Genomic DNA, 107681 nt, shown 5'->3' with positions numbered 1-107681 from the left:
ATCCATGATTTTTTAAAACCTATAAAAATGTCTAACTTTTTTATTGCACTTCAATTGGAAGTCTCTTTTTATATTAAATTGAATCTCTTTTAATTAATTGAGTAGATACAAGTGTCTTTTGTGGAAACCAGTTCGATGTAAATAAGCTTCTTCTTAATTGGAATAAAGCTTGTTCAGCCATTTGGTCAACAGGAACATGGATGGTTGTCAATTCTGGGCTAATCAGGGAGCTTTCGTAAATATCATCAAAACCAATAACGGCTAGTTGTTTAGGTACTTTAATGCTCTTTTGTTGGGCAGCTTTAATCAATCGAATTGCAATATAATCATCTTCACAAAAAATCACTTGAGGCAATCCTTTATTAATTATATCCTCAATATCTAATCCTTTGGGATTTAGTTCTGTTGGGGATACTGAATAGAAATGATTATTCTTGATTTTAATATGTGCAGATTTTAAGGCATCGCGGAATCCTCGCCTACGTTCGGTGAAGTTTGAAATTATTTTGTCCGAAGCAAAGTAACCAATATCTTTATATCCCTTGTTGATAATATATTTACCAGCCAACAAAGCACCTTGATAATTATCCATGGTAACGAAGTCAGCAGTAAGTTCATCAAAATAGGTATCAACGAAAATAACACTGTTTAATTTTTGATTTATAAGTTCTGCTTGAGCAGCGTTTAAATCGGTACCTAAAACGATTGTTCCATTACTTTGATCTTTTTTTATTTCATCTAATGTTTGAGATAAAGATTCACTATCTGTTGTTATAATTTTCAAGCTACCGCCATTTTCACTAACTTTCTCAGAAAGTGAGGAAATTAGACTGTCAAAGAAAGGAAGCGAACGATAATTGCCACTGACTAGACCAGACGCTTTGATTACTAGAAAATTAATACTGGTAATAGTTTTTTCTGTATTTTTAGTATTTTTTCTTAGTGGCTTATAGCCATATTTATTTACTACTTCAAAAATTTTATCTCGTGTTTCTTGACTAACACCATCTTTACCATTTAAAGCCAATGAAACGGCTGATTTAGAAACGTTAGCAAGACGAGCAATGTCATCCATTTTTACTGTCATGAGATGACCTCCTATCATCTAAAATAATACTAAATTAGAAAATTTATTGCAAAAATTATCTTGATATTTTAAGTAAAATAGTGCGATTTGTTTAGTAAAGCGTTTACAGAAATAAGCCATTTGCGGTATCATTTAATTAAATAATTTATTTTGAGGTGAATCTAATGACAGAATTTCCAAAGGATTTCTTGTGGGGTGGCGCTACAGCTGCTAACCAATTAGAGGGTGGCTATAAGGAAGGTGGACGTGGTCTATCTATTGCGGACGCTTTACCTGGTGGCAAAGAGAGATTCCAAATTGTTCAAAGTCCTGAATTTGATTGGACAATTGATGAAAGTAAATATAAGTATCCTAATCATGTTGGTATCGACTACTATCATCGCTTCAAAGAGGATATCAAATTATTCTCAGAAATGGGTTTTAAGTGCTATCGTTTCTCTATTGCTTGGTCAAGAATTTTTCCAAATGGTGACGAAACTGAGCCAAACGAAAAAGGATTGGAATTTTATGATCAAGTAATTGATGAATGTTTGAAGTACAATATTGAACCGGTGATTACTATCTCACATTATGAATTGCCATTAAATTTAGCTAAAAATTATGGTGGTTGGAAGAATAAGAAGTTAATCGCATTTTTTGAAAGATTTGCCAAAGTTGTTTTGACACGTTACTACAAGAAGGTTAAGTACTGGATGACTTTCAATGAGATCAACAGTGCTGCTCATTTCCCAGTTATGGGTCAGGGCCTAGTTCCTTCAAATGGTGCTAACGACAAGAGGAACGTCTTCCAAGCATGGCATAACCAATTTGTTTCTAGTGCTAAAGCTGTTAAGATTGGTCATGAATTGGATCCAAATCTACAAATTGGTTGTATGATTCTGTACGCTACAACTTATAGTTATGATGCAAATCCAGTTAACCAATTGGCTACTTTGCAACAAAACCAAGATTTCAATTTCTTCTGCGGCGATGTTCAAGTTCGTGGTCAATATCCAAGCTATACAAAGAGATTGTTGGCTGAATATGGTTTGAAGATTTCTGATTTGGACAGAACTGATGAAGAATTGGAATTGATCAAGAAATATCCAGTTGATTACATTGGTTTCAGTTATTACATGTCTTCAGCAGTTGAAACTACTAAGAAAGATAATGATACAGTTAGTGGAAACTTGCTAGGTGGTGTTAAGAATCCATTCCTTAAGGCAAGCGATTGGGGCTGGCAAATTGATCCAACTGGTTTAAGAATTGCTTTGAATCAATTATACGATCGTTATCAAAAACCACTATTTATTGTTGAAAATGGTTTGGGTGCTATCGATAAACCAGATGCAAACCACAACATTGAAGATGATTACCGTATCGATTACTTGAAACAACATATTCAAGCAATGGCTGGTGCAATTGACGATGGTGTTGATTTGATGGGTTACACTCCATGGGGGTGCATTGATTTAGTTAGTGCTTCTACAGGTGAGATGTCCAAACGTTACGGCTTTATCTATGTTGATTTAGATGATGATGGAAATGGTAATATGGACAGATACAAGAAGAAGTCATTCTACTGGTATCAAAAAGTTATTGAATCAAATGGTCAAGAATTGTAGTTAATTTATTTGAAGAAGTCAAATCAGAAATGGTTTGGCTTTTTTTTCGAAATAAAAAGGATGATGTATTTTTAATAGAATACATCACCCTTTTTGCGTACTGAATTATTTAATAATTGAAGAAGTGTCACCACGAAGATAAGCCTTAACATCATCTTCAATAGGATCATAGAAGTCAGGTGTAACGCCTAAATACTTACATGCTTCGTAGAGAACAGGCACAACGTCGTCACGAACAGCAGCCATGTGATGGATATATGGTCCATAAACTAGTTTAGTTTCGAAACGGTTGAGGTTAGCAAATTGTAACCAAATATAAGTACCTTGTTCATATGGTCCTTCACAAGTTTTAGCATTACCCATTAACATTGAGTACTTACCATTATCGCCATCGAAACGACAAAGAGTATAGTTACCATCTTGAGCTTGGAAGCCTACTGACCCTGGGTAGTCGAAAACAAAGTGTGATTTTGGCAAGGTAGGTTTGTTTTTGGCAGTTGAATATGGGAAGACACCCAAGTGTTGTAGTAATTCACCATTAGGATTTTCTGGATGACGACAGTTAACATCAGCAAAGATAGCTCGATGATCGCCCATAGTTGCAGCTTGAACTAATAATTCAGAGATGACACCATGAATATCAGTTTCACAAGTTACAGGTAAACCTTCGTCTTGAAGTAATGATTCGGAAGCGTATGGAAGAATGCCGATTTCGTCTTGAAGAGCAGTCCAACATTGGATTGCGGCAGAATTACATCCATAGGCTTTAGCTAATCTCTTAATAGCAACTTTAAGTGCAGCAACCATTTGCAAATCTTTATCAGAAATCTGAACATCAGCGACAGAATTCAAAGTCTTTTCAGTTTCCGCAATTTCAGAATCTTTCTTGTCGATCAATTCATGAATCTTTTCTACTAGTTCTGTAATTGGGATAGGCGAGAGTGAGATGTTGAACTTCTCTAACAATTCACCTTCATTAACCATTGTGCTCCAAAAGTCGAAAGGACGAGGTCCAATTTGTAGGATGCGAGTATTTTTGAAAGTCTTAACGACATTACATACTTTGATGAAATCATTGATACCTTGTTCAAAAGCAGGGTCGTCGAGATCACAGTTTTTAACATAAGTGAATGGAATTTGGAAGCGACGTAAAACTTTTCCAATCGCAAACAGACCACATTGAGTATCTCTTAAACGTGAACCATCTGCCGCAGGTGCCTCATCTTTTGGTCCCCAAAGTAGAACGGGAACGTTTAGTTTCTTTGCTAAACGGGCACATTCATATTCAGTACCAAAATTTTCGTTAGCTAAGAACAAACCATCAATGTCAGCGTCTTGGAACTTCTTAGCAATCTTATTCATGCCTTCGTCATCATAAAGAAGACCGTCATCATTAACATCTTTAATATCAACGTAGTCGACTCCCATATCATCCAACTTTTTACGCGTGTAATTGGCGAATTCAATGGCAGCGTCAGCTGAAAAAATATTTCTTCTAGTAGGTGCGAAACCTAATTTGATTTTATCTACACTCATAAATAATTACTCCCTTAATTTAATAAATTAATTATTTGGAAAGCGTTTCCACAACTAAACTATAAAGCTGATTTAACTAATATTCAATAGTTTATTAAAACTAATAACTAAACAAAAATAGAACTATCCCCTATAAGTGCTTATTTTAAAGGGATTTATACTATCTAAAATGAATTAGATTATTTTAGAAAACACAATTTGTTCAACTAAACTATTGAAAAATTTAGATAAACAGTTTAGTATAAATTTTGAAAGCGATTACTGAAATTGACTGTAAGGAGAAATTACTATGGATGTCGAACAATTAGAGAAGAAAGCTATTGAAATGAGAAAGGCGACATGGGAAATGATTTATCGTGCTAAGACAGGGCACACCGGTTCTGATCTTTCATGCACAGATATTTTGGTTGCTCTCTACTATAAGGTACTCAATCAAACTCCAGAAACATTTAAGAATGAAGATCGTGATCGTTACATTCAATCAAAGGGTCACGCTGTAGAAATTCTTTTGAATATTTTGGCCGATCGGGGATATTTTCCTAAAGAAGATCTTCTAACATATTCACAATTCAAATCACCATATATTGGTCATCCTAATAATCACATTAAAGGAATTGAAATGAATACCGGTTCACTGGGACATGGTTTGGCTTTGAGTGTCGGAATCGCTAAAGCAGCCAAGATGGATGACAAAGATTATCATACTTACGTTTTGATGGGTGACGGTGAACAAGCAGAAGGTTCTGTTTGGGAAGCAGCCATGGCAGCTGGAAGTTTCAAACTTGATAATTTAACAGCTATCATTGATCATAATGGTCTTCAAATCACTGGTAAGACAAGGGATGTTATGAATAGTGAACCTTTGAAGGCTAAGTATGAAGCTTTTGGTTGGAACGTCGTTGAAATTGATGGTAATGACATGTCGCAATTGGTTGATGCTTTTGATTTGAAGCCAATTCAAAATAAACCTACTTTGATTTTGGCTGACACGGTTAAAGGTTGCGGTGTTTCATTCGCAGAGAACAAGGCCGAATGGCACCGCAAAGTACCAACTGAAGAACAATATAAAGAAGCCTTAGATGTATTTGATAAGGAATTGGAGGAAAGAAAATAATGTCAGAGGAAAAAGCACGTAAAGTTGGAGAAGTAATTTGTGAACAATTAGTAGATGCTGGGAAGAAGGATTCTGATATTGTTGTTCTAACTAGTGATTCTAGAGGTTCAGGTTCTTTGGTTCCTTTTGCCAAAGAGTTGCCTAAGCAAATTGTCGAAGTCGGTATTGCTGAACAAGATCTTGTCACAATTAGTGCTGGATTAGCTCACAGTGGTAAACGTCCATTCGCCGTATCGCCAGCCGCTTTTTTGACAATGAGAAGTATCGAACAAGTTAAAGTGGATGTTTCTTACTCTAATACTAATGTTAAATTGCTAGGTATCAGTGGTGGTAATTCCTATAGTGTCTTGGGAAGTACTCACCATTCTCTACAAGATTTGGCAATCACTAGAGCCATTCCAAATTTGGAAGTCTATATGCCTTGTGATCAATATCAAACAATTGGTTTGTTTAAGTATTTAGTTAAATCAGATAAACCAGCCTATATCAGAATTGGTAAGAAAGCTTTGAACAATTGTTACGACAATCCTGAAGAGGCTTTTGTAAAACCGGGTAAAGCTAATGTTTTAAGAAATGGTAAGGATATTGCGTTGGTAGCTATGGGAGAAACAGTTCCTGAAGCGTTGAAAGCCGCAGATTTACTTGAAAAACAAGGTATCAAAGCTACAGTTGTTGACTTGGTTAGCTTGAAACCATTGGATACGGAATTATTGAGTAAGATCAGTAATGAATTTTCTGATATTTATACAATTGAAGAACACAGTATTTACAATGGTATTGGTTCAGCTGTGGCTGAAGTAGTCGCTACATCAGGCAGTGCCAAACTTCATATTTTAGGATTCCCAGATGCCCCTGCAATTGCTGGTACCCAAGATGAAGTCTTTAGTTACTATGGCTTAGATGGTGCCGGAATTGCCAAAAATGTTGAAAAATCAATTTCTTAATTTGAGGAGAAATTATTATGAAGTATTTGTTGGGAATTGATCAGAGTACACAAGGTACCAAAGTGGTTCTAGTAGATCAAGATGGTCAGATTTTAAGAAAAGTAACACGTAATCATCGGCAAATTATTAGTAAGCAAGGTTGGGTCAGCCATGATTTACGTGAGATTTACCAAAATATTTTGTTTTTAATAAGAAAAATTCTAGATGATACTAAAGTTGATTCAACAAAAATTGTTGGTTTAGGAATTACTAATCAAAGGGAAACAGCTACAGCATGGTCAAAGTCTACGTGTAAACCTCTATCAGAATCAGTTGTTTGGCAATGTTCACGTGCTAAAGATGTCTGTGAAAGAATTGAAAAAACTGGTGTCGGACAATCTATTTATCAAAAGACAGGTATGCCTTTATCACCATATTTCACGGCATCTAAATATACTTGGCTACTGGAGAATGTTCCAGAAGTTCAAGAAGCTGCCCAAAAGGGTGACTTGTGTCTGGGAACGGTTGATAGTTGGTTAATTTATCAATTAACTAAGGGCCAAAGTTTTAAAACTGAACCTTCTAATGCCTCCAGAACACAACTTATGAATCTAAAGAGTGGCGATTGGGATGATGATCTATTAAAAATTTTTGATTTAAAGAGATCATATTTAGCCAAAATAGTTGATTCAAATGCTAAATTTGGGATGACTGATTTTGAAGGAATCTTGAATCATCAAATCCCTATTTATGGAGTATTAGGTGATTCCCAAGCAGCTTTATTTGGTCAAAGATGTACTAATTTTGGCGACGTTAAATCCACATATGGAACTGGTTCATCAATCATGATGAATATTGGTTCTAAACCAGTCATGTCCTCAAACGGTTTGATCACATCTGTTGCTTGGAAAATTAATGGTCAATCGAATTATGTTTTGGAAGGAAATGTTAACTACTCTGGAGCAGTTATCAAGTGGTTAAAAGATGATCTGGGTTTGATTCAGCACAGTGCTGAAACTGAAGAGATGGCCTACCGTGCTAATAAGAGTGACAAGACTTATTTGGTACCAGCATTTACTGGATTGGGTGCACCTTACTGGAATGATGATGCGACAGGAACAATTGTCGGTATGACTCGTAAAACCCGCAAGAATGAAGTTGTTAAAGCAGGCTTAGAGAGTATTGCCTATCAAATCAACGATATTTTGCAATTAATGAAAAAAGATACTGGCGGTCAAATTAATATTTTGAAAGTCGATGGTGGAGCTACTTCTAATAATTATTTGATGCAATTTCAATGCGATTTGTTACAGTCAGTATTAAAGATCCCTAATGTGGAAGAGTTAAGTGTTTTAGGAGCAGTCTTCTTAGCGGGACTACAATTGGATTTTTATGATGAAAATGTTTTACAAGAAGCTATTGAATATCGTAGTTTTGAACCAAAAATGGCGGTCAATGAATGCAATGAAAAAGTTCGGGGATGGCAAAAAGCTGTCTCATTAATAAACGTTTAAACGCAATAAAAAATTCACTCAAATTGATGAGTGAATTTTTTTAACCAATCATTTCATGGGTCATTTTTAAATGAGGTGTATGGTTGAACAAAAAAGGTGCACCTTGCGTTTGGAAATGAAATTTTTGATAGAATTTTTCTACTTGGACTTGAGCTTCAATTTCGACTTCTTTTTTGGGAAAGTCCCTTTGAATTGTAGTAAAGACATGTTGCATCAGCTCATTTCCCAATCCTTGACCACGGTAGTCTGGGTTAGTGAGGACTCGGCCGAAAGTAACTTTTTCATTCTGATTAAAGATTCTAGCATAAGCTACAATTTGACCATTTTCTAAATCAAATACGTGAATGGATTCGGGATCATGTTCGTCGACTTCTTGATAGACTCTCTTTTGGTCAACTACGAAAACTCTTGTACGTAAATATAAAATTTCAAAAAGTTCATTGGTACTCAATTCTGGAAAACTTTTGGAATACCACATTGAAAAGGCCTACTTTCTATTGAATAGTAATTTGTCTATTGTTTCGACAGCTTCATAGAATTCTTGTTGCTGTTGAGGTGATAAATTGATTAATAAATCTTTTATTTGTTGATCCGAGCGTTCATCTAATTGTTGGGCAAGTTTTGTTCCTTTAGTGGTTAAATGAATCTTTTTGGAACGAAGATCGGTAGATGAAGGTGATTTATAGAGTAATTCATTTTTTTCAAAACGTTTGAGAATACGGCTAGTGTAACTTTTATCAAGATTCAAGTGATTAGCGACTTCAATTGGGGTTTTGTCTTGATTGAAATAGATCTCTAGAATGATACGACCTTCAGTCCAACTAAGGGGCGTATCTAAAACCCTTTTATTAAGAATACCCAGTAATTTAGTGTAGTTACGGTTGAAACTACGGATTGATGTGATCTCATTTCGATCTAACAAGTGAAAGAACCTCCTGATTTGGATTGAGAATAGTATATCATAATGGTGGACTTTGTCCACTACTTTGGACAAAAATATCCAGTAACTTACTTTTTGTTGTTACTGGATTAAATGGTGTGTGTTGGTCTCTAAATTTCTTTAATACGTCCTTCTGTATCTGCGCGGATCATTTCATGATAAAAGTCACTTTCAACAGGTGTCATATTTGAGAAATCAACATCGGTGATGGCTGAAAATGTTTCTAGATAAGTTTTACCATTTTTTTCTTGTGAACACATGATAACCATTTGTCCTTCGTCAACATTTGTAGAAGCAATTAGTTCACAGTCATCGGGATGGAATTTTTCTTCAATTTCAGTCGTTTGACCGTTACCGACATTTTGCATGAATTCATTGTACATTTGAATGTACTTCTTACCGGTTGTGACACCCATGTCTTTGAATTTTCCGCCTGCCCATACTTTTTTAACAATTTTGAAATAGTCGTCTGATGAAATTTCTGCCATAATATTTACCCCTTGAATAAGATCCTAATTAATTTAATATTATTATAATAATACTTTCTATTCAATGATAGGGGAGGTTTGGACAAATGAGCAGTAAAACTTTTCATTTTGCATTCGGATCATACGGGATTATCCATGAATCAGAAAAATTGTTGGTGATTAAAAAAAATGGTGGTCCATATATTAATCGTTATGATTTACCTGGTGGAAGTATGAACGAGGGAGAACCTTTGGAAAATACCGTTATTAGAGAGATCGCTGAAGAAACTGGATTAAGAGTTACAGACTCACATCAATTGGGTACAGTTAGTTTCATATTTCCTTGGAAGTATCAAAGATATACGTGGAATGAACATATTTGTGTTTTTAATTTAATTGAAGAATATCAAGGTGAAGTAAAAGCTACAGTTACACAATTTATTGGTCAAGACTCGTTGGGTGCTGTCTGGGTACCATTGTCTGAATTGAGTATCAGTAATAGCTCTCCTTTAGTTCTCAAAGCAAAGGAATATCTTTTGATGGGAAAATTTGAAACTAAGGATACCGAATATCCTGATTGGCAGGTTCTGTTATAGGGTTTTCACAAAATCTTCAAAAAATGTTGGCGGAATATCAACATTTTTTTTATACGATAAAACGGTTGAGAAAATTGATTTTTTTATTGAGGAGTTATAAATGAGGAGAAAGAAATTATTTTTGTTGGGATTGATTCCACTGATGTTACTAGTATTAGTGGGATGTTCCAGTGGTTCAAAAAATTCAGAAGTTTTATCGACTACACAGATTAAAAAGAATATTGGTTCTAAGCTGATTTCAACGAGAGAGGATGCTCAGAAGAAATTAACTAAAAAATATCAGAGCGCAACTAAAAATAAAGCGTATACGTTGAGTGATCCGTACGTGAAAGTGAACCCTTATAAGGATTCACCGTTAACTGCTTTAGTTATTTTCAAGACTGACAAAGCAGCTAAAATAAGCTATACCGTTTCAGGAAAGACTGATAAAACAAGTATTACTAATCAAGTGAAAGGTTATCAAAAGACCCATCAAGTTCCGATAGCTGGGTTATATGCTGACTATAATAATACTGTGACAATAACCGTAACTTATAAAGATGGTAGTACGGAACAAAAGGTCTTGCATTTACAAACTGAAGAATTACCTAAATATATTAAAAATGCCAAGATCGTAGTTTCCAAAAATGATAAATCAAAAATGGATATTGGTGACAATAAGCTAACCTTGATGAATCGTACAACTAAAGAACCATTCGCCATTGATGCAGATGGAGAAGTTAGATGGTATTCAACTAATTACTCACAACATACAATTGAACAAACTGATGATGGACATTTTTTGATTTTAACTAAGAAGAATGTCGATTCAACAGTCTATAATGACTTGATTGAGACAGATGCTTTGGGTCGAGTTTACCGTGAATATAGTTTTAATAATAAGGTCAAATCTAATGACAGTGGTAATGCTAAAGATGAAACAACGGTGATTCACCATGACCTTTTGGAATTGCCTAATAAAGATATTTTAGCAACCGTGAACGACGGCTCTAAGTATAAAGAAGATGTGATGGTTCAAATTTCACATAAAACTGGAAAAATAGTTAAAGTGATCGACTTGAAGAAAATCCTACCTAGTTCAATGTATAAAAATTATAAGGCTGGGTCAGATGGGAAAATCGATTGGTTCCATCAAAATGCCGTTGATTATGACAAGTCAGATAATACGATTATGATTTCAGGACGTAATCAGGATATGATTATGAAACTGAATTATAAGACTGACAAGATCATTTGGATTTACAGTGGAAAATCGAAGAAGAGTTGGCCTAAGAAGTATCGCAGTAAATTGTTGACGCCAACTAAAGGTACGACAATAACTGGTGGGCAGCACGGACTTTATCAATTGAGTAAAGATAAGGATGGTGAAAACATCCTACTTTATGACAATAATGTTGATGTTACTAATGGTAATAAGAAAACGTCAGGTAAGTATTCACAGGCGGTTCAATATCATATTGATACTAAGAAGATGACAATAGATCAGACTTGGGCGTATGGAAAATCACTGGGAAAAACTAATTTCACAAATATTATTGGTTACGCCGAACGTGAGAGTAATGGGAATACGTTAGTCGATTTCGGATATAAAAATAATGGTGCTGAAAGTAATGTGATTGAAGTTGATTCAAGCGGTAATCAAGTTTTCAACGTAACAGTTAAGAATGCTTCATCGAAAGCCTATGTTTATCGAGCCTATCGTTTAGAATTTTATCCACAAGGATATGTTTTTGATGTTAATAAGTAAATAAAAAGTCGACCAAATGGTCGGCTTTTTTAGTTGTTTAATCTTTTATCCATAATTGAACGTAATGCTTTTTCACGAAGAGAAACTGCATCTACACCATTTTGTCTTTCGTAGCCACGAATTAAAACTTCACAAACATATAATTGCGATAGTTGACCAGCTAAAGAGCCACCATTGAGGAATTCTTCAATTGAAGTACGTAGCGTTATATCGCTAATTTGTGCAATGGAAGAAAGATTGTTATTAGTAATGGAAATGATGCTTGCACCACTTTTTTTCGCCATTTGGAGTGAATCGTAGGTATCTTTAGTTTCTCCAGATAGGGATATTCCAATAACAAGGTCATTATTTGTCATCATGGCCGCCATTTGTGATTGAAAATGTGGGTCTGTTTCGGCTTGAACGATTAATCCAATTCTTAATAGCATTTTAGAAAAATCTTTTCCAATTTCACCACTGTGTCCAACTCCGAAAATATAAAGTTTGTGGCAATTTGTGATTAACTGTATTGCTTTATTTAGATCGCTTGGATTTATAAGGGATGCAGTATCCTTGATTGTCGAAATCAAACGGTCGGCTATATCATCATAATAATCATGGCTGGAATCAATATTGCTTTCTTCCAATTCGGTTTTAGCTAAATCAATCTTTAAATCGTTAAAGCCAGAGAAACCTAATTTTCTTGAAAAACGTACTATTGTGGCATCTCCCACAGAGACGTTTTTTTTAATTGTTTCCATTGTCCCATAAATAATAGATTTCTTGTTATTCATAATATATTGGGCGATTTTCTTTTCTGATTTAGTTAGTGTTTCATATTTGTCTTTAATTAAATTATCAATATTCATTTTGAAAATTCTCCAATTGTATTTCTCTTGATAATTATACATTTTCTGATGATTATTTAGAATCTTAAAAAAGAAAGGGTTTACAAAACATGAATAATGTTTTATATTTCTTTCTGGAGAATATAATCCAAATTAATTAATTTTGGAGGAAAAATGAAGAATGAAAAAAGAAGATTTTATAAAACAAATTAAAGGCGGCTTGATTGTTTCCTGTCAGGCACTTCCCGGAGAACCACTTTATACAAAAAATGGTGGGGTCATGCCCTTAATGGCAATTGCAGCTAAACGTGCAGGAGCTGTCGGTATTAGAGCAAACTCGATTCGTGATATTAAAGAGATTCAAGAAGAAGTTGACTTACCGATTATTGGAATTATAAAAAAAGATTATCTACCAGAGAAACCATTTATCACAGCTACTATGAAAGAAGTTGATGAGTTACATGAAACAGGAGTAGCAGTAATTGCTTTGGATTGCACTTTACGCAAGCGTCATGATGGTAAAACTGTTGCTGAATTTATCAAAGAAATTAAAGAAAAATATCCAGATCAGTTATTAATGGCGGATACTTCAATTTTTGAAGAAGGTAAGAATGCCTATGAAGCTGGAGTTGATTTTGTCGGAACGACATTAAGTGGATATACAGAAGAAAGTGAAAAGAAAGATGGTCCTGATATAGATCTAATAAAAGCGTATGTTGATGCCAAGATGCCTGTGATAGCTGAAGGTAAGATTCATACTCCAGAACAAGCCAGAAAAATACAAGACATGGGAGCGACAGGAATTGTAGTTGGTGGGGCAATTACAAGACCAATGGAAATTGCTCAAAGATTTATTACAGCACTTAATTAAAAATAAGGGGTAAATAAAAATGTTTAAAAAATTCTCACAGTTAGGAAGAGCTTTCATGCTACCGATAGCTATTTTACCGGCAGCCGGTCTTCTGTTAGGTTTAGGTGGTGCGTTGACTAACGACGCTGCTGTTAAGGCATATCCATTCTTATCAATGCCTTGGTTGCAAACAATTCTAAAGATTATGAATTTTGCTGGTAGCGCCGTCTTCAATAATATTGCATTAATATTTGCTATTGGTATTGCGGTGGGACTGGCGAATGGTGATAAGGGAACTGCTGGTTTGGCTGCAGGTGTTTCTTTCTTAGTTTATACAGCTACGATAGCTGGATTTATTCAAATGTTTTCCCCAAAAGGAACAACAATTGACACTGGTGTAGTTGGCTCAATTGTGATTGGTGGTATGGTTGCTTATCTTCACAACCGATATCGTAAAATTGAATTGCCACAATTTTTAGGCTTTTTCGGTGGTTCAAGATTTATTCCTATTATTACTTCTTTTACAGCAATTTTTATTGGAGCATTATTCTTTATGATTTGGCCACCGGTACAAGGTTGGCTAGTAATAGTAGGTCACAATATTGCCAAAATGGGTAGTATTGGTACTTTCTTCTATGGCTTCTTACTACGTTTATTAGGTGCCGTTGGTTTACATCATACAATTTATCCACTATTTTGGTACACATCACTTGGTGGTACTGCAACTGTTGCTGGGCATACTGTGGTTGGTGCTCAAAATATTTTCTTCGCACAGTTAGCAGATGCTAATCATGTTGGTTTATTTACATATGGAACACGTTTCTTTGCTGGGAGATTTGCCACGATGATGTTTGGTCTGCCAGCAGCAGCCCTAGCTATGTATCATTGTTTACCAAAGAAAAATAGAAAAAAGGATGGTGGACTTTACCTAAGTGGTGGGTTGACATCGTTTCTAACAGGTATTACTGAGCCACTTGAATATACTTTCTTGTTTGTTGCTCCATGGCTATATGTGATTCACGCTTTTCTTGATGGTTTATCATTCTATTTTGCAGATATTCTTAATATTAGAATTGGTAATTCTTTCTCAGGTGGACTAATTGATTATTTATTGTTTGGCGTTTTACAAGGTAAAGATAAAACAAATTGGCCTACTGTACTTTGGTTCGGATTAATTTGGGCTGTCGTATATTACGTGGTATTTAGATTCTGTATTACAAAATTCCATGTAGCAATTCCGGGTATGGAAAACGATGATACATCACCATCAACGGACAAATCGTCAGCCGATAAAAATTCCAATCTACATGATCAATCTCAACAAATTATTGGTGCATTAGGTGGAGCTGAAAATATTCAAAGCGTTGAGGCTTGTGCTACAAGATTACGTATTGCCGTTGCCGATAATACAAAGGTTGATAAAAAGGTGTTAAAAGATTTGGGAGCTACAGCCGTATTAGATGTCAGTGGAGGCTTGCAAGCCGTCTATGGTGGAAAAGCAGATTTATACAGTCAAGAAATTAACGGTATTTTAGGAACTGATGAATAGAGGTAGATTAAATGGGATTATTTGGATTAGGAAAGAAAAAAATTACTGAAACAATTTATGCTCCAGCAAGTGGTAAGTTACAGACTTTAGAAAATGTTAAAGATCCAGTATTTGCACAAAAATTAATGGGGGATGGGTTTGGCATTGTACCAACTCAAGGAGAGGTTTATTCCCCAGTAGAAGGAACAATTACTTCAGTTTTTAAAACTAAACATGCTTTAGGATTAAAAACCTCGAACGGTCTAGAAGTTATGGTCCATATGGGATTGGATACAGTTGAACTTGAGGGAAAACCTTTTGAAATTTTAGTTGAAGAAGGAGACAAAGTTAAAGTTCAGACGCCAATTGCTAAGATGGATTTAGAGCAAGTGAGACTTGCCAAAAAGGATACCGTTATTTTGACCATCATAACTAATACTGCGGACAAGATTGATAGTAGTAGTCTGTCAGTGGAAAATAATGCTGACTTAAAAAATGGATCGAAGGTAATGGAAGCAAAACTTAAGTAAATAAAAAGTCGACCAAATGGTCGGCTTTTTTAGTTGTCTAAATATTTTGTTTAATTCTTTGATCTCGACGAATGAAGTCATACAAAGCAAACATCAGAATGACTAATAAAATAGCTACTATAGTAACTTTGATATTACCAAATATCAATTCATCACCACCAAAGGCATATAAGAATGATACTGGTAAAGAACCTAAGAATATGCAAATAAGTTTATTACGCCAAGACAATTTCATTTCAATTGCAGCGTAGTTGACTAATAGGGTTGGCAACATTGGTACAGCGTAACCGATACTTAACCCTAATCTGGGATGATGCATATTCTTGAGTTTATCGGCTAATGGTCTAAAACGACTTGAACGGACTTTGTGAGGAAAGGCACCTAGAATGTTTATCGCTAGCATGTTTCCAATGACGGCACCAGTTACGTTAACCCCGAAACCAAGCCAACGACCAAAACACACGCCAGAAAGAATTGCCACCGCAGCAATAGGAACTCCAGGGATGGCTGAACCAATGGCAATCACGGCGATGAACAAAATAGCATTATGTCGACCTTGATGCCTTAAAAGCTCAATTAAATTTTCACGATCGAAAGTATAGCTAAAGAAGTTCTGAATAATGTCGCTATATTGGTACCAAATCATAGTAGAAAAAATAATTATCCCCAAAATACCTAGGGTAATAAGAATTACCTTATGATAAAGTTTCATGGCTGTCCCCCTCAAATGGACTTACTGTCTACTATTATTAAGCAAAATTCTCAATCTGACTATAGAAAAGTTTCGAAGTATTTATTTTTGCAGCAAAAAAGCCGACTATTAGTCGACTTCATTTATTCTGTAAATGATTGATTGAATTTATTTAATTCAGAATCGTTGAATCTAATATCATCCAATTTATCAGCATTCTCATTAACTTTATTAGCAATGTGTTCTTTTAGTTGATCGGCATCTTCTTGACCAGCACCGTCAGGCAATACACCAACGATCATGTAGTCAACAGGAATTCTATCATTGCCCCAAGCAACAGGATTTTTGAAAGTTAAAGTCATTGAATGTGCCTTGTGCTTCTTATCGCTAGTTACAAACATATAAACGACACGGTCATTTAGAATAGTTGGCTCTTGAGCGGCGCTAGCAAATAAACTACTTTGCACAGTTTGAGCGTCCAATCCGAATTCGTCGGCAGTCTTTTCGGCAGCTAGTTTCAAAGCACTCAATTGGTTGTTGTCCTTTAATTCGACGTTAGCAGTAGTATGATTTTTTCTAAAAATTTTGAATAGCATAATATTGTATCTCCTCTGTCATTATTTAACGAAGGAGCTTCGACATGTCTTACTCTCTTTACAATTATTATGTTACTTTATCGAACCCGTTTCATATCAAGGGAAAAGCTCGATTTTTTAAAAAAAAGTTTTATAGCTACATTGCTCGAATTTCAGAAGGTACCTCAGTTGGATCTTCTAAGATTGATTCGGCGCCTGCATCACGCAATTCAGCGTAATCTCCGAATCCATAGGTGATACCTAAAGTGTGGACATGGTTGGCAATGCCACCTTGAATATCGGTTGAACGATCACCGATAATAACAGATTCGTCGGCCTCGGCTTTGGCATTTTCAAGTGCATATTTAAGAATGTCAGCTTTACTTGAGCGTGTAACTTCATCTTCTGAAGCACCATAAAGTCCGGTAAAATATTGATCTAATTTGAGGTAAGTAATTAATTTCTTAATAAGTGATTCAGTTTTGGCGGATGAGATATAAAGTTGATAGCCATCGTCTTTCAAAGCTGATAAGACATCTTCAATTTGTGGATAAAGAGTCAATTGGTAAAGACCGTCGGTTTTGTAATATTCGTCATAGGCAGCAATGGCTTCAGAATAACGTTCTTTAGGAAGATCAGGATAGTATTTGCCAAAACTTTCAGTGATAGCAGGACCAATAAATTTTTGATAAGTATCAGCCCCCAAGTCAGTGATATTCAATTTTTGAGCCATGTATTGAAGTGCTTTAATAGTTCCAACTTTAGTATCGGCAATTGTACCGTCGAAATCGAAAAAGATATATTTCATTTTAAAAATCCTCATTCTTTAATAGGTTTGTGACGCATAATAAAAATTCCTGATAGTGTTAGTAAAACTGATAGTGAAATTAAAATAATGATAATTAAATTCCATGATTGAGTGCTACTTTGTAGAAAACCAAAGAGCGTTGGACCAATTGCAGCCAACAAGTAACCAGCTGATTGAGCCATACCAGATACTTCGGCAGTCTGAATTGGATTAGTAGTTTTTTCAGTGAAGAAGACCACAGCCATATTAAAAGCCAAGCCTGATCCAAATCCAGTTACCACAGTTACGATAGTCAAAAAGACAAGACTGCTAGTAGAAATCAAGTATCCCAATGGAGCAATCGCGTAACCAATAAATAGCATTGTTAAAAGTTTTTTCAATCCACCTTTTCTAACCGAAAGAAAGGGAACAATGAATGAACAGGGCAAACCACTCAATTGTAATAACGTAAGCAGATTACTGGCAGTGATACTAGCAATACCGTTACTTTCGAGAATTGAAGGCAACCAAGTGATGAAAGAATAATAAACGATTGATTGTAATCCGAAGAAAGCAGTGATTAACCAACCTAAGGATTGATTCCAAACACTTCGATAAACTTTGGATTGTGTTTGTCGAGCGTTGTCTTTTTGGTTGTTCTTGAGATTAGGTAACCAAAAGATAGTTGCGATGATTCCCATAATTGAAAGTAGAGCTAGAGTTATTTGGAGACTTGTTTTAGTGATTAGAATTCCTGACAAAGCCGTCCCAATAGCACCAATCAATAACATTGAAAGAGTATATAAACTGGTTCCTAAAGGAATTTCATTAGGCATGTGATCCTTGATGATAGCAGGAACTAGGACGTTCCCGCTGTCAATACCGATGCCAACTAAAAATGTACCAAACATTAAAGCTGCAATTGTTGGGATGATTCGTAAATAACTTCCAATTATTAATAGTAGGAAGAAGGCAAAGATTGTTAGCTCATTCCCCAATTTTTTAGCAACTTTGACAATGATAGGAGAGAGTAAAGCAAAGGTAATCAATGGAATTGAAGTAATCAAACCAGCTGTAGATTTGGGCAATCCTAATTGACCTTCAATTGTTTTAATCAGTGGAGGGATAATCATAATTGGCAAACGTAGATTGGCAGCAATTAACATCATACTCAATAGAAAATATTTTTTGGATTTGGTAGTTTGCATCTGAACTTCCCCCTCAAAGATGAACACAATATTACTATTTTAGAACAGAAAAAGAATTGTGCCAACTAAGACACAATTCCTTTATTTTGGTAAAACCAATTATTAATAATAATAAGCAAGTAGGGCAGTTAAATTATTATAAGTTGCAGACTTCATACTTGGAATATCTCCTAAGCATCCAGAAAAGTCACCATAGCCAGAAGGTACTTGCGAGTCGTTCAGATCTTGAATAGAATCGTTGTACATTTCTTTATCACCTATGGTAGAAGCAATCATTGCTGTTATAGCATAAGTTGAAGCGGCAGAGTTTTTTTCAACGGGGGTTCCATCAGTGTAATAGTTGTTATAGAGTGTTCGGTTATGAACATGTTCTTTTATCCAACTAATACTTGCGGGTTTAGCCTTGTTTATTTGTGCTAAATGTAATACAACTAGCAGGCTATCTATTGAATTAACCTCACCTTTTGCCTCTGGCAAAGTAGAGTAATTTCCCGCTTTATATCCGTTCATATCTCCGTAATAATAATAAGTTTGATACCATGGAAAGTTATCCCCTAAATAACCATTTTGTAATATTTTTAATTGATCATCATAATCCTTCTGACTTAGACCTGCTTCCCCGTATACGTATTTCAATTCCTGCATGTCCAAATAACATAATCTGATGGCAGGTTCTTTAGTATTATCGTCAAAAAAGGTACCATCAATCATCTTGCCATTAAGAAGGGAATATTTTTTAAACCCAGTTATTAATTCTTTTATTTCATTTGCCCTAGAAGTTGATGGTGATTTTGCTTGCATAAGGGTTAATGCTCTTATAATACGCAAATCATCTAATGATGCGTTACCTTGCTTCTTTTGTTTTGTTCTAGTATTGTACATCCAATTAAATGATCCATCTCCATTAGAAAAGGTCTTTTTAACTTGAGCGTAATAGCTATCAAAAGCGTTGGCATCTCCACGCATTGCTAGGGTTTCAAGATAAAGGCCAGCTGACTCAGTAATTTCATTGAACATGTCTGGATCCGTATCGGGATCATTTTTTTGAGTTTCTGTCATATAACCTGAATAGATACCAGTATCGGTCATCATTGTGTTCCTTATGTAGTTATTGAGTGCAGAAACGTTTTTGGTAACGACGTTGCTATTACCTGTGCTTAAAGGAGTAATGCTAGCAACAGATGAGGCTTTAATGGGGGACATTGGATCAGTAATTACTGAATCTGATTCAGGAACCTTGAAATCGAGTGTGTCCCAAGTTGAATAAGATGATCCATTGTCAGTAGCGTTAACAGTAAACTGAATTTGAATTGATGTTGATGGAGTGATTTTGTTTAAATTTAGTTCAATTTCATTTTTATTAGTATTAACAATGGGTGATAGGTTTTCGGAACTAGAATACTTTATCTCAACGGTTGGATTAACTTTCTTGAAGGAACCATCAGATTGTTTGAATCCTTCAAAAAGTTTATCAAATGGAATTACGGCTGTTTTTTTATCGGCACCATATACTAGTGAATCATCCGAAAGGGTGAATGTTCCCCCAATACTTTTGTTATTGAACCCATAGTTAATGTCTGTATATGTTGAGGTTGTATTGTTAAAAGATACTTTATTTGATAGAACCCATGAAGGACTAGTGCTACTTAATGCATAATTACCTATATTTAGAGAGTAGAGGTTGTCATTGCCGGGAATTTTGTCAGGCAACGTTTTAATTGAATTTCCGGAGAAATCAGCCTGGATTAGCCCGGTGGCATATTGAAGACCAGTTAAATCAGTGATGTCTTTTGAATTAACATTCAAATAACGAATGTCCTTTAACATATCAGGTGTGATTTGATTAATTGATGTAGTATCATAGCCGCCATTCACATTGACTGATTGGCCTAAATCGTGCAAAGCATTATAAATTGTTTTTTGCAAATTCTTATCTGGCATCCAAGAATCAATAGATTCATTAGATACTGTATTTGTATCACTAGCACGAACTGTTAATTCCTCATTATTAACAAAGTTTGTATTAGATCCTAAAATGGTCGCAATTGCTAATGTAGCCCCTATTGTATTTAGTATTTTACTCAATGAAAATCCCTCCATAAATATATTCTTATATTTTAAATTCAATACTCCATCCGCCCATTAAAATTGTTGATTAAGATATGATTGTATCAGCGTGTGCTGATATTAGTTTAATATTTTATTATTAGTAGTTTGATTTGTAGTTCTTTTAATTTTACTCAATCGATTGGAATAGATACGAAAGAATCCAGTTTTAATGTTTTGATGATATATATTTTTAATTGCATGTGAAAAAGCTTTATCATACTTTGGAATGACTACATAATCGTATTTTTTAAGATTATTATTAAACTTTTTTTTGTTTTTACTAAAAATTGCCTGACCGGTTGCGTTATTAGTGAAGAAATAATAATTAGCCAAATAACCTGCATAATAAGTGGTTACTTCAACTTTTTGAGGATCTACGATTAGAATTTTTGTGTCATTTTGTTTAGTCCATGGTTTTGCAACCCTAGTTAGGGTGACCGGTAAAGAATGGCGATTATAGTTATTAGTAAAGGTTGTACCATTTATTTCTGAATACATCATAATAATGGCAAAAAACATAACCAAAAAGGTTGCTAACTGATAACCATTCTTAGACCAAATAGATTTAAAATTTCTGGGACTTCTTTTAGAAAAGTCTTGTTCATAATAGGTTTCATCAATAATATAAACTAGACAAATCATACCAATAAATAGATTTAAGACTACTACTGTCGACATATAACGTTCAAAACCATCGAGAGTGATAGCTTCTGCAAAAGGCATCGACAGGAGATACATTCCCAGCAAACTAAAGTAATAAAGAAATGTTATTAAATCTAACCATCCAAGCAGTTTCAAAAGTTTATTCGGACGGTGACAAAGATATTTAATGATTGCCCAAGAGATGATTAAACCGATATTTAATAATAGAAATCCTTGAGTCGAAAGTGATCCAATATTGAAGATTTGGTGTATGAATGCCTGCCCAATACTAACAAAACCTTTAGTACCATCGTGAACTAATTGGCTATGATATGCGCTAGCATTAATCTCATGTTTTGAGGCCGTAAATGTTGAATGCACATGTAATTCCCACCAGATAAAGGGAACTGCCCCGAGAAGTAGAGTTCCGAGGAATTGGCCACTAATTAGGGATGTACGTTTTAACCAACTGTTAGGATGAAGTTGCTTTATTAGGATATATAAGTAATAAACAGCAATAATTACGACGAAGAAAGCGGCTGAATTTTTGATTAGCAGCAATGTTCCAATAAATAAGGCTACGTGTGCTGCTAACATTTTGGGACGTTTTCTGTAAACAAAAATACCTGTGAGTGCCGCTACGGTAATGATTGCCAATACATAATCCACCAATAAATTGTTTAAACGAATATTGATGTTGAAAACATATGAGATAGCAATAGTTAAACAAAGCAACATTGAATTCAAACCACGAGAACGATCTCGTAAGGTTGAAAAAATGGTATAACTGGCAGCCCAGATTAGAATAAATTGTGCTACTAGCATGGTTCCTTCATGAAAACCTGTGAAAGTTACGAATTGAGTTATAAATAAGGCAGTTGCAGGTGGATATGAGGTGAAAGAAATGATTGTATCACTTGCTCCAGGCAAGTGACCTGTGTAGTACAGAAATTTTACAATTGTGGCCCAATGTGAATAGTTATCATAATGAATTAGAGGACTATTCAATAAAACTAATGCCATAACCGTACCGAGAAATATCATCCAGATGTCAAACAGGTGTAAACCTTCATGATGGATACTAACTTTACCCAGATATCCTAAAACCAAACGACCAACTAATAGAAGAAAGCCTAATGAAGTGGTTAACCAAATTCCAATACGTAATATGTTCATCATGGCAAAGACGTATAAAAACATGATTTGTACTAAAATACTGGTAATCCATGTAAAATATGGATTTACATGTAATAATCGAAGCGTACTGCTGTACCCAATTAAGGATAATCCAAAGAAAATTAATCCAATTATTGCCAAATTGATTCCTACCTTCGTTGTTTAATGAATTCGTATTAATCCATTTTTTGTAACTTTAAATAATCCTGTTACAACATGCTGATGAAAAGTCTTTTTTGTTAGAGTCGTGAATGTTTGATGTGATTCAGGAATTGCTACGTATTGATATTGTTCGACAGCTTGCTTGAATTGTTGAGGCGTCATCATAAAGTTTTCTTGTCCAACAGCTTTGTCAGTAAAGTAATAATAGCGACCAACATATCCGGCGTAATAATCGTTCACATCAACTACTTCAGGATCAACGATTAGTACCTTACGATGATTTAAATGGTTCCATGGTTTGGAGATTCGCTTCATCTGTAGAGGCAAAGTATTATGATTCATTTCATTAGTGAACTTGGTTCCAGTTATTTCAGAGTACATCATAGTAATTGCAAAGAATGCGATAACCAAAGTAGTGATTTGATATATGTTTTTAGTTAAAGCAGATTTGAATGATTGGGTGTTACGCTTTTGAAAGTTTTGTTCGAATTGTTGATGATCAATGACCCGAACAAGACAAATTGCTGCGATAAATAGGTTAAGTATAACGGTACTAGCCATATAACGCTCAAAGCCATCTAGCAAGATAGCCTCTGCATAGGGCATTGATAAAATATACATGCCAAATAAACTAATATAATAAACAATAAAAACTATATCTAATAATATTGCCATTCCTAAAAGATTGTTGTGTTGGTGTTGATAGAACTTAACAAACATCCAAGTAATAATTAAGACAATGTTTATTAATAAAATTCCTTTTGTTGAAAGTGAGTTAAAGCTAGTAATTTGTTCAATAAACTTATGTGCAATTTTCAATAGGGCTCGATGGCTTTCACCGTTGAGCTGTTTGGAATAAGCCTGTGTACTAATTTGGTGTTTAGATATTGGGAAAGTCTGTTTAACATGCCAATTCCACCATAGAAATGGAGCAATTCCAATACCTATAGAAATAATAAACTGTAATGGGATAGTGAAAATACGTTGCCACTGCCATTTATTATTTGTTATTAGGGTATATAGGAAATACACGACAATCATAATTACGAAGAATGTGGCGGAATTTTTTACAAGTAATAGAGCAGCAGTAAAAAGGCTGACGTGGGTACATAATAAAATTGGCTTTTTTCGATAGATAAAGACACCCACTAGTGCTGCAATAGTGATTATTGGTAATACATAATCTACTAATAAGTTATTCAGACGAATGGCTACATTAAAGACGAATGAAATAGCCAATGTAAAACATAAAATAAAACTAGTAAGAGCTCTTGAACGATCTCGTAAACCTGCAAAAATTGAATAGGCAGCACCCCAAATCAAAATAAATTGTGCTACCAACATTGCTCCATCACTGAAACCAACCCAATGTACAAACTGGGTTATAAAGAGTGCTGTAGCCGGTGGATATGATGTGAATGAAATTAATTTATCCGCTGCACCAGGTAAATGTCCAGTAAAAGTCATAAATTTAACCATGACTGCCCAATGTGAGAAGTTATCATAATGAACAAGTGGACTGTTCCAAAGGACGTTACCAGTCGCAATTCCAAGTCCAATCATCCAAAAATCAAACAGATGAATTCCCTCAAATTTTAATTGAGATTTCTTGGCAATACTTAGTATGAACCACAGTATTGCTAGAAAGATTCCCAAATAAGTGACCAATTGGATCCCTATATTTAAATGTCCCGTCATAGCAAATCCGTATAATAATAAAATTTGAACAAGCATTGAAGTGATCCAAGCCAAATATGGGCTAACTCCTAGTCGACGAACGGTACTGTTATATCCAAGTAAACCAAGAGCATATAAAATAAAGCCAATCCATGTTGACATATTTTCCTCCTAAAATCGATTAAAGCGACTGCTTATCTTGCGTTCAATTGCTCGAGCTCTAACGACTAGGTTCATGTATAATTCATCGAAAGGCGTTACCCAAGTATCCTGAACACTTGGTAAAGTTTTATTTGATCCATCATAAATTATTTGTAAATAGTGATCCCTATTTTCATCTGAAGGGACTTGAACTTGTGCACTATAAATTGGTTGATTGTTTCGGTTACTTATTCGAGCAATTTTTCCAGCTAAATGGATACTGAAATTGCGATGTTGAAGAATGATTCTAATATTATCTTCTTGTTGAATTTCACTGTTATCTTTTTGGGTTATTTTAAAAGCAATACCACCTTCAGAAACATCTTCTGTCATTATTGGATAATATTTACCATTTTTTAGTTGAATTTTACCGGATACTTTGCGAATGAAACGTTCACTTTTACGGTAAACAGGTCTACCTAAGGATATAAATAAACACATACTCAAATTAATAAAATGCATTAATAACCAAAAAGTGATAACACTACCAACTAATATTTCTGAGCCGTATTTACCATAATTGAATTTGATTATCGCAATAAAAGTAATACCCCATAGGATCAAGTAAGGTAGTATATATAATTTATCCTTTAAGGAGTAAGTTACATTTTTTGAAGTTACCTTGAATTTCTTTGCTTTGATACCAATACTTTCGAGAATAACTGGAATAAATAGATAAGGAGCAAAGAATGTTTCTTGAACTTCTCCCCAACGTTCATTTCTAATCTTGGCATTATCTTTAATTCCAGATGTATCACCCATAACGTAATGTAAAAGAAAGTAACCCGGGGCCCAAATAACCATAAGAATCCAAAAGTTGGCATTAACGACTTGAATTTTAAATAAAGCATACAAAATAGGGGCAATCATATAAATCATTCGACGGAAGAAAGCCCACCAATAAAAATAGGTGTTAAGTAAAATTATACGATTGATCATTGTGAGGTGTGGATTAGTAAAGATATGTAAATTCCGACAGCTCTGTATTACGCCACGTGCCCAGCGAGTTCTTTGTTTAATAACTCCTTTCATATCTATAGGGGTAATACCACTGGATTGAGGAATTTTGGTAGCTAAACTGATGTATCCAGCCATATTTAACATAGTACCAAGTTCAAAATCTTCAGTGATTGTATCTGTTGGAAATCCTCCCACTTCATCAACAGCCTTACGTAAAAAGACAGCATTTGAGCCTGTGAAAAGGGCTCTTTTGTTACCGCCATTTAGAACATTAACATCTCGAGAAAAGAAGTCTTGCTCGTTGGGAATAATTTTTTCAGAGAATAAATTGAATTGGAAAATGTCAGCATTATAGAAACTCTGAGGTGTTTGAACAAAACCTAGAGGATCGGTATGGTCTGGATCGTCTTCCAATTGTTGAAAATTTTCGGTAAATAGTGGAACAGTGTTTCGTAGAAAAGTAGAAAAAGGAATCATATCAGTATCAAAAATAGCGAATAATGGTGAATGAAATTTTTCTAAAGTATTATTGATATTTCCAGATTTAGCATGTTTGTTATTTTCCATGCCGGAATAGTTAATATGGTAGTGTTTTGCCAGTGCTTGAACCTCTGGACGATTACCGTCATCAGAGACTACAATATGAACTTTGCTTTTGTCAGGATAGTCCATGAATGTGGCAGCATTGATAGTTTTTCTTAATAAATCAACACTTTCATTATGGGTTACGATAATAATATCAATGTCAGGTAATGGCTGCGTGGAACTATATTTAGGCATTGTTAAGTTCCATTTTTTCTTCGTGGATAGCATCCTAAAGAAGATCAAGATGAATCCTGTTGAATTGGATAGAATTTCACTTATGACTAAAAGTAGAGCAAAAATTAATGTGAAAAGGTTGGAGTGCCAGGGGATAGTGAAAAAAATTCGCCATACTAAGTAAATAATTGATAGAGCGATTGCTAAAAAATATAAAAAACGACGTTTATTAGACATTATGTGAAACCTCTTTAAAAATAAAATCACGCTGAACTTGGTAACTTATGATGAATAAAATGAAGTCGACAATTACTTTGGCTAAAGTTGGCATTAATTGCCCGTTAGTAACAGGGAATACAGTAGTCAATAGATTGGTAAAGAAACCAGAAGCAAACATTTGCACAACAAATAGACAACCATATTTAAGAAAAGTTTTTTGACCAGCGTGACCAAAAACAACCCGATGGTTTATAGAGTAATTAACAACGGATGAAAGAACACGAGAAACAATGGTTGCAATTAGAATGCTGTTTAAAATGTGATTTCCAATAATAAAAAGTACAAGATAAAATAAACCGATGTCGATGATGAATGAAATAAAACCACTTGTGGCAAATTTTAAAAATCTAGAATAGATTGCTAATGAATCACGAATAATACGAAAATGCGATGAAGAATTTCCATCTATATATATAGTAGGAATTGGTTGTTCAAGAACTTGAATATTGTATTTCTTTGCTTGAAGTAGCATATCAAATTCAAATTCAAAACGGTCTCCAGGAAAATTGATGAGTTCAACGATGTAGTCCATTGGAATCACTCTCAGTCCTGTTTGAGTATCTGAGATATTTTGTCGAGTTACTAATTTTACAAGATGACTGGTTATTATATTGCCAAACTGACTTCTAAATGGAATCTTATTGGTAAAATGACGAACTCCAATTACTAGACTATTGGATTTAAAACAAATTTAGCAATACAGGAATTCAATGCTGAAACTGTATGTTGACCGTCAGAGTCCATAGTTGCAATCCCATCTAAGTATGAAAAATGGTCATATATATACTTGAATCCCGTTTTAAGAGCGGCACCTTTTCCTCTGTTCTTGTTATGTTTTAAAATTACTAGATTCTTCATTGAAAATTTGGAGATTATGTTGAAGATATTCTCATGCTTATAATCACTTCCATCATTTACTACTATGATGATTTCCAAGCTTTTTTCGTTATTCAATTTTTGAATTAATTTAATTAATCTTTCATCCGGATTTAGTGCCGGAATAATTACCCCGATATGTATCATGTTTTCCCCTCATTAAAGAGCTAATATAATTTATTCACATAAATTATATTAGCTTATAAAAGGGATTGTATAAAGGAGTCGGGGAATCTTTTTTAATTAATAGCTAGATAATAAAAAAACAAGCCTCAATAATGGCTTGCTTTTCAATTTCTAGTAAATTACTACTCAATATTTGTACCATTTGCATCTTTCCATGCTGATCCATCGTACCAGATTGTTTTATTCAAATTAGTATCATAATATTGATAACCAACATATAAATTGGCAGATGGACGATTTGCTGTTGTTCCTGATTGTCCTACGGTTCCAGGCTTAAGTGACATTTTTGAATTACAACTTGAATTTATCAATTCGACGTGAAGATTCTCATCTCCAACGATACTCGTAGGGCACTCTCCTATTTGACGATACCCTATGATAGTTGGATTCCCTCCGTTTAGAGAAATTCCAATTCCATGTTCGTAGTTATTTCTTGAATAACATGAAACCATAGAATTACCGACACCACCATTGATTTTATAGTCAATTCCGGGATAATCATCATTTCTATGAATTTGATCTTCAGCACCGCAACCAATCAATGCAATGTTGTTACAATTATTGTTTAAATAGAAACCAATTCCACAAACTTCTACCGCACAGGAATTAATCGTAGAATAATTCAATTGAGCAAAATTATAACCTGCTTGTGTACAAGTAATAGCATAGCAATTGTTCATTACAACAGAAGTACCACTATTAGTAAATGAAAATCCATCACCAACTACCCCAACTACTTTTACATTGGTAAATGATGAGGTAATAGGACAATTAATTGTAATAGCATTTCCTACAATTCCGTCCAACGTTACATTTTCAAAGTCAATGCCTTCAGTATTACCGCTGTTCTCGCGATCAAAGGTGATTCCACCACCCCAAGGTGCATTCATTCCCGGTCCTTTAAATGTAATATCTTTAATTGTTACAAAACTAACATCTTTTCCGTATATGTGAGCGGGAATACCGTTTTGTACAATTGAAGTGGCGCCTTGAGCAGCACCTTGTAGTGTTGTATTGCTATAAATAGTTAAAACAGCAGTAATCAAATAAGTTCCCACTGGAAAGAAAACTGTGCCCCCACCATCTGTATGGGCAGCATTTATCGCATTTTGTATAGAAGCAGTATCATCCGTCGTTCCATCACCTTTGGCAGAATAATCATCTTTAACATTGTAACCAAACATCATAAACTCCTCCATTAATATATTTTTCAATCATATACAAGTGTATAACTATTATTGAATAACAGAGATTGTTAGTGAAAAGATGTATAGATTAGTTTTAGGATAATTCTGCAGACTTAATTTAATTATTCAGAATTAAAAAACACTTGTTCAAAGATTCCAATTTACGATAGGGGTCTTTGAACAAGTGTTATTAAAATATAAGTGACAAATAAATGATTCTTTTATTTTGACCATTTAGCGAAGAAACCTTCAGTAAATTCAATAAATTTATCGTATGAAACATTGAAATCATTATCTTCTAGGTATTCAACTAAACCGATCAGTCCACCGACGATGAAACTGATCATCAACTCGGGTGTATCGGATTCAGTAATCATCTTAATTAAAGGATCATTTTGACTGCCAGGATCTTTACTTTTATTTTTAACAATATCACGTAAAATACTTCTGAATTCGGGATAAAGGTTAGCTTTAGTCTGATATTGTGGGGAAATATGATGCATGAATTTGCTATTCTTTTCCATAAAGTCCGCTATCTGGTAGACAATAGTTTTGGCATTGGAAGTGTTGTTCAATAAATCGTCTAATAAATATGAAAAAACAGCATGCAAAAGGGAGTATTTGTCGTTGAAGTAACGGTAAAAAGTACTGTGGTTGATCAAAGCTTCATCACAGATGTCACCAACGGTAATCTTTTCAAATGGTTTTTTTTGAAGCAGTGAAACCATTGCTGTGATAATCGATTTCTCTGTTCTTTTTGTTACTTGTGACATGTTTCCCTCCTAAAGTACCTTTACATTTTCATATCTAGTCATTAATTTATTAAAGTCGTAATCTTTAATTTCTTTGATACTGTCAGTTCCGTTAAAGAAAGCTGTCAGACTGCCAGCCAGCATTAGGTTAAGAGGTTCGTCCTTAATATTTCTAACTCCGATAACAGGAACATTATTAGCCACTGCATAACCGCATTCCCACATTGTACCAGAATCTGGTTCTAATTCGTTTTCTTCTATCTTATAATCTAACATTGCGACAACAACGTCGGAATTATTAATATTGTTAATATCATGTTTGTAAACGGCAGTTTGCCATTCAAATGAGCCAAACTCGGCTGCTGTATATTCGTCGTCTCCGGGTCTGAATACATCACCAATTGTAGAGTTGGCCTCTAGTAACTTTTGGATTTCGTCTAAACGTTTAATTTGATTTTCACTAAAGAAAGGTCCAGCCAAATATACTCGATTCTTCTTATTCATGGTTAAGTCAGTAGCTCCTTTGTGTTTATATATTAATTATACTTAAATTTTTGCTTAATAAGTGAAAATAATATTGAGATTAGATATTTTTGTGGTTAAAATATAGTTTAATCAAAAAACGAGGAAATTTAAATTATTAATTTTTCAAAAAAGCCTTTTCATAGTGGAGATTAGATGATATAACAAAGACGGCACGGAGGAATGATGCTTATGGATAAAAATGGATTGCGAAAGATTCATGACGATAAGAGAAAAGTCAGTATGCTAGCAGTATTTGGTATTTTTCTGGCGTTTATTTTATTGATCTTTTAGGATTATACGTGCTATAGATGGGATAGGAAACTCTAAAATATAAATGATAACTGGGACTGAATTCATTTTGGTCCCAGTTTTTTTGACTGGAGATGCAGTTATGGAAGCTAATCTAATAAAAAATATTTTATATGCCGGGATTGTGGGTGATGCTTTGGGCGTTCCTGTAGAATTCGAGAAACGTGATACCTATTATGTTGATTCAATGATTTCCGGTGGAACTTGGGAGCAAGCTGCTGGCAGTTGGTCAGATGATACTTCTTTTACTTTACCTTTGATTGAAAGCTTAACTGAAAAAAGTGACTATGAAAAATTAATGCAAAAGTTTGAGAATTATATGTTTCATAACGAATACACACCTAAAGGAATTGCTTTTGGGATTGGCGGTACCTGTGCAAAAGCTGTGCGTAACTGGTCAATCAATCATTATCCAGCTTTGGAGTGCGGCGACCCTAGTGAATATGCGAATGGCAATGGGGCTTTGATGAGATTGGCACCTTTAGCAATTCATTTAAAAACGGAATCCGATTTAGCTAATAGATTGGAATTGACTAAGAATTATACCAGTTTAACTCATCGGCATGCTCGTGCCATTATGGGAAGTTATATCTATTTAGAAATTTTACATGGATTATTGAATGGTAAGAATTTAACTGATATTTTGGCTAAGTTGCCACAGCAATTAAAAGTAGCACTTCAAAATGAACCAGATGAATGGGCAGAATTCGTCTATTATAAGGATATTTTTGCGCCTGGATTTAAGGATATCAATCGAAAGAATATTAAATCAACTGGCTACGACGTTGATACTTTATTAGCTTGTATTTGGTGTGTATTGAATTCTAAATCAATTGATGAAGCAATTTTATTGGCGGTTAATTTAGGGGAAGATACAGATACGATTGCTAGTATCACTGGGACATTGGCTAGCTGTGTATATCAAACAGAAACTGTTAATCCTGAATGGGTGGCACAATTACAGAATAAGGAACTATTGGATAGTATTATTGATCCATTTATAATAGTAGAAACTAAAAAAGCTGGTCAAAAATAAGGTTCTTTCTTAAATTTGGTTGTAGCTAAATACCAACTAATACGGTTGAAGTATACCGTTGTCCGCAATCATGGATCTCGAAGCTCAGTCTTTTACTAACCTTGCTACGCAAGCTAAGTAAAATTGCACCACTGAGGGCCCACAAATTTTTTACTACCGACTGGTTCCTTAGTTCTAGTATTATGGATATTTTAGTACTTTTAATCTACGAATATAGAAATTAAATCAAAAGAACGGCCTCAATTAAGTATTCAAGATATATCTTCTACTTGAATTTCTTAATTGAGGCCGTTTCGTCTTACTAGACTAAATTATTTTACAAAATCAAATATACTTAGCTTCAAGTCATGCCTATAGCGTTCCAACACATTTCCAATTCTTGCGGAAGACGGAAATTTAAGCACATTTACACTTTAACCAAATTAATTGATCAGCTTTTTATTTTTCAGGTTGGATTAAAGAATTATCGGAATTACCAAACCATTTTTTATTTATCTTTTGAAGTTCACCAGTATTAGCAAGGTGTTGTAAACCATTATCAATTTTTCGTTTAAGGGTTTTATCGCCCTTACGCATACCAACAGCAAAATCTTCACCGGTAAATCCGCCACGAGTTACTCGATAAGATGCGGGATCTTTTTCTTTACTAATATAGTAACCAACATAAACACTATCGATTAGTAATCCTTGAATTCGTTTATCGTCTAGATCCATTAGAGCATTGTTAAATGAATCGTAAAGGACGGGAGTTTTGTGCTTGATATAATTTTTTAACTTAGTGGGATGTTCATCTAAAAGACTAGCACCAGAGGAACTGGTTTGAACACCAAGAATTTTATTTTGCATATCTTTAAATGAAGTGATGTTCTCATTAGTTTTTGTAACTAAAACTTGTTGATTGGCCATATATGGACGTGAAAAAGCTAATTGCTTTTTTCTAGCAGGAGTGATGGTGTAACCATTCCAAATTAAGTCAATAGTTTGATTACGAAGTTCAGTTTCCTTCATATTCCAGTCGATTGGTTGAAAATCAGCTTTGATACCATACTGTTTAAAAACAGCTTTGGCTAAATCGATATCGTAACCAACTAATTTCCCATTTTTTTGACGGAATCCCATGGGTACAAATGTATCATCCAAACCAATAATGACACGACCGCGTTTCTTGATATGATTCCAAGTATCGGTAGTATTGGCCTCTTGTGCAACGGATTTTTGATTATCGCTACAACCACTTAATCCCAAGGCAAGTAAGAATAATGCCATGAATATTAATAATTTTTTCTTCATATTTAACCCCCGGAGATTAATCATTGATTGGTTTAACTTCTAGTAATTGATCGGCAATCTTTTTGGCAAAGTCAGGATCATGGGTGATGACGATTTGTGTGATACCAGTCTTTTTCAGGTCCAAAATAACTTGGGCTACAGTATCACGTAAACTAGGATCAAGGGCTGAAGTAGGTTCGTCGTAGCAAAGAATTTGTGGCTGCATTGCCAAGGCCCTAGCGATAGCGACACGTTGTTTTTGACCACCTGATAATTCAAAAGGATATTGGTTCTTCAAAGAAGTGAGGCCTAATTGTTCCAAAAGTTTATCCACATTCTTTTGCACAGTAGTCTTATCTTGTTTCAAAACTAATTTAGGTGCTAGAGATATATTTTCCATAACTGATAAGTGAGGGAAGAGATTGAAGTCTTGAAAAACAACACCAATAACTCGTTCTTTAACTGATTCATCGAAAGGATCAAACGGTTTGTCATTGAGCATAAAAGTTCCAGAATCAACTTTTTCCAAACCGGCAATACAACGTAAAAGGGTTGTTTTACCGGCACCACTAGGACCGACAATGCTGAGAATTGAATTGTCTTTAACTTCAAGGTTTAAATTATCTAAGATGGTTTTACCATCAAAACTTTTAGTAATATTTTCTAACTTCAACATAATTTTTCTCCTAACGGTAATAACTGAAATGTTTTTCTAAGACTTTTAATAACCAAGTGCAGATCAAGGTTAATAGTAAGTAAATGATACCAACTAATACTAATGGTAGAAGCGTTACATCTCTTGAACTAGCGATGTTTCCGGCACGAAGTAGATCGCCTAAACCGATAACGTAGACTAATGATGAATCCTTAACTAAATTGATAACCTCATTACCAATTGATGGCAGCACAATTTTAACTACTTGTGGAATAATAATTTTTCTCAATGTTTGCCAATAATTGAGGCCTAAAACTTTAGCACCTTCAAACTGACCTTTGCTGACAGTGCTGAAACCACCACGAAAGATTTCGGCAAAGTATGCTGTGTAATTGAGAATGAAGGCAAATAAGGCGGCATCGTATCTTTCAAAAACAATATGAGCAAATGGCATATTAGGTAATCCGTAGAAAACAAAAATTAATTGTAGTAACAAAGGTGTTCCACGCATAACCCAGATGTAGAAGGAAACTAACCAACTTAGTGGTTTGAATTTCGAACTACGACCGAGAGAAACTAAAACTCCTAGTGGTAGTGAACAAATCAGTGTCCAAAAGAAAACTTTTAAAGTCATGGCTGTACCGCTTAAAAGCGATGGTAAAATTTCAAAAATATAATTCATCATAATCTCTTTCCCCTTTAACTAAAGACATAAAAAAACGTCCTTCAGCAAATTTGCTAAAGGACGTTTTTAACGTGGTTCCACCTTAATTTGTTAATACCTCACGATATTAACCTCAGGAAGTTATTGTCACTAAATAAGGGTTATCCCAAATAAAAAACCCTCTCGATCCAAAAGGACCAAGAGGGCGAATATTCGCGGTACCACCTCTGATTTCTAATATCTCACGATATTAGACTCATGAAGTTACAATAACTTCAGCTGTAACGGTGCTACCGAAATGACTTACTTGTTTCAGTCATTCAACTTACAGATGTGTTTCACTGAGGATTAGGTTAACTTCGCACCAACGTTAACTCTCTGGACTAATTAACTCAGCTACTCTTCTGTCGTCGTTTTTAGATTTGTTTTGAAATGTTGCAATAATCGTACGACGTAGAAAAAAGATTGTCAAGCTTTTTAGATTAAATATGTCATCCTCCACAATAATTGGGAAAGCATTGGATCCCCAAGATCGGCCTTATTGTAAATGGCAAAGCCATTCCCGATTGTTGTTCCGGATTAGTTAGAGGTTCTATTTCAATTCAGTTTTCTAAATGTTTAAAGTAAAAATAACGGTATTTACTCGAAAAGTTCAAATCTATTTTTATGAGTTAATTGAATTCTTAATAGATATTCTTTCTAATTTCTAAATTAATTGGAATAAAGAATAAAACACGTAATTCAGTTGGTAATAAAATTCTCTGTGGATGGCGGCATGTTATACCGCCCGAAATAGAGAGTTAAATTGACTTATACTATTTTTTATAATAATATTATTAATTGAACGATATTATACAACGTATAGTATGATAGAAATGAGGAGATAATATGGCAATTCAAGTTTCAACTGAGATACTTGAGGGTTCTGTTTTAGCTCTGCTTACAAGTGAAGATTATTATGGGTACGCAATTACTAGGAAAGTTCAAACGGTATTTCCTATTTCTGAATCAACCATGTATCCGATTTTGCGTCGGTTAAAAAAAGAAGGTTGGTTGAGTACTTATGACGAGGCTTACGAAGGTAGAAATCGTCGTTATTATAAAATTACTGATTTAGGTAGAGAGCAACTGGATAGAATCAGAAATAATTGGCAGGAATTAAAGGCAGCAACTGATACTATCTTGGAGGGGAATAATGAATAATAGAGCAATGGATTCGTATATTGATGAATTTAAAATATATTTACATCAATTGAGTGAAGCTGAACAACAAGATGTGATCGAATTTTATCAAGAATATATAATCGATGCTAAATTAAGTACATCGGATGCAATTATTAATGAATTGGGAACACCCAAAAATTTGGCTCGTAAGGTTTTGGCAGACTATTCGATTAAGATGTCTGAGCAAAATTATCAAAATATTGATAATGGTCATATTTCGAATAATGATCGTTTTAAGAGAAATTTAAAGATGATTGGATTAGTTTTATTAGCGTTAATGGCGTCACCAATTGCTTTGCCAATTGCACTTATAGTGATATTAATGTTGGCCTTAGTAGTTGGATTGGCAATATTGTTTGTTTTGATATTCTTATTCTTGGTCGCTGTTTCAGTAGTTAGTGGTATTGGAGCAATATTCATCGGTCTTTCGGTTATTTTTCAGTCATTTTCTGTGGCTATCTTCTACATTGGTGGAGGACTATTAGTTTTAGGAATTGATTTCTTCTTAATTCCCATTATTATTGCTTTGTTGAAGTGGTTCTTTAGTGTAGTTGTCATTTTCTTCCGTTGGTTGGGTAAGAAGTTACTTCACGGTAGAAAGACTCCAATGAAGGGGGAAAAAGAAAATGCGTAAATATTTTGTAACAGGATTTTATTTATTAATAGTCGGTGGCTTATTGTTACTCGGTGGTTTTATTATGGGTGGAAATAAATCGGTTGTTTGGAATCACGGATTTAAAATTATCCAAAAGATTGATGAAACTTATCCGTTGAGTAATTTCAAAAATGTGTACGTCGAAGGTAGAAATACTAATGTTACCTTCCGTTTAGGCGATCGCTATAAGATTCGTATTGATGGTGAAAAGAGCTCAGAGCCTACTTATAAGATTAAAAATAACACCCTAACCGTTACGGGTCAGGAAAGAAAAAATCATGTTGGTGTTGATTTATTAGATGACAATAACGTAACGGTAACTATTCCTATGAATAAATCATTGGACAATGTAAACGTCCGACTTGCTGAAGGAAATATCAAAATAAATGATGTAACGATAAATAATTTTATTAAATCAGCTAAAGATTTGGATTATGATTCTAATGTTTACATGAATGATGCTACGGTCAATAATATTGAAAAAATGAATTTGTATGACGCTAAATTAACAATGAAGAATAGCAAAATTTCAAACGCTAATTTGGTTGCCAGTGCATATTCACAAATTACGGCTACTAATTCAACCATTTTGAAATCTAGTTTTAATTTGGACGAGTCGAAAATGAGTATTAAACAGTCTAATTTGGATACACTGAAATCATTGAATAATCACAGTAAAATTTCTATTTCTAAAACAACTTTGATGAATCATAATGACTTCAGAATGTTTGGCACTGGACATTTTGTTGGTTCAGGACTTAGTGTTGAAGGACTGGATCTGACGAGTGAGCATGGTTATGTTCGATACTTTGATAAGAAATATGGCAACGCCTATCAGAATAAGGTTGATGCTAATAATTTGTTAATGATTAAGACTACTAAGGCACCAATCACGATAAAGTAAATTAGTTTAGTTAATTCATCTTTGTTATAATGGCGTTATCTAATGTGAGGGATATTGATGAATAACGCTAATTACAATCGAATATCTGCTTTTGAGATCAGACGTGAGGCACATCGTGCTTTTAGAAAAGATATTAAAGGAAATATTGCACATAATATCGTTCCGATTTTGTTAAGATTTCTAGCAGTATATTTTGGAATGAAAATTTACACAACTTGGATGGCTAATATAAATGTTAATTTAGCTGATCCAGAGCAGGCTAGTCGTCGCCTGTCAGAGATTTCAATGAGTATGGCAAATGATCCGGGTTCAGCATCGCAATATATGTTGAATCTAACACCACAAAGTAACGTTGCAGTTTATGGTTTCTTTTTCTTTTTTATGATGGTTTGTGCAGGTGTTTCTTATGCTTTGATCGATAAATTGAGAAATCCTGATTATCAAATCAATGCTATTAAAGATAGTTTACAAGCATTTAGTGGCAAATATTTCTTTCCACTACTCTTCATAACGGCGTTATTAGGACTATTTTTGGAAGCTGGTTTCATGCTTTATGTGCTTCCTGGAATTTGGTTCTTGGTAATCTTTTCTCAGTCATTCTTGGTTTTCAAAGATGATCAAGCTGATCAAGGGAAATGGTCGTTACGCATGGCGTTTTCGAGTTTTAGTCGCAGTACTATTGTGATGCGTGGTTATAAGTGGACTTACTTTTCAATCATTTTTGAATTTTTCTTCTGGGAAATTCTTAATGCAATGACACATGAATTGCTATCTGTTTGGTTACAACCATATGAGCAACTGGTTATGGCTGTCTTTTATAAGAAAATTGTCGAAAATAATCAACAGGCACAAAAATAGTAGAAAAAAAGAGAATCGGATGGCCGATTCTCTTTTTTTACTGCTCAATTTGTTTGATTACTTTGGCTGGAACACCGCCAACCAATACGTTATCAGGAATATCTTTTGTAACGACTGCTCCTGCAGCAACGACTACACCGTTACCAATTGTGACTCCGGGGCAAATTGTGCAATGTCCACCAATCCAAACATCGTTGCCGATATTGACGGGTTTACCAATTCCTAATCTTTGTTTGCGTCCTTTTGCAGTTAAAGGATGATTAACGGTATAGATGTCGGTATCAGGGCCGATCCAAACGTCATTTCCCATGTTAACGGGTGCAATATCTAATATTGTTAAATTGTAATTGGATAAGAAATTGTCACCGACGTGAATATTCTTACCATAATCAACAGTTAGTCGACTATGTACTGTTAAATTTTTACCAGCAGAGCCAAAAATTTCACGAGCTTTAGCAGTTTGCTTTTCCGGTTCATTTTCGGGAATGGCATTGAAATCTTGGCATAAAGTTGCGGAGCTTGTTTTTCGACCTGCAATTTCAGGGTCAGTGAGTCGATACCATTCACCGTCTAACAATTTTTGCATTTCTGTTTTTTCCATTATATAAAATCCTCTCTATAATAAATTTCATATTCTCATCTGCTATACTACTAGTTAAACCATGGTTCAAGTCAAGGAGGAATTGAAAATGAGATATTCAATTGGAGATGTGGCAGAGGAAATGAATTTGCCAGCTTCAACTTTACGCTTTTATGACCGTAAAGGATTGCTACCATTTGTTGATCGTGATAGCGCAGGTAGAAGAAGTTTTAAAGATAATGATCTAAATTTTCTACAAGTGATTGAATGTATGAAAAAATGTGGAATGACAATTACTGAAATTCGTCACTTCATTGATCTATGTATGCAAGGTGACGTTACGTTAATGGATCGTTATGAATTATTGGAAAAAGAAGCAGCGACAGTGAAAGAACAGATTCAAACCCTCCAAGATCAATTAGATTTTCTTCATTATAAGATGTGGTATTTTAAAACGTCTGTTGAAGCTGAAACTGAGGATATTCATATGGTGCCGTCCGGTGATGGTAGAAGAGTAGCTCCAGATATTCATGAACAGTATCGTGAAGCTTTGGAAAAGTGTCATGATTTGAGTGAATTGATTGAAATTGAGCGTGATGAACGAAAACAAGCAAATGGATAATTAAAAAATAAACATAAATAGGACGAGAAGCCAAATTGGTTTCTCGTCCTATTATTTATGCGAAATTATTAACGTAATTCCACGAAAATGTAATCGATAGCTTTAGCACCGATAGTTAATTTTGAACCGTCATCTTTTTCAACAACGAGGGAATTATCAAATTTTTCATGTTTAAGAACGGTAATTGTATCATCAATTTCAAGATTCAAGCTACCGAAATATTGTAAGAAGTCGTAGTTATCAGAAACTCTGACAATTTGAACCTTAGTATCATCTGGAATCATGCTTAACAATTTATCGTCGGCATCTGTTTCACCTTGACCATTGCCAGGAATGATACCACCATGTGGACAACGTTGGGGATGACCCAAAAAGTCGTTTAAGTGTTCAATTAAATCGTCATCTGAAGAATGTTCCAGAGCATCAGCATTATGATGAACATTATCGACTGGGTACTTCAAGCATTTATTTAGAAATACTTCCCAAAGACGATGTGTCTTAACTAGTTTCTCAGAGACCTTATTCCCCTTGGGAGTAAGTACAATCTTATTGTAAGGTGAGTGAGTTAAGTAGCCTTCGCCAGATAAAGCATTCAGCATTTCAGTAACTGATGGGGCGGAAACATTCATGATCTCAGAAATACGCTTATTAGTGATTTTCGTGAAATCATAATTTAGTTCGTAGATAGTTTTTAAATAGTTTTCTTTGTTAGGTGACAATTTTTCAACCCTTCGTTTAGCCTAAAAATTTTATTAGCCATTCTATTATAGCGCATATCACTCAACTTTGATAACTCTTAATGTTAAAATAATTGTTGGTATTTAGAAGGGAGGTAGAAATATGAGTCAACCAAAGAAACGTTTTGATTGGTTTGGTTTTATTATTGGTTTAATCTCGTTATACGCTGGATATTTAGTAACATGGTATCCATTGAGAAGTTTGTCGACCATTGCTGTATTATTCGGATTCTTCGCCATTTTACGAGGAGTTTATCAATTATGGTTCGGTTCTCAAATGACTAAATTCTTAGGTGTCAGAAGCGGATGGACCATCTTTGGAGCAGTTGTTGATATTATTATCGGTATTATTTTTGTTGCTCACGTACAAGTTGGAGTTATAGCAATTGTTTACATGTTCGCTGTTTGGTTTTTACTAGATGCCATTTTACAAATATTGACATCTCGCTTTTATCATTTCTTCGGTAAGAAGTACTACATCTTTATCGTGATTTTGGCTTGTTTGAACCTATTGTTTGCGATCATTCTGTTGTTCAATCCAGTATTGGCTGGAGGATTCATCGTCTTTATGTTGGCATTCTTCTTCTTTGCCACAGGTATTGCCGAAATTATTGAAGCATTTTAATTAAAAGCATTTTCTACATGATATAAGTTTGATAAAATGTAGGAGATGTATTGCCGTCTTAGCTCAGATAGGTAGAGCATCACCATGGTAAGGTGGGGGTCGTCGGTTCAAATCCGATAGACGGCTGTTTAAAAAGATTGAAAATATCTAAGTGCTGATATAACAGTATTTAGGTATTTTTTATTTGCCTAGCTTTTGAAGACATTATAAATAATCATAGTGGAAAAATAATTTCAGAATGGCATTTTTAATTTGTTTTTACTGTTATTATGAATTCAGATAGAAGTATAGAAGCAATGTATATTATTTTGATAAATGGTATTATTATGGAATGAATTTAGAGGAACCTTCATAGGGGGACATGAAATGTATCAAATTTTAACTGACTCAGAATGTGATTTGCCAGCAAAATTCTTGGAAGAAAATAATGTTAAGGCAATTTACTTTCATACAGAGATTGATGGAAAAGAACTTGTCAATGACTTCGGTAAGAGTTACTCATTAGATGAGTTCTACGAACAGATTAAAGCGGGAGTTTTGCCATCGACGACACAAGTAAACGTTGGGGAATACTTGGAATTCTTTAAAAAATATGTGGAAAAAGGAATGGCTATTGTTTATGTAGGCTTCTCTGGCGGTTTAAGCGGCTCAATGTCCAGTGCCAATCAAGCTAGAGAGATTCTATTAGAAGACTTCCCTGAAGCTGATATTCGTATTGTCGACACTCTAGCAGCTAGTGGTGGTGAAGGCCGTCTGCTCCTTGAAGCAATCAGATTACAAAAGGCTGGTGCCAGTTTGGATGACTTGATTTCTTGGTTTGATAAAAATAAATTACGTTTACAACAGTGGTTCACGGTTGATAATCTAACTTATCTTTATCATGGTGGACGTATTTCCCGAGCCTCAGCCACTTTAGGAACGTTACTTAAAGTAAAACCATTATTAGATGTCGATCCTGCAGGAAAATTACGCTTTGTTTCAAAAATCAGAACACGAAAAAAATCACTGTTAACCTTGGCACAAAAGGTAGTAACAGCGATTCAAAGTGATCCTGATCAACCAATTATTATCACAACTAGTGGTGACTGGGAAGCTGCCGAAACAGTTAAGCAACATATTATTAATAAGGTTCCTAAAGCTGATATTCAAATCAATCCCATTGGGATGACAATTTCTAGTCACACTGGATTCGGATGCGTGGCCGTCTTTGCATTGGGATCTCAAGCTAGACAATAAGTATATTCATAAATAAGTTAACTAAATAAAAGTATTCTCAAAATTGCTTGCTCCATTTTTTTAAAATCGATAATGTTAAGTCATCAAATACATTGGAGAATACGCATGCAACTTTTGTACACTTTGCTTCTGGGCTTCTATCCTTTAGGACTAATTTATTTAATTGATCGTCATTTTCATGTGATGGATATGAAGACGCAAAAATTTAATTTAGATTTGAATCTAATTTTCAACAAGAGTTACGTTTATACTGTTATTTATCTCGTTATTATTATTCCAATTATTGTCGTCTACCTTTATTTCTCTCTGAATATGGTGAGGGATATGTGGAATACGGTTCTGGTTGTTTTGAGTGGAATCGATATTTTATTGACGGGGTTGGTTTTAATTTTCTGTGGTTCACAATTGATGATTTTGAACCGAGACATCAAGAAGTTAGTTTAGCTATTCTTTATTCTTATATAAGGTATCTAGGTACATTTGACCCCAGATATCCATTTCTTTAATGATCGGCACAAGCGATTGTCCCAATTCAGTTAAGTGATAACTGGTTTTAGTGGGGACAAACGATGTGTCGATCTCTTTTTTTATGATGTGGTCGGCTTCAAGTTGAGACAATTGTAAGGAGAGCATACGTCTTGTACATCCAGACAAAGTTTGAAGAATTTCGCTGTAACGCATCTCTTTTTGTTGCATTAATCGGCAAAGAATAATGGACTTCCATTTGCCATCGAGAATCTTGAGAGTGCTGTCTAAAGGGCAATGTTCACCGTGTCTAGTACTCATATCAGCTGCAACCATAATGAACCTCCAGTAATTAAATTCAGCTGAATTGTATCATCAGAACAGTTGAGAACCTAATATTTTGAAAGTGCAATACGGGAAATTTTTGATACTCAGTATCATTAAATTCCCGTATTGTGCTTTTTTATTTGTGGATTTATATTGCAGATGCTTAAGAATAATTTTTATAAAATTTAGAAAGAAGTATTGATTATGAAACAAAATGATAATTATAAATCTAAAGATATTTTATTGGTTATTGGTTTATTCTTGGTCGTTTTCGTTATTGGAGCTGATTCATTCATAATCTCACCTTTGTTACCAGCCATCGAGAAAGATTACGCAGTAACAACTTCACAGGCAGCACTGGCAGTTACCATTTATGCTTTGTGCTATGCCGTAGGTAGTCCATTTTTCGGACCCTTAGGGGACAAGTTTAATAAGCGCAAACTTTTGATAACTGGATTATTGATTTTTCTAATAGGTAGTTTTATTTGTGCACAAGCCACTAATATCGAAGCCTTTTATATTGGTAGAGCTGTAGCTGGTATCGGTGCAGCAGTAACAATGCCTAATATCTGGGCGACTGTCGGTAGTTACTTCACTGGTAAAAAATTGAATATTGTAATGGGAATTACAATGTCAGCTTTATCTTTGTCAATTGCTATTGGTGTACCTATGGGCACATTATTATCACAGTTATCCAACTGGCATATGGCCTTTTGGGGATCGATATTGTTAACGTTATTGGCTTTTGGCGTTTTACTATTAGTCGTTCCCAATTTAATGAGTGGTCAGGGGAAACTAAAGTATTTAGCTAGTTTTCAAACATTACTTAAGTCAAGAAGGGCCTTGCTTTCATTGTCGATTAATTTGGTTTGGATGTTTGGCTTTTATTTAATATATACCTTTTTAGGAACTTTTCTGAACCAGAATTTTCATTTCAATACGGCTCAAACGGGCAATATCTTTATTGCCTATGGTTTAAGTAACTTTATTGCCAGTTTTTGTGGCGGTCATTTGTTATCTAAATTAGGAGCTATGAAAGATGTCATTCTCAATGGTTTCCTCTCAATGATTTTTATTCTAGGATTGGTGATCTGTCAAAATCAGTTATGGGGAATAATAATTTTTCTCATATTATTGGCGGTGGCTCAAGGCTTGGGCGTTACGGCTTTGACGACTTACATTGTGGACGTTGTACCGGATAAACGTTCGACGGTAATGTCTTTTAACAGCTCATTTCTCTACTTGGGATTAACTTTAGGTTCATTAATTGGAGCAATTTTGTATTCTAGGGTTGGATTTACGGGATTAGGAATAATCGCTATCATGGCGTTAGGAATCGCAATTATTGAAACTTTAAGATTGAAGAAATGATTAATTCTCATTAATTGAATCGCTATTTGACAATAAAAAATAGTAGCGTAATAATCGACATAAATATAATTATTACCAGTTTTATTAGATAATAATAATTATTCTAAATTCAACGAGGGAGATTTAGTTGATTATGTTAATGAGAAAAGGGAAAAAATGGGCTTTGTCGTGTGTTGCTATAAGTGCGGTAGTGCTAACAGGGATGAGTGCTACAACTGTAAATGCTGACGAAACAGACAGTGCAACAGCAACAACTCAAAGTACTGGTAATCAAACTGATCAAAACCAGACTAGTGGTAATAATGTACAAGCTGCTAAGGGAGCAGTTACACAAAGTACAGTGCAAGATACTACAAACACAGCAGATTCAACAAATGCAACACAAACTGCATCTGCTCAAAGTTCAGCTACAGCTCAAGCTCCAGTTGCTACACAAAGTTCTACTAGTGGTGTGGCTGCACAATCAGCTGAGAGTAATACAGAGGCTACTTCGAGAGTTGCCAATTCGGCAGTTAGACCTGGTGGAAAGTTCGAAGACGATATAAAGAGAGATGATCCTGATATAGAAAAAAATAATGAATTGGGTTATGCATCATACTTTCATATTTTTGCTAGAGAGGCTCAATTAAAGGCACATACAAATGGTAATGTTGCTGTTCAGCATTTGGATGGCGGTGTTAACTTTGGAACTAATACTACTGAACAAGGATTATTGAATAAAGATATTTCTTATATTCAAAATATTACTAATATTGCTCAGAGTTCTTTTGTATCTAGTGGTGATACAAGGGAAAATAAGGTTGTATTTGGGGAGAATGTTGATATTGATATTTCAAATCCTAATCGTCCAACAGTAGATGGGAAAGATATGGATCATCTTGTAGCTCAAGAAGTTTATCAGGATAAAGATGGAAATTACTATATTGACTTTGATAAGTATTTCCAAGAACTTGAAGATAAATCTACTGAGTTGTCTAATAAGGATTCTCAAATGACAATTACGAATGGCGATTTTCCTGATATGAATCAAAGGGTAATTGATTTATCTAGATTTGAACCAGATGAAAATAATCAAATTGTTCTTAATTTAGATCCAGAAGTTCTGAACATGGCAACACCACTAACAATCTATGGATTGTCTAAGGATGCTGGTGGTACAAATATTATTGTCAATGTTGATACTAAGGGTGTAGATGAGTACAAAATTAATTCTCAAATTAAATTGATTTATAGTGATGGTAGTACCTCAGAAGAACGTCCAAATCAAGAAACGGAATATTTTGATGACAATCATTTGCTATGGAATTTCTATGATAGTACAAAGGATGATAACTTATATGAAGGTACAGTCAATGTTGATAAGCCATTTCAAGGTAGTGTATTAAATCCTAAAGGAACTATCATTGCCAATCAGAATTTAGATGGAAATATTATTGCTGATAAAGTTGTTGTTAACGCAGAAACACATAGATGGGATTTTCAAGATAACAACAAGAAAGAAACTGAATATGATAATGTTGTAACGCTTCCGGCAGAAGGTGTTGTACCTCCAGTATTTCCAGTAGATCCAGATGATAATAATCATGAGGGTAACGAAGGTAATACCACGGATCCCGAAGATCCAGATGAAAATAACAACGAGGATAATGGTGGTAGTACCACAGACCCTGAAAATCCTGATGAGAACAACAACGAGGATAACGGTGGCGGTACAACAGATCCCGAAAATCCTGACGAGAACAATAATGAGGATAACAATGGAAATGAAGATGGCGACGGTAACGACGGCGACAATCCTACAGATCCTAAAGATCCTGACGAAAGTAACAATGAAGACGAAGATGACACCACAGGTACTGATGAAAATGGTGGAAAGCCTGACGAAGAAAAGCCTGGTGAAGAAGATAATGGCGTAACTCCAGATACTGACAAAGAAGAGGAAGAAGATTCTGATTCTGAGGAAACAACAACTGGTGAAGATGGCAACCAAAATCTAATCAACGGTGGTTCTGAAGGTAGTCAATCTGAAGACAATGCTGAGGAAGGCTTATTGCCAAATACTTCTGGTAACAAAGGTGAATCAGAAACACCAGCTACTGGTACATCTGACGAAGCTGGAACATTGCCACAGACTGGTGAAGCTTCAAGCATCTTTGCAACTATCGCAGGAGTATTCTTAATTATCTTTGGTTTTTTATTAAAGACGACAAAAACTAAGAAAAACTAGTGTACAAAAATAGACGATCCCAATTGGGAATCGCCTATTTTTTTGACCTTGTATGGCCGATAAGTAAGTAGTTAATACCAGGTATGAAACTGACTACTCGGATAGTCACGATAGTAATAAAAACCACAACAATATAGCGTAGAAAAGTTGCAGGAATACCACGTAGATTGGTATTTTTGAAAAACCAAGGTTCAATGAAAAATATTACTAAATAATGTAATAAATAAATTCCGAAAACTAGTGGTGCTAGACTTTCAAAGAAATTGATCACTCCTCGAGAACGTATACTGCTACCCCATTTCTGCAGCAAAATGAAAGCTGCAATCGACATAATGGGAATGAAAAGAGAAGTCACGTAGTAACTATTGTTGGTGTCAAAGGTTTTAGGAACCGATTCGGAAAAGAAGTTCCCGAAAGTACCAATTCCAATAAATAGAGTCAACAAAGCAAAACTACTGATATTTCTGAAATCCATTTGACTCAATAAATATCCTAAAATGAAATAACCAGTAAAACCGCCAATTAATAAAAAATTTGAAACTGGTGATAGTTGGAAAACGTGTTTCATATCTTTTCCCATCATAACGTTGACCGATGGTAATAATGAACAGGTAACTAACCAAACACTAGTGACGTAAAATAACATTTTAAGACTAGCATTATCAACAAAGGTTTTAATGATTGGAGATAAAATATAGACTCCGATTAAGGGATACATAAACCAGAAAACCGGTATGGTTGGTTTATTGAGAATGAATTTCAATCGTCCCCAGACATCATTAGTTGATAATAAATTGGACGTTAAACTGATAACAGTTGGTAAGATTATCGACCAGATAACAAAAGGGATGACAACTCGAGGAATTCTTTTTTGCCAAGTGTACTTTAAAGATAAAGCTTTTGGACTGTTGAGAATTAAAGTACCAGAAATCATGAAAAAAATAGGGACACTGATATGGGCAAAATAGTTAAGCATTTTTATAATTTGCCAGTCGGTAGTTCCAATATGTTTAGTAGTGTCAATAGTTGATACGTGTATAAATATAACTAAAAGAATAGCGATGACACGAATAAAATCTAAATAAAAAATCCGTTGTTTCTTATTCATGAGCAGATTCTCCCCTAGGTAACTCTCTCCATAATAATGTAAAACACCTCTAAAATGAAGTATTAGCGTATGATATAATGGCAAAGTAAAATTATTGATTGGAAGAATTTATTATGCGCGTAGGAGAATCCCCAAGTACAGATTTTGTCAGATATATAATTTGGATAGTATTTTCTATTGTTACATTGATGTTTAAAAACGCAGCTGCCACCCAAAAAGGTTTGAATATACCGATTACCGTTATATTTTTCCTAATTGGACTTTTCACTCTGTTTTTAATGATTAGAAAATATGTCCGTGAAGAAAAATCATTTTCAGATACAGCAGAGGGCTTTGCCTATTCACTAGTTTCTAACATCGGTCTAGTTAGTCTGATGATCGTAATGGTTTGCTTGTTAAGAATCATGGTTAGTTATTTACAAGTAACTGGGAAATTACCAAGCTTCCAAAACGATGATATAGCCAGCTCCGATCAAAAAGTATTTGTATTTAATATGATTGCAAACGTCTTTATTGTTGCGATTCAACAACAATTGGTGCAAACAGGCTTTTTCTTCAATTATTTCTTTAGAGAAAGTTCAGCATACAGCGCCGTGATGGGAATTATTTTTAGTGGAATTATAGCCGGAGTAATTAGTTTACCAGGGTCAATCTTACAATTCTTAATGATGATGGCCTTAGGTTGGTGTTACGCTTTAACATATTTGTACACCAAGGATGAGAAAATGGCGATATTTGTAGCCATGGTCAGTGCCGCAGTTGGAACTATAATTATATAGAGAGCGAAGCAGGGGCGGTCAGCTCCCGAGGATTAAGACTACTTATCTCAGTCGGTGGCGAAGCGCCGGCAGAGATAAGTTGACTTAACCGGAAGGAGTTGCCCCTGCGTAGCTCATTTCGATAGAGAATGCAGTGACCTGTTTAGATTCTGATGGCTGCGAAGCAGACAGTTTGTGAAGCCCTGCAGAGCACAGGAATCTGGTCTACGTAACTCGTTTCTACTATATTGTCAGGCACATTGGTTATCTAAAAAAGAACATCAAAAAAGTCGACCAAACCAAGGTCGACTTTTTATATTACCTAAAATTAGTTTTCAGAAATTAATTTTTGAGGTTCTTTTTGAAGTAGGGGTGACAATTCACCATCAACACACAGAGTTAAACTATGCATTGCCCGAGTACAAATCGTGTAAAGCACATCGGTACTACGGAGATCCGGATAATTTTTAGCTGAAATGTCGTGACCAATAACGGCGTCGAATTCCAGTCCTTTAGCCAAATAGATTGGTAAAATTAGAATTCCCTTAGGAATGGAACGGAAGTCAGCGTCAACTAATGTAACGATAGATTCATCACTGAAATGGGTATAAATCTGTTCAGCTTGAGCTTGATTACGGGCTAGAATCGCAACAGTATCATATTTCTTGTTTAATTCTTTAGCCGTTTCTTTCAAACCTTGATAATAACCATCATCGTTGAAAACTTTGATAACAGGATCTTCACCTTGACGAGAGAAGGCTTTGACTTCATCACCGTTTGGCAATAGTTTCTTAGCAAAGTTAGTTATTTCAGCGGTTGAACGGTAACTCTGATTCAAAGTTATGGTAGTGATACGTTTCTTTTTGAACAATTCGTTAACTTCAGTGACTAAATCATTTTTACGATAGGAGCTAGTCAAAACATCTTGTGAACGATCACCTAACAGAGTCATTTTAGCGTTAGGAAAGGCATGGGAGATGTATTTTAACTGGGCCATTGTGTAATCTTGAACCTCATCAATGAAGATGTGCTGAATAGCATGATTGATACCACCATCGGTAATGAAGTCTCTTAAATAGAGAATAGCAACTGAGTCGCTGAGGTTTAATTTATGAGCTTCAATTTGGTTATCAATTGATTCAATCATAGTTTGCCAAATACTGTCAGAAACTAAATTTTGCTGCATCTTATTAAGTAAGAAAAGGTACTCCTTGTAAGGATTAAAGAAGTAGTTATTGAGTAAGGCGTTGTAAATTGGTGCATATCGTTCACGCAAAAACTCTTCAGCAATAATTTCACGTTGGTTAGCTGATTCCTCAATATTGTGGTCTGTAATGATTTGTTGAAAATCCTCATCAGATAAGTTATCGATTTCGGCTTGAACCCAATCTTCATTTCGATCCTCGTGAATTCTTCTTTGGAGACGTTTAATCAAAGTATTCTTAGTTTTCAGAAAACGGTCGGGGATATGATAAGCCGGATTAGTACTTTGATAAATTTCAGAAATTTCATCACCGGTGAAAAATGGCTTACCTTCAAAAATAATGTCTTCGAAGTATGGCGTATGCTCACGGTGATCGTCTTCTAATTGTTCCAAATGTTCTAGGAAGTCGCCACTTTCTTTGTATAAACGCATCTTGATAGTGGTTTCTGGTAAATTGCGTTCATCCTTTTCATAACGTTCAAAGAGTGTTTCTACTTGAACACCTGTTAGACGGAGTGAAATAAATTCATTGAGAGTAACTTGACGCATATTTCGTTCACCCAAACTAGGAAGGACTTCAGAAATATAATTACTGAATAATTTGTTAGGTGAAAAGAGAACAATATTATCGGCATTCATTGTTGTACGACTGTGATAAAGCAGGTAAGCGACACGTTGCAATATGGCTGAAGTTTTACCTGATCCGGCTACACCTTGAACTAAAAGAACATCGGAACGGACGTCACGAATAATAATATTTTGTTCATGCTGAATGGTTGCGACTATACTTTTTAGATATTCATCGCTATATTCGCTTAAAACTGATTGAAGAATTTCATCACCAACAGTTTCATTAGTATCGAACATGTTTCGAATCTTATTGTGGACAATTTGGAATTGACGCTTTTTCTTCAATTCAACTTCGGCAGTACCATTAGGAGTAGGATAAGTAACGTTTCCTAAAGTACCGTTATAATAGATACCAGAAATAGGAGCTCGCCAATCGTAAATTAAGAATTCGCCATCGTCGTCTTGGAGTGTAGAAGTACCTATATAAAGCGTATCCTCTTCACCATCTTCGACAATATCAATTCGTCCAAAGTAGGGAGAACCTTGAAGATTTTCTAACTTGAGACGATTTGAATTCAAGATATTTTCGTTTTCGACAGCTAAAGCCACCAATTGTTTCTGTTGTTGAACGGAAGCGTTAGTTTCCATTTGGTCATCGACTTCAGTGGTATTAACTTTGGTATTTTCACCGTAATTACGTTCGATACGGCTAGTTTCTTTGTGTGCCTGTGCGATACTGGCATCAACACGTTCAATCTGTCGTTCGATTTTTCCGGCAACTTGATCGACGCGCTTTTGTTCTGATTCTTTGGATTGATTGATCGTCATTAAAATACCTCTCGTTGACAATTTGTTGTTTTTTAATTATGCTAATAGCAATTAGAGTACATTAAAGCATAAGCATTTTTGAGTACTAATTCAAGTAGTTGCTATTAGAGAATAACTTCATGGCTGAAAAAGTTATCAACCTTGTTTTGGGAAATGGGTATGGCTAGTTACCTTATAACTTTGAGTGGTAGAGTATACTCTACAAAACAGGTGGCACCACGTTTAAGCGTCCTATTATTAATATAATAGGGCGCTTTTTTTATGGAGAGTCATTATACCACCTCAAAAATGTTTTTGCATTAATGAATCCAGGAGGAAAAATATGAAAACAAATACTATTTTGACAGGGGATCGTCCCACAGGTAAGTTGCACATTGGACATTATTTAGGTTCATTGAAGAACCGTGTGAAACTTCAAAATGAAGGCAAATACAAAATGTTTGTCATGATTGCTGATATGCAAGCCTTCACTGACAATGCTAGAAATCCAGAAAAGGTTCGTAACAGTTTGATTCAAGTTGCACTTGATTATCTTTCTGTAGGAATCGATCCTAGCAAAACTAATATTTTAGTACAATCACAAATCCCTGCACTAAATGAATTGACAATGTACTACCTTGACCTTGTTTCTGTTTCTCGTTTGGAAAGAAATCCTACTGTTAAATCAGAGATTCAACAAAAGAGTTTTGGACAAAGTATTCCTGCTGGATTCTTAACATATCCAGTTAGTCAAACGGCTGATATTACAGCTTTTAAAGCCGATACAGTTCCTGTTGGTGATGATCAAGAACCAATGATGGAACAAGCTCGCGAAATAGTTCGTACTTTCAATAATACTTATAACGTTGACACATTGGTTGAACCTCAAGGTGTCTTCCCACCTAAAGGCCAAGGTAGATTGCCTGGTATCGATGGTAACGCCAAAATGAGTAAGTCACTAGGTAATTGTATTTACTTGTCAGATCCTGCTGATGTTGTAACTAAGAAGGTTATGTCTATGTATACTGATCCAGATCATATACATGTTGAAGATCCAGGTAAAATTGAAGGCAACACTGTCTTCACATACTTAGATGCTTTCGGTACGGATACAGATAAGATTGCCGAATTAAGGGCACAATATCAAGCTGGTGGTTTGGGCGATGTTAAAGTAAAACGTTATTTGAATGATGTTCTACAAGAAATTCTAGAACCAATCCGCAATCGTCGTGCTGAATATGAAAAAGATATTCCTGGTGTTTACGATATTCTTAAAAAGGGTAGTGACAACGCCAACATCGTTGCTAATCAAACTTTAACAGAAGTTAGAAAAGCAATCGGTGTTAACTATTTCGACTAGTTTCTGAAAATTAAAAACGTTTTTACAGAAAAATGCTGCACTTAACTCTTGATTTTATCAAGAGTCGGGTGTAGCATATTTTTTGTTCTAAAAAAATTAAAGTTTTTTTTGAAGAAAATGAGGTAGATTTATGGATGACTATAATTTGATTGGTTTCGTGATGAGATACACGATGATCAGGAAACGAATCGCGGCTAGTTATTTGAAAAAAGAAGATTTGAATGCTTTTGAAAGTATTTTGCTAGCCATTGTCTATAAGAGACATGAATGTAGTCAGGATAAGATTGGTGAAATCACATTATTTGATGGTGCCAGTATTGCCCGTTCGTTAAAAAAACTTGAGGATCGCGGATTCGTATCCCGGCATGCTGATCCTAATAATCGTCGTAAGAAGATTGTTAGCATTACTGAAGCAGGTTCAGAGCTTTATGGTGAAGTGCGTAAGGCATTCAGCGAGAGTAATGATGCAATCTTTAAAGGCATAACTTCTGAGGAACAAACAGAATTAGAGAGTATTTTGATGAAGGTTTACAAGAACCTTGATGACATCGAAATACCTTCTAAATAATATAGAGAAGAGGAATTTTTGTTATTATGGCGAATAATGATAAAGCAATTGTGGATGCACATGGGAACCCCTTTAACCGTAATCTTTTGGTTTTAGTGCTTCTTGTTGGTACATTCTGTACTGTTTTAAACGGTACAATTTTAACCACAGCCTTTCCAACCTTGATGAAGGAATTTAGTGTTACTACTTCCGACGTTCAATGGTTAACGACTGGATTTTTGATGGTTAACGGAATTATGATTCCTGTTACTGCTTGGTTAAGTAACAATTTTAGTACAAAGATTTTGTATATTATCGCAATGTCGACTTTCTTAGTCGGTACAATTATGTGTTTTACGGCGCCAAACTTCGGTACTATCTTGGCTGGACGTTTGATTCAAGCTGTCGGTGTTGGTATTACAATGCCACTTATGCAAGTGGTTATGTTATCAATCTTCCCAGCTAACCAACGTGGTGCTGCCATGGGTCTAGGTGGTTTAGTTATTGGACTTGCTCCAGCTATTGGACCTACACTTTCAGGTTTTATTATTGATAACTCTTCATGGAGACAACTTTTCGGAATGATCATCCCTATTGTCATTATCGTTTTGATTTTGGCATTCTTCTTTATGCGTCCAGTTATCAAAACACGTCGTACTAAATTAGACGTGCTTTCATTAATTGAATCAACACTTGGTTTTGGTGCCATTCTTTATGGTTTCTCATCTGTTGGTGATGATGGTTGGGGTTCAATGAAAGTTATTGGCTCAATTGTTGTTGGTATTATTTTCATCCTACTATTTGGTTATCGCCAATTACATATGGATACACCATTCTTGGAATTACGTGTTTTCACAGAAAAGAAATTCGCGATTGCGGCCGCTTTGTCATCAGTTACTAATATGGCCATGGTCGGGGTTGAAATGGTGCTTCCATTGTACCTACAAATCGTTAAAGGTATGTCAGCTTTCCATTCAGGATTAACCTTACTACCAGGTGCCTTGATGATTGGTGTTATGAGTCCAATTACAGGTAATGCTTTTGATAAATATGGACCAAAAGATTTGGCACGTATGGGTATGTTCTTATTAACAGCCGGTACAATTCCATTCTTATTCCTAACAAAAAGCACACCTGTTTTAGATATCGTTGTGCTATACATGATTCGTATGTTTGGTATTTCAATGGTCTTGATGCCAGTTACAACTGATGGTATGAATGCATTGCCATTCAACTTGATGAGTCATGGTACAGCCGTTAATAATACCGTTAGACAAGTTTTCAGTTCTATGGGTACAGCTATTTTGGTCAGTGTCTTGACTAATGTTACAAACAACTTAAAACCAGGACATGCCATTCTTAAAGCAACACCATTAGAATATAAAGATAAATTCTTCAATGCTACATTGAGTGGATATCACGCAGCCTTTGCTGTCGCTATTGTCTTTTGTTTAATTGGTTTCTTGATCACATTTATGGTTAAGGGCAGTGCCAAATCAAAGACAATCGATACCGATCAATTGAAGAAAACAGAATTGGCAGGTGAAGAATAATGATTTTAATTACAATTTTAATCTGTGCAGGATTAGCATATTTCTTCGCCGTCTTTTTAAAGAATAAAAAAGTTGGATATGGATTATCATTCACATTCATCGCTCTGTTTATCATAAGTTTGGTACTTTTGATTTCAAATGAATATGGTCATTTTGGAATGGAAAAAGTAACTACCGAAAAGAATTATCAGATTCAATCCGTTCAAAAAGGATCTAACTTACTTTTAGAGAAGAAGCTAGGCACAAGTGGCAAAGAAAGTGTTTATGTTTACCGTACTCCTGAAACTGCTAAAGCTAAGAAACCACAAACAACTAAAGTTGATGTAAATGTTAAAAACGTAGTCAAGACTGGAAATTATTCAGCTGCTACATTAACAAAGAAAACAACACGTTGGGAATACAAAAATGGTTTCTATTCATTCCTCTTTGGAATTTCTGATAACGACAAAGAATTTGTTAAACAAACAAATACCTTTAAAGTCGGCAATGATTGGTTAGTTTTGACAACAACACAAGCTAGTCAACTACAAAAGAAAATGAAGAGTAAGACTTTTAAGGCTCAAATGAAGCAAGAAGGACAAGCTTATGTGAAGGCAGCAGTAGCCAAAGCAATGCAAGCAAATCCAACTATGACATCAGTTGAGCAAAAGAAAGTTATCCAACAGGCTCAAAAAGAATTTAAAGCCGAAGCACAAGCTAAGCTAATTCAAGAAATTAAGAATCAAAAATAAAGTTCCTTGTGGGACAAAAAATAATGGCATCTATTGGGAATACGTATATTCGTAAACCTAGTGGGTGCTATTTTTTGTTGGTGTAAAATGCCGTCTTCCGTAAAAGTTGAAAATGCTGGTGGAACGCTGTGGGCACGGCTTGAAGCTAATTATTTCACACTTCGTGCAAAATAATGGATCTTCAAGTCCGGCCTCATTGTAACCGGCAAAGCCGCTAACAATGATTTCACAGCTGACCGCATTTTCAACTTTTACTCCAGACTAGTGAACGGTTCTATTTGGAATGGATGTGTATATTGTGTGGATGAAGTGGAGAACTAATCATAATTGAGAAAGAAATGGTGTTGGTCGTTTTTTGCAATTCGGAGGTGATATGGATGTTAATGAGAAGGAGATAAGAAAGTAATCCATATCGAAGTGTATGTAATAAAATTAACTTCAATTTGGAAATATTGGTATAGAAAGAATGTTATAAATTGAAAGAAAACAAATCATTTTTCTCAGATTAAAAATTGAAATACTCTTTAGTCTGGAACAAAAATTGGGAATGCCTTCAGCCATGAAATCATTGTTAGTGGCTTTGCCACTTACAATGAGGCCGACTTTGGAAATCCATAATCTTGCACAAAGTGTAAGATTATTAGTTTCAAATCGTGCCCATGGCGTTCCAAGGTATTCCCAATTTTTGTGGAAGACGGCAATAGAACACCTATCCCAGCAACAGCAGCAGTAGAACTATATCACGGAGACAAAACGTCTATCAAAATGACGCCTAAATATTTAAGTAATATTAAATATGATGTTAAATTTATTACGAAAAAAATTATACGGATATAAATTAATAAATCCCATTATTTTTAAGGAAGAGGTACAGACAAATGAGTAACAAAATCAAAATTGCTTTTGTTTGTGGTTTAGCTTTATTAATGATGTCTCCACAAAGTGTTAAAGCCGATTCGACCAATACATCCAAAATTGATTCTCAGGCAATCGTCAGTACGAAGTCTATAACAAAGTTATACACAGAAAATGGTGAACTAATTCAGAATCGAAAATTAGGAGCTGATACTTCCTGGGTAACTGATCAAAAGATGATATATCAAGGTCAAACGTATTATCGTGTGGCAACAGATGAGTATTTGGAAGCCAAAGATGTAACTATCAGTTACGGTCATGGAGAATCTGGAACAGTAGCCATCAATGGTTGGGGTGGTGTCAGTTTTTCTCATGATGATAATGGTTTTTATCGTAATGGTCAAAAGAATTTTGTGGCTAATTCCTTATGGAAATACGATAGGATCGACCAGAGTAGCGGTCTAAATTATTATCGAATTGGTAATAATATTTGGGTCAATAGTAATGATGCAACTACAGTAGTAGGCTATCAAAATCCAAGTAGTTGGCTCCGGATTCAAAATACTCAAATTAAACCTGTGGGTAATGTTGGATATGATCTTTATAATGGCGTTGAAGGTGTCAAAGTTTATTTAGTGAGAAGATACTTTGGCTATTCCAATGCTCATACTATCTATGATAGTTCGGTTGCGGCTAGTGTCAGAAGTTTCCAAGCTCGCAGAGGATTACCTGCAACGGGAGTAGTTAACTTAGCTACGTGGGAAAATATGGGCTTCTCAGAGTCTTCTTGGTATGATATTGATTCTTACGTAGCACCACTAGAAACTAACCAGACAAGTACAAGATCAGACCATATTGAAGCAATGATCAATCAGGCATATAAGTATTTAGGTCAGACTTGGATCTCCGGTGCTGCCAGTTCACCACAATATGGAGTTGACTGTTCAGGACTGGTAACTCAGGCTTTATATGCTTCAGGTATTAATCCGGCTCCAGTTTCGGCTATTCAACACGCTCAAGTGGGTAATGAGTGGAATAGCCGCATGCTTTGGAGCGATGGTCGTATGCCAAAGGTTGACTTCAATAATCGTCAAAGAGGGGATTTGATTTTCTACACTGATCCCTCGACTGGTTTGATTTGGCACGTGGGAATTTTATTAAACCGTGATACGATGATTGAATCATGGCCATACGCTGTGCAAGTACACTCAATCTATTCAGGACGCGGGAACATCGCCGGTGTCAAACGTGTATTTGCTTAATCAGAAATAAATCCGATATAATAATAAAATTCGGTTTTATCGATAGGGATAGAATTGTGTTCAATTTCCTAAATAAAAGAATCTCGATCAATTGTTAGTTAATTGGTCGAGATTTTGTATTTATCTATGATTTCACTCGTAGGCCGATTATTATGTATTGTAGATAAATATGTTGATAATTAACAGTAAAATTAGTGGGAGAGGTGAGATGATTGTGGAAAAGATTTTTGATGTTCAAGACTTGTCTTATCAAGTTGGAGATAAAGAGATTTTAAAACATATCAGTGTAGAAATAGAAAAGGGTAAATACATCACAGTAGTGGGACCTTCAGGGAGTGGAAAGAGTACTTTCATGCGGATTCTAGCTTCAATGATCAGTCAAACATCGGGAAAAGCACTATTTGAGGGCAAACCAATTGATTCTTATGAACCAACGGAATACCGTCAAAGAGTTTCCTACGCTTTTCAACAACCGACCTTGTTTGGTAAAACGGTGCGAGATAATTTAACATTTCCCTTTGAAGTTCGTAATAAAGAGTTTGATGAGGCCAAAGTTAAACAGTATTTGAAGATGGTCAATTTGGATGAAAGCTATCTTGATAAGAGCGTCAATGATGTTTCTGGTGGTGAAAAACAGCGAATTGCTCTTTTACGTAATTTGATTTTTCCACCGGAAGTGTTGATAACTGATGAGGTTACTGCTGGTTTGGATGTAGAGAACAAAAATATCGTGCATTCGATGTTGAAAGAATTCAATCAACGTGGGTTAACAATCTTACGAGTAACACATGATGAATCAGAAATTGAAGCCGCACATGACAAAATAACTATCAAAAATGGGGAGGTAGTGAACAATGTCTAATTTAACAGTCTCCAATTCAACTTTAATGTTGGGATTTGTATTAGTAATTGTAGCGTTAGTAATTGGCTATATTGAAAAGTTACATATTGATAAAGATATTATTATTGGTGTTGTTCGAGCAATCATTCAGTTGTCGATTGTCGGATATGTTTTAAAATTTGTTATTAAGGCTGATGATATTTGGTTAACATTAGCTTGCTTCATTATTATTGTTATTAATGCTTCTTATAACGCTGGAAAACGTGGTAATGGTATTCCCAAGGCTTTTCAATCATCATTGTTAGCTATCTTTGTGGGTACGACGATTACTTTAGGAACTCTAGTTTTCACTGGCTCTATTAAATTTGTCCCTGAACAGATCGTCCCCGTTACAGGAATGATTGCCAGCAATATCATGGTTGCCATCGGACTTTGTTACCGCAATATGAAACAGACTTTTTCCGACCGCCATCAACAAATTTTGGAAAAATTGGCTTTAGGTGCCGATATTAAACTAGCTTCACTCGATATTTTACGAGATAGCATCAAGAGTGGTATGCAACCCACGATCGATTCAATTAAGACACTTGGTTTGGTTAGTTTGCCAGGAATGATGTCAGGATTGATTTTTGCTGGGGTTGACCCAGTTAAGGCGATTAAATACCAGATCATGGTTACTTTTATGCTGTTAGCATCAACTAGTATCGGTTCAATTATTTCCTGTTATTTAGGTTACAGACAATTCTTTAATGATAGAAAACAGTTAAAGAATGAACTAATTTCTTAACTTTGTGAAAAATAGGTCTACTATATAGGCCTATTTTTTTATATAATTGATACAATGGGATGTGATGTAAATTTGAAGTTAGCAGTTATTGAAATTGGATCTAACTCCATTAGAACATCGGTGTATCGATCTTCAAAAAAGAATCGCTTTAAAACTTTGGATCGTTGGCGTGAGCCGGTTCGATTAGGCAAATCAATTGCTCAGAGCCGTCTTTTAACTAATGATCAAATAGAAGAGACCATTGATGTTCTAAAGAAATTTCAAACTCGAATTGAAAGGTATCACGTAGATCGAACTAGTTTAATTGCCACTGCAGCAGTCAGAATGGCTAAAAATCAAGAACAATTGATTTTTGCCGTGCTTAAAGAAACTGGCCTACAACTAGAAATCATTAATGAGCAAGAAGAAGCTTATTATGATTATGTAGCCGTACGTAGCACGATGCGGATCAAAGATGCGTTGATTGTTGACGTTGGTGGCGGTAGTAGTGAAATTAGTTTGGCAAAAAAAGGACGCTTAAAACACGGTCTCAGTATTCCAATTGGTGCTATTTCAATTTCGGATTTGTATTTAGAAAGTGATCCAATAAAAAGTGAACAACTAAGAGCGGCAAGAAAAGATATCAGTGAACGTTTAGACCGACTTACATGGATGAATGCGAAAGCTACCTTCGTTGGTTTAGGCGGAACTTTAAGAGCCGTAACTAGCATTTTGAATCGTGAAAATAGAAGAAAAAAGACGCTTCACAATTCAGTGATTACCGTTGATCAAATTGATGACTTATTTAACCAATTGATTCATGCTTCAATGGAAGAACGGAGTCAAATCAAAGAGTTGAGTGATGGTAGATATGAAGTCATTTTAGGTGGAATATTGATAATCTCTGAGATAATAAAAAAGACCCCCTCTACTGAAATTCGTTTTTCGAATTTTGGAGTTAGAGAAGGTTATGTCTTTAATTATTTCCACAAGATGCATTTAAAAGAGTAAACAATTATGCACGACTAGGGATGGTTATTTGAGTTTGGTCAAGAATATGTCCATCCATTTTGTGCAATAATTCGTTCATCCAAAAACCATTTTCCAAGTTAAGGTTATCATCTAGAGCAAACACCTTGAGAATGTAATCATGGGTTTGGTCTGGTGGATATGGTCCATTGTAACCAGTGGCCAAATCTTTGGGGCCATCAGTTAATGGACTAGCTGTGCTGTTCTTTCCTTGAACAATTGGGCTTTGAGCAAGTTGGCTGAAGTTTTCAGGTATTTCTAGTTGAGAACTAGGAATATTTGCCATTGTCCAGTGAATCCATTCAAATCCACAAACGGGAATTGAATCAGGATCAGTAAAAGTCAAAGCAATAGTTTTTGTATCTGCCGGTAGATTGGATAATTGAATTGGGAAACTAATTAGAGGTTTCCCATTTTTTATATCCTCAGGAGCAGCATGCTTGCCATATTTGTCAGGCAAAAGATTATTCGGTAAAGATACATTAACATCCATAAAAAATCTCCTTTAAAATGAGGTGTAGTAATGAAACAAATAGATAACAATGACCTATCTACTAATATTGTAGAGCAGGTCCAAAAAATTGAGCAAGAATATAATAAAAAAGTCGAAATATACTCAGACTATTCAGAACAGGAATTTTTGACTTTAGATCAAGCAAGCCATGAAATTAATGGTGATATTGTAAAAGTCGTTATTACTAATGAAAAATACAGTGAATTTGTCTTAGCACATGAACTTTATCATATTGCTTTGGAATTATCTGATGAGCCAAGTATTTCTTGTGCTGTAACATCTGGTAAGCCGGATTACGATGGTCGTATTTTAGCGATTGCTAATTCAATCTTTGAAACATTGGAACATATCTCAGTTTTAAAATCTCAAAAAGCTGATGGAACTTATACAGACGAGATCAAAGAAGAATTTCTCAAAGGAATTGAGGCAGCACTTACACCAAAGGTTTCTCTAGATTTAGCCAATATGCGTTTCTACCGTACTTTGATTATGTTTGATGGCATTATTTTTAGTGAACACGCTCAAGATGACAAATGGAAAGATGAATTCCCAACATCATATAAGTATGCTGAAAAATTAGTCAAGATTGCAGAAGCTAATGACTTATCAAGTGCTTTCCACTTCAGACGTGCTTTAGTTAATGCATTGGATGCTTATAATGAAATTATTTTATCTAATGGTTATGAAGGTCTAGGTTATCACGAGTTCCTAAATGTCACGCCTGTATTATCAGAACGTCAATTGAGATTATCATTAAATCAAGTTTACCAAGTAAAGCATTCTTCATTTAAGAATCGTGCAACTGGAAAAGATGCCTTCGTACTTTTAGGTATTAACGACGGTCAAAGTGTTACAACCTTAGATATTGATCCTGGTAAAGTGACACCAGAGTTTTACAAGGCCTTCTATCAATACAAGATCATCGATGTTTTCGAAAAAGAAGGAGTTAAATACTTAACTAGATAAGAGGGGATTAAGGTGCAAGATAAGATTGAAGAGTTTAAAGAATTATTAGACAAGGCTAATTTTGTAACTTTTCTAACTGGTGCAGGCGTCTCTGTACCATCGGGGATTCCTGATTATCGTTCAAAAAATGGATTGTATAAGCGGAAGAATTATAATTTTCCACCGGAATATATGTTGAGTCATGACAACTTAGTTGAACATCCCGATGTTTTCCATGATTTCGTAGTTCATAATATGTACTTTCCTGATGCACAACCTAATATCATTCATGAGAAAATGGCCCAGATCAGCAATCAAAAGGGTGCCATCGTAACCCAGAATGTCGATAAGCTTCACACAAAAGCAGGAGCTAAGAATGTGGTAGAGTTTCACGGTAATTTGTATGATAATATTCATTGCTTAACTTGTGGCAAAGAGTTTGATTATAAGGATTATTTAAAAGATTACCGACATCACGAAGATAACGGTATTATTCGTCCTGGGACGACTGTCCTATATGGAGAAAATATTAATCCAAAGAACTTTCAAAATGCTGCTTTAGCAGTTCAAAAAGCTGATTTACTAGTGGTAGTGGGAACTAGCTTTAAAGTATATCCCTTCGCAGGATTACTAGAGTACAGCGCTTCCCAAGCTAAATTAGTAGTTATCAATAAAGAAGATTTAAACATTGATTCGTCGATTTTAGCCATCGATGATGATGCGACGAACGTTTTTTCACAAATATAAAAGAATGCTATACTTAATATCAATTTGAAAGCGGTGGAGGTTAATATATTGACTGAAGAAAGAAAAACTTTTTACATTACAACACCCATTTATTATCCATCAGGAAAATTAACAATTGGGAACTCATATACAACGATTGCAGCGGACACTCTAGCTCGTTACAAACGTAATGAAGGCTATGACGTTTTCTTCCTAACAGGAACTGACGAACATGGTCTCAAAATTGAACAAAAAGCCGAAGAAAAGCATATGGAACCACAAGAATATGTTGATATGATGGCTAAAGGAATCAAGGAGCTTTGGAAGAAGCTCGATATCTCTAACGACAAGTTCATCCGTACAACAGATGATTATCACGTTAAAGCTGTTCAAAAAATTATTGAACGCCTAATTAAACAAGGGGATATTTATTTAGGCGAATACGCAGGTTGGTATTCAGTTGATGATGAAGAATACTTCACTGAATCACAAATGGCTGAAGTTTATCATGATGAGAATGGTAAAGTTATCGGTGGTAAAGCTCCTTCAGGTCATGAGGTTCAACTTGTTAAGGAACCATGTTATTTCTTCAAAATGAGCAAATATGCTGATCGTCTATTGCAATATTACAAAGACAACCCAACCTTCATCGAACCAGAAATTCGTAAGAATGAAATGATCAATAACTTTATCAAACCAGGTCTAGAAGACTTAGCTATTTCTAGAACAACTTTCAACTGGGGTGTTAAAGTTCCAAGTAATCCAGAACATGTTGTTTATGTTTGGGTTGATGCACTTTTGAACTATATCACTGCTCTTGGATATGAAAGCGACGACGATTCACTCTTTAAGAGATACTGGCCAGCTAATGTTCAATTTGTTGGTAAGGAAATTGTTCGTTTCCATACTATCTATTGGCCAATTATTTTGATGGCTTTAGGTGTTGAATTGCCTAAGCAAGTCTTTGGTCATGGTTGGTTATTAATGAAAGACGGTAAGATGTCTAAATCTAAGGGAAATGTTGTCTATCCAGAGATGTTAGTTTCTAGATATGGACTAGATTCACTTCGTTACTACTTAATGCGTGCAATGCCATTTGGTAGTGATGGTGTCTTCACTCCCGAAGATTATATCGACAAGATTAATTACGATTTAGCTAATGACTTAGGAAATCTATTGAACAGAACTGTTTCAATGATCAATAAGTATGACGATGGTCAAGTTGTTTCAGTTACTGCTGTGACAGATCTTGATAAGGATCTTGAGAAGTCATATGCTGATACTTTGACAGCTTACAGAGAACATATGGATAAGTTTGAATTCCCTGATGCTTTAGCTAGTGTCTGGTCATTCATCAGTCGTGCTAATAAGTATATTGATGAGACACAACCATGGGTTCTTGCTAAAGATGACAGTAAGAAGGCTGAGCTACAAGCAGTTCTAGGTCACTTGGCTGAGGCATTACGTTTGATTGCGCTACTAATCAGTCCAGTTATGACACAAGCCCCAGTTAAGATGTTTTCTCAATTGGGTCTTGATTATAGTAGTGATAAGTCACTTGATTTTGGCGATACAGTAGTTGGTAAGACCGTTACTGCTAAACCAGAACCAATTTTCCCACGTTTGGATGCTGAAGAAGAGGTCAACTATATCAAAGGTAAGATGGCTGAAGAACAAGCTAAGCATGGTGCTGGTAAGTTGAGTAAATCTGCTCAAGCTAAGGCTAAAGCACAAGAAGCAGCAGACGATGGTTTTCCTAAGGAAATTGAATTTGATGACTTTGAAAAAGTTAAGATGGTTGTAACCGAGATTCTTGACGTTAAGCCAGTAAAGAATTCAAGTAAATTACTTCAATTCAAGTTGGATGATGGATCAGGCGTTGATCGTCAAATTCTTTCGGGAATGCATAAATTCTATCCTAACTATAAAGAATTGATTGGTAAGAAAGTTCTAGCTGTTGTTAACTTGAAGCCTCGTAAGATGGTTGGCGAATGGAGTAACGGAATGTTGCTTTCAAGTGAAAAAGGTGACGAAGTAAAACTTGCTATCGTGGATAATTCACATAAAAATGGAGCTATTTTAGGCTAATGAAAATCTTTGATACACATACACATTTAAATGATGAAGCTTTTGCTGGTAAGACCCAACAATTCATTGATAATGCCAAGGAACTAGACGTTGTTGAAATGGCTATTATTGGTTCTAATGAAGAGTTCAATATTGAGGCTATTCGTCTAGCTCAGAATTACCAACCATTGCACGCTGTAGTCGGTTGGCATCCTGAATTTGCCAAAGAATACAATGAAGAACAATTGGTCAATCAGATCAAATTACCCGAAGTTGTAGGAATTGGTGAAATTGGCTTGGATTATCATTGGGAGGAAGATCCAGATCCCAAGATTCAACAAAAAGTTTTGATTCAACAATTGGATGTAGCCAAACAATATAACATGCCAGTTTCAATTCATTGTCGCGATGCTTTTGATGATATGTATGAAATCCTTAAGAATCATGATATGTCTAAGTCAGGTATTATAATGCACAGTTTCAATGGGGATGTTAAATGGCTTAATCGCTTCTTAGATCTTGGTTTATGGATTTCTTACAGTGGTGTCGTTTCATTTAAAAACGCACCTGAGGTTCACGAGTCTGCTAAGAATACACCACTAGATCGATTGCTAGTGGAAACTGACGCACCGTACTTAACACCTGAACCATATCGTGGTCATTCTAATCAACCGGCATATACAAGATATGTGGTTGATGCGATTGCTAAACATAAAGATATTTCACCTGATGAAGTTGCTGAACATACCTTCAAAAATGCTCATAAAGTGTATAATCTATAAACATGAAAAAAATAAAAGAAATTATAGTAGTAGAAGGTAAATCCGATACTAATCGGTTAAAAGATTGTTTCGGTGATATCGATACGATTGAAACAACTGGTTCGGCACTTAACCAAGAGACAATCGAACGTATCAAGATTGCTCAAGAAAAGCGTGGCGTAATTGTCTTCACTGATCCCGATTTTAATGGAAATCGTCTCCGAACTATTATTCAAAAGGCTGTTCCTGATGCTAAACAGGCCTTCCTACCAAGAGCTCAAGCAGTTCCAAAAAAGAGTGATGGTAGTTTAGGAATAGAGCATGCTAATGATGCAGATATCAAGGCGGCTTTATCAGCCGTTTATACTAGAACCGATAACGATTTTAAAGATTATGACCATGATGACATGGTAGATCTTGGATTAGTGGGAAAAAGTGATTCACATTTACGTCGTGAATTCGTTGGTTCAGAGTTGAAGATCGGTTATACTAATGCCAAACAATTTTTGAATCGTCTGAATATGTTTCAAATTGCACCACAAGATTTAGTCGCTGTAGTTGAAAAATTTGATAAAGGAAGTACTCATGACACAAAATAGATTAAGTATCGCTGACCCTATTCGTACTAATGACATAATGCGTAAGTATAAGTTACGTGCGAAAAAAAGTTTGGGGCAAAATTTTTTAACGAATGAAAAAGTTTTAGACGGAATTGTGGATGCTAGTGGTTTAAAATCAGATGAGATTGCTATCGAAATTGGACCTGGTATCGGTGCTTTGACTGAAAAATTAGCACAAGTGGCTGAAAAAGTTTATGCGTTTGAAATTGATGAGAATTTGATTCCCGTATTAGCTGATACGTTGCAGTATTACGACAATATCGAAGTTATTAATCAAGATATTTTGAAAGTTGATTTAGATGAATTCGTCAAAGAACATGATTTGGTTGGTAAAACAATCAAGGTTGTAGCTAATTTGCCTTATTACATCACCACACCAATTATGTTGAACTTGATTAATAGTGATTATCCGTTCCAATCACTTGTTTTGATGATGCAAAAAGAAGTAGCTGAAAGAATCACTGCCAATCCGGGGCATCGTGAGTATGGTTCTTTAACTATTGCAGTGCAAACACAAATGGATGCAAAGATTGATCGTATTGTCGGTCGTAATTCTTTCATCCCACGTCCTAAGGTAGATTCAGCCGTTGCGGTCTTGAATCGTTTACCAAAGGAAAAAGTAGATATCAGTGATCCAGTGTTCTTCAATAAAGTAGTTCGTTCCGCTTTTGCGCATAAACGTAAGAGTTTGATGAACAATATGTTGAACTGGCAAGGAAGAACTGATGAAAATAGAGCAAAGATCAAAGCAGTCTTTGAAAAATGCAATATTGGTGAAAACGCCCGTGCTGAAGAAGTTTCAATCGAGCAATTCAAGCAAATGGCAATAGAGTTTGCAAAATAGTGTTTCTTATTGTTCAAATTAAATGATTTATAAAAAAATAGCGATTTCTATTTGGAATTCAATATTTATCCAGTTAAGTAGATGTTGAGTTCTCTGAATAGGGTTGCTATTTTTGTTTCAAATATTTAGAGAATTGCATGATAAATAGAATAGAAAATCTGTTATGAAAGACAGCGCCAAAGAAATAATTTTATGCCAAGTGAAAGTTTTTCTTGAAAAAAATAATAAAACGTGGTAAAATTTCACTCCTAAGGAGTGATTATTATAATGCCAACATCATTGAAGACAATCAAGAGTCGTTTAGATTCACACTTAGGTGAGAATTTGACTATTGTCGCACAAGCAGGTCGTAAGAAAGTAATCCGCCGTCGCGGAACTTTATCAGAAACATTCCATTCAGTTTTTGTGGTAGATTTGGACCAAAATGAAAATTCTTTCGAAAGAGTTTCATACAGTTATGCAGATCTATTAACAAAATCAATCGATATTCATTTTGACAATGAAGAAGAAGTAGCTGAAACTGATTCTGACTCAGACACTGAGGCAGAGGCTGAATAATAAGAATCCGTTAGTTGGAATAATTGAACAGTGAGTCTATTTTCCAAGCAATAAAGCAAATAGGTTATGGTAATCAAAGTTGATTATCATGACCTATTTTTTGTTTTTCAGTTGTTCACGGAATTCTATATCAATCAACTTGGTTACGGAAACAGCATTCAAAATTTATACAAAAAATTATAAAGTTTGTAAAATGATACTGGTTACATTCAAAAAAACATGAATTGTTCATTGTTTTGCTTTATAATCTTGTAGTGAGATACGTTTTAGGAGAAAAAAAGATGAAAACACGAAGAAGCGAACGTTTAATTGATATGACTCGCTATTTACTTGAACGACCACATACGCTGATTTCATTGGCGTTTTTTGCTGATCGTTATGAATCAGCTAAGTCGTCAATATCTGAGGATTTGGGTATTTTGAGAAGAACATTTATGATCAGAGGGATCGGTGTTCTGGAAACATTGCCTGGTGCTGGTGGTGGTGTGATTTTTACACCCGGAATTTCTAAGAAAGAAGCAACCGAATTTGTTGAGGAAACGTCTAAAAAGTTAGTTGAACCCAACCGTATTTTACCTGGTGGGTATTTGTACTTGACTGATTTATTGGCTGACCCTGAATTATTGAGAAATGTTGGTCGTATGATTGCCACTCAATATTCACAAAGCTCAATTGATGTCGTTATGACGGTGGCTACTAAGGGTATACCAATTGCCCAAAGCGTGGCTAATTTCTTGAATATTCCATTTGTGATTGTTCGTCGTGACTCGAAAATCACTGAAGGATCAACTATTAGTGTCAACTATGCATCAGGTTCATCTGATCGTGTTGAAAAAATGGAATTGTCCAAGCGCAGTTTAGAAGAAGGATCACGTGTATTAGTTGTTGATGACTTCATGAAAGGCGGCGGAACCATCAATGGTTTGCGCAGTCTGATCTCCGAATTCAATGCTATTTTTGTTGGTGCAACGGTCTTTGCTGAAAATATCAATATTAATAGTCAATTTGGTGATTCTGACGTAACGTCAATTTTCAAAGTAACAAAAATTGATACCAAGAATCGAGTTTTGAATGTGGAACCGGGAAATTATTTAACAAATACCGATTTCAGTTATTTTGAATAAATTCTTGATTGAGCAGTTATATATAATAATGCTATTATATATAAGGATATTTGAATGACTGAAGGGAGTTTCTGATGTCGAATCGTTATGTAATAATTCTTGCTGCCGGTAAAGGTACAAGAATGAAGTCGAGACTATACAAAGTATTGCATCCTGTTGCTGGTAGAGCAATGGTCGATCATGTTTTGACGCAAGTTGAAAAGATCGAACCTGACTTGATTGAAACTGTTATTGGAAATGGTGCTGATAAAGTTAGAGATCTACTTGGTGATAGAACTAACTATGCTTTGCAAGAGGAACAATTGGGAACAGCAAATGCTGTAATGCAAGCTGAAAAAGATTTAGGTAACAAAGAGGGTATAACGCTCATTGTTAATGGTGATACACCATTATTCACTGCTGATACTTTTGAAAAATTGTTAGATTATCATGAAAAAGAAGAAGCAGCCGTTACAATTTTGACAGCGCATGCTGATAATCCATTTGGTTACGGCCGTATCGTCCGTGATAATGGTGGCAACGTTGAAAAAATTGTTGAACAAAAAGATGCTTCAAGAAGTGAACAAGAAATACAAGAAATTAATACTGGTGTATTGTGCTTTGACAATAAGTTATTATTTGAAAACTTACACAAAGTTAATAATGATAATGCCCAAGGCGAATATTATTTACCTGATGTAATTTCATTACTTAAAGAACAAGGCAAGAAAGTTTCAGCTTTTGAAATGGCTGATTTGAGCGAATCATTAGGTGTTAATGATCGTGTTGCTTTGTCACAAGCTGAAAAGATTATGCAAAGAAGAATCAACGAAGCACATATGCGTGATGGCGTTACAATCGTTGATCCTGATAATACATATATTGATATTGATGTTGAAATTGGTAACGATACAGTTATCGAACCAAATGTAAAAATTTTTGGTAAAACAACTATTGGCTCTGAATGTGTTATTGGTTCTGGCTCAAGAATTTCTGATTCTGAGATTCAAGATAACGTTGAAGTTATTAGTTCAACAATTGAGAGTGCCATTATGCATAAGGGTAGCAACGTTGGGCCTAACTCACATCTAAGACCAAAGGCTGAAATTGGCCGTGATGTCCATATTGGTAATTTCTGTGAAGTTAAAAATGCTAAAATTGGTGACAGAACTAAAGTTGGTCATTTGACATATGTCGGTGATGCAACTCTTGGAACTGATATCAATGTTGGTTGTGGAGTGGTTTTTGTTAACTACGATGGTGTTAAGAAGTGGCACAGTAATATCGGTGACCATTCATTTATTGGTAGCAATTCAAATATTATTGCCCCAGTAGAAATGGCTGATCATTCATTTATTGCCGCTGGTTCAACTATTACTAACGACATTCCTAAGCATGCAATGGCTATTGCACGTGAAAGACAAACTAACAAAGAAGATTTCTGGGAAAGATTACCACTATCAAAAAGTGAAGATTGGAAATAAGGGTGAATAATTAATGTCATGTCAAAATAATGAACAACCAATGAAGATTTTTGCATTGAACTCTAACAAACCTTTAGCAGAAAAAATTGCTAAGGTTGTAGGAGTACCACTTGGAAAGTCATCAGTTACACGTTTCAGTGATGGTGAAATCCAAATTAATATTGAAGAAAGTATTCGTGGATCAGAAGTCTTCTTGATTCAATCAACTTCAGCACCAGTTAACGATAATTTGATGGAATTATTGATCATGGTTGATGCTTTAAGACGTGCTTCAGCTAGTGTTATCAATGTTGTGATTCCTTATTATGGTTATGCTAGACAAGATCGTAAGTCACGTTCACGTGAACCTATTACTGCTAAATTAGTTGCTAACATGTTGGAACGTGCCGGTGTAGATCGTGTACTTGCACTTGACCTTCATGCTGCACAAATTCAAGGATTCTTCGATATTCCAGTTGACCATTTGATGGGTGCTCCATTGTTAGCTGATTACTTCCTAACAAACCATCTAGAAGAGGGCGCTGTTGTTGTTTCACCTGATCATGGTGGTGTAACTCGTGCCAGAAAACTAGCTGAATTCTTGAAGACACCAATTGCTATTATCGATAAACGTAGACCTCGTGCCAATGTTGCCGAAGTTATGAATATTATTGGTAATGTTAAGGGCAAACGTGCCATCATTATTGATGATATGATTGATACTGCTGGTACAATTTCTCTAGCATCTCAAGCACTTATTGATGCTGGTGCTACTGAAGTTTATGCATGTTGTACACACCCAATCCTTTCAGGTCCTGCTATCGAAAGAATTGAAGCATCACCAATCAAGACTTTAGTTGTTACTGATTCAATCAATTTTCCTAAAGAAAAAATTATCGACAAAATGGTTCAAGTTTCAGTTGGACCACTTATCGGTGAAGCAATTCAACGTGTCCATGAAAATGAACCTGTCAGTCCATTGTTCAATACACGTTTTAAGAACAAAAAATAAGCTTCAAATAAAAAGAGTCACTTCTCAGAAAGTGGCTCTTTTTTTCATGGGTTATTGGTATTAACTCTTTTTAGTACGTGATAATATGAGCAATAGAAGAAGGTCATTAGAACCTTTTGAGGTGATAGGATGAAACAATATAAAGTTATCGTTTGGGGCCTTGGAAATGTTGGCCGAGCAGCTATCAGAATGATTCAAGAAAAACAATCATTAAAACTAGTTGCTGCTGTTGATGTTGATCCTAAAAAAATCGGTCGTGATTCTGGTGAAATATTTAATTTCCCTAAAACCGGTGTTACTGTAACTAATAATATTGAAGATGCATTGAAGTTAGATGCGGATGTCGTTTTGGATTATACACCGTTAGTTCGTGACGAAAAGGGCGGCTTTACTCCTAGTGCACTTGATATTTGCCGAGTATTAAAGTCTAAAAAGAATGTTGTCACAACTTTACCAATCTATTATTCACAAGTAACAACTCCAGATTTGTATAAGATGATCGATGATACTGCTAAAGAAAATGGTGTTTCATATTTACCAACCGGATTATTGCCAGGAGCCTATGCATCATATATTCCAACAGTTTTGGCGGGCCTAATGGGACATGTTGATAAAATAACCGTTCAATCAGGTGAAGATGATCAACACAATTATTCAAGTTGGGTCAAAGTTTTTGGCTATGGTATGGATCCAGACAAGTTTCCACAAGATAAACTTAAATTAGGAATTGCTTCATACTACATCTCAGGTGTTTATGAGATGGGGGAGCGCCTAGGAATTAAGTTTGACGATGTAAAAGTTGATCATGAGTGGTATACAGCTCCACAAGATTTGCATCCAACCTTTGGAACGGTTAAGAAAGGTACTATTTATGGACACAAGTTTACAATGAGTGGCATGGTCAATGGTGAAGCTAAGGTAAGTTTGATTTATGTACACAAGATTTGTGATGATGTTGTTAAAACACCTGCTATTGATAATGAAATTCATATCGAAGGGATGCCAAAGTCATTGGATATCAGCATCAATGGAATGATGCCCCTAGATGAAAGTTATGTAACTAGTGCAGCACCAAGCGTTAATGTAATTCCGATGGTAGTTGATGGACCAAGTGGATTTTTGCAAGCTCTAGATTTGAAAGTTGTTACACCTTTGCATTAAAAATTTGAAACAAAAAAATCCGTATTAACTGTTTGTGGGAATAGTCCCAATGCAGTTAGTACGGATTATTTTTTAGTATCGATTGTTATTGTTGTTATTTCTTTGTTGATATCTCAATAGGTCACGAATTTGTTGTAAGTATTCAGTTTGTGGATCAGGAATTTCATCACCATTTTTATCAAACTTACTACGTGAACCGTCACGACGCATTTTATTCATCATTTTAACAATTACGAAAACAACGAACATAATGATCAAGAAATTGATTATAGCATTGATGAAGTCACCGATTAGAAAATTTGCACCTAAAACTTGGAACTTCATGTCTGATAAATCAATTTGCCCAATAATGAGACCGATTAGCGGATTTAAAATGTAGGTAGTTAGCGCTGATACCAAACTGTTGAAAGCAGCACCAACGATAACACCGACGGCTAAGTCAACAACACTACCACGGGAAATAAACTCTTGGAATTCCTTAAACATTTTCGCCAAATCTCCTTCATTGATTTTACCTTTTTCAAAGTACAAGACTCACTCTACTATATTTTCAAAAAAATAAAAGAGGTGACATAAATATTTAGTGAAATTTTAATTGAGATTATTATTTTACTGGGGGAAATATGCCGTCCTCCGCAAAAGTTGAAAATACTGGTGGAACGCTGTGGACTAGTAGGCAATTCTATTTATTATTTCTTTTCTAAATTTTTAAAATAAAAATAACAGTATCTACTTAGAGTGAGCGTAGTTACGTCTCTAAATAGATACTGTTTTAGATTTTCAACTTTTGTGGAAGACGGAATTTTAAACTAACCATAGTAAGAATAATTCAGTTTATTTGTTAATATACTGTGCATACTTTTTCTTGATATCTCTTAAATCAGTTAAGGCTAGCTTAGTATCAACTTCGTCAGTCATTGTCTGTTTGGTGTTATCATCCCAATCGTAATATTTAGCCATGCACTCAATGACTGGTGTCTTGATAGAGCGCATGTGTTTGATATCGAAAAGCATTTGGCTACTACGACGTAAGAGATAGTCAATTGGATGTTCTACCATTTCATGTTCTAGGCCGTATCTTAACATGGCCCAATCAATTCTAGGTAGACGAGCTTTAGTTTTGGTTTCTGGCAATAATTGATAAATAGTATCAACATTGGAACCATAACGTTGAACTAGCTTTTCGGCTTCATCACGTGTCAGATTGTGGTTAGTGATTCCTTCGTGAACGGCTTTATCGAAGAAATCCATCCAATGTTCTTCGCCACCAACATCGCCACCACCAAGCGTTAAATCTTTGGTCTGTGCGGGTTGGAATTCGTAATTAGTTTCAGCTGATAGTTGTTGAGCTACTCGATCGACAATTTTCTCAGCCATTTTACGATAACCAGTTAATTTGCCACCAGCGATTGATAATAGGTCACTGTCAGATTGGAAAATTTCATCTTTACGAGATATTTCGGAAGGAGATTTACCTTCTTCCTGAATTAGTGGTCTGACACCAGACCAACCAGCCTCTACATCATCAGGTGTTAGGTATTGAGGTAAATCGAACATTTGATTTGCTGCGGTTAAGATATAGGTCACATCGGTAGCTGTGATATTAGGTTCTTTTGGATCTTCGGTCCAAGTGGTATCAGTGGTACCGATATAAGTTTTACCTTCACGGGGAATAGCAAACATCATACGATTGTCATGGAATGGAGTGTCAAAATAGATTGAATTAGAAATTGGAAATTTGTCATGATCAATGACTAAATGAACTCCCTTAGTTAAATGGAGATGTTTACCCTTATTAGAATCATCCATTTGTCGGATTTCATCAACCCACGGTCCACAGGCGTTAACAACCTTTTTAGCGTGTATCTCACCAATTTCGCCATTGATTTGATCTTCATAAGTAACGCCGCAAACACGTTTGTCATCATTATAAAGTAGACCGGTGACTTTAATATAGTTAGCAATTTTGGCACCTAGGTCGTTAGCTTTTTTCAAAACCTCCAAAGTTAGACGAGCGTCATCAGTTCTATATTCAACGTAAACGCCAGCACCCTTAAGGTTTTCTGATTTCAAGTAAGGTTCGCGCTCCATAGTGTCGCGTGGTTTTAACATATATTTACGTTCAGAGTACTTTACTTCAGCTAATCGATCGTAAACATCTAATCCGATGGCAGTCGTAAATGGACCAAAGGTTCCACCGTCATAGAAAGGTAACATCATCTTCAATGGGGTAGTGATTTGAGGAGCATTATTGTAAACAATGGCCCGCTCACTACCAACTTCGTGAACTTCTTTGATAGCTGCTTGTTTTAAGTATCTTAAACCACCGTGAACTAGTTTGGTAGAACGACTTGAAGTTCCAGAAGCAAAGTCACACATTTCAACTAAGCCAGTTTGAATGTGCCGACTTTGAGCGTCTAAAGCAATACCGCTACCGGTAATACCACCGCCGATAACAAGTAAATCTAGTTGGTTGGTTTGCATATCTTGTAGATTCTTAGTTCTTGTGTTATTTGAAAATTCTTTCATGTTGCCCTCCAATCGATAGATGCTGATTATTGAATTCAAAATAATCATAATCTCACTGAATAAGAATTGCACGAGTGAAATAGAAAATTAATACATTTATTTTAATTAAAATTTCAAAAATATGAAAGAACCACGAATTAGATGATCGTATCGTTGTAAATATGTTTTTGAAATTCGTCGTATTCGTTACTAAAAATGTCATCAGAATGTTCCAAAAGCATTGATTTAGGGAAGTAGAAACGCTCGTCTCCAGAAATTTTACCGGTCAAAGCTTTGACTAAACGACTTATAGTGGATAATTCAATTAATGAACCATCATTTTGCATGATTTCAATCTGAGTCCGACTCTTGTTAGAGTTGGGGTTGTAAACATCATAAGGTAAATCGTAGCTAGTGTTAGTATCAGTGTAATACTTCTTTTGGAAGCCGACACTTTCAACGATGTCAGCAATTTCTGGCAACAAATGTTTAGTCTTTTTATCGTACTTGGCCGATTTAAAGGGGTTACGTGCTAGGAAGCGGTAAGACAAATCCTTGAGAATTTCATCAGGATAACTTTGCCAAAGAGTAAAGTAGGTATTGAGAATGCCATCATCCAAAAGTAAGTAGTCATCAATGTTAACTTTGTTTTCGAAGAAAGGAATCAGGAGACTAGGCATTTCAAAACCGTTCATGTGGTTATGTTCGTATAGGTCTTTGGCTCTTTGCAGCAACTTAGTTAGGACAACTTCCATACCACGAGAAACGGGATGGAAATAAACTTGTTGATACATTTGGAAACGACTTAGTACATAATCTTCGACAGCGTGCATACCATCGTAGTCAAAAGCAATCCCGTCTTTATAAGGGCGCATCACTCGTAAAATTCTAGTTAAATCGAACATTCCATATTTGGTACCTGTGAAATAAGCATCACGTAATAGATAATCCATACGGTCAGCGTCAATTTGGCTAGAGATCATCTGTACAACTTGGGGATTGGGATAAGTATGAGAAATGACACTAGCGACTTTTTCAGGGAAGTCATCGGAAACTTGCTTCAAAACGTGATTGATTTCAGTTTCTGGTGATGTGATGATCTTTCTAGTCCACATTTCATGGTCAGTATCGAAGATATGTTCAAAGGTGTGTGAATAAGGGCCGTGTCCGACGTCATGTAAAAGAGCAGCACATAAGGCTACAATTCGTTCATTGTCATCCCAAAGTCCATCTCCAGGAGTCTTTGTAGAATAATTTCTTTGAAAATTATCACAGATTTGACGGGTTATCTCATAAACACCGATGCAGTGGCCGAAACGAGAATGTTCTGCACCGTGGAAAGTGAATGAAGCTGTGCCAAGTTGTTTAACCCGACGGAGTCTTTGAAATTCCTTAGTATTGATTAGATCTAAAATGACTTTGTGTTGAACGTGAATATAATTGTGAATTGGATCGCGGAAAACTTTTTCACGTGGTAACATTTCGATATGATATGGCATTATTTTTCCCCCAATATTTGTTGATTACGTTTGATTAAATCTTTTAAAGTTGCATTGTAGGCTTCTTGATATGGTAAAGAATTCTGAATAATGAAAAATTCCTCTTTACTAATAGTATATTGCTTCGCTATGGTAGCTAAAATCTTTTGCTTAGCTTGCTCAATTGAGAGATTGTGGCCTAATAAAGTATCAAGATTTTCCATCGAGTGAATATCTATTTGCGGATAACCACTTTTTGGAGGATAATTACTAATTTCGTAAAAGTCTTTCATCAATTGACTGCGGTCTTTTTGTTGTCCGTTGACACTGATGTAGGCCATAATAGCTACAGCATTTCCCGCTCTTCGTTGGGAGATACCGGCAAATTTTTTCTGATCAATGCTGAGGTCGTATGTTCCTGGACAATAGGAGGTGCTGATCTCACCAGTTTTGATTTTGAGAGAAAAGCTTTCTTTGAGGACAGTGAACATTTTTTCATAGGCATCATCGATCAATAAATTATCCTTGTCTGGTAAAAAAATGGAGAAGTTAAGAATACCAGCATCGGTAACTACACCGAGTCCACCTGAATTGCGAAGGTAGAAAAGATAATTTTTTTCTGATAACATTTCTAAGCCAGCTTGTAAATTATTGAGACGCTTGTCTTGCATACCTAATATAACAGTTGGCGGTGTAACCCAAAAATGGATTACGGGTTGATTATTTTCGGAAACAAATTTTAAAATAGCCCCAGTATCTGAAAAAGGAACAAGCAGATCTTTGCTAGAGCTTATTTTTTGGTCGTATAATATAATAGTATTGTTCACTTAATCACTTCTTTTAATTAATTAATATAATTTTATCATGTAGAGGCGGTAAGGATTGGAAAATAATAGTATTGATATAAATGTGAATTTGAGTATTGAGACTTTGCAATCAGGTAATTTGACGAAAACGAAGATTGCTGAGCCAGGTAAGTTCACTCAAATGGGTAAATCAATTTATCTAAGATTTAATGAAAGTCTAGAGAATGGTGCGAATGCATCCATCTTAGTAAAGGTTGGTGGCGACGGTGAAATCCATATTAAACGTGTTGCCAAATCGACTAATTTGTCTTCACTTTTATATTTTACACATCAGAAGCATAATAATGGACAATTGGAAACGGAATATGGTGTTCTACCACTAGATACATTTACCAAAGATTCAAAAGTCGAAATCGTAAGTAAACCACTTTCAGGAAAAATAAACATTGATTATGATTTGATTTACGACAATAATGTAATAGGTAATTATAAGTTTAGATTGATTTTTGGCGTATAGGTAGATATGATTATAAGTAAGACGCTGCGAAAGGACGTGTACACGTTTGAAGTTTGATAAATTCAAGGATCAAAATAAAGACGAACTCTCATTGATTGAGGTTGCATACGAGATTCTTAACGAGAATAACAAGAAAGTTATGAACTTTTCTGATATCGTTAATGAAATACAAGACTACTTAGGCAAGTCGGATGAGGACATCAAGAGATCACTTCCACAATTTTACACAGATTTAAATAACGATGGTAGTTTTCTTTCATTAGGTGAGAATGTATGGGGCTTACGTAAGTGGTATCCATATGATTCAGTTGATGAGGAAGTAAATCATCCTGAGGATAATGGTACAGAAAATGCTCATAAAGCCGCCCAAAAGGTTAATGCCTTCTTGAGTGACGATGATGAAGATGACGATGTTGTCGACTATGAAGATGATAGTGATTTAGATGTTAATGAGATGGACGACGATGACGATAGCGATGGTTCAGACAATGGTCCTGACCTATCTAAATTTACTAACTCAGATTTGACATCAGTTGATGATGACGACGATGATCCTCATGATGAAGGATTAGACGACGGTATCGAAGGTCAATTATCTGAATTTGACGCGGACGATGATGACGATGAAGACATTGATCTTAACGACGACGATGATGATGAAGATGATGACGACGACGATGATAAAGAAAATTAAGTTTAACTTTTTGAATTAAAAGTTTGACGACTCGAACATATCACGGTATTATATAGTTCGGGCTCTATTAGATAGACAACTTTAAGTTCCCTGTTCATGCTGAATGGGGAACTTTTTTATTTTTGTGAGTTAAGAAATCCCTAGAATTAATATGTGGAGGAAGTTATGACTAAATACATTTTTATTACAGGTGGAGTCGTTTCATCATTAGGTAAGGGAATCGTTGCCGCATCCCTTGGTAGATTGCTAAAAAATCGCGGACTTAAGGTAACAATGCAAAAATTTGATCCATACATTAACGTGGACCCAGGAACAATGAGTCCATATCAACACGGTGAAGTTTTTGTTACAAACGATGGTACAGAAACTGACCTTGATCTTGGACACTATGAAAGATTTATCGACAACGATTTGAACAAGTATTCAAATGTTACTACAGGTAAGATCTATTCAGAAGTTATTCGTCGCGAACGTCGTGGTGATTATAACGGTGCAACTGTTCAAGTTATTCCACATATTACAGATATGATCAAACAAAAAATCATGCGTGCTGCAACTACAACAGATTCAGATGTTATTATTACTGAAGTTGGTGGTACTGTTGGTGATATTGAATCACAACCATACCTAGAAGCATTGCGTCAAATGAAGGCCGAAGTTGGCTCAGAAAATGTTGTTTATATTCATACATCACTAGTACCTTACTTGAAGGCAGCTGGCGAAATGAAGACAAAACCAACACAACACAGTGTTAAAGAATTACGTGGTATCGGTATCCAACCTAATATCTTGGTTGTTAGAACTGAACTTCCAATGCCACAAAGTATGAAAGACAAGATTGCATCATTCTGTGATGTTGATTCTGAAGCAGTTATCGAATCACGTGATGCTAAGTCATTGTATGACGTTCCATTGAATCTACAAGCACAAAACTTTGATGACATTGTATGTCGTTACTTGCACTTAGATACAAAACCAGCTGATATGACAGATTGGCATAAGTTGGTTGACCGTGTTAACAACTTGAAACATAAGACAAAGATCACTCTAGTTGGTAAATATACTAAATTACAAGATGCTTACATTTCCGTTACTGAAGCACTTCGTTCAGCTGGATATGTTTATAATACAGAGATAGAGATTGAAAAGATTTCAGCTGACCTTATCAATGATGACAATGTTGCCGATTATCTTAAAGATTCTGATGGTATTCTAGTACCAGGTGGTTTTGGTAGTCGTGGCCTTGAAGGTATGATTGCTGCTATTAAGTATGCTCGTGAAAATGATGTTCCATATCTTGGACTATGTTTAGGTATGCAAATGGCAAGTATTGAATTTGCTAGAGATGTTGCTGGTATCAAAGATGCTACAACAGGTGAAGTTGATCCAGATGCAGCAAACAAGATCATCGACATTATGGCAGATAAGAAAGATGTTGAAGACCGTGGTGGTACATTACGTTTAGGTGCTTACCCATGTAAATTAAAACCAGGTTCAAAGACAGCTGCTGCTTATGGCAATCAATCAGTTATCCAAGAAAGACATCGTCACAGATATGAATTTAACAATGAATATCGTAAACAATTTGAAGATCTTGGACTAGTATTCTCAGGTGTTTCACCAGATAACCACTTGGTTGAAGTTATCGAAATTCCTGAAAACAAGTTCTTCATTGCTGCTCAATACCATCCAGAATTCTTGTCAAGACCTACTAAGCCAGAAGGCCTATTCAAAGGCTTTATCGGTGCAGCTTCAGGCCTTGAAGAAGACAACATGTAGTCTTCTCTTGAAGTAGTCAAATATAGTTAGGAAAAAGCTTATGCAAAAACTTGTAATCAACGGTGGAAAGAAATTATCAGGTGAAGTAACAATTGGCGGGGCTAAGAATAGTACTGTAGCCTTGATTCCAGCTGCTATTTTGTCTAATACACCTGTAGTGTTAGATTCAGTACCACAAATTAGAGATGTAAAAAATTTGCGTTCAATTTTAAAAGATATGAACGTTACTTCTGAAATGAATAATGATGTATTAAAAATTGATCCAACTAATATCCAATTTGCTGAATTGCCTAGTGGAAAAGTTAGTAGTTTGCGAGCTTCATATTACTTTATGGGAGCAATGCTAGGCCGTTTTGGTAAAGCTGTTGTTGGTTTCCCAGGTGGGGATGACATCGGACCACGTCCAATTGATCAACATATTAAAGGATTTGAAGCACTAGGTGCACACGTTGAGAACAGACACGGGCAAATCATTATTACAGCTCCTGAAGAAGGTCTTAAAGGAGCAAAAATCTTTTTAGATATGGTTTCAGTTGGTGCAACAATTAATGTGATTCTGGCTGCTGTTAAAGCTAAAGGAACAACTATAATTGAAAATGCTGCCAAGGAACCTGAAATCATTGACCTAGCAACGTTTTTGAACAATATGGGAGCAACTATCCGTGGCGTAGGTACCGAAACAATTCGTATCGAAGGTGTTGATACCTTACGTTCAAATAATGCTCATACTATTATCCCAGATCGTATTGAAGCAGGAACCTATCTTAGTTTAGCTGCAGCTAATGGTGGCGATATTTTGGTAAAGAATATCATCAGTGAACATTTGGATGCCTTTTTAGCTAAATTAGATGAAATGGGTGTGAACCTTGAAGTTGGAGAAGACAGCATTTACGTGAAGCCATCTCCCAACTTAAAGGCTGTTAACATCAAGACAATGCCATATCCTGGTTTTGCTACAGATTTGCAACAACCAATTACGCCATTACTGATGAAAGCCAGTGGTGAAGCAATGATTGTTGATACTATCTATCCCAAGCGAGTAAAACATATTTCTCAATTGACTAAGATGGGTGCTAATATCACAAGCGAAAATGATTTGATTTTTGTTCATGGTGGAGCTCAATTGAAGGGTGCTAATGTTAGTGCCGATGAAATCAGAGCTGGCGCTTGCTTGATGATTGCCGGTTTGTTGGCTGATGGTCAAACAGTGATTGATCATGCTGAAAATATTCTGCGTGGTTATGATCAAGTCGTTTGGAAATTACATTGTTTAAATGCTGATGTTAAGCTGATTGGCGAAGATGATTTAGTTTAGTCTTGACTTTAAGGATTTAAATTGGTAGATTTAGTGATAGTTTAATACAAGAGAGGAAGTGCGCCGTTGAGAAAATAAGCTAGAGTTCAAAATTATACAAGTATAGAAATATATGGTGTGTAGTTTGGCTCGGCTTAAATTCTCAACAGTGCTTCCCAAAAACAATTAGGGAACGCTGTTTAGCGTTCTCTTTTTTGTCGAAAAGAATGAGCAAACCAAGTCGATCTGACCCGCACCTTAAGTGGGGTGTTGTTTTATGGGAACAATTCAAATAGAAAATGTCAGTTTTAAATATGATCAAATGGTGGATAATTTATTCAATGCTTTAAATTTAAAGATTGATGAGAGCTGGAAATTAGGTTTAATCGGACGTAATGGTCGTGGAAAAACAACTTTGATGAAGATGTTGTTAGGACAGTTACAGTATCAAGGCCAAATCCTTTCCAATTTGAATTTTTATTATTATCCACAGACGGTTGTTGATAAAAATGTGCCAACCGTTGAAGTAGTTAAGAATTTAGCACATTTAGAAGATTATGATCTTTGGAAAATCGAAATTGAATTAGAAAAGTTGCAAGTTGACGTAGACGTTTTGCGGCAAGAGTTTTCAACCTTGAGTCCAGGTGAACGGACCAAAGTATTGTTGGCAATCTTGTTTATTGATGAATCAGGATTTCAATTAATTGATGAACCAACTAATCACTTAGATATTGAAGGTAGAAAGATTGTTTCAGAATATCTCAAGAGTAAAAAAGGCTTTATTGTGATTAGTCATGATAAGAGCTTCTTGAATCCAGTAATTGACCATGTTATTTCAATTGATCGTAGTGACGTAGTAGTGTACAAAGGAAATTTTGATACTTGGCAAGAACAAAAAGAACGTCAAGATCAGTCAGAGTTGGCTGAAAAGGAGCAGTTAAAGAAAGATATTAATCGACTTCATGAAACAGCGGTTAAACGTGAGAACTGGTCCAGACAAACTGAATCGCATAAGAATAGAAAGCATTACACTGAAAAAGTGCATTTGGATAAAGGCTTCATTGGGACTAAGGCAGCTAAGATGATGAAAAAGGCCAAAACGGCTGAACGTCGAGTTAATTCGGCTATCGATGAGAAGAAAACTTTATTGAAAAATATCGAAATAGAAGCCCCTATCGAACTAAATTACGAAAAATTATCGCATCCTGACGTATTTGTACAGGTAGAAAATTTAACATTACAACATGAGAATATTGTGACACCAACAGTTGATTTCAAAGTGAAACGAAATCAAGTAGTATCCTTGATTGGACCTAACGGAATTGGTAAGACAACTATCTTTAAACAAATTCTAGGTTTGTCACAGCCTTTTGAACAGGCTGGACAGATCCATGTTGCCAATAATTTAAAAATTTCTTATTTACGTCAAGACAATGAGTTGCAAGGCACTATCAGGCAGTTAGCGGAACAAAAACAAATCGAACCAGAATTGATTTTTTCTAATTTACGTAAATTAGGTTTTGAACGTTATCTTTTTGAACAACCGATTGAACAAATGAGTCAGGGACAACGTCGAAAAGTCGCACTAGCAGTCAGTTTATCAGAAAAGGCTAATCTTTATTTCTGGGACGAACCGTTAAATTATTTAGACGTAATTACTCGTCAACAAATTATCGAGGCAATAAAAAAACAACATCCAACGATGTTGTTAATTGATCATGATCAGGATTTAATTGATGCGGTATCTAGTAAAAAGATTGAACTACATAAATAATTATGTGGAAACGAAAGGGAGTTTTAAAGTTGAGAAAAAATTCTTTAATACATCATATAAATTTATGTAGTCCAAGTAAGCCTTTGACTACATCGGGGGTATTTTTCTTATGGGAACAATACAAATAAAAGATGCTAGTTTTAGATATGACCAAATGGCAACAGATCTTTTCAGCAAAATCAATTTGAAAATAGATGAGTCGTGGAAATTGGGTCTGATAGGACGTAATGGCCGAGGTAAGACAACTTTATTAAAGATGATAATGGGGCAATTAAACTTTTCAGGGGAAATAATTTCTAATCTGAACTTTTATTATTATCCACAGACGGTTGTTGATAAAAATGTGCCAACCGTTGAAGTTGTTAAGAATTTAGCACATTTAGAAGATTACGATCTTTGGAAAATTGAAATTGAATTAGAAAAGTTGCAACTGAACGCCGATATTTTGCAACGAAAATTTTCTAATTTAAGTCCGGGTGAACAAACTAAAGTGTTGTTGGCTATTCTGTTTCTCGATGAATCAGGTTTTCAATTGCTTGATGAACCGACGAATCACTTAGATGTTGAAGGATGAAAAACAGTAGCTAATTACTTAAAAGGTAAAAAGGGATTTATAGTTATAAGTCATGATAAAAGTTTTTTAAATCCAGTGATTAATCATGTAATATCAATTGATCGAAACGAAATTTCGATTTATAAAGGAAACTTCGATACTTGGCAACGGCAAAAGAATTATCAGGATGAACGAGAATTATCTCAAAAGAGGCAGTTGCAAAAAGATATTAATCGTTTAAAGGTCACAGCTAACGAACGAAGAAATTGGGCATTGGAATCGGAAGTCAATCCTGATAGTACTGCCAGAAAGATGATGAAGAAGGCCCAACATGTCCTGAAACGAATTGATAAATCGGTAAGTGAGAAGCAGTCTTTATTGAAGAATATTGAGATTGAAAGTCCATTAAAATTTAATTATCAAGAATTAAAGTACCCTAAGGTTCTTCTACAGGTAGTTGGTTTATCCTTGAAAAAGAGTGCGATAGTGGTTCCTAAAGTTGATTTTAAAATAGAAGTGAATCAAGTCGTTTCACTTATGGGACCCAATGGAATTGGAAAAAGTTCAATGGTCAAAAGTATTTTAGGATTGTCTCATTTTTTTGAACAAAGCGGAGATATTCAATTGGTTAAAGGGTTAAAAATTTCTTATCTACGTCAAGACAATGAGTTGCAAGGCACTATCAGACAGTTAGCGGAACAAAAACAAATCGAACCAGAATTGATTTTTTCTAATTTACGTAAATTAGGTTTTGAACGTTATCTTTTTGAACAACCGATTGAACAAATGAGTCAGGGACAACGTCGAAAAGTCGCACTAGCAGTCAGTTTATCAGAAAAGGCTAATCTCTATTTCTGGGACGAACCGTTGAATTATTTAGACGTAATTACACGTCAACAAATTATCGAGGCAATAAAAAAACAACATCCAACGATGTTGTTAATCGATCACGATCAAGATCTAATTGATTCAGTTTCTAGTGCTAAGGTTTACTTACATTATTAGAATGGTATTGAATAATTGTGTAACTCATGATATTATTAGACACTGTTAGTAATTTAATCTATATTTCTGTAAAAGATTTATGGCAAAGGAGCGACATAGAATGAAACAAGGAATTCACCCAGATTACCATCAAGTTGTATTTATGGACTCATCAACAGGTAAGAAATTCTTAGCTGGTTCAACTGTTGAATCAAAAGAAACAACTGATTACGAAGGTAACGAATATCCATTAATTCGTGTTGAAATCTCATCAGATTCACATCCTTTCTACACTGGTAAACAAAAGTTTGCTCAAGCAGATGGACGTATCGACCGTTTCAACAAGAAATATGGCTTGTCAAACAAGTAAAAAAAGTCATCCGAATGGATGGCTTATTTTTTTTGCAAAGCTTTATATTTTGACTTTGCTTTTCTTTGATTTCAAATGTGTATAAACCCAGATAAAGTTGATCAAAGCTAAACCACTAGTACTGATAAAGACAGCGGAATAACTTAAAGCACTGGTGATATAAGAACCTAGAAGTGGTCCACAGACATTACCAACTGATTGGAATGACTGATTATATCCGAAGATTCTACCAGTGTATTTTGGATCAGTGTATTTGGCTAGGATTGTCTGAACTTGAGGGACCAAGCAGGCATCGGAAACGCCAACTAAGAATCTCAAAGCAGCTAGCTGCCAAACATTAGTGACGAAGGCTTGTGGAATGTAAACCAAGATGGCAAAGATTAATCCGCCAACTAAAATTTTCCCCGTTCCAATCTTATCACCCAAAGCACCAAATCTAGGTGCCGCAATAATATTAGCAATACCTGGCATCGCTGCAACGACTCCGGCAACCAACGTGACCTGACTAGAATTGTGCATCAATTGTTTAACGTACAAACTGATGATCGGATTGATTGAGTTGTTAGAGGTCTGAATGATCATGGTTGTGACAAACATTGCCAAAATGAGATTAGGATTTTTCAACTTGTGGAAAATTTCCTTAGTTGATTCCTCTTCACCTTTGGGAATTGGTTTGAAATCTTCTTTGATGAAGATAGTAACCAAGATGAAAGCAATGAAAAGTAGAGAGCCGGTTATCATAAAGGGAATTCGATAACCAAAATATTGTGCAATTACACCGCCGACCAGTGGACCTAATAAAGTACCGGAGATAACACCGGTGTTTAAGGTACCCAAGGCTTTTCCACTTTCAGATCTAGGAGCTGTTGAAGCAATTAACGTATTGGAGTTACTAACAAATCCAGAAAAGACACCTTGAAGGAGTCTTAAAACAACTAATTGCCAAGGTGCAGTTACGAAGGCCTGTAGGAAAATAACAATCGCCATACCAAGTGAAGCCCGGATCAGCATTAATTTCCGACCTCGACGGTCAGCAATCTTACCCCAAATAGGAGAAATGATCGCCATGACCAAAAAGGTCGATGAGAAGGCAATACCATTCCAGATCACAAGTTGACTTTTTGTGAAATTACCTAACTGGTTAATGTATAATGGCATAAAAGGTGTAATCATACTAAAGCCAATACCTGATACAAAAGTACTAAACCATAAAACTATTAGATTCTTTTTCCAATAATTATTCGGTTCGGGAGTATCACTTGTATTAGATGTCATATACATCAAATCCTTTCTAAGTATCTTAGTATACTCTTTTTTTGTTTATATCTTATAAAATTATTTTTTCAAATTAAGGAAGTTTTTCTATGAAGATGAAGTTAAGGGAAGTTTACTCTGCATTAAAAATTGAAAGTGACAACGTTGAAGATGTTGAAATAACAGGGGTTTGTTTCGACAGTCGTAAAGCTAAAACTGGTGATTTATTTTTTCCATTGCAGGGGGAACGTGATGGACATGAGTTTATTAATAGTGCAATTAAGAATGGTATCAGTGCGACTATTTGGCAAAGTGATCACGAAGTTCCTAACGACGAAGTACCTTACGTTGTTGTAAAAAATGTTTCAGAAGCTTTTGAAAATTTAGCTAAGTATTATTTAAAGAAAGTAAATCCTAAAGTTGTTGCTGTGACAGGTAGTAACGGTAAAACAACGACTAAAGATATGATTGCCAAAATTTTAAGTACGAGCAATAATGTTGCTAAAACTCCACAAAACTTCAATAATGAAATTGGTGTGCCATACACAATTTTGAATATGCCAACTAATACTGAAGTTTTAGTTGTCGAAATGGGAATGGATCGTCCTGGTCAAATTGACCATTTGAGCGATATTGCTAACCCTGATATTTCCGTTATTACAATGATTGGTGAAGCGCACATTGAATTTTTTGGTACTAGAGCTAAAATTGCTGATGCAAAAATGGAAATCGTCGATCATCTTAACGAAGATGGAACCTTTGTTTACAATGGGGATGAACCACTACTGTTGGAGCGTGCTAAAAAAGTTAGTCAAAGACAAGCAACTTTTGGTAATCATGATAATAATGACTTGTATGCAACGGAAATTAATCCTGGTAAAACGACCACTAGTTTTAAAACTAATTTGTGGCCCGAACTAGATTTCGAAATCCCAATGATGGGTGAATACAATGTTAATAATGCTTTGGCTGCAATGCTAGTAGGTAAAATGTCTCATATTAAGCCGGAAGCTATGCAACAAGCATTGAAAGATTTATTTGTGACAGCCAACCGTACTGAATGGATGAAAGCTCAAAATGGTGCTGATATTTTGAGTGATGTTTATAACTCTAATCCAACTGCAGCTATCGAAGTACTTAACAGTTTGAAGGATATTAAGACTACAGGTCGTAAATTGATTGTCTTAGGCGATATGCTAGAGTTAGGTCAGGCATCGGAAACGCTCCATGAGTCCTTAGCAAGCCATATTAATAAAGAAGATTTTGCCAAAGTTTATCTTGTTGGTGACTATATGAAGTATTTACGCAATAAACTCAGTGCTAAATATGAAACAAACGATCTTTTTTGGTTCGAAAAGGATCAGTTGGAAGAATTAACTACAAAATTAAAAGAAGAATTACAGCCCAATGACACGATTTTATTAAAGGGTAGCCATGGAATTCACTTAGAAAACGTTTTACATGAACTAATTTAGTCTTGTCGATTGAGATTGTTCATAAAACATGGTAGAGTAGATAGATTGTTATTTATCGTGTTTTAAAAAATGGAGGACATTTGTGAAATTTAAAGAATTAGATTTAGATCCCAGATTACTGAGCGCTATTAATGAAGCCGGTTTCGAAGAAACAACACCCATCCAAGCTCAAACTATTCCACTAGTTATGAGTGGGGCCGACGTAATTGGCCAAGCTCAAACTGGTACAGGAAAGACGGCAGCCTTTGGTTTACCAATTTTAAATGCCGTTGATACTCAATCAAGTAATATTCAAGCATTGATTATCTCTCCAACTAGAGAATTAGCTATTCAAACACAGGAAGAACTTTACCGCTTAGGTAGTGACAAGAAGGTTAAGGTTCAAAGTGTTTATGGTGGATCAGATATTAGAAGACAGATCCGTGCCTTGAAGAATCACCCTCAGATCGTGGTTGGTACTCCCGGAAGAATGCTTGACCACATCAACCGTCACACCTTGAAACTTGGCAACGTTAATACCGTTGTTCTTGATGAAGCTGATGAAATGTTAGATATGGGATTCGTTGAAGATATTGAAAGTATCCTTTCAAACGTTCCAAACAAACATCAAACATTGCTATTCTCAGCTACAATGCCAAAACCTATCATGAAAATTGCTGATAAGTTTATGACAGATCCTCAAATCGTTAAGATCAAGTCAAAAGAATTGACTGCTGATAAGATCGATCAATACTTTGTTAAAGCTAGAGAATTTGAAAAGTTTGACTTGATGACTCGTTTATTCGATGTTCAAGCTCCAGAGTTAGCTTTGATCTTTGGTCGTACAAAGCGTCGTGTTGATGAACTTACACGTGGCTTACAAGCTCGTGGTTATAATGCTGAAGGTATTCATGGTGACTTATCACAGGATAAGAGAACTAGCGTTTTACGTAAGTTTAAAGCTGGTAAGTTGGACTTCTTAGTTGCAACTGATGTTGCTGCTCGTGGATTGGATATTTCTGGTGTATCACATGTTTATAACTATGATATTCCTCAAGATCCTGATAGTTATGTTCACCGTATTGGCCGTACAGGTCGTGCCGGACATTCTGGTGTTTCTGTAACATTCGTTACACCAAATGAAATGGGCTACCTACGTACAATTGAAAACTTAACTAAGAAACGTATGGAACCACTTGCTCAACCTACTGACAAAGAAGTTCTTAAAGGACAATTGGAATCAGTTAAGCAAGATATTAAAGATACTTTGGAACATGACAAACACTTGGATCGTTTCGATTCAGCTGTTCAAGAATTGTTAGCAGATTATTCTGCCGAAGATATCGCTCGTATTTTCTTAAGTGAATCAATCAAGGATGCTCAAAGTGTTCCTGTTAAGATTGCTCCTGAAAGACCACTTCCTTCACGTAAGGTAAGTCACAGTCGTTCAGGTCATGGTCGTCGTGGTAAGTTCAACGGACATCGTGGTGGTGGAGATCACCGTGGTGGCAGTGGCAATGGCAGACGCCGTAACAGCGACCGTCGTGATGGAGGACATCATGATGACAAGGGTGGCAAGCGTCGCGAACATGACAATAAACGTAATGGTCGTAGCAAAAAGTCATTCAAGATCAGAACAAATCTATAATTTTTAAATATGAATTATAGTTATTGCAAATATAATTATAATAATTAAGCCAGGTAAATTATTTTACTTTGGCTTTTTTTTTACAGTAAAATAGACCTGCCAAGATAATTTAGACTTGATAAACTTGAAAAGTTGTCTGAAAATGCTATGATTTAAGCTTAAATCAAACAAGTTTTAATTTAGTTGTTGATTGAAACTGCAAGAAATTGAAAATTGTGCTTTACTTCAATTGGAAGCTTTTCAATTTATTAATTAAAAAAATAGATTGCGAGAGAAATTATGATCAAAGGATTAGGTATAGATATTGCAGAAATTGACCGTGTACGAAAGATTTATGGTCGTCACCCTCGATTTTTAGAGAAAATTTTAAATGAAGATGAGATTGAGGTTTTTAATAATCTTAATACCGAAAAAGCTAAGATGACATACCTAACGGGAAGATTTTCTGTAAAAGAGTCATTTACAAAAGCTATGGGTACTGGCCTTCGTGGAATTGGATTTCATGATTTGAGTGTTTTGAATCATGAATCGGGTCAACCTTATATCAAAACTGAAATTTTCAAGGGTAATATTCATGTATCGATATCAGATACAGATGAACTAGTAATAACTGAGGTTATTCTAGAGGAGGAGAAGTAAAATGTTACCATCAATTCATCGTCCAGCCTATGTTGAAGTAGACTTATCAAAGTTAAAAAGAAATTTACAAAATGAACTAGAGGCCGTTCCTGAAGGAACAAAAGTTTTTGCTGTTGTAAAAGCTAACGCCTATGGTCATGGCTTAGTTAAAGTTGCTCAGTCAGAAATTGAATTTGGAGCATCTGGACTTTGTGTAGCCTCATTAGATGAAGGCTTAGAAATTCGAAATAGTGGCGTTACAGCGCCTATTTTAGTTTTGGGTATAGTTCCCGTAGAATACGCTAAAGTGGCCGCACGTGCTGATATTTCGTTAACAGTCGGTAGTTTAGATTGGTTGAAGGTAGCTGTAGAACTAAGAGTTACTAATTTGAAAGTTCATATTGCTGTCGATAGCGGTATGGGTCGAATTGGTTTCCAAGACAAGACTAGTCTGATTGAAGCCTGCAACTTTTTAAATGAACATAAGGAATCGTTTACTCCTGAAGGACTGTTTACACACTTTGCAACTGCTGATAGTCCTGATGAAAGTTACTTTGAAAAACAGGTTAAGAATTTCAAAGAAATGTCTAGTGATCTACCAACTAAATTTACTTACGTTCACTGTGCTAATTCCGCTACAGCTTTGTGGCATAAAGATTTAGCCGTCAATATGGTTAGATACGGTTTAGCCTTGTACGGTTTGAATCCATCAGGAACTGATATTACAAAATTACCATATGAACTAGAACCAGCTTTAAGTTTGTATTCAGAACTTACATTTGTTAAAAAAATCAAAGCTGGACAAAGTGTTGGATACGGTGCCACTTATACTAGCAAGGAAGATGAGTGGATCGGTACAATTCCTCTTGGCTATGCAGATGGCTGGCTGAGAAGAATGCAAGGGTGCGATGTTTTGATCAATGGAGAACGTTGTCAAAGCGTTGGCCGTGTTTGCATGGATCAATTCATGGTTCGCTTACCTAAGGAATTACCAGTTGGTACAAAAGTTACATTGATTGGTAAAGACGGTAATGAAGAAATCACTGCAACGGATGCAGCTAAGTATGCTGGTACGATCAGTTATGAAATTCTTTGCTGTTTGAGTGAAAGATTGCCTCGAGTTTATAAATATTAGTTCTAGTTAAGAAAGAGAAATATTGTTTTGCTAAATAATAAATAGGATGGCCTCTATCAAAGTTCTTTCTTAAATTTGGTTGTAGCTAAATACCAACTAATATAGTTGAAATATGCCGTCGTCCTCAAAAAAATTGTGAGCCGCTGGAACGTGGTGGACACGACTTCAAGCTAATAATTCCACACTTTGTGCGAAATCATGGATCTCGAAGCTCGGTCTTTTACTAACCTTGCTACGCAAGTTAAGTAAAAACGCACCACTGAGGACCCACAGATTTTTTACTACCGACTAGGTTCCTAGCTCTAGTATTATCAGTGTTTTAATTTATAATCTAAAAAGAACAGCCTCCATTAAGTATTCAAGATATCTTACTTGAATCTCTTAATAGAGGCTGCTTTTATCTAATTAGACTATATTATTTTTAAACATACTTATCTCAAGAAAAATAATTTAGTCTGGAGTAAGAATTGGAAATGTGTTCACGTCCATAGCGTTCCAACACATTTCCAATTCTTGCGGAAGACGGGAGTTTAAGTATGTCCACGCTTTAATTTAAAATTTTCTTCTGTGCTATTTTAAAAAATTAAACGCAAATAATTGTTACATGAATGAAAATGGTAGTATTCTCTGGTTGGGATTTTAGAAAAGGAAAAGAAGTGTCAACTATGATTAATGAAGAATGGTATAAGTTCATGCAAAATGGTGAGTATAAGAGGTATCAGATTCTTATTGATCGTAACAAACCTTATGTTGACAGGTTTCAACGAGATTTGATGGAGGAATATCAATTACAGTATTTTAAAAGTCATCCTGTTGATGAGGAATTGAATCGCTTTCGTGCTGAGCCAGCGTTTAAAATCAAAAGACTATAAAAAGTCCGCTCTAGTTGACGTAGTTCAACTAGAACGGACTTTTAGGTTTTGTTTTTAGAAAAGGTTTTGTTTTAGAAATATTGTTTTAGATAAGGACTATAGTGTGTTCTTATCTAAGATCTTACCAGATTTCAAATCATCGATTTCTGAAACTACGAAGCTCTTCTTTTCAAGACGTTTGATAATTTCTTTTAAAGTATCGATATCAGTACCTGATGGTAAAGTAAATAGAGTTCTTCGTACAACTTCATTTGATTTGGCATCCAAGGTCATACAAGCGGCCACAGAAACATACTTAGCAAAGATTTTTGACATCTTTTCTAGGTCGCCACGGTCGCCAGAAGAACTAACAGTCAAAACGTAACTACTAATATCAAGGTTCCAAGCATCTGATAACATGCTAAGAAGTCTTGCATGGGTTAAGATTCCATAAAATAAATTATTTTCATCTAAAACAGCAATGTAAGGCAAATCCTTAATGTTAAAGAATACTTTGAAGAAAGGTGAGTCTACGCTGATTGTTTTAGTAGCGTTCTTCATAAGTGTAGTTACAGGTAAGCTCATATCGCCACCACGAGACTTGTGACGGTAGATGTGCATCTTGTAGATATTACCCCTAAATATTTGTCCACTTTCATCCAAAATTGGCACACAGCGGAAACCTGAGTCTTCTAGGACTTTTAATGCTTCTTCTAGTGTGACAGTTTCTTTTACTGTCGTAAGCTTGTCCTTTTTTAGTACAAGTGACTTAACTAACATATATATTCACATCCAATCTATCTATAATTGAATTAATAATACAGTAATTCAGGATAAAAAAAAAGCTGAAACAAATTTTCATTTGTTTCAGTCTTTTTTATACATGCATTAAGGATTATTGACGACCCTTGATACCTGTAGCTTCGAAGCCATCTTTAAGGATCTTTTCAAGTTCCTTAGCTGATTTCTTCATTTGTGCTGATTCTTCATCATTCAATGGAACTTCGATAATTTGTTTTAGACCTTTACGGTTAACAATAGCAGGTGAACCGATATAGATGTCTGAAACGCCATATTGACCACTCATCATGTTTGATAATGGAAGAACAGTGTTTTCGTCGCTTAGCAAAGCCTTGCAGATTCTTGCAAGAGCAGTACCGATACCATAGAATGTAGCACCCTTAGTATTGATAATGTCGTAAGCTGCGTTAACAGTCTTCTTGTAGATCTTGTCAAGTGTGTCTTTAGTGATTTCTGGGTGGCTTTCCATCCATTCGGCCATTGTAACGCCACCGATTGTTAGATGTGACCATGCAGCGAATTCTGAATCACCGTGTTCACCCATGATGTAACCATGAACTGAACGAGGGTCAAGATCTAATTCTTCACCAACGAATTTTTGTAATCTAGCAGTATCAAGTGATGTACCTGAACCAATTACACGTTCCTTAGGGAAGCCTGAAAGTTTCCAAGTAGCGTATGTCAAGATATCAACTGGGTTAGCAGCAACTACGAAGATACCATTGAATCCTGATTCAACAATAGGATCAACGATTGTCTTCAAGATGTTTAAGTTCTTGTTAACAAGGTCAAGTCTTGTTTCACCTGGTTTTTGTGGAGCGCCGGCTGTGATAACTACGATATCAGCATCCTTAGCATCTGAATATTCACCAGCGTGAATGTTCTTAGGGAATGAGAATGGAATTGCATCTGCAAGGTCCATTGCGTCACCCTTAATCTTGTCTTTAGCGATATCACAGATAACTAGTTCTTGAGCAATACCTTGAAGTGTCATTGCGTAGGCAAATGTTGAACCTACAGCACCGTCACCAACTAGAAGTACTTTTTGGTGGTTCTTTTCGTTTGTTGGAGTTGTCATTATAAAATATCATCCCTTCGAAAATAATATGTTCCTGACCCATTATACAAATAATTAAGGTAAATAAACAAGCTGATTGTGAAAAAAGTGAAAAAATAGTATTTTTGACATGATATAATGTAAGTTCGAAATGAGGTATATTAAATATGAAACTAATTGTTGGCTTAGGAAATCCAGGAAAGAAATACGATCGAACAAAGCATAATATGGGCTTTATGACCATCGATAGATTGATGGATGAATATGGTCAAACACAAATGAAAAAAGATTTTGAGGCTGAGTACTGCAAATTCAAAGTTGACGGTGAAACAGTTTTTCTAGTTAAGCCGCTCACATTTATGAATGAATCTGGCCGTGCTGTTAATTTTTTAATGGGATACTATCAGATCAAACCTGAGGAAATGCTGGTAATTCAAGATGACTTAGATATGCCTATTGGAAAAGTCAGATTACGAACAAAGGGTTCTGCTGGTGGTCACAATGGTATTAAGAGTATAATCTCTGCTGTGGGTACTAAAGATTTCAAACGAATTAAGATTGGTATACAACATCCTGATCGCCAAACAGTAGTCAATTGGGTGTTGACACCATTCAGTAAAGATCAAGAGCCAGTGGCTTTATCAGGTATCGATCAAGCAGTTGATATGGTTAAAGATTGGGTTGCTGGTAGTAGCATTGATCAATTAATGAACAAGTATAATTAGAAGATTAAAAGGGGGCAAAAATTGAATTTAATAAATTTCATTACAAATAAGTTGGACTTAGGGGAATTTATTAGTCAAGTTAAGCCTGAAACAAAGAATTTATTGACAGGTTTAACGGGATCAACAATTTCCCTTTTTGCATTGGATACTTTAAGACAATTAAATAAGAAGATTTTGATTGTTGAGAATACTAATTTTCATGCAAATAAGCTATATGACGACTTAAATTTATTGAACAGCGACGCTGTTCATATTTTCCCCGTTGAAGAATCAATTTCGACAGAAATAGCAACCAGTTCACCGGATGAACTGAGTCAACGATTAGATACCTTAAGCTTTTTGGCGGATGATAAACCGGGCATAGTTGTAACATCAATTGCCGGTCTAGAGTATGAATTATCAGCAAAAGAGCTCTTTAAGTCTGCCCAATTAAGAATTGAAGTAAACGAAGAATATGATTTAGAAGATTTAAATCAACAATTTGTTCAGATGGGATATGTAAAGGATAAGTTAGTTGCCAAACCGGGTGATTTTGCCATTCGTGGTGATATTGTTGATATTTATCCATTAAATGTTGATAATCCGGTGCGAATTGACTTCTTCGGTAATCAAGTTGAAAAGATTAAGTACTTCGATACTGAAACGCAACGAAGTATTGAAGAGTTAAAGAAAATTCAAATTTTGCCAGCACAAGATCGAATTGTTACCGACGAACAAGTTGAAACGGGGTTAGCTAAGCTACAAAAGAGTTATGATCGCCAATTGAAATCGTCAGATGATAAAGATGTTAAGGAAAATTTGCGGACAAACTTTGGTCAAACAATTGAAGAACTATCAGAAGGAATTCGTCCAGAAAATATCGGTCGAATTGCTGATTATCTTTTTGAACAACCTAAGAGTTTATTGGATTACTTAGATTCTGATGATGTCATCATCTTTAATGAATATAACCGATTGATTGAACAATCCAATGATAGTCAAGCCGAGAATCAATCTTGGTTAGCTAGTCAATTGGAATTTGGTAAAGCTTTGCCAGAACAGAAGATCCGTCAGAGCTTTGTTGATTTAATCAAGGATAATAAATTGGCTCAAATCTATTTGTCAGCTTTCCAACAAGGAATGGGACATATTCGTTTGAATCAATTGCAAAATGTACCAGTTCGAACAATGCAACAATTTTTCAGTCAAATGCCGCTGTTAAAGTCAGAAGTTGAACGTTGGCAAAGGCAAAAGTACACCGTTTTGTTAACCATTAGTAATGAAAAACGGATAGCAGCAATCAATAATACTTTGGTTGATTTTGGAATTAAAGCAACTTTAACCACTGCTGATAAAGTTATTGAAGATCAGACACAAATTATGAATGCTACATTGAGTTCTGGTTTTGAAATGCCTGAACAAAAATTAGCCGTTATTACTGAAAAAGAACTTTTCAACAAGCAACCGAAAAAACGCCGTCATCAAACTTTGGCTAATGCTGAAAGATTAAAGAGTTATAACGAATTAAAACCAGGCGATTACGTCGTTCATGTCAATCATGGTATTGGTAAGTTTATCGGTATGCAGACAATGGAAGTCGACGGTAAGCATCAAGATTACATTACGATTGAGTACCGTGACGATGGTCGCTTGTTTATTCCAGTTACCCAATTGGATATGGTTCAGAAGTACGTCTCAGCTGAAGGTAAGTCACCTAAAATCAACAAATTAGGTGGTAATGAGTGGCAAAAGACTAAACGTCGAGTTCAGTCTAATATTGAAGATATTGCTGATGACTTGATAGATCTCTACGCTAAACGTGAAGCGGAGAAAGGCTTTGCTTTTCCTAAAGATGATTCGATGCAGAATGATTTTGACAATGCCTTTCCATATCCTGAAACGCCTGATCAATTAAGATCTGTCGACGAAATCAAACGTGATATGGAAAAACCACATCCAATGGATCGACTTTTAGTTGGTGATGTTGGATTTGGTAAAACTGAAGTAGCATTGAGAGCGGCCTTCAAAGCGGTTGAGGCAGGTAAGCAAGTAGTCTTTTTAGTACCAACAACATTGCTAGCTCAACAGCATTATGAAACTATGAAGGAACGTTTCGCTGGCTTTCCAGTAGAGATTGGAATGCTATCACGTTTCCAGACTCGTAAGCAGAGCAAAGAAATTATTGAGAAATTAGAAGACGGGTCAGTTGATATTGTTGTGGGAACACATCGTTTGCTTTCGAAGGATGTTAAATTCCATGATATTGGATTGTTGATAATTGATGAGGAACAGCGTTTTGGCGTTAAACACAAGGAAAAGATTAAGCAGTTAAAGAGTAACGTTGATGTTCTGACTTTAACGGCAACACCAATTCCGAGAACTCTGAATATGTCAATGCTTGGAGTTCGTGATCTGTCTTTGATTGAAACTGCCCCTAGCAATCGTTATCCAGTTCAGACCTATGTTATGGAACAAAATTATCAGGTGATTGCCGGCGCGATTAAACGAGAAATGGCCCGTGGTGGTCAAGTCTTTTATTTACACAATCGAGTTGAAGATATGGATCAAGTGGCGGATCAATTGCAGTCCTTGGTACCAGATGCTCGAATTGCAACAGCTCATGGGCGAATGAATGAGACTCAAATGGAAGGTGTTATTTCCGACTATTTGGCTGGTGATTATGATGTATTGGTAACAACAACAATTATTGAAACTGGTGTTGATATGCCTAATACCAATACCTTAGTGGTAGAGAATGCTGATCGTTATGGGTTGTCACAGCTTTATCAAATCCGTGGTCGTGTTGGTAGATCAAATCGAGTGGCCTATGCTTACTTGATGTATCGTCCTAATAAAGTTTTGACTGAGGTCGGTGAACAACGCTTGGAGGCTATTAAGAACTTTACTGAATTAGGTTCTGGTTTCAAGATTGCAATGCGTGATCTGTCGATTCGTGGAGCCGGTAATCTATTAGGTAAACAACAACATGGCTTTATCGATTCAGTTGGTTTCGACTTGTATACGCAGATGCTAAATGATGCAGTTGCTAAGAAACGTGGTCACACCAAGGCTGAAAAGACTAATTCAGAAATTAATTTAGCTTTAGAAGCTTATTTGCCAGAGGACTATATTAGTGATCAACGTCAAAAAGTTGAACTCTACAAACGAATTCGTCAAATTGACTCTTTGGAAAATTACCAAGAAGTTAAATCAGAATTGTTGGATCGTTTCGGTGATTATCCACAAGAGGTTGCTAATTTGTTAGACGTTAGTTTATTAAAGAACTCGTTTGATGAGTCCTTGGTTAATAGTGTAGTGATGCGGAATAAGAAGATTACAATTAAATTTTCACCTAAAGCCGGTGATTATTTGACGGGAGATCTAGTCTTTAAATTCCTAGCTAACACAACAATGAAAGCTAAGGTAAACAATAAAAATGGTGGATTCACGATTACTTTGGATTCAGCTAGTGTTAAAAAAGATGAATGGTTCGATCAATTGAAGGTATTCGCAGAAAAAATGGCTGATGACTTTGATAATTTGAAGAAAGAAAAAATAAAAAATTAATATGCAAAAAGAAGTGTCGAGGGCGATTAAGGGGACTTGGATTTTAACGATTGCTTCATTGTTCTCAGAACTTTTGAGTGCAATTTATCGGATTCCACTGCAAAACATCGTAGGTGATCGGGGATACTTCATCTACCAACAGGTTTATCCAATTTATGGGATATTCTCTGTGCTAGCTTTGTCAGGTTTGCCAGTCGTACTATCGAAGACATTTGCACAGCAAAAAAATAATGCCGCCAAGAATAATTTATTAAAGAGGACTTTTGTTCTCTTAATGATTGCTAGTTGTGTGGTTACAATTTTGTTGTGGATGTCTTCAAGATACTTAGCCTTTTTAATGGGTGATCCTAGACTTTATTTAGAGGTCCGAGCAGTCTCTTTAACTTTCTTATTGATACCTTTTGAGGCCAGTTTGAGAGGATTTTTTCAAAGTGATCTGTTAATGACACCCAGTGCTATTTCACAAGTTTCGGAACAATTTTTAAGAATTGTGATTATCATTGGCAGTGCTCTATTATTTGGTCACGGAGTGATTGACGTTTACCATATGGGAACGTTGGCTAATGCTGGTGCCTTCATTGGAGGATTACTAGCAGTTGGACTTTTAATAGCTACCTTTATGAGAAATAAGAATAGTTTTCTAGCAGCTGATCAGGATGATGGCACATTTAAATTAGAGCATGGATTAGCTTTGGAAATTGTTTTGATCGTTGTATTTACAGGGATTACTATTTTTTATCAATTCATCGACTCTTTCTCAATGATTCGATTATTGATGCATTCAGGAATTTCTTTAGATCAAGCTGAAATTCAAAAGGGAATTTTTGACCGAGGCCAACCTTTGCTGCAATTAGGTATTGTGATTTCACTTTCATTTGTTTCAACAATAATGCCGCAATTGAAAGAAAGTAATCGTCTAGAACAGAATAAGAAAACTATTTCTAAGATGGTACGAGTCTGTTTATGGTTGTCAGGCGCTGAGACAGCAGGATTGATTGCTTTAATGCCACAGATCAACATGATGCTGTTCACTAATACCAATGGATCAAGAGCCTTGAGTATTTATATGTTTTCAATTATCATTGTTTCCTTCATTAATTTATTAATTGCGGTAACAAGTGGTGATGATGAAAAGAATTTGCATAAATTGATACTGTTTGGGATGTCTTTAGTGGCCAAGGCTGCTTTGAATGTTATTTTGGTACCAAAATTTGGAATTGCTGGAGCTGCTTTAGCAACTGTGCTCAGCGAATGCGTAATTTTATTTGGAATCATGAGTATATATGGTTTCAATCGAAGTTTCTTATCATTGGATAAAGGTTTTATCAAAGCGTTAATTAAAGCTGGTTTAGTGATGGCAATCATCGTTAAACTGGCGGTCATTATTTTGTCATCAGGATTTGTTATGACTAGATCAAAGAGCATTTTGCTGAACGTCATAACGATACCAATCGGTGCTTTGGTGTACTTAAAGTTAACCAAACGTTGGCATATATTGACTAAAGAAGAATGGGAAATATTACCCATGGGAAAATATATTACGAGATTTATGAAGATAGAGGATAAAAAATGAGATTAGACAAATATTTAAAAGTTACCAGAATTATCAAAAGAAGAACAGTAGCAAAAGAATTTACTGATAATGGTCGTGCCAGCATTAATGGTCGTGTAGCCAAATCGTCTAGTGACGTATCTATCGGTGATGTGATTGAATTACATTTTGGTGAGAAAACAATGAAGGTAAAGGTCCTTAACATTAAGGAAACTACTAAGAAGAACGAATCAGAAGACATGTACGAAGAGATTTAGTAAATAATTAGAATTAGATTAAAATTGGCAATTTTATTGTTCAAATAATTGCTTAAACTTGTTATACTCAAGGTAATCATTTCTAGGGGAGTAGTGGTATGGAAGTACATAAATTAAATTCCAATGTTTCTGTATTGAAACCTAAACAATCGCAAATGCCTCCAAAACCAGGCCCTCATAATTATGCCAAAAAGGTACATCGTCGGCGTATGGCAGTGATTGGTGTTGTTTTTGCAATTATTCTGGTTGTATTTGGTGTTCAGATTTTTAATGCACATCGAACATATGCAAATACAATGGGACAGATTGAAGTTAGTAAGACAAAATTAAGTAAACAAAAAGCCGTTCAAAGCGATTTGAAACTTGAAGTTGCGCAACTTCATGATACGAATTATTTAGAAAAATATATTCGGGAAAAATATATGTATAGTAAACCGGGTGAGCAAATATATAATTTGCCTGGTGACGTTAAGACCACTACGATTCAAAAATAGGGAAAGGAATTATTTTTAATTAGATGACAGTCGAAGTAGGAGCTAAAACAGAAGGTAAAGTTACTGGAATTACAAACTTTGGGGCGTTCGTTGACCTTGGAGAAGGACAAAGCGGAATGGTACATATCAGTGAAGTTGCTGATGGTTACGTTAAAGATATTCACGATGTTTTGAGTGTCGGTGATACCGTAAAGGTTTTAGTTCTTAATGAAAAAGATCATAAGATTGCACTTTCAATCAAACAGGCTTCTGATAAGCCTAAGCCAAAGTATCATGCACATCATTCTCATGAACGTAATGAACATAAATCACGTCCACACAAACCAGAGAGTTTTGATGATATGATGTCAGGTTTTATGAAGGAAAGCGAAGAACGTTTAAGTACTATTAAGAAGAACACAGAAGGAAAACGTGGTGGCCGTGGCGGTCGTCGCAGTTAATAAAGTTTAAGGTTGAGACATTGTCTCAGCCTTTTTAGTTTCAGGGGCTTGGAGGAGTAATGGAGTTAGATAATAGAATAATAAATACTGTTAAAAGTGTTTTGAAAAAATATCATGCTAAAAAAGTTCTAGTAGCTGTTTCCGGTGGTGTCGACTCAATGGTTCTGTTAAATGTGATTGGCGAAATCATACCTAAAGAATTTTTTGGCGTGGTTAATGTTGATCATGATTTACGTCCAGAAAGTGCTAAGGAAGTTGAGTTTGTTCAGAATTTTTGCGTAGGTAGAGGTTATCAATTTTTTACGACTAAATGGTTGAATAAGCCACAAGATGATATTGGAATGGAAGCGGCTGCTCGGTCATTCAGATATGATTTTTTCAAAAAGATTATGCAGGATAATGATTTTGATACATTACTGACGGCACATCATGCCAATGACTTGGCCGAAAATATTTTAATGAAGCTGATCCGTTCAGGTAATGCCTATGAAGTGGTTAGTCTAAAAGAACAACGTCCATTTGCGGATGGTCAGATTGTACGTCCATTGTTGAATTTTGCTAAATCGGATATCACAGTTTTTGCAGATATCCATGATATTCATCATGTTCAGGATAAAACTAATTTTGATAATATAACTATGCGCAATCGCTTGCGTAATAATATTTTTCCAGAATTACAAAAAGAGAATGGACAACTACTGACACATTTTAATTTTTTTGAACAACAGATTATGGCGTTGCTCGATTTAGCTCAAAAAGAATTTTCTCGAATTGAGAATTCAATGAAATTAGTGAAGACACCCGAAAAGATAACGGGATTGATAAAGCCGGTTGAAACCTTAAACTCGGAACAGCAAACACTGTTTTGGGGGAGTTTCTTCACCAAAAGTAATTTGGGTATTTCAATTAGTAATCGTCAAATTGAACAGATAATTGAAATTGTTACAGGTGATCATGCCAATGCCTCAATTGATTTAGCAGATTCATGGCAATTTATTAAAAGCTATGATCAATTTTTGATCCAACGAGTACAAGATCAAAATTTGCAAGTCTTCCCTATTAAAGTAGGCCAAACTCAGATAATTAATCATAGAAAATTTAGCCTTTTAGAAGATGAGCGGAGTTTTACGTTGACGGTGGAAAATACTCCTCATGAAATAACTTTACGAACTCGTAGAAGTGGCGATAAATTACTCTTGTCGAATGGTCAACATCAAAAATTGAGTAAGAGATTTATAAATGAAAAGATACCTGAATATGAACGTGATAATTATTTAATTTTATTATTTGATAATCAGATAGTATGGGTTGAAAAAATTTATAATATGAGTGATTATTTAAAAAAAGGCAGTAAGCATTACAAAATAAAACTTGATTGAGGTAAAAACATGAATTCAGATATTAAAGAGGTATTAGTCTCTGAAGAGGAGATTAATGAAACTATTCAACGTTTGGGTAAACAGTTAACGGAAGAATATCAAGGTAAGAATCCTTTGCTCGTTTGTATTTTACGTGGAGCCGCTATGTTCATGATGGACCTCGTTAAGAGTTTAGATTTTAAAATGGAATATGACTTTATGGATGTTTCTAGTTATGGTGGCGAAAATACCGTTACGACTGGGGATGTTCGTATCATTAAAGATTTAGATACATCGGTACGTGATCGTGATGTAGTAATTGTTGAAGACATTATTGATACTGGATACACGTTGGATCGTTTGGTAGAGCTATTTGAATCACGTCATGCTAAGTCAATTAAGTTGGTTTCATTCTTGGATAAGCCAGCTCGTAGAATCAAGCATGTCAAGGTTGATTACATTGGAGTAGAGATTCCCGATGAATTTGTAGTCGGTTATGGGATGGATTATGATGAGCATTATCGTAATTTACCTTATGTTGGTGTATTAAAACCAGAGGTATATAGTACAAAATAATTAAGATAGAGTTACAATTATTATTGTGTTACTGTTCACCAATGTTACAATATGTAACGTCTAAGTAATTTAGGAGGAAATGTATGAAAAATAATCGAAATAGGTTAATTAATAATAGCCTGTTTTACATCTTGCTCTTTGTTGTTTTGGTTCTGGCAGCAAGTTGGTTTGCTGGTGGTCAATCCTCAGATCAATCTAAAACACTAAGCCAAGACCAATTCATCACACAATTGAAGCAAGGCAAAGTGAAGAGTTTTAAATTAGAGCCTATTGGGGGAGCTTATCAAGTAACTGGTGAATACAAGAAAGCTCAAAAGGCTAATACAACACGTTCCGTGTCGTTATTCAGTCGTGCTCAATCTAGTGGTTCTAGTGAAGTAACTTCATTTAGTTCAACTGTTTTGCCTAACAATGATACGTTAAAGAGAATCAATAACGCCGCTATGGCAAAGGGAGTTAAGACTACTGCTGCTCCTAAGTCACAATCCGGTCAATGGATTTCCTTGATATTGACGGTCGTTGTTCCATTTGCATTGTTCTTCTTTGTAATCTTTGCAATGATGGGTCGTGGAGGCCAAGGTGGTGGCGCAAACCGTGTCATGAACTTTGGTAAATCCAAGGTCAAACCAGAGGATCCTAAGAAAAACAAAGTTAGATTCTCTGACGTTGCTGGTGCTGAAGAAGAAAAACAAGAACTTGTTGAAGTTGTTGAATTCTTAAAAGATCCAAGAAAATTTGTTTCCTTGGGTGCCAGAATACCGGCGGGTGTCTTGTTAGAGGGTCCTCCCGGGACTGGTAAAACTTTACTAGCTAAGGCTGTTGCTGGTGAAGCTAAAGTTCCTTTCTATTCAATTTCTGGTTCAGATTTCGTTGAAATGTTTGTTGGTGTCGGTGCCTCACGTGTTCGTGACTTGTTCGAGAATGCTAAAAAAGATGCCCCATCAATTATCTTTATCGATGAAATTGATGCCGTTGGTCGTCAACGTGGTTCAGGTACCGGTGGCGGTAACGACGAACGTGAACAAACACTTAACCAATTATTGATTGAGATGGATGGATTTACTGGTAATGAAGGTGTTATCGTTATGGCTGCTACTAACCGTTCCGATGTCCTTGATCCAGCGCTATTACGTCCTGGCCGTTTTGATCGTAAGATTTTGGTCGGTCGTCCTGATGTTAAGGGTCGTGAAGCCATTCTTAAAGTTCATGCTAGAAATAAACCATTTACAGATGATGTTGATTTGAAAGCTATTGCACAACAAACACCAGGTTTCGCTGGTGCTGATCTAGAAAACTTACTTAACGAAGCTGCCTTGGTTGCTGCTCGTCGTGGTAAGCAAAAGATTGATTCAAGTGATCTTGATGAAGCTGAAGATCGTGTTATTGCCGGTCCAGCTAAGAGAAATCATGTTGTTCCTGAACAAGAGCGTCACACAGTGGCTTACCACGAAGCGGGACATGCTTTGATTGGTTTGGTTTTGAGTGACTCTCGTGTTGTTAGAAAGGTTACTATCGTTCCTCGTGGACGTGCCGGCGGTTATGCTATCATGTTACCTAAGGATGATCAAAACCTTGCAACTAAGAAGGAACTAAACGAACAAATTACTGGTTTACTTGGTGGACGTACTGCCGAAGAAATTATCGTTGGTCAACCTTCATCAGGTGCTTCAAATGACTTTGAACAAGCAACACAAATTGCTCGTACAATGGTTACTGAATACGGTATGACAGATCGTTTAGGTACTGTTCAACTTGAAAAGAATGGTCAACCATTTAGTGGTGGTAATTATCGTCAATTACCTTCTTACTCAGAAGACACTGCTAAGTCAATTGATCAAGAAGTTAAACGTATTATTGATGAAGATCACGAACGTGCTAGAGAGATTCTTGAAACACATCGTGAACAACATAAGATTATTGCCGAAGCTCTATTGAAGTATGAAACACTTGATGAAAAGGAAATCTTGAGCTTGTACAATACAGGTAAGATGCCTGCCAATGATGCTAACCAAGAATTCCCAAGTGAAAGTGCTGCTACTTTTGAAGAATCAAAGAAGGCTGTTGAAGCCAAAGATGCTGAAAAGCAAAAGACTGAGGGTTCAACTAAAGATGAAACAGCTAAGTCAGATGAAAATCTTGATGAAACTGTTTATCCTTCAGAAAAAGACGAAGCTAAGTCAGATGACACAAATAGTTCTACTGAAACTACACCATCATCTACTGAAACTAAGTCTGATAAAGATTCAACAGATGCTACTGACAATAGTGACAAAGATAATAACAATAATGATAATCAATAAAAAAAGAGCGACTCGTATGAGTCGCTTTTTTGAACGGAGGAAACTATGACTGATACTTTAACTAAATCAGTTTCTAAGGATGGAAAGTTTAGGGTTTATGTTGTTAATGCTACCCAAACTATTCAAGAAGCACAAAAAAGACATGACACTTGGAGAAATTCCAGTGCTGCATTAGGTAGAACAATGATTGGCTCTATCCTAGTTGCTACTTCAACTCTTAAAGAGGACGAAGTTTTAACAACTAGAATTCAAGGTGGTGGCCCAGTCGGTGCCATCGTGGTTGATGCGGATGCCAAAGGAAATACTAAAGGTTACATTACTAATCCACATGTGAGTCTAAAGGCTCGTGAAGATGGCCATATTGATGTCCAAGCTGCTGTTGGTAATAAAGGAAATCTAAGTATTACTAAGGATTTGCATATGAAGAAACCATTTACTGGTGAAGTGCCGTTGGTTTCTGGAGAAATCGGAATGGACTTTGCCTATTATATGGCTAAATCAGAACAAATTCCTTCAGCTATTGGTGTTTCGGTGTTTGTGGAACCTAATGAAAAAGTTGGTGCTGCAGGTGGTTTCTTAGTTCAAACTTTGCCGGGAGCTACTGACAAGGATATTTCTAAGATTGAAGCTAATTTGAAGGTTGTTCCTAATCTATCAACCCTGCTCAATGAAGGATTAAGCAATAATGAAATCTTGGATAAAATTATGAACGGTGTTGAGATGAAAGTCTTGGATGAAATGCCTGTTCAATTCCAATGTGATTGTTCTAAAGAACGTTTCTCTAAATCACTGGCTACTTTATCTACTGCTAATCTACAAGCTATGGTCGATGAAGATCATGGTGCTGAAGCGGTCTGCAAATTCTGTGGTAACAAATATCAATTTAGTGAAGCTGAATTAAAGAAAATTATTGAAACTAAAGATTAATCATGTTTGCCATATGAATGGAAAATTTGTTATTATTGCAAGTTGTAGTTAATAATTTGAGGTAAAAAGTATGGAATGGAAAATAGGCAATGTAACAATTCCTAATCAAATTGTAGTTGCTCCAATGGCCGGGATAACCAATTCGGCTTTTCGAGTTACGGCTAGAGAATTCGGCGCAGGTCTAACTGTTTGTGAAATGATCAGTGATCAAGGTATTAAATATCGAAATGAGAAGACATTGGGGATGATGTTTGTTGATCCTAAAGAGCATCCCGTCAGTATTCAGATTTTCGGTGGTAGTGTTAAGTCATTAGTTCAAGCAGCTAAGTTTGTTGATGATAATACTAGTGCTGATATTATCGACATCAACATGGGATGCCCTGTTAAGAAGGTTACTAAGACAGGTGCAGGTTCTTGTTGGTTAAGAGACCCAGATCATCTTTATGAGGCTGTGAAGGCTGTTAGTTCAGCTATCAGTAAACCTCTAACGGTAAAGATGAGAACTGGTTGGGATGATGATCATATTTTGGCAGTTGAGAATGCTTTAGCAGCACAAGAAGGCGGAGCTTCGGCAATTGCTATGCATGGTCGTACGAAAGCCCAGATGTATATGGGACATGCCAATTGGGATATCTTACATGAAGTAGCCCAAAGTGTTTCCATTCCATTTATGGGTAATGGTGATATCAAGACTCCTCAAGATGCTAAGACAATGATCGAAGATGTAGGTGCGGATGCCGCCATGGTAGGCCGAGCTGTGCTTGGCAATCTATGGAGATTGAATGCGATGAACCATTATTTAGAAACTGGAGAATTATTACCAGAACCAAGCGTTCCAGAAAAAATTAATATAGCTAAACTTCAACTCCAACGTCTGGTAGACTTAAAAGGTGAGCATGTTGGTGTTCCAGAATTTCGTCAACAGGCAGCATATTATCTAAAGGGGATTCCCCATGCAGTAAGAACACGTGCTAAAGTAGTGGAAGAAGATTCCATGCAGGAAGTGTTCGATACATTAGATCAATTTGTTGAAAGTTACGAGAAGAGAGAAGCGAGATCTTCAAGAATTTCGTAGACAGGGGGAAAAATTTTGAGTAACGAAAATAAGAAAAAGCAACCAACGAAAGAAGAAATAAAAAAGACTAGAGTCATGAATGACCAACTAAGGGTCAGACGTGAAAAATTACAAGAACTTTATGATGAAGGTGTTGACCCATTCGGTTCAAGATTTGAAAGAACTGCATTGGCTCAAGAAATTCATGACAAGTATGGTGATGAAGACAAGGAAGTTCTTGAAGAACAAGACTTGCCAGTTGTTATTGCCGGTCGTATGATGTCAAAACGTGGTAAAGGTAAAGTTGGTTTTGCTGATATCCGTGATAGAAGTGGCAGAATTCAAATTTATGTCCGTAAAGATGTCGTTGGTGAAGAGAACTACCATATCTTCAAACGTGCCGATATTGGTGACCATTTAGGTATCCACGGTGAAATCATGAAGACAGACATGGGTGAATTAACTGTTAAGGCTACTCACGTAACAATGCTATCTAAGTCATTACGTCCATTACCTGATAAATTCCATGGTTTAACAAACGTTGAACAAATTTATCGTCAAAGATATTTGGATCTAATTGCTAACCAAGATAGTTTTGAACGTTTCAAGAAACGTACTAAGATTATTTCAGCCGTTCGTGAATACTTAGATGGTGAAGGCTTCATGTCAGTTGAAACTCCTGTCTTAAATACACAAGCTGGTGGTGCTAGTGCTAGACCGTTCATCACACATCACAATGCTTTGGATATGCAAATGTATCTCCGTATTGCTCTTGAACTACCACTTAAGAGATTAATCGTTGGTGGTTTCGAACGAGTTTATGAAATTGGACGTGCTTTCCGTAACGAAGGTTTGGATACACAACATAACCCTGAATATACTTCACTAGAAACATATGCTGCATATTGGGATATGACAGATGTTATGAAAGAAGTCGAAGGACTCTTCAGACATGCTGCTCAAAAAGCTAATGGTACACAACAAGTTACTTATCAAGGTGAAGAAATTGATTTAAGCAAGCCATTCAAACGTATCAAGATGGTTGACGCAATCAAGGAACAAACAGGAATTGATTTCAGCCAAGATATGGATCTTGAACAAGCTCGTAAATTAGCTGATGAAAAAGGTGTTAAGTATGAAGACTTCTGGGGTGTTGGTCATATCATCGCTGAATTCTTTGAAGAATTCGTTGAAGATACTCTAAAGGAACCTACATTCGTTTACGAATATCCTTTGGAAGTTTCACCACTTGCTAAGAAGAGTAAAGAAAATCCTAACTTCACAGATCGTTTCGAAGTTTACATCTTAGGCCATGAATTCGGTAATGCCTTTACTGAACTAAATGATCCTATTGATCAAAAGGAACGTTTTGAAGCACAAGCTGCCGAACGTGAAAAGGGTAATGATGAAGCCGAACATATTGATAACGACTTCGTTGAAGCTATGGAATATGGTATGCCACCAACAGGTGGACTAGGAATCGGTATTGATAGACTAGTAATGTTGCTAACAGATGCACCATCAATTCGTGATGTTATCTTGTTCCCAACTATGAGACCTGAAGATAATACAAATAATGAAGAGTAAATTTTAAAAGTTGTCCTTTAAAAACAGGGGCAACTTTTTTTATTCCTTATGGATGAAATTCAGGATAAACGTTCTATTAGACCCCTTGGTGAAGCAATTATAAAATATAAATCTGTTTTAGTTAGAAATGTGGCAACAAAGAAGATGAAAGAAATTTGATTATGTTTAAAATTTTCGTTGACAATTTTTATGGTCAAAAGGTATACTAATATAGTTGTTTCGAACGAGAAACACTATGGAGGATTAGCTCAGCTGGGAGAGCATCTGCCTTACAAGCAGGAGGTCACAGGTTCGAACCCTGTATCCTCCATTAAGCAAAGTGCTTAGTGGAAATCATTTAGTTTTT

100 protein-coding genes, 2 tRNA genes and 1 other annotated feature are annotated in these 107681 nt (G+C 35.6%); of the genes, 67 read left to right on the top strand and 35 right to left on the bottom strand.

The genetic code is table 11. The features are described 5' to 3' along the window. Nucleotides 1-73 precede the first annotated feature (73 nt). A complete protein-coding gene (locus FC97_RS06875; protein ID WP_054642360.1) occupies nt 74-1087 on the bottom strand; it encodes a LacI family DNA-binding transcriptional regulator in 1014 nt (337 codons plus the stop codon). 164 nt (nt 1088-1251) lie between these two features. Here FC97_RS06875 and FC97_RS06870 point away from each other — a divergent pair, with 164 nt between their 5' ends. Next, nucleotides 1252-2691 carry a glycoside hydrolase family 1 protein gene (locus tag FC97_RS06870; protein ID WP_056967973.1) on the top strand — a complete coding sequence of 480 codons (1440 nt, stop codon included), beginning with the start codon at nt 1252-1254 and terminating at the stop codon, nt 2689-2691. Between the two features lie 105 nt (nt 2692-2796). Here the strand turns inward: FC97_RS06870 and FC97_RS06865 are convergent, their stop codons facing one another. Next, entirely contained in the window at nt 2797-4227 is a 1431-nt protein-coding gene (locus tag FC97_RS06865; RefSeq protein WP_054642361.1) for an L-fucose/L-arabinose isomerase family protein, read from the bottom strand. Between the two features lie 289 nt (nt 4228-4516). Here FC97_RS06865 and FC97_RS06860 point away from each other — a divergent pair, with 289 nt between their 5' ends. Genes FC97_RS06860 through FC97_RS06850 form a run of 3 tightly spaced genes read left to right on the top strand, consistent with a single transcriptional unit; the run spans nt 4517 to nt 7778 of the window. After that, nucleotides 4517-5341 (top strand): transketolase, encoded by an 825-nt coding sequence (locus tag FC97_RS06860; protein ID WP_054642362.1) that lies wholly within the window; start codon nt 4517-4519, stop codon nt 5339-5341. Then, a complete protein-coding gene (locus FC97_RS06855; protein ID WP_054642363.1) occupies nt 5341-6285 on the top strand; it encodes a transketolase family protein in 945 nt (314 codons plus the stop codon). The genes FC97_RS06860 and FC97_RS06855 overlap by 1 nt, the downstream gene beginning before the upstream one ends. Nucleotides 6286-6302: 17 nt before the next feature. After that, nucleotides 6303-7778, top strand: coding sequence for an FGGY-family carbohydrate kinase (locus FC97_RS06850; protein WP_054642364.1), 1476 nt, complete (start codon nt 6303-6305; stop codon nt 7776-7778). A gap of 40 nt (nt 7779-7818) precedes the next feature. On the opposite strand, the gene FC97_RS06845 is transcribed toward FC97_RS06850, so the two are convergent. The 3 genes from FC97_RS06845 to FC97_RS06835 all read right to left on the bottom strand — a co-directional run bounded on the left by FC97_RS06845 (nt 7819) and on the right by FC97_RS06835 (nt 9206). After that, the gene (locus FC97_RS06845) at nt 7819-8256 is read right to left on the bottom strand and encodes a GNAT family N-acetyltransferase (protein ID WP_054642365.1); all 438 of its coding nucleotides are present in this window, start codon (nt 8254-8256) and stop codon (nt 7819-7821) included. A 9-nt stretch (nt 8257-8265) separates the two neighbouring features. After that, nucleotides 8266-8700: a MarR family winged helix-turn-helix transcriptional regulator gene (locus FC97_RS06840; protein ID WP_054642366.1), complete on the bottom strand. Its 435-nt coding sequence runs from the start codon at nt 8698-8700 to the stop codon at nt 8266-8268. 128 nt (nt 8701-8828) lie between these two features. Further along, nucleotides 8829-9206, bottom strand: a complete 378-nt coding sequence (locus FC97_RS06835) for a hypothetical protein (protein WP_054642367.1) — start codon at nt 9204-9206, stop codon at nt 8829-8831. Nucleotides 9207-9292: 86 nt separating this feature from the next. Here FC97_RS06835 and FC97_RS06830 point away from each other — a divergent pair, with 86 nt between their 5' ends. Both FC97_RS06830 and FC97_RS06825 read left to right on the top strand, forming a co-directional pair. After that, complete coding sequence (locus tag FC97_RS06830; RefSeq protein ID WP_056967971.1) at nt 9293-9781, top strand: NUDIX hydrolase; 489 nt, start codon at nt 9293-9295, stop codon at nt 9779-9781. Between the two features lie 100 nt (nt 9782-9881). Continuing rightward, nucleotides 9882-11528 (top strand): aryl-sulfate sulfotransferase, encoded by a 1647-nt coding sequence (locus FC97_RS06825; RefSeq protein ID WP_143442707.1) that lies wholly within the window; start codon nt 9882-9884, stop codon nt 11526-11528. A gap of 29 nt (nt 11529-11557) precedes the next feature. Here FC97_RS06825 and FC97_RS06820 read toward each other — a convergent pair whose 3' ends face one another. After that, nucleotides 11558-12376, bottom strand: coding sequence for a MurR/RpiR family transcriptional regulator (locus FC97_RS06820; RefSeq protein ID WP_054642368.1), 819 nt, complete (start codon nt 12374-12376; stop codon nt 11558-11560). A 160-nt stretch (nt 12377-12536) separates the two neighbouring features. Here FC97_RS06820 and FC97_RS06815 point away from each other — a divergent pair, with 160 nt between their 5' ends. Genes FC97_RS06815 through FC97_RS06805 form a run of 3 tightly spaced genes read left to right on the top strand, consistent with a single transcriptional unit; the run spans nt 12537 to nt 15263 of the window. Continuing rightward, complete coding sequence (locus FC97_RS06815) at nt 12537-13226, top strand: N-acetylmannosamine-6-phosphate 2-epimerase (protein ID WP_054642369.1); 690 nt, start codon at nt 12537-12539, stop codon at nt 13224-13226. A gap of 19 nt (nt 13227-13245) precedes the next feature. Then, complete coding sequence (locus tag FC97_RS06810) at nt 13246-14754, top strand: PTS transporter subunit EIIC (protein WP_054642370.1); 1509 nt, start codon at nt 13246-13248, stop codon at nt 14752-14754. An 11-nt stretch (nt 14755-14765) separates the two neighbouring features. Continuing rightward, entirely contained in the window at nt 14766-15263 is a 498-nt protein-coding gene (locus tag FC97_RS06805; protein WP_056967969.1) for a PTS sugar transporter subunit IIA, read from the top strand. 37 nt (nt 15264-15300) lie between these two features. Here the strand turns inward: FC97_RS06805 and FC97_RS06800 are convergent, their stop codons facing one another. The 13 genes from FC97_RS06800 to FC97_RS06745 all read right to left on the bottom strand — a co-directional run bounded on the left by FC97_RS06800 (nt 15301) and on the right by FC97_RS06745 (nt 29994). After that, entirely contained in the window at nt 15301-15975 is a 675-nt protein-coding gene (locus FC97_RS06800) for a TVP38/TMEM64 family protein (protein ID WP_054642371.1), read from the bottom strand. 122 nt (nt 15976-16097) lie between these two features. Continuing rightward, a complete protein-coding gene (locus tag FC97_RS06795) occupies nt 16098-16550 on the bottom strand; it encodes a PTS sugar transporter subunit IIA (RefSeq protein WP_054642372.1) in 453 nt (150 codons plus the stop codon). 136 nt (nt 16551-16686) lie between these two features. Next, nucleotides 16687-17337, bottom strand: a complete 651-nt coding sequence (locus FC97_RS06790; protein ID WP_054642373.1) for an HAD hydrolase-like protein — start codon at nt 17335-17337, stop codon at nt 16687-16689. An 11-nt stretch (nt 17338-17348) separates the two neighbouring features. Then, on the bottom strand, nt 17349-18524 hold the full coding sequence (locus FC97_RS06785) for an MFS transporter (protein WP_054642374.1): 1176 nt from the start codon (nt 18522-18524) through the stop codon (nt 17349-17351). Between the two features lie 102 nt (nt 18525-18626). Further along, entirely contained in the window at nt 18627-20609 is a 1983-nt protein-coding gene (locus tag FC97_RS06780; RefSeq protein WP_056967967.1) for a leucine-rich repeat domain-containing protein, read from the bottom strand. A 102-nt stretch (nt 20610-20711) separates the two neighbouring features. Further along, nucleotides 20712-22592, bottom strand: coding sequence for a hypothetical protein (locus tag FC97_RS06775; RefSeq protein WP_054642377.1), 1881 nt, complete (start codon nt 22590-22592; stop codon nt 20712-20714). A gap of 21 nt (nt 22593-22613) precedes the next feature. Continuing rightward, the gene (locus FC97_RS06770; RefSeq protein ID WP_054642378.1) at nt 22614-24452 is read right to left on the bottom strand and encodes a hypothetical protein; all 1839 of its coding nucleotides are present in this window, start codon (nt 24450-24452) and stop codon (nt 22614-22616) included. Between the two features lie 9 nt (nt 24453-24461). Beyond that, nucleotides 24462-26231: a glycosyltransferase family 2 protein gene (locus FC97_RS06765; RefSeq protein ID WP_225868692.1), complete on the bottom strand. Its 1770-nt coding sequence runs from the start codon at nt 26229-26231 to the stop codon at nt 24462-24464. Between the two features lie 208 nt (nt 26232-26439). Continuing rightward, entirely contained in the window at nt 26440-27021 is a 582-nt protein-coding gene (locus FC97_RS13685) for a GtrA family protein (protein ID WP_225868693.1), read from the bottom strand. A gap of 134 nt (nt 27022-27155) precedes the next feature. Continuing rightward, nucleotides 27156-27512 carry a glycosyltransferase gene (locus FC97_RS13680; protein WP_225868694.1) on the bottom strand — a complete coding sequence of 119 codons (357 nt, stop codon included), beginning with the start codon at nt 27510-27512 and terminating at the stop codon, nt 27156-27158. A gap of 161 nt (nt 27513-27673) precedes the next feature. Continuing rightward, on the bottom strand, nt 27674-28738 hold the full coding sequence (locus tag FC97_RS06755; RefSeq protein ID WP_082397492.1) for a glycosyl hydrolase family 28-related protein: 1065 nt from the start codon (nt 28736-28738) through the stop codon (nt 27674-27676). A 221-nt stretch (nt 28739-28959) separates the two neighbouring features. Next, nucleotides 28960-29511 (bottom strand): TetR/AcrR family transcriptional regulator, encoded by a 552-nt coding sequence (locus tag FC97_RS06750; protein ID WP_054642381.1) that lies wholly within the window; start codon nt 29509-29511, stop codon nt 28960-28962. Between the two features lie 9 nt (nt 29512-29520). Beyond that, nucleotides 29521-29994, bottom strand: coding sequence for a nucleoside 2-deoxyribosyltransferase (locus FC97_RS06745; RefSeq protein WP_054642382.1), 474 nt, complete (start codon nt 29992-29994; stop codon nt 29521-29523). A gap of 412 nt (nt 29995-30406) precedes the next feature. On the opposite strand from FC97_RS06745, the gene FC97_RS06740 reads away from it, so the two are divergent. Next, nucleotides 30407-31360: an ADP-ribosylglycohydrolase family protein gene (locus FC97_RS06740; protein ID WP_056967965.1), complete on the top strand. Its 954-nt coding sequence runs from the start codon at nt 30407-30409 to the stop codon at nt 31358-31360. A gap of 438 nt (nt 31361-31798) precedes the next feature. Here FC97_RS06740 and FC97_RS06735 read toward each other — a convergent pair whose 3' ends face one another. The 3 genes from FC97_RS06735 to FC97_RS06725 are packed head-to-tail and all read right to left on the bottom strand — an operon-like array spanning nt 31799 to nt 33969. Further along, entirely contained in the window at nt 31799-32650 is an 852-nt protein-coding gene (locus tag FC97_RS06735; protein ID WP_054642384.1) for a transporter substrate-binding domain-containing protein, read from the bottom strand. 16 nt (nt 32651-32666) lie between these two features. Further along, complete coding sequence (locus tag FC97_RS06730) at nt 32667-33305, bottom strand: amino acid ABC transporter ATP-binding protein (protein ID WP_054642385.1); 639 nt, start codon at nt 33303-33305, stop codon at nt 32667-32669. Nucleotides 33306-33315: 10 nt separating this feature from the next. Next, nucleotides 33316-33969, bottom strand: coding sequence for an amino acid ABC transporter permease (locus FC97_RS06725; protein ID WP_054642386.1), 654 nt, complete (start codon nt 33967-33969; stop codon nt 33316-33318). Between the two features lie 177 nt (nt 33970-34146). Beyond that, nucleotides 34147-34368 (bottom strand) — a binding site (T-box leader). Between the two features lie 468 nt (nt 34369-34836). Between FC97_RS06725 and FC97_RS06720 the strand changes: the two genes are divergently transcribed. The 4 genes from FC97_RS06720 to FC97_RS06705 are packed head-to-tail and all read left to right on the top strand — an operon-like array spanning nt 34837 to nt 37589. Then, the gene (locus FC97_RS06720) at nt 34837-35151 is read left to right on the top strand and encodes a PadR family transcriptional regulator (protein ID WP_054642387.1); all 315 of its coding nucleotides are present in this window, start codon (nt 34837-34839) and stop codon (nt 35149-35151) included. Further along, entirely contained in the window at nt 35144-35806 is a 663-nt protein-coding gene (locus FC97_RS06715) for a DUF1700 domain-containing protein (protein ID WP_054642388.1), read from the top strand. The genes FC97_RS06720 and FC97_RS06715 overlap by 8 nt, the downstream gene beginning before the upstream one ends. After that, nucleotides 35799-36731: a DUF4097 family beta strand repeat-containing protein gene (locus FC97_RS06710; protein WP_056967963.1), complete on the top strand. Its 933-nt coding sequence runs from the start codon at nt 35799-35801 to the stop codon at nt 36729-36731. Before FC97_RS06715 ends, FC97_RS06710 begins: the two co-directional genes overlap by 8 nt. A 57-nt stretch (nt 36732-36788) precedes the next feature. Next, entirely contained in the window at nt 36789-37589 is an 801-nt protein-coding gene (locus tag FC97_RS06705; RefSeq protein WP_054642391.1) for a DUF975 family protein, read from the top strand. 37 nt (nt 37590-37626) lie between these two features. Here FC97_RS06705 and FC97_RS06700 read toward each other — a convergent pair whose 3' ends face one another. Beyond that, the gene (locus FC97_RS06700; protein ID WP_054642392.1) at nt 37627-38190 is read right to left on the bottom strand and encodes a sugar O-acetyltransferase; all 564 of its coding nucleotides are present in this window, start codon (nt 38188-38190) and stop codon (nt 37627-37629) included. An 88-nt stretch (nt 38191-38278) separates the two neighbouring features. Between FC97_RS06700 and FC97_RS06695 the strand changes: the two genes are divergently transcribed. Further along, the gene (locus FC97_RS06695; protein ID WP_082397494.1) at nt 38279-38791 is read left to right on the top strand and encodes a MerR family transcriptional regulator; all 513 of its coding nucleotides are present in this window, start codon (nt 38279-38281) and stop codon (nt 38789-38791) included. Between the two features lie 68 nt (nt 38792-38859). Here the strand turns inward: FC97_RS06695 and FC97_RS06690 are convergent, their stop codons facing one another. After that, nucleotides 38860-39510, bottom strand: coding sequence for a metal-dependent transcriptional regulator (locus tag FC97_RS06690; protein WP_025085215.1), 651 nt, complete (start codon nt 39508-39510; stop codon nt 38860-38862). A gap of 121 nt (nt 39511-39631) precedes the next feature. On the opposite strand from FC97_RS06690, the gene FC97_RS06685 reads away from it, so the two are divergent. The 4 genes from FC97_RS06685 to FC97_RS06670 all read left to right on the top strand — a co-directional run bounded on the left by FC97_RS06685 (nt 39632) and on the right by FC97_RS06670 (nt 41833). Further along, on the top strand, nt 39632-40153 hold the full coding sequence (locus FC97_RS06685; RefSeq protein WP_054642393.1) for an HdeD family acid-resistance protein: 522 nt from the start codon (nt 39632-39634) through the stop codon (nt 40151-40153). Nucleotides 40154-40205: 52 nt separating this feature from the next. Then, a tRNA-Thr gene (locus FC97_RS06680) sits at nt 40206-40279 on the top strand. A gap of 240 nt (nt 40280-40519) precedes the next feature. Further along, nucleotides 40520-41389 carry a DegV family protein gene (locus FC97_RS06675; protein WP_054642394.1) on the top strand — a complete coding sequence of 290 codons (870 nt, stop codon included), beginning with the start codon at nt 40520-40522 and terminating at the stop codon, nt 41387-41389. A gap of 105 nt (nt 41390-41494) precedes the next feature. After that, nucleotides 41495-41833, top strand: a complete 339-nt coding sequence (locus tag FC97_RS06670) for a hypothetical protein (protein ID WP_054642395.1) — start codon at nt 41495-41497, stop codon at nt 41831-41833. Here the strand turns inward: FC97_RS06670 and FC97_RS06665 are convergent, their stop codons facing one another. Next, entirely contained in the window at nt 41834-42175 is a 342-nt protein-coding gene (locus FC97_RS06665; protein ID WP_235628555.1) for a winged helix-turn-helix transcriptional regulator, read from the bottom strand. Nucleotides 42176-42385: 210 nt separating this feature from the next. Here FC97_RS06665 and FC97_RS06660 point away from each other — a divergent pair, with 210 nt between their 5' ends. Together FC97_RS06660 and FC97_RS13780 are read left to right on the top strand one after the other, a co-directional pair. Further along, nucleotides 42386-43552 (top strand): MFS transporter, encoded by a 1167-nt coding sequence (locus FC97_RS06660; RefSeq protein ID WP_054642396.1) that lies wholly within the window; start codon nt 42386-42388, stop codon nt 43550-43552. A gap of 133 nt (nt 43553-43685) precedes the next feature. Further along, a complete protein-coding gene (locus FC97_RS13780; RefSeq protein WP_054642397.1) occupies nt 43686-45779 on the top strand; it encodes a collagen-binding domain-containing protein in 2094 nt (697 codons plus the stop codon). Nucleotides 45780-45813: 34 nt separating this feature from the next. Here FC97_RS13780 and FC97_RS06650 read toward each other — a convergent pair whose 3' ends face one another. Beyond that, nucleotides 45814-46887, bottom strand: a complete 1074-nt coding sequence (locus FC97_RS06650; protein ID WP_056967959.1) for an acyltransferase — start codon at nt 46885-46887, stop codon at nt 45814-45816. A gap of 113 nt (nt 46888-47000) precedes the next feature. On the opposite strand from FC97_RS06650, the gene FC97_RS06645 reads away from it, so the two are divergent. Continuing rightward, nucleotides 47001-47666: a CPBP family glutamic-type intramembrane protease gene (locus FC97_RS06645; RefSeq protein ID WP_056967956.1), complete on the top strand. Its 666-nt coding sequence runs from the start codon at nt 47001-47003 to the stop codon at nt 47664-47666. A 307-nt stretch (nt 47667-47973) separates the two neighbouring features. Here FC97_RS06645 and helD read toward each other — a convergent pair whose 3' ends face one another. Beyond that, a complete protein-coding gene (gene helD / locus FC97_RS06640; RefSeq protein ID WP_054642399.1) occupies nt 47974-50247 on the bottom strand; it encodes an RNA polymerase recycling motor HelD in 2274 nt (757 codons plus the stop codon). 322 nt (nt 50248-50569) lie between these two features. Between helD and trpS the strand changes: the two genes are divergently transcribed. From trpS to FC97_RS06600, 8 genes are all read left to right on the top strand, one after another. Beyond that, entirely contained in the window at nt 50570-51586 is a 1017-nt protein-coding gene (trpS, locus tag FC97_RS06635; protein WP_054642400.1) for a tryptophan--tRNA ligase, read from the top strand. 130 nt (nt 51587-51716) lie between these two features. Beyond that, the gene (locus FC97_RS06630; protein ID WP_054642401.1) at nt 51717-52154 is read left to right on the top strand and encodes a MarR family winged helix-turn-helix transcriptional regulator; all 438 of its coding nucleotides are present in this window, start codon (nt 51717-51719) and stop codon (nt 52152-52154) included. 26 nt (nt 52155-52180) lie between these two features. Continuing rightward, complete coding sequence (locus FC97_RS06625) at nt 52181-53686, top strand: MDR family MFS transporter (RefSeq protein ID WP_054642402.1); 1506 nt, start codon at nt 52181-52183, stop codon at nt 53684-53686. Continuing rightward, a complete protein-coding gene (locus tag FC97_RS06620) occupies nt 53686-54417 on the top strand; it encodes a DUF4811 domain-containing protein (protein ID WP_054642403.1) in 732 nt (243 codons plus the stop codon). The genes FC97_RS06625 and FC97_RS06620 overlap by 1 nt, the downstream gene beginning before the upstream one ends. A gap of 878 nt (nt 54418-55295) precedes the next feature. Then, complete coding sequence (locus tag FC97_RS06615) at nt 55296-56534, top strand: C40 family peptidase (protein WP_056967954.1); 1239 nt, start codon at nt 55296-55298, stop codon at nt 56532-56534. 214 nt (nt 56535-56748) lie between these two features. Beyond that, the gene (locus FC97_RS06610) at nt 56749-57396 is read left to right on the top strand and encodes an ABC transporter ATP-binding protein (RefSeq protein WP_054642566.1); all 648 of its coding nucleotides are present in this window, start codon (nt 56749-56751) and stop codon (nt 57394-57396) included. Then, nucleotides 57389-58162, top strand: a complete 774-nt coding sequence (locus FC97_RS06605; protein WP_054642406.1) for an ABC transporter permease — start codon at nt 57389-57391, stop codon at nt 58160-58162. The genes FC97_RS06610 and FC97_RS06605 overlap by 8 nt, the downstream gene beginning before the upstream one ends. 72 nt (nt 58163-58234) lie before the next feature. Continuing rightward, complete coding sequence (locus FC97_RS06600) at nt 58235-59152, top strand: Ppx/GppA phosphatase family protein (protein ID WP_054642407.1); 918 nt, start codon at nt 58235-58237, stop codon at nt 59150-59152. 4 nt (nt 59153-59156) lie between these two features. On the opposite strand, the gene FC97_RS06595 is transcribed toward FC97_RS06600, so the two are convergent. Continuing rightward, entirely contained in the window at nt 59157-59663 is a 507-nt protein-coding gene (locus FC97_RS06595) for a YbhB/YbcL family Raf kinase inhibitor-like protein (protein WP_054642408.1), read from the bottom strand. Nucleotides 59664-59693: 30 nt separating this feature from the next. Here FC97_RS06595 and FC97_RS06590 point away from each other — a divergent pair, with 30 nt between their 5' ends. From FC97_RS06590 to FC97_RS06540, 11 genes are all read left to right on the top strand, one after another. Next, entirely contained in the window at nt 59694-60650 is a 957-nt protein-coding gene (locus FC97_RS06590) for a hypothetical protein (protein WP_054642409.1), read from the top strand. Nucleotides 60651-60674: 24 nt separating this feature from the next. Next, nucleotides 60675-61376: an NAD-dependent protein deacylase gene (locus tag FC97_RS06585; protein WP_054642567.1), complete on the top strand. Its 702-nt coding sequence runs from the start codon at nt 60675-60677 to the stop codon at nt 61374-61376. A 48-nt stretch (nt 61377-61424) separates the two neighbouring features. Continuing rightward, nucleotides 61425-63443, top strand: coding sequence for a methionine--tRNA ligase (gene metG, locus FC97_RS06580; RefSeq protein ID WP_054642410.1), 2019 nt, complete (start codon nt 61425-61427; stop codon nt 63441-63443). After that, nucleotides 63443-64204 carry a TatD family hydrolase gene (locus FC97_RS06575; protein ID WP_054642411.1) on the top strand — a complete coding sequence of 254 codons (762 nt, stop codon included), beginning with the start codon at nt 63443-63445 and terminating at the stop codon, nt 64202-64204. Before metG ends, FC97_RS06575 begins: the two co-directional genes overlap by 1 nt. A gap of 2 nt (nt 64205-64206) precedes the next feature. Next, a complete protein-coding gene (gene rnmV, locus FC97_RS06570) occupies nt 64207-64782 on the top strand; it encodes a ribonuclease M5 (protein WP_054642412.1) in 576 nt (191 codons plus the stop codon). Beyond that, complete coding sequence (rsmA, locus tag FC97_RS06565; protein WP_054642413.1) at nt 64769-65647, top strand: 16S rRNA (adenine(1518)-N(6)/adenine(1519)-N(6))-dimethyltransferase RsmA; 879 nt, start codon at nt 64769-64771, stop codon at nt 65645-65647. Before rnmV ends, rsmA begins: the two co-directional genes overlap by 14 nt. Nucleotides 65648-65914: 267 nt before the next feature. After that, nucleotides 65915-66205 carry a Veg family protein gene (locus FC97_RS06560; RefSeq protein WP_025084371.1) on the top strand — a complete coding sequence of 97 codons (291 nt, stop codon included), beginning with the start codon at nt 65915-65917 and terminating at the stop codon, nt 66203-66205. Nucleotides 66206-66486: 281 nt separating this feature from the next. After that, nucleotides 66487-67329, top strand: a complete 843-nt coding sequence (gene purR, locus FC97_RS06555; protein ID WP_025084372.1) for a pur operon repressor — start codon at nt 66487-66489, stop codon at nt 67327-67329. Between the two features lie 74 nt (nt 67330-67403). Next, the gene (gene glmU / locus FC97_RS06550) at nt 67404-68792 is read left to right on the top strand and encodes a bifunctional UDP-N-acetylglucosamine diphosphorylase/glucosamine-1-phosphate N-acetyltransferase GlmU (RefSeq protein ID WP_054642414.1); all 1389 of its coding nucleotides are present in this window, start codon (nt 67404-67406) and stop codon (nt 68790-68792) included. 13 nt (nt 68793-68805) lie between these two features. Continuing rightward, a complete protein-coding gene (locus FC97_RS06545; RefSeq protein ID WP_056967952.1) occupies nt 68806-69783 on the top strand; it encodes a ribose-phosphate diphosphokinase in 978 nt (325 codons plus the stop codon). Between the two features lie 129 nt (nt 69784-69912). Then, on the top strand, nt 69913-70944 hold the full coding sequence (locus FC97_RS06540; protein WP_054642415.1) for a hypothetical protein: 1032 nt from the start codon (nt 69913-69915) through the stop codon (nt 70942-70944). A gap of 72 nt (nt 70945-71016) precedes the next feature. Here FC97_RS06540 and mscL read toward each other — a convergent pair whose 3' ends face one another. From mscL to FC97_RS06520, 4 genes are all read right to left on the bottom strand, one after another. After that, nucleotides 71017-71430, bottom strand: a complete 414-nt coding sequence (mscL, locus tag FC97_RS06535; protein WP_054642568.1) for a large conductance mechanosensitive channel protein MscL — start codon at nt 71428-71430, stop codon at nt 71017-71019. 348 nt (nt 71431-71778) lie between these two features. Then, a complete protein-coding gene (locus FC97_RS06530; RefSeq protein WP_054642416.1) occupies nt 71779-73473 on the bottom strand; it encodes a glycerol-3-phosphate dehydrogenase/oxidase in 1695 nt (564 codons plus the stop codon). Nucleotides 73474-73610: 137 nt separating this feature from the next. Next, the gene (locus FC97_RS06525; RefSeq protein WP_054642417.1) at nt 73611-74951 is read right to left on the bottom strand and encodes an HD domain-containing protein; all 1341 of its coding nucleotides are present in this window, start codon (nt 74949-74951) and stop codon (nt 73611-73613) included. Next, nucleotides 74951-75757, bottom strand: a complete 807-nt coding sequence (locus tag FC97_RS06520) for a lipoate--protein ligase family protein (RefSeq protein WP_054642418.1) — start codon at nt 75755-75757, stop codon at nt 74951-74953. Before FC97_RS06520 ends, FC97_RS06525 begins: the two co-directional genes overlap by 1 nt. A 55-nt stretch (nt 75758-75812) precedes the next feature. On the opposite strand from FC97_RS06520, the gene FC97_RS06515 reads away from it, so the two are divergent. The 8 genes from FC97_RS06515 to FC97_RS06485 all read left to right on the top strand — a co-directional run bounded on the left by FC97_RS06515 (nt 75813) and on the right by FC97_RS06485 (nt 83701). Beyond that, nucleotides 75813-76253, top strand: a complete 441-nt coding sequence (locus tag FC97_RS06515; protein WP_054642419.1) for a YwiB family protein — start codon at nt 75813-75815, stop codon at nt 76251-76253. A 46-nt stretch (nt 76254-76299) separates the two neighbouring features. Continuing rightward, the gene (rpoE, locus tag FC97_RS06510) at nt 76300-76947 is read left to right on the top strand and encodes a DNA-directed RNA polymerase subunit delta (protein ID WP_056967950.1); all 648 of its coding nucleotides are present in this window, start codon (nt 76300-76302) and stop codon (nt 76945-76947) included. Between the two features lie 165 nt (nt 76948-77112). Further along, nucleotides 77113-78726, top strand: coding sequence for a CTP synthase (locus FC97_RS06505; protein ID WP_054642420.1), 1614 nt, complete (start codon nt 77113-77115; stop codon nt 78724-78726). 40 nt (nt 78727-78766) lie between these two features. Continuing rightward, nucleotides 78767-80041: a UDP-N-acetylglucosamine 1-carboxyvinyltransferase gene (locus tag FC97_RS06500; RefSeq protein WP_054642421.1), complete on the top strand. Its 1275-nt coding sequence runs from the start codon at nt 78767-78769 to the stop codon at nt 80039-80041. Nucleotides 80042-80297: 256 nt separating this feature from the next. Then, nucleotides 80298-81794, top strand: coding sequence for a ribosomal protection-like ABC-F family protein (gene abc-f / locus FC97_RS06495; protein WP_054642422.1), 1497 nt, complete (start codon nt 80298-80300; stop codon nt 81792-81794). Between the two features lie 109 nt (nt 81795-81903). Next, nucleotides 81904-82368 (top strand): ATP-binding cassette domain-containing protein, encoded by a 465-nt coding sequence (locus tag FC97_RS13670; RefSeq protein ID WP_225868697.1) that lies wholly within the window; start codon nt 81904-81906, stop codon nt 82366-82368. 75 nt (nt 82369-82443) lie between these two features. Beyond that, nucleotides 82444-83352: an ATP-binding cassette domain-containing protein gene (locus FC97_RS13665; protein ID WP_225868698.1), complete on the top strand. Its 909-nt coding sequence runs from the start codon at nt 82444-82446 to the stop codon at nt 83350-83352. Nucleotides 83353-83452: 100 nt separating this feature from the next. Further along, on the top strand, nt 83453-83701 hold the full coding sequence (locus tag FC97_RS06485) for a type B 50S ribosomal protein L31 (RefSeq protein ID WP_025084384.1): 249 nt from the start codon (nt 83453-83455) through the stop codon (nt 83699-83701). A 42-nt stretch (nt 83702-83743) separates the two neighbouring features. Here the strand turns inward: FC97_RS06485 and FC97_RS06480 are convergent, their stop codons facing one another. Continuing rightward, complete coding sequence (locus FC97_RS06480; protein ID WP_082397504.1) at nt 83744-84976, bottom strand: multidrug efflux MFS transporter; 1233 nt, start codon at nt 84974-84976, stop codon at nt 83744-83746. Between the two features lie 89 nt (nt 84977-85065). Between FC97_RS06480 and FC97_RS06475 the strand changes: the two genes are divergently transcribed. The 5 genes from FC97_RS06475 to FC97_RS06455 all read left to right on the top strand — a co-directional run bounded on the left by FC97_RS06475 (nt 85066) and on the right by FC97_RS06455 (nt 90682). After that, on the top strand, nt 85066-86430 hold the full coding sequence (locus FC97_RS06475; RefSeq protein WP_054642424.1) for a UDP-N-acetylmuramoyl-tripeptide--D-alanyl-D-alanine ligase: 1365 nt from the start codon (nt 85066-85068) through the stop codon (nt 86428-86430). Between the two features lie 82 nt (nt 86431-86512). After that, entirely contained in the window at nt 86513-88057 is a 1545-nt protein-coding gene (gene cshA / locus FC97_RS06470; protein ID WP_054642425.1) for a degradosome RNA helicase CshA, read from the top strand. Between the two features lie 279 nt (nt 88058-88336). Beyond that, nucleotides 88337-88696 (top strand): holo-ACP synthase, encoded by a 360-nt coding sequence (gene acpS, locus FC97_RS06465; protein ID WP_054642426.1) that lies wholly within the window; start codon nt 88337-88339, stop codon nt 88694-88696. Between the two features lies 1 nt (nt 88697). Beyond that, nucleotides 88698-89810, top strand: a complete 1113-nt coding sequence (gene alr / locus FC97_RS06460) for an alanine racemase (protein WP_054642427.1) — start codon at nt 88698-88700, stop codon at nt 89808-89810. A 656-nt stretch (nt 89811-90466) separates the two neighbouring features. Then, entirely contained in the window at nt 90467-90682 is a 216-nt protein-coding gene (locus tag FC97_RS06455) for a hypothetical protein (protein ID WP_143442709.1), read from the top strand. Between the two features lie 96 nt (nt 90683-90778). Here FC97_RS06455 and cbpA read toward each other — a convergent pair whose 3' ends face one another. Together cbpA and FC97_RS06445 are read right to left on the bottom strand one after the other, a co-directional pair. Further along, nucleotides 90779-91441, bottom strand: a complete 663-nt coding sequence (gene cbpA, locus FC97_RS06450; RefSeq protein WP_025084391.1) for a cyclic di-AMP binding protein CbpA — start codon at nt 91439-91441, stop codon at nt 90779-90781. A gap of 115 nt (nt 91442-91556) precedes the next feature. After that, nucleotides 91557-92540 carry an L-lactate dehydrogenase gene (locus FC97_RS06445; protein ID WP_054642429.1) on the bottom strand — a complete coding sequence of 328 codons (984 nt, stop codon included), beginning with the start codon at nt 92538-92540 and terminating at the stop codon, nt 91557-91559. Between the two features lie 146 nt (nt 92541-92686). Here FC97_RS06445 and pth point away from each other — a divergent pair, with 146 nt between their 5' ends. The 13 genes from pth (at nt 92687) to FC97_RS06380 (ending at nt 107645) form a co-directional block, all read left to right on the top strand. Continuing rightward, nucleotides 92687-93244, top strand: a complete 558-nt coding sequence (gene pth / locus FC97_RS06440) for an aminoacyl-tRNA hydrolase (protein ID WP_054642430.1) — start codon at nt 92687-92689, stop codon at nt 93242-93244. 21 nt (nt 93245-93265) lie between these two features. Continuing rightward, nucleotides 93266-96790: a transcription-repair coupling factor gene (gene mfd / locus FC97_RS06435; RefSeq protein ID WP_054642431.1), complete on the top strand. Its 3525-nt coding sequence runs from the start codon at nt 93266-93268 to the stop codon at nt 96788-96790. A 1-nt stretch (nt 96791) separates the two neighbouring features. Beyond that, nucleotides 96792-98363, top strand: a complete 1572-nt coding sequence (locus FC97_RS06430) for a putative polysaccharide biosynthesis protein (protein WP_054642432.1) — start codon at nt 96792-96794, stop codon at nt 98361-98363. Further along, on the top strand, nt 98360-98599 hold the full coding sequence (locus tag FC97_RS06425) for an RNA-binding S4 domain-containing protein (RefSeq protein ID WP_025084395.1): 240 nt from the start codon (nt 98360-98362) through the stop codon (nt 98597-98599). Before FC97_RS06430 ends, FC97_RS06425 begins: the two co-directional genes overlap by 4 nt. 98 nt (nt 98600-98697) lie before the next feature. Then, complete coding sequence (locus tag FC97_RS06420; protein ID WP_054642433.1) at nt 98698-99093, top strand: FtsB family cell division protein; 396 nt, start codon at nt 98698-98700, stop codon at nt 99091-99093. Between the two features lie 23 nt (nt 99094-99116). Then, nucleotides 99117-99533, top strand: a complete 417-nt coding sequence (locus FC97_RS06415) for a S1 domain-containing RNA-binding protein (protein WP_054642434.1) — start codon at nt 99117-99119, stop codon at nt 99531-99533. A gap of 59 nt (nt 99534-99592) precedes the next feature. Next, complete coding sequence (gene tilS, locus FC97_RS06410; RefSeq protein ID WP_056967948.1) at nt 99593-100912, top strand: tRNA lysidine(34) synthetase TilS; 1320 nt, start codon at nt 99593-99595, stop codon at nt 100910-100912. A gap of 9 nt (nt 100913-100921) precedes the next feature. Continuing rightward, entirely contained in the window at nt 100922-101467 is a 546-nt protein-coding gene (gene hpt / locus FC97_RS06405) for a hypoxanthine phosphoribosyltransferase (protein ID WP_054642437.1), read from the top strand. 83 nt (nt 101468-101550) lie between these two features. Further along, nucleotides 101551-103767: an ATP-dependent zinc metalloprotease FtsH gene (ftsH, locus tag FC97_RS06400; RefSeq protein ID WP_054642438.1), complete on the top strand. Its 2217-nt coding sequence runs from the start codon at nt 101551-101553 to the stop codon at nt 103765-103767. Nucleotides 103768-103812: 45 nt separating this feature from the next. Continuing rightward, nucleotides 103813-104694 (top strand): Hsp33 family molecular chaperone HslO, encoded by an 882-nt coding sequence (gene hslO, locus FC97_RS06395; protein ID WP_054642439.1) that lies wholly within the window; start codon nt 103813-103815, stop codon nt 104692-104694. Between the two features lie 70 nt (nt 104695-104764). Then, nucleotides 104765-105769 (top strand): tRNA dihydrouridine synthase DusB, encoded by a 1005-nt coding sequence (dusB, locus tag FC97_RS06390; RefSeq protein ID WP_056967947.1) that lies wholly within the window; start codon nt 104765-104767, stop codon nt 105767-105769. A 75-nt stretch (nt 105770-105844) separates the two neighbouring features. Continuing rightward, entirely contained in the window at nt 105845-107335 is a 1491-nt protein-coding gene (gene lysS, locus FC97_RS06385; protein ID WP_054642569.1) for a lysine--tRNA ligase, read from the top strand. 237 nt (nt 107336-107572) lie between these two features. Next, nucleotides 107573-107645: transfer RNA gene (locus FC97_RS06380), tRNA-Val, on the top strand. Nucleotides 107646-107681 lie beyond the last annotated feature (36 nt).

This window comes from Companilactobacillus kimchii DSM 13961 = JCM 10707 (genome assembly GCF_001435445.1).
In the GTDB taxonomy this organism is placed as follows: Bacteria; Bacillota; Bacilli; order Lactobacillales; family Lactobacillaceae; genus Companilactobacillus; species Companilactobacillus kimchii.
Note: the sequence above shows the minus strand (reverse complement) of the source record. Positions and strands in the feature narration are given on the sequence as shown.

Coding starts and splice junctions, on each gene's coding strand:
- FC97_RS06765 (WP_225868692.1), bottom strand. CDS start 26,231: ATGCCTAAATATAGTTCCACGCAGCCATTACCTGACATTGATATTATT.
- FC97_RS06605 (WP_054642406.1), top strand. CDS start 57,389: ATGTCTAATTTAACAGTCTCCAATTCAACTTTAATGTTGGGATTTGTA.
- FC97_RS06865 (WP_054642361.1), bottom strand. CDS start 4,227: ATGAGTGTAGATAAAATCAAATTAGGTTTCGCACCTACTAGAAGAAAT.
- FC97_RS06720 (WP_054642387.1), top strand. CDS start 34,837: ATGGCAATTCAAGTTTCAACTGAGATACTTGAGGGTTCTGTTTTAGCT.
- FC97_RS06755 (WP_082397492.1), bottom strand. CDS start 28,738: ATGATGTTTGGTTACAATGTTAAAGATGATTATTCTGCCAAAGGTGAT.
- trpS (WP_054642400.1), top strand. CDS start 50,570: ATGAAAACAAATACTATTTTGACAGGGGATCGTCCCACAGGTAAGTTG.
- FC97_RS06590 (WP_054642409.1), top strand. CDS start 59,694: ATGAAACAAATAGATAACAATGACCTATCTACTAATATTGTAGAGCAG.
- FC97_RS06835 (WP_054642367.1), bottom strand. CDS start 9,206: ATGGCAGAAATTTCATCAGACGACTATTTCAAAATTGTTAAAAAAGTA.
- FC97_RS06420 (WP_054642433.1), top strand. CDS start 98,698: ATGGAAGTACATAAATTAAATTCCAATGTTTCTGTATTGAAACCTAAA.
- FC97_RS06700 (WP_054642392.1), bottom strand. CDS start 38,190: ATGGAAAAAACAGAAATGCAAAAATTGTTAGACGGTGAATGGTATCGA.
- FC97_RS06425 (WP_025084395.1), top strand. CDS start 98,360: ATGAGATTAGACAAATATTTAAAAGTTACCAGAATTATCAAAAGAAGA.
- FC97_RS06525 (WP_054642417.1), bottom strand. CDS start 74,951: ATGCCATATCATATCGAAATGTTACCACGTGAAAAAGTTTTCCGCGAT.
- FC97_RS06870 (WP_056967973.1), top strand. CDS start 1,252: ATGACAGAATTTCCAAAGGATTTCTTGTGGGGTGGCGCTACAGCTGCT.
- FC97_RS06845 (WP_054642365.1), bottom strand. CDS start 8,256: ATGTGGTATTCCAAAAGTTTTCCAGAATTGAGTACCAATGAACTTTTT.
- FC97_RS06745 (WP_054642382.1), bottom strand. CDS start 29,994: ATGAATAAGAAGAATCGAGTATATTTGGCTGGACCTTTCTTTAGTGAA.
- FC97_RS06725 (WP_054642386.1), bottom strand. CDS start 33,969: ATGATGAATTATATTTTTGAAATTTTACCATCGCTTTTAAGCGGTACA.
- FC97_RS06815 (WP_054642369.1), top strand. CDS start 12,537: ATGAAAAAAGAAGATTTTATAAAACAAATTAAAGGCGGCTTGATTGTT.
- glmU (WP_054642414.1), top strand. CDS start 67,404: ATGTCGAATCGTTATGTAATAATTCTTGCTGCCGGTAAAGGTACAAGA.
- FC97_RS06675 (WP_054642394.1), top strand. CDS start 40,520: ATGTATCAAATTTTAACTGACTCAGAATGTGATTTGCCAGCAAAATTC.
- FC97_RS06670 (WP_054642395.1), top strand. CDS start 41,495: ATGCAACTTTTGTACACTTTGCTTCTGGGCTTCTATCCTTTAGGACTA.
- FC97_RS06650 (WP_056967959.1), bottom strand. CDS start 46,887: ATGAATAAGAAACAACGGATTTTTTATTTAGATTTTATTCGTGTCATC.
- FC97_RS06645 (WP_056967956.1), top strand. CDS start 47,001: ATGCGCGTAGGAGAATCCCCAAGTACAGATTTTGTCAGATATATAATT.
- FC97_RS06430 (WP_054642432.1), top strand. CDS start 96,792: ATGCAAAAAGAAGTGTCGAGGGCGATTAAGGGGACTTGGATTTTAACG.
- FC97_RS06750 (WP_054642381.1), bottom strand. CDS start 29,511: ATGTCACAAGTAACAAAAAGAACAGAGAAATCGATTATCACAGCAATG.
- FC97_RS06545 (WP_056967952.1), top strand. CDS start 68,806: ATGTCATGTCAAAATAATGAACAACCAATGAAGATTTTTGCATTGAAC.
- FC97_RS06615 (WP_056967954.1), top strand. CDS start 55,296: ATGAGTAACAAAATCAAAATTGCTTTTGTTTGTGGTTTAGCTTTATTA.
- FC97_RS13780 (WP_054642397.1), top strand. CDS start 43,686: ATGTTAATGAGAAAAGGGAAAAAATGGGCTTTGTCGTGTGTTGCTATA.
- alr (WP_054642427.1), top strand. CDS start 88,698: ATGTTACCATCAATTCATCGTCCAGCCTATGTTGAAGTAGACTTATCA.
- FC97_RS06705 (WP_054642391.1), top strand. CDS start 36,789: ATGAATAACGCTAATTACAATCGAATATCTGCTTTTGAGATCAGACGT.
- FC97_RS06625 (WP_054642402.1), top strand. CDS start 52,181: ATGGCGAATAATGATAAAGCAATTGTGGATGCACATGGGAACCCCTTT.
- FC97_RS06800 (WP_054642371.1), bottom strand. CDS start 15,975: ATGAAACTTTATCATAAGGTAATTCTTATTACCCTAGGTATTTTGGGG.
- tilS (WP_056967948.1), top strand. CDS start 99,593: ATGGAGTTAGATAATAGAATAATAAATACTGTTAAAAGTGTTTTGAAA.
- FC97_RS06810 (WP_054642370.1), top strand. CDS start 13,246: ATGTTTAAAAAATTCTCACAGTTAGGAAGAGCTTTCATGCTACCGATA.
- FC97_RS06795 (WP_054642372.1), bottom strand. CDS start 16,550: ATGCTATTCAAAATTTTTAGAAAAAATCATACTACTGCTAACGTCGAA.
- FC97_RS06695 (WP_082397494.1), top strand. CDS start 38,279: ATGAGATATTCAATTGGAGATGTGGCAGAGGAAATGAATTTGCCAGCT.
- FC97_RS06575 (WP_054642411.1), top strand. CDS start 63,443: ATGAAAATCTTTGATACACATACACATTTAAATGATGAAGCTTTTGCT.
- FC97_RS06415 (WP_054642434.1), top strand. CDS start 99,117: ATGACAGTCGAAGTAGGAGCTAAAACAGAAGGTAAAGTTACTGGAATT.
- FC97_RS06475 (WP_054642424.1), top strand. CDS start 85,066: ATGAAGATGAAGTTAAGGGAAGTTTACTCTGCATTAAAAATTGAAAGT.
- mscL (WP_054642568.1), bottom strand. CDS start 71,430: ATGTTTAAGGAATTCCAAGAGTTTATTTCCCGTGGTAGTGTTGTTGAC.
- FC97_RS06540 (WP_054642415.1), top strand. CDS start 69,913: ATGAAACAATATAAAGTTATCGTTTGGGGCCTTGGAAATGTTGGCCGA.
- FC97_RS06505 (WP_054642420.1), top strand. CDS start 77,113: ATGACTAAATACATTTTTATTACAGGTGGAGTCGTTTCATCATTAGGT.
- FC97_RS06630 (WP_054642401.1), top strand. CDS start 51,717: ATGGATGACTATAATTTGATTGGTTTCGTGATGAGATACACGATGATC.
- FC97_RS06620 (WP_054642403.1), top strand. CDS start 53,686: ATGATTTTAATTACAATTTTAATCTGTGCAGGATTAGCATATTTCTTC.
- rsmA (WP_054642413.1), top strand. CDS start 64,769: ATGACACAAAATAGATTAAGTATCGCTGACCCTATTCGTACTAATGAC.
- dusB (WP_056967947.1), top strand. CDS start 104,765: ATGGAATGGAAAATAGGCAATGTAACAATTCCTAATCAAATTGTAGTT.
- FC97_RS06595 (WP_054642408.1), bottom strand. CDS start 59,663: ATGGATGTTAATGTATCTTTACCGAATAATCTTTTGCCTGACAAATAT.
- FC97_RS06825 (WP_143442707.1), top strand. CDS start 9,882: ATGAGGAGAAAGAAATTATTTTTGTTGGGATTGATTCCACTGATGTTA.
- FC97_RS06770 (WP_054642378.1), bottom strand. CDS start 24,452: ATGTCAACATGGATTGGCTTTATTTTATATGCTCTTGGTTTACTTGGA.
- purR (WP_025084372.1), top strand. CDS start 66,487: ATGAAAACACGAAGAAGCGAACGTTTAATTGATATGACTCGCTATTTA.
- FC97_RS06665 (WP_235628555.1), bottom strand. CDS start 42,175: ATGAGTACTAGACACGGTGAACATTGCCCTTTAGACAGCACTCTCAAG.
- rnmV (WP_054642412.1), top strand. CDS start 64,207: ATGAAAAAAATAAAAGAAATTATAGTAGTAGAAGGTAAATCCGATACT.
- FC97_RS06855 (WP_054642363.1), top strand. CDS start 5,341: ATGTCAGAGGAAAAAGCACGTAAAGTTGGAGAAGTAATTTGTGAACAA.
- FC97_RS06530 (WP_054642416.1), bottom strand. CDS start 73,473: ATGAAAGAATTTTCAAATAACACAAGAACTAAGAATCTACAAGATATG.
- FC97_RS06560 (WP_025084371.1), top strand. CDS start 65,915: ATGCCAACATCATTGAAGACAATCAAGAGTCGTTTAGATTCACACTTA.
- FC97_RS06860 (WP_054642362.1), top strand. CDS start 4,517: ATGGATGTCGAACAATTAGAGAAGAAAGCTATTGAAATGAGAAAGGCG.
- FC97_RS06710 (WP_056967963.1), top strand. CDS start 35,799: ATGCGTAAATATTTTGTAACAGGATTTTATTTATTAATAGTCGGTGGC.
- FC97_RS06850 (WP_054642364.1), top strand. CDS start 6,303: ATGAAGTATTTGTTGGGAATTGATCAGAGTACACAAGGTACCAAAGTG.
- hpt (WP_054642437.1), top strand. CDS start 100,922: ATGAATTCAGATATTAAAGAGGTATTAGTCTCTGAAGAGGAGATTAAT.
- FC97_RS06740 (WP_056967965.1), top strand. CDS start 30,407: ATGGAAGCTAATCTAATAAAAAATATTTTATATGCCGGGATTGTGGGT.
- FC97_RS06785 (WP_054642374.1), bottom strand. CDS start 18,524: ATGCAAACTACCAAATCCAAAAAATATTTTCTATTGAGTATGATGTTA.
- FC97_RS06445 (WP_054642429.1), bottom strand. CDS start 92,540: ATGACAACTCCAACAAACGAAAAGAACCACCAAAAAGTACTTCTAGTT.
- FC97_RS13680 (WP_225868694.1), bottom strand. CDS start 27,512: ATGATACATATCGGGGTAATTATTCCGGCACTAAATCCGGATGAAAGA.
- FC97_RS06485 (WP_025084384.1), top strand. CDS start 83,453: ATGAAACAAGGAATTCACCCAGATTACCATCAAGTTGTATTTATGGAC.
- FC97_RS06500 (WP_054642421.1), top strand. CDS start 78,767: ATGCAAAAACTTGTAATCAACGGTGGAAAGAAATTATCAGGTGAAGTA.
- FC97_RS06715 (WP_054642388.1), top strand. CDS start 35,144: ATGAATAATAGAGCAATGGATTCGTATATTGATGAATTTAAAATATAT.
- pth (WP_054642430.1), top strand. CDS start 92,687: ATGAAACTAATTGTTGGCTTAGGAAATCCAGGAAAGAAATACGATCGA.
- FC97_RS06730 (WP_054642385.1), bottom strand. CDS start 33,305: ATGTTGAAGTTAGAAAATATTACTAAAAGTTTTGATGGTAAAACCATC.
- FC97_RS06820 (WP_054642368.1), bottom strand. CDS start 12,376: ATGAATATTGATAATTTAATTAAAGACAAATATGAAACACTAACTAAA.
- FC97_RS06685 (WP_054642393.1), top strand. CDS start 39,632: ATGAGTCAACCAAAGAAACGTTTTGATTGGTTTGGTTTTATTATTGGT.
- FC97_RS06830 (WP_056967971.1), top strand. CDS start 9,293: ATGAGCAGTAAAACTTTTCATTTTGCATTCGGATCATACGGGATTATC.
- helD (WP_054642399.1), bottom strand. CDS start 50,247: ATGACGATCAATCAATCCAAAGAATCAGAACAAAAGCGCGTCGATCAA.
- cbpA (WP_025084391.1), bottom strand. CDS start 91,441: ATGTTAGTTAAGTCACTTGTACTAAAAAAGGACAAGCTTACGACAGTA.
- lysS (WP_054642569.1), top strand. CDS start 105,845: ATGAATGACCAACTAAGGGTCAGACGTGAAAAATTACAAGAACTTTAT.
- FC97_RS06735 (WP_054642384.1), bottom strand. CDS start 32,650: ATGAAGAAAAAATTATTAATATTCATGGCATTATTCTTACTTGCCTTG.
- FC97_RS06790 (WP_054642373.1), bottom strand. CDS start 17,337: ATGAAATATATCTTTTTCGATTTCGACGGTACAATTGCCGATACTAAA.
- FC97_RS06480 (WP_082397504.1), bottom strand. CDS start 84,976: ATGACATCTAATACAAGTGATACTCCCGAACCGAATAATTATTGGAAA.
- FC97_RS06805 (WP_056967969.1), top strand. CDS start 14,766: ATGGGATTATTTGGATTAGGAAAGAAAAAAATTACTGAAACAATTTAT.
- abc-f (WP_054642422.1), top strand. CDS start 80,298: ATGGGAACAATTCAAATAGAAAATGTCAGTTTTAAATATGATCAAATG.
- hslO (WP_054642439.1), top strand. CDS start 103,813: ATGACTGATACTTTAACTAAATCAGTTTCTAAGGATGGAAAGTTTAGG.
- FC97_RS13685 (WP_225868693.1), bottom strand. CDS start 27,021: ATGGACTACATCGTTGAACTCATCAATTTTCCTGGAGACCGTTTTGAA.
- ftsH (WP_054642438.1), top strand. CDS start 101,551: ATGAAAAATAATCGAAATAGGTTAATTAATAATAGCCTGTTTTACATC.
- FC97_RS06875 (WP_054642360.1), bottom strand. CDS start 1,087: ATGACAGTAAAAATGGATGACATTGCTCGTCTTGCTAACGTTTCTAAA.
- FC97_RS13670 (WP_225868697.1), top strand. CDS start 81,904: ATGGGAACAATACAAATAAAAGATGCTAGTTTTAGATATGACCAAATG.
- FC97_RS06660 (WP_054642396.1), top strand. CDS start 42,386: ATGAAACAAAATGATAATTATAAATCTAAAGATATTTTATTGGTTATT.
- acpS (WP_054642426.1), top strand. CDS start 88,337: ATGATCAAAGGATTAGGTATAGATATTGCAGAAATTGACCGTGTACGA.